The organism is Micromonospora sp. NPDC049004 (assembly GCF_040649315.1).
Lineage (GTDB): Bacteria > Actinomycetota > Actinomycetes > Mycobacteriales > Micromonosporaceae > Micromonospora.
Genome location: NZ_JBEZFG010000002.1, coordinates 873,238 through 987,188, shown reverse-complemented (window position 1 = coordinate 987,188; position 113,951 = coordinate 873,238). Strand labels below are relative to the sequence as shown.

The following is a 113,951-nucleotide window of genomic DNA, read 5'->3' as shown; positions in this document are numbered from 1 at the left end:
CGCTCCGATCGTCCTTCCGAGTTCGGCAAGCGTGGCGTTGTCGGCAGGCGTCTCGTACAGCAGCCGGGCGATGGCCCGCAGGCGGTCGTCGCGCGGCTCCGGCAGGTGCAGCGGCTGTTCGGGTGCCTCGCGGAGTTCGTCGACGAGCACTCGAAGCAGGCGGGAGCGCGCCGCGCGGCTGTGGCCAGGCGTCGTGTCGTCGTAGTTGCCGGGGCCGGTCAGGGCGAGCAGGACCTCGCGGGCGAGGTCTGAGGCCAGGAACACGGCGGGGCGTTCCGGTAGGAGCCGGGCGAGGGACGGCGCGAGGAACACGATCCGCATGTCGGTGGCGCCGTGTGCCCGGTGGTCGTGCGTGAATTCCGCAGGGGTCCAGGCGACCCGGTTCGCGGGAACGATCGACGCACCGCGTTCGGTGTGCACGGCCAGGATGCCGCTGGCCGCGTACACCAGATGCCCTCGGGCGTGCGTCTGCGCGGCGCTCGTTCCCCCGGCCGGCCAGAGGTGGCGGCCGCCCGAGGGCCAGAGGTGCGACGTCACTCCGGCGGCCGGACGAGATCGGCGGGGAACGGGCATCGACTGGCTTCCTGTCGGTAGTAAGCCACTCCCTGACCTGGCGACACTACCTGCGGGCGGTGAGCCGCGGCCGCGCTGACGCGACCGCCCGGCATCGGGTGGCCTGCCCCGACGCCCAGGCTGAAGAGAGGAAAAGCGCATGACGACGTACGTCCTTGTGCCCGGCGCCTGGAAGGGTTCCTGGTCGTTCGAAGCGGTGGTCCCGCTGCTGGAGCGGGCCGGTCATACCGTGCACGCGCTGACCCTGACCGGTCTGCGGCCGGACGACGACGATGCGACAGTCGCGACCGCCAATCTCGACACGCACGCCGACGACGTGGTGCGGCTCCTCGACCGCGCCCACGTCGCCGACGCGACGCTTGTCGGCCACAGCTACGCCGGAATGGTGGTCGCCGCCGCAGCGGACCGCGCGGACGGCCGGATCTCGCGACTGGTGCATCTCGACGCCTACGTGCCGCTAGATGGCGAGTCGTGCTGGTCGGCGACGAACGAGCACTTCCGGAAGGTGTTCGCCGCGGGAGCTGCGGGCACCGGCTATTCCGTTCGGCCGCCGGAGGGCGGCGATCCCCGCCGTCGTCCCCACCCCCTCGCCTCGTTCCTGCAGACGATCCGGCTCACCGGCGCCGCAGCCCGGGTCCCACGACGCGAGTTCGTCTACTGCTCGGGGTGGGCGGACCGGACGCCGTTCGCCCAGCTCCGCGCCCGGGTCGACGCCGACCCAGAGTGGCAGGTCCACGACCTCCCCACCGGCCACGACGCCATGCACGAGGCCCCCGAGGCGGTCGCCGCGCTGCTGCTCGACGAAGGAGGCTCATCGCGCTGACGGTGACGGGCGGCCCGCTACTCCAGGAGTTGTTTCAGCGTGCCGAGGTTGTCCCGCATCCCGGTCTTGAAGAGCCTCTCGGCAAGCGGTCCGAGGAGTGCGACCGGGCCGGTGAGACCGGCCGCGCTGATCGTGCCCTCCAGGATGAGTCTCGTGGTGCCGTCGGACGGCCGGACGAGGTAGCGGTAGGTGAACGGGGTGGGCCCGGCCAGCGAGGTGAAGGTGACCTCCTCGCCCTGGGCGTACGCGGTGATCGACACGTCGTTGCGGGCGGGCCCGCCGGGCAGGTCTCGATACACCTCGTACCGGGTTCCCAGGCCGCCGACGCCTCCGACGCGCTCCACGCGTCGCACTGCCGAATACCACCGCGGCATGGTGGTGAAGTCGGCGACGAAATCGAACACGCGCCCTGCCGGGGCCGCGATGTCCAGGTCGAGGTGGAAGGTCATGGTTGCCCCCTGTGTGCGTGCCGCACCCCGACGACGCGGTCAGTCCTTCTGCTTCTTCTCGGCAGCGAGGCGGTTCGCGAGGGCGAGTCCGGCGGGTGATTGTCGGGTGAAGCCGTGCAGGAAACCGATGAACGCGTCGACGTCCGTTCCGGCACTGGCCTGGTCGAGCAGGTCGTACAGCTGATTTTCGATCTCCGCGACGCGGCGGGCCTTGTCCCGGCCCGGCGCGGTGAGCGCGAGCCGGACCTGCCGCCGGTCGTGTTCGCTTGTGGTTCTCTGCACGAGGCCCGCCGCGACCAGTCGGTCGACGATGCGACTCGGGCTGGTGCCGGTGTCGCAGACGAGCATGTCGCCGAGTTCCCGGAGGGCGAGCGGTCCGTGGTCGCCGATGATGCGCAGTGCCTCCGATTGCGCGGGCGTGACACCGATCTCGGACAGCAGCACGGTGAGCTGGCGGTTGCCCTCTCGTTGTGCCGCGAGAATGAGGTAGCGGAGCTGCTCGGCTGTTCTCACACCCGCATCGTGCCGTGTCCACGCAGAGCCGCGGCCAGGAGCCCGGCCGCCGCGGGGTCGATCTGGACGGTGCCGGTGCTGACAACCGTGACCTGCTTGATCGGTGTCACTGCGAACTCCTTAGATGTCACGACATGCATGTCGTGACACGAATTAGACATTCGGGGCACTCTTCCTGTCAAGCCCCCAGCCGTCCGTGCGTCCGATCCGGCGGTGCGTCCGATCTCGACTGTGCTCCGGCGATGACGGATGTCCATGGGCGGGCAGGCCGAGAGCTGCGCCGCCGGTAGGGTGGGACGCGGCACACCTGGGGAGGAAACGTGATCAAGCGCTGGGGATCCGCCGGGCTGGCACTCGGGCTCGCCCTGCTGGCGGCCGGGTGTGGCGACGATCCGTCGCTGACCGGCACGTGGATCATGGCGGACAACCAGGCCCGCACGATGACGGTGCGCGACGACGGCTCCGTGTCGGCCAACATCGACGTCCCCTGCACCGGCACCACGAAGGACGAGGGCAACCGGGAGTACCGGCTCGAGCTGGACTGCGGCATCACCAAGATATCGGCCGACGGCGTCCTGAGCACCGACGGCAGCACCCTCACCGTCAAGGACCCGAGCACCGGCCAGGACGCGGTCTGGAACCGCAAGTAGTCCATCGGGCAAGCCACGCCGCGGACGGCCCGTGACCGGCACCTGTCGCCCACGCGCGGGGCTGCGCCGCGTCGATACCGCGCGATACGGTGCCAGACGTGCCGCCCGGCTGTCCCGACGTCGCCGGCACGCGATGTCACATCACCCGGTTGCGGCGGAGGCGGACACGTGGCGGTTGCGGAGGTCGCGGGCGGCGTTGTGCAGCTCCTGACGGCGATCATGGAGTACCGACGGTTCCTGGCCGAGCAGCAGCAACAGCAACTGCTGCAGCAGCGTGCGGTGACCGAGCGGCAGATCGAGTTCGCCCAGGCCGTCGGCGACCGGCAGTTCGACGTCCGCAGTGAGCTGGCCGAACAGGCTGCCGGGCTCGACCCGCACCGCACCCGGGAAGTGCACGACCAACTGCACGCGCAGTACCGCCAGGACGCGGCGACCTGGAACCGCGCGGCGGACCCGCAGTGGTGGCAGAAGGCCACGAACGCCGACATCGCCGAGGTGTGGCGTGCCTCCACCGCCTGGCAGGCTGTCGACCCGGCTGCCGACATGGCGCGTCGGGCCGCGGGTGAACGACTCGCCGAGACCGGCGTACGGGTGCCGGCCCCGGGCGGGCGTACCCACACGGGCGATGCACTGTCCCGCGCCGTGCGCGGCGCCGCGGAACGGCAGGGGCAGGCCGCCGGGCCCCGCACGGCGACGTCGGCGGCGCAGCGCAGCGCGACCGACGGCCGTGGGCCTGCGGACCGTTCGTCGCAGCAGCGGGAGGCCGAGGGCCGCCGAGCCGGTGCCGACGCCGACGCGACCTGGCATCGGGCCGCGGCCGCCGACGACCGCCATCTCGCCGGTGAATGGCGCGACGTCCGGCTGGACGCCGAACAGGGGCTCGCGGCCGGTACCGACATGCCCGCCTACGCCGAGGCGCGCGCCGATCACGCCGACGCGCGGGAGCAGGACTTCACCGCCGAGGCGACCCACCACGAACAGATGGCCGACGCGGCCGGGCAGTCTGCGGCCGTCGCCGGCCAGGCAGCTGCGCCGGGTCAGGCCGCCCCGGCCGGAGCCGCCGCTCCGGAGACCGCGGAGGGCAGGGGCGCGCAGGCCGCGGCCAAGGCGTACCCCCGACCGACACGCGGTGCGGTGGGCCGCGGCGCGGACCGTTCGGCCGCCGCGCGGGGCGCGGCGGGCCGGGGGCGGGTGCAGCCGCAACGCGTGCCCACCCGGGCGCCGCACTCAGCCGCCCGCTGAGCAGCTCCGGCGCGGCACGACCACGAGTCCTCTGGGCCGCACCGCGTCTGCTCGACCGGCCGCCGCGGCAGGTTGCGGCTGCCGGCACGACCCGCCGGGCGTCCCCGTGGACACCGCCCCCACCCCCTGTCTCGCGGGGCGCAGGTGGTGGGCGGGTGAAGTGGGCCGCGCCGGCGGTCAGCCGCCCAGCGGCGCTCCGACGCCTGCCATGAACGCGACGGGGTCCACGGAGTTGCCGAAGCTCAGGCTCTGGCTAGGAGCGACGCCCCGGTGCACCTCGTAGTGCAGGTGCGGCCCGGAGGAGTTCCCGGAGCTGCCGCTGAGGCCGAGGACCTCACCAGCTGCGACCCGCTGCCCGACCCGGACGAAGGGCTGATGGATCATGTGGCAGTAGCGGGTGGCGATGTTGCCGGCGTGGCGGACGTCGACGTACCAGCCACATCCGCCGAGGCCGGGGTATCCGTCGGTGTCGCAGCCGTGCCAGGCCGGGGCGTTGCACTTGCTTGTCGACACGACGCCGGCGGCGGCTGCCCGGATGGGCGTCTCCTTCGCGGCGCCGAGGTCGACGCCGGCATGCCTGTGGTCGCCCCGGTCCTGGCCCCACGGTGCGACCACGCCAGCCCGTACCGGCTGCACCCAGCCGCCCGGACCGACCGGGACGGGTTCGAAGGCGCCGGGCCCGCACGGCGCACCCGGTGCTCCCCCACCCAGGTCGTCGATGCTGCCGACCTTCAGGATGGTGGCGGCCAGGACGTTGGCGTCGTTCTCCCACTGCTGGTAGGCCTCGGGAGTGCCGGAGCGCTGCACGGCCTGGGCGGCGTCGGTCAGCCGCATGCCCTGCCAGCCCTCGACCTTCAGCAGCGACGTGTAGAACTTGCCGGCGGCGTACCGGGGGTCGGTCAGTTGTGCCACGGTTCCCCAGCCCTGGCTGGGACGCTGCTGGAAGAGGCCCACGGAGTCGCGGTCCCCGTAGTTGAGGTTGCGCAGCGTGGACTCCTGCATGGCGGTGGCCAGGGCGATCACCAGGCCACGGGCCGGCACCTTCATCTCCTGGCCGACCGCGACGATGATCGCGGCGTTGGCGACCTGGCTCTCATTCCAGGTGGTGGTGCCCTTGCCGCCTCCGGAGGGCACCGAAACGGGGATCGGCCCGCACGGCGAGGCGCTGGCCGCGCCGCCCATCAGGAACAGCGGCAACCCGATGACGCAGCCAGCCAGCAGCAGGATTACCGCGACGACCGCGCCGATGAGACCTTTCGTCTTCTGGTCGGTCACTGCCCGGCCCGTTTGAAGTCGTTGCCGGTGACCAGCCAGCGGCCCTTGATATCGGCGACACTCACCAGCAGCGTCCCGCGATCCGTGGGGATCGCGAACTGCCCGCCGCCGTCGCGGACGGGGTAGGTCGCCCTGGGCGGGCCGGTGATGCGCGACGCGGGCAGGTTGGCCGGATCGACGGTGCGCAACTGCTCGGCGAACCGCGGGACACACAACTGCCTGACGCCTTCGAGCCAGCCTGCCGCGTCGAGCCCTGGCCGGGCCCACGCGGCGGCGAAGGCGGCAGCGGTGGGCGCCGCCTTGGCGACCGGCGCTGTGGGGCCCTCGTCGTCCTCGTCGTCACGGCCGAGGGCCTCCGGCGGTGTGGCGCTGGCGACCGTTCCGGCGACGGCCGGTGCGGGTCCACCATTTCGCGGCACCTCGCCGCCGGCCGGCCCGGATCGGAAACAGCCGGACAGCGTCACGAGCAGCGTCGGTATGGCGACAGTGAAAACCGCCACCCGTACGGCGAGTCCATAATGCACGGATCCGCCTTCTTCCTTATTCATAGCCGCATTACCCCCGTGCTGCCCGCTTGCTTCGTATCCACTGTGAACCGTCTGGTCAGGAGTCAGCTCTGCACGTCACGATGTGGATTCACCATATCGATAGCCGTGCAACCGGGTGCTACTGTCTGCCGCGAAGGTACGTCAGGTACGGGGGAAATCACATGCACGGTCGAGCGCAGGGCGATTCTTGACGTGCCCTCGGTCAATGCGCAGATTCGTACGCGGTACGACACACTGCCAGGTCTCTCGGCCGTACCGGTGCCACCGCAGGCTGTTGCCAACGGGTGGCCTCCGGTGTGGTGGGTCGGCTGCCACGGCGGCAGCGGTGCCACCACGCTCGCGACGTTGACCCAGATCGGCTACGACTACGGGCCCGTGTGGCCGCAGTTGCCGCCGAACTCTCCGATGATCAACGTCGTGCTGGTCTGTCGAGCCAGCGCCGCCGGAACGTTGGCGGCGGCCGGTGCGGTGGAGCAGTGGCGTCGGCGAGCCATCCCGGTGCACGCCCAGGTGCGGGGAGTCGTCGCGGTCGCCGCGTCGCCGCGCCGACCGCCCAAGATCGTCAACGAGCGTCTGCAACTGCTGGCTGGCTGGGCACCGAATGTCTGGCGCGTCGGCTGGCAGGAGGTTCTGCTGGCCGCCGACAAGCCCGTCGATCTGGGCGTCCCCCCACCCGACATCGCCGCGCTACGCGATTCCATCGTGGAAGCTGTCTCGATCTAGGAGAAGGATTCATGTCGTTGTTGCTGCAACTGCACGACGCGGTCACCAGCGTGCAGGACGCTGCGACCGGTGTCATCGCCGCACCGAACCCGGGCAACGTCGCACCCCCCGGCTCGGACAAGATCCTGACGATCCTTGGTTGGGTGAAGTGGCTCGTCACGGCCGTCGCCGTTGGCGGCGCCATGTTCATCGGCGCCAAGATGGCGATCGCCCACCGCCGCGGCGACGACACCAACACCTCTGCGCTGGGCTGGTGGCTGGCCGGTTGTGTGCTACTCGGCGTGGGGCCTCAGTTGGTCGACGCGCTGACCTGAGCACGGCGATCACCGGGGGGGAAAGAAGCGCCATGCGTTCGAAGAACTACCAGGCTGACTACGCAGAGGAACCGTCGCCGTGGACGCGGCCGGGCTTCGTGCTGGCCGCGGCGCTGCTGCTGGTGATCGTCGCACTCGGAGTCGTCGTCGCCGTTCGGTCCGGCGACGACGCCGAGCCCAGCTCGGTGGCACCCACGGTGTCCGCGGAGAGCGCGACGCCGCAGCCGGAAGCCACGGACAAGCTGCCCACGGCGGTCCCGGTGACCGCGCCAACGGGCGTCACCTGGCAGGTCGTCCGTGGCACCGCGTTGCCGTTCAGCGACCGGGCCGGGCCCCGGGAGCGCAGCGACAAACAGGCCAAGGGCTTCGCACGCACGCCCGAGGGCGCGCTGATCGCCGCCGCGCAGCTGGTCAGCCGGGTGGGGGCCGCCGCCGGCCGGGCCTCGTGGGAACCGACCCTGACCCAGCAGTTCCTGCCCAGCACCGACCGGGACACACTTCAGGCAGCGCTCGCGGCGGAGCCGGAGCAACCGGCGCAACCGGGCGATCTCGCGCCGCTGGCGGGCTACCTGTACCTGACCTACACGCCGGACACCGCGGTGATCGGACTGGCCTACCGGTCGGTCAACGGCACCACCGCACGGTGGTTCATCGTCACGACCACGCTTCAGTGGCGCGGCGGTGACTGGAAGATGGTGGCGCCGCCCGGCGGCGCCTGGACCTCGTTGAGCCGCACCGTTACCGACCTGAACGGCGTCGTGGAATGGGGGGCCCGCTGATGTGCAATCCGATCACGCAAGCCGACTGCAGCCTCGCGGACGCGGCCGGGGACCTGGTCGGCGGCGTCACCACCTCGTTCGCGGACTCCATGCTCGAGGGCCTCGCCAAGGCCATGGGCGAAACCGCGGCCTGGGCCTTGAAGACCCTGATAGCCGGCTGGATCGCGGTGCCGTCCCCGGTCCTCACCGGGGGAGCCGTCGATCGACTGCGCGAGTACACCTACTGGATCACCGGTGCCGTCGCGGTGTTCTCACTGCTCATCGCGGCCGGACGAATCCTGTTGGAGCGCAACGCGAAGGCCGCCACCGACGCCGGACGCGGCCTGGTGCAGCTGACGCTCATCAGCGCTGCGGGCGTACCGACGGTCGCGCTCCTCAGCGAGTTCGGCGACGGTTACTCCAAGTGGATCGTGGACGCCTCGACCGGCGGCGATCTCGGCGAACGCCTGGTGATGTTCGCTCCCGCTGCCGGCGTGGCCGCCTTCAACGGCCTCACGTCCATCGCGCTGATCGCCATCGCGTTCATGCTTCTGCTCATCTCGTTCGCGCAGATCCTGCTGAGCATCGGCATCGCCGCGATCAAGGTGCTGCTGTGCGGACTGATGCCTCTGGCCGCGGCGGCGGCGATGACCGGCACCGGACGCGCGATGCTGGCGCGCTACATGAGCTGGCTGATGGCGGCGCTGCTCTACAAGCCGGCCGCGGCGACCGTGTACGCGGCCGCGTTCTGGATGATCGGTGACGGCAAGGACCTCACCACCGTGCTGACCGGCATCGTGCTGATGTGCATGGGCATCGTGGCGATGCCGGCCCTGCTCAAGTTGCTGGCCCCGGCGACCAGCCAGATCGCCATGGGCGGCGGCGGAGGAGGGGGCCTGGCGGCCTCCGGAGCCATCGCCAACGGCGCCATGCTGCTCAACTCCACCCGCGGTGGCGGCGGTGGCGGTGGCGGTGGACAGAGTGCTCCCGTACGCCCCTCCGGCTCCGGGCCCGGTCCCACTGCCGCACCCGCACCGACCGGCGGTGGGCTACCCGCCGGCGGGCCGGCGATGGCCGGAGGTGGCGGCGGTGCCGCGGCCGGCGGGGGTGCGGCAGCCGGCGGAGGTGCCGCAGCCGGCGGGGGTGCCGCAGCGGCTGGCGGACTGGCTGCGGCTGCCGGACCGATCGCCGCCGGCGTCGTGGTCGGGCAGGCCGCCGCGAAGGCCGGCCCGGACGCGATCAGGAAGATCGGTGGTGCTGCTGCGGGCGCGAGCGGACCGACAGGAGCTGAGCAGTGACGACGACCGCAGCGCCGCCGAACCCGTCGCAGCAGCGCGCCTACGGCAACTGGCGCCGCGGCGTGTCGGCCGGGCTGTTCGGCCTGGGCACCATCGGCACGCTGATCATGTTCGGCCTGGCCCTGCTGACCGTGTTGATGCTCGCCGTGTCGCTCGTGGCCGCCCTGCTGACCGCGCTGTGCGGTGCTGCCGTCCTGGTCCCGCTGGCCATCCGCGTCAACGGGCGCACCGGACTTCAGGTCATGGCGGCACGGTTCGCGTGGTGGCGGGGGCGTTCACGACGACAGCACCTGTACCTGTCCGGCGTGGCCTCGAAGGTGACGCAGACACACCAACTGCCGGGCATTCTGGCCCGTTCGCAGATCTACGAGGTCGAGACGGGCCGCTCCGGGCGCATCGGCGTGGTGGTCATCCCCCAGTCGCGGCATTACACCGTCACGCTGCGCTGTTACCCCGAGGGCATGGACCTGGTCGACCAGAGCGCCATCGACGCGCGCGTGGCGCACCTGGCCGCCTGGCTGTCCAACCTCAGCCGTGAACCGGGCCTGGTGCAGGCCGCGGTCACCGTGGAGAGCACCCCGGACCCGGGCACGCGGCTGGCCACGGAGGTCAACGACACCATGTCGCCGCAGGCGCCGGAGCTGGCCCGCCAGGTCCTCCAGGAAGTCGTACGCAGCTACCCGGCCGGGTCGGCGACCGTGGAGACCCGGGTCTCGCTCACCTACACGCTGCCTCCGAACCGGCGGCAGCTCTCGCACGAGGACATGTGCCGGGAGGTCGCCGCGCGGCTGCCGAACCTGCACTCCGGGCTCTCGGCCGCCGGCGGCGGCGGTGTACGCCCGATGATGCCGCGGTCGCTGGTCCGGGCCGTACGCGCCGCGTACGACCCCGGCACGAGCATCGAACTGTCGCGTACCCCCGACCTGGACCTCACCTGGGAGAACGCCGGCCCGGTCTCGGCGCGGGAGAGCTGGGACTACTACCGCCACGACTCCGGGGTCTCGAGGACCTGGGGCATGGTCGAGGCTCCCCGCGGTGTCACCTTCGCCAACACGTTCGCCCGGCTGACCGACCCCGACCCGCAACTGCTGCGCAAGCGGGTGTCACTGATCTACCGGCCGTACTCGCCGGCCGAGTCGGCCAAGCTCGTCGAAGCCGACAAGCGCGACGCCCGGTTCAACGCCACGAAGAAGTCCCAGGCCACCGCCCGGGACCTGGCCGACCTCAACGCGGCCGAGCAGGCCGCGCAGGAGGAGGCTTCCGGTGCCGGCGTCGTGCGCTTCACGGTGCTGGTCACCGCCACCGTCTCCTCGGTCGAGCAGCTCGACGAGGCGACCCGGATCATCGACTCGCGGGCCGCCGAGGCGCGGCTCATGCTCCGCCCGATGTACGGGGCCCAGGCGGCGACCTTCGCCGCGACCCTGCCGACCGGGGTGGTGTTGCCCGTGCACGCCACCGTGCCGTTCTAGGAGGCGGACCTGATGCCCCGATCCGTCATTCCGATCCGACGTCCCACCCGGTTCGGCTACGCCGGCCCCGGCGGCGGCCGGGTGTCCTGGGTCGAGTCGCCCACCGAGTACCGCGGGACCACGGTGCAGGTGTGCGGCTTGTGGCCGTTCGGCACCGGCTCGTCCACCCCGACGATCGGCGCCCCGCTCGGCCGGCACCGCTACACCAACGCGACGGTGTGCTTTGACCCGATCTCCTGGTACGAGCGTGCCAAGCTGATCAACAACCCGTCGGTGTGGATCCAGGCGGAACCGGCCATGGGCAAGTCCACAAGCGTCCGGCGGATGCTGCTGAGCCTGGTCGGCCAGGGCGTGACCCCGCTGATCCTGGGCGACCTCAAACCCGACTACGCCGAACTGGTCGCCGCGCTCGGTGGGCGCGTGCTGCGCGTGGGTCCCGGCCTGCACCGGATCAACCCGCTCGACATCGGCCCGTGGCAGCAGGTGCTGGCACACGTGCAGGACCCCAAGGAGATCGAGCAGCTACGTGCGGAGATCGTCGACCGCCGGCTCAACGCCGCCCTGGTGCTGGCGACCCTGACCCGGGGCGCTCCGCTCGCGTCGGACGAGATAACCGTGCTGGCGGCGGCGCTGCGTTACCTGACGGAGCGGGAGAGCACTGCCCAGCCGCTGCTGTCGGACGTGCTGCGGGTCATCGAAGAGGCACCCATGCAGGTGCGGTGGGTGACCCTGTGGCACGACGACCACGACCTGGACCGGTACCGCCTCGAGACGGAGAATCTGCGGCGTACGCTGCGGGCGCTTATCCACGGGCCGCTCGGCTCGACGGTCGAGGGCCACACCACCGCCTCGATCGAGCTCGACACCACCGCGCTGTGCGTGGACATCTCCGGCATCAGCGAGACCAACCAGGCCCTGACCGCCGCCACCCTGGTCACCACCTGGGCGGCCGGCTTCGGTCAGGTCGAGGCCGCGCACCGGATGGCCGACCTGGGACTGGCCCCGCCACGGCGATTCTTCCTGGTCCTGGACGAGATGTGGCGTGCGTTGCGGGTCGGGCACGGCATGGTCGACCGCATCGACGCGCTGACCCGCCTGAACCGTTCGAAGGGCACCGGCACCGCGTTCATCACCCACTCGCTGGGCGACCTGCAGGCTCTGCCGAACGAGGAGGACCGCGCCAAGGCCCGCGGCTTCGCCGACCGGTGCGCGGTGCTCATGATCGGCGCCTGCTCGGAGCAGGAGCTCGACGCCGTCGCCCGCGTTCGGCCCCTGTCGCAGGCGGAACGCAGCGAGGTGCTGTCGTGGTCGGCGCCGCCGTCGTGGACGACCGGGCCGGAGGACGAAGAGGTCCTGATCGGCCGCGGGAACTTCCTGATCAAGGTCGGGACCAGGCCCGGCATCCCGGTGCACCTGGAGCCCACCGAGATCGAGAAACAACTGGGCAACACCGACTTCCGTTGGAAGCGCACATGAGCCGAGCAGTGGGACCTGGCGGAAGCAGCGACTCCTCGGGCCTGATCGCCGGTGGCCTGGCCGTGCTCGCGCTGGCGGCGGCCGGGGCGGTGTGGCTTCCGTTGCGGCTGACCGAGCCACCCGGCTATCACGGCGAGGGTCTGTTCAGCGCCGCCGCGGCGCTGATCTCGGGGCGGATCACGTGGACCGTCGCGTGCACCCTGGTGGCCGTCGGAGAGGTGCTGGTGGTGGCGGCGCTGGCGACCGGTGTGCTGCTGCTGACCAAGGGACGCCGGCTCCGGGGCAGCCGGGTCGACGAGGCCGCGCGGCACATGGCCCGCCGCGGCGATCTGTTGCACCTGAGCCCGGACGGGGTCACCGCGTCCGCGAAGCGGCTGCGGGCCAGCCTGGCCGACGCCGGCTCCATCGCCCCCGACGACGCCGGCGTCCTCATCGGACGCACCGTGGCCGGCGGTATGGAGCTGCGGCAGTCCTGGGAGGATATGGCCGTCGACATCTGGGGGCCCCGCACCGGTAAGACGACAGCCCGTGCGATCCCGGCCACCGTCTCCAACCCCGGGCCGACACTGGTCACCAGCGTCAAGGGCGACATCATCGACGCCACCCGGGAACTGCGCGCGACGCGCGGCGAGATCTGGGTGTTCGACCCGCAGCAGGTCTGGGGTCAGCCGCAGCAGCTGTGGTGGAACCCGCTCGGCGGGATCGCCACCATCACCGACGCGCGCCGGCTGGCCGAGCACTTCGCCTCGGCCGAGCGTGAGCCCGGCATGCAGCGCGACGCGTTCTTCGACCCCAGCGCCGAGGAGCTGGTGGCCAATCTGCTGCTGGCGGCCGCGGTCGGCGGCCGGTCCATCCTCGAGGTGTACCGATGGGCGGTGAACCCGCGCGACGAGTCGCCGGCGGACATCCTCACCGGTGCGGGCTTCCAGTTGCCCGCCGACTCGATCATCGGTGTGGTCAACATGCCGGACCAGACCCGCGGCGGCGTCTACGCCGGCGCGCAGAAGATGCTCATGTGCTTGACCGAGCCGAGTGTCACCGCCTGGGTCAGCCCGCCGGCCTCGTCGACGATCCGGGAGTTCCGCCCCGAGACCTTCGTGGCCACGTGCGACACCGTCTACCTGCTCAGCCAGGGCGGTCCCGGCTCACCGGCGCCACTGATCGCCGCGCTGACCGACGCCGTGTTGCGGGCGGGGGAGCTGCGCGCCCGCGCCTCGCCGGGCCGGCGCCTCGACCCGCCGCTGATGTCGGTGCTCGACGAGGCGGCAAACATCTGCCGCATCCGCCAACTGCCGGCGCTGTACTCCTACTACGGCTCGCACGGGCTGCCGATCATCACCGTGCTGCAGTCGTACGCTCAGGGCATTGACGTGTGGGGTCGCGAAGGGATGCGCAAGCTGTGGTCGGCGGCGAACGTGCGCACCTACGGCGGTGGCGTCGCGGACCCGGAGTTCCTCGAGGAGCTGTCCCGCCTCATCGGTGAGCACGACGTCATGACCCGTTCCACGTCGACAAACGGCTCCGGCTTCGGTCAGCAGTCCGTGTCGCGGCAGACCCGCCGCCAGCGGGTGCTCGACGTCGCGGAGCTGCACGCGCTGCCCCGGGGCCGGATGGTGGTGTACAGCTCCGGTGCGCCGCCGGTGCTGGCCCGCACCGCCCCCTGGCAGACCGGTCCGTACGCCGAGGCCATCAAGGCATCCATCGCCCGTTGGGACCCGGACAGCCGGAACGACTGGAGTCTCAAGGCCGACAACCCGCAAGTGCAGTCGTTCGACAACCCCGTGCAGGAGCCGCGATGACCACGCCCACCGGCCAGAGCGATTCGGAGAGGGCCGTGGCCGAGCTGTCCGCACTCCTGGAGCAGTTGTCCGGTGCCCTGCCGCGCGGCGACACGCAGCCCGAACCGCAGGCAGCCGCGGGCGCTGCCGCACAGCCGCCGCAGGCCGCCGACGAGGTGCCGGAGCCGGCGTTCCGCAACCTCGACGACTTCATGCGGCTGTATCTGGCCGAGGTCGTCGAGCGCCGCGTCCTGAGCGGGCCCAAGAGCGGCATCTACTGGTGCGACAGGTGGTGGGCGCACCCGGAGGCGATCTCGCGCTTCTACGCGATGTGGCGCGAGTGGGAGAAGGCCCGCATCGACGACACCATGAGCACCTGGTGGCTGCACCACCTCGATCCGCACCTGATGACCATGACGACCGAGTACGGGCCGTTCGCCAAGTGCGAACCCGGCCGGCACACCGAGCCCAAGACCCTGCCGGCCGTCGCCGCTCCGCGTTCGGTCCTCGATCAGCTGCCCGAGGGCTGAGCGCCGGGACGGCCCCACCGGGCCCCGTACCGGCTAGCCGAGGGCCGGGTGGAACGCCAGCGCGGTGCTGTCCGACGGGTCTGCGGCGAGGCCCCCGTGAGCCGTGACGGCCACCGGAGCCACCCCGGGCGACACTTCCCTGTCCGTGCCGGTGCGCGCGTCGAGGACCACTGCGGCGTCGTTCACCGTGCCGTAGACCGCGCCGTGCCACGCGGCTGTTATCCGCGGGGCGCGGCGACCCGTCGCGGGCAGCTGCCACAGGTCGTCTCCGGTGGTGGAGTCCAGGGCGAACAGCGGCTGCGAGTTGCCGATCGCGCACACCGTGACCGCTGCCTCGTCGTAGGAACAGCGCAGCCCCGCCCCGTACTCGCCCTTCGTGCGGTTGACCAGAGTGCCGTCCTTCTTGATGAGCGTGTAGAAACGCTTGCCGTCGGTCTGCTTACCCACCGCGACGATGAAGGACGGGCCGCCGGCGGCGAGTTCGGCGTCGGCGACCGAGAGCGCCGACCAGCGCTTGGCGCCGTCGAGCATCGCGAGTCCGGTGATGGACCGGCGGTAGCCGGTGTCCGGGGCGGTGAGGCCGACGACGGTGTCCCCCAGCAGTGCCGAGGCGTCGAAGTCGTTGTCGCGCCAGAGGGTGCTGCCGGTGCTGACGTCGACGGCCACTGTCACCTGCTTGCCGATGCCGAGCACCACGGCGGAGCCGCGACCGCCGATCGCGCGGACGTGGTCGCGGGCGACCAGGCTGAAGTCGCCCTCGGCCGGTTTGGCGTCCACCGTGATGGTCTTCGTCAGCCGGCCGTCGGTCGCATCGATCACGAGCAGCTCGACGGCCTGCCGGGCCGCGACGGTGCCGGAGGCGGGGATCTCCACCGCGTACGGCACGACCACCGCGGGCCGTCCGGAGAGGTCGAGCAGCACCGGCCGGTGCCCGGCGGCGGCCGGGTTGCGGGTGATCGGTGACTGCTCCGGCGTGAGCACCGACAGGCGGCGTCCGCTGCCCACCTCCACCACTGTGGTCTGGGCGTCGCCGGCCATGAACGCTGTGGTGCCATGCAGGAGCACGTCGCCGGGGCGGGCCTCGCCCAGCGCGGTACCGGTGGACGAGAACCGGGTCGGCGGGTCGAACGTCGGCATCGACGGGGTGGCGGCGGGGGCCGATGCGGCCGGCGGTGACGGCGGATCGTCCTTGCTGCACGCGGCGGTCGTCGCCGCGAGCGCAACAATCACCGCCGCCGTCTGGAGCCGCACTCTCACCACTGGATCCCCGTCTCCCGCGATCGTCCCCGGCGCCGAAGCATAGCAACGGGCATCGATCAGAAGGGTGTTCGCCGAGGTCCGCTGCCGTGTCGGCCGGTCGACGAGGGCCGGATCGGCGGTTACGCCGTTGCGCCGGCTTTCCGGCCTGTCGTGAGTGGACAGGTCGATCTATGCTCAGCTCTGCACGCACCGTGAGCGGATTCGGCAGCTGCCACCGCAGGGCGTGCCGGTGCAGTCGTGCGTTCGGGGGAGGGCGCTGCATGAGTCTGCTGTGCGTGGACCGCTGGGGCGCCACCGGTGCTGCCGCACGCCGCCAGCCTCGTCCTGCCAGTCGCGTCGACGAGCGTCCCATGAGCTACGAGGCCATGACCTTCCCCCCTGGCGTAAGGATGTTGGACATGGAGGCAACAAGGTGACGAAGGTGTCGGATTCCTGGGGATGCATGCTCAGCACGCACCGATACCGCTGGAACGAGCGGGACGAATCGGTACGGGAAAACCTCACCTTCGCTGAACAGGCCGCCCTGTCCCGCAGGACGCTGGCGGGCGAGGGCGACGCCGAGCCACCGCGATCCGTCGAGATCGCCAGCACCGAGGCGCTCGTGGCCGCGTCCCTGCTCCGGGAGTTGTCGGCCCGGCTCCGCCACGACGTCACCACCGACGCGGTGAGCACGGACGCCGTGCAACTGGCCGACGTGGCCGACGAACTCGTCGCCCGGCTCTACGCAGCGACGGGAATGCGTGGCTGACCGTCGCCACCACCGCGCGCAGGTCCCGCGCAGATTGGCGTACGCCTCGGCGACATGGACCCGGCGCGGCCGCGCGCCGGACGGTTTCGGTGCCCTGACCGCCGACCAGGTATCCGCAGACACCAGAAGAGGGCAGCAGAGATGACAGTGCCATTGCCGCCGGCCCGGGCGGAGGCGCAGACCCGGCCGTTGAACGTGCTCACGCTGTGCGACAAGTGGATCGGCGGCGGCCCGATCGCCGTCAACCGGGAGATCTCCATAGCGCTCGCGGAGCTCGGGCACCGGGTGACCACCCGGGTGAGTGTCCCCTCGCCGTCGCACCCCTTGGTCGACATCCAGGTGCTCGACCCGGTCCCCGGGGTGTCCGACACGCGGGCGCAGTTGCTCCGGGCGGACCGGCTGCCGGCGGACGTCGACGTCATCATGGGCCACGGCCGGTTCTCCGGTGGGGCCGCCTCCTACCTGCGCGACAACTTCTACCCGCACGCGAAGGTGGTGCACTTCGTCCACGTGACGGCGGACGAGATGGACCGCGGCCGCGGCGAACCGTTGGAGTCGAACCAGCACACCGAGACCGAGCGCGCCCTGGTGTCCCGTGCCGACCTGGTGGTCGGGGTGGGCCCGCTGCTGACCGACGAGGGCCGCCGCCTGGCCCGGATGTGTGAGAAGCCGCCCCCGGTGGTGCAGATGACCCCCGGGGTGATCCTGGAGACGCCACCCCGGTACGACCCCGAGCAGACCCGGCTGAACCTGCTGGTCTTCACGCGTACCGACGACCGCCTCAAGGGGGCCGACATCGCCGCGGCCGCGGTGGGCGAACTGCACAAGCGCGGCATGGACGTACGGCTGACGATGCTGGGGGCGCACAAGTCCGACGTCGCGGAGCAGGAACGCGTGCTGTCCGACATCGCCGGCTTCCCGGTCCGGGTCCGGGGTTACACCTCCGACCCGAGCGTCATGGCCGCCGAACTCCGTGGGGCGGACATGGTGATCCACGCGGCACGGCACGAGGACTTCGGCCTGGCCCCACTGGAGGCCGCCGGGCACGGTGTGCCTGTCCTGGTCGGGAACCACACCGGAGTCGGGATGTTCCTCGGCGACCCGAAGGAGGTGCCTGCGGCTCTGGGCGCACCGTCGGTGGTGAACACGCGGGGAAGCTCGGAGGCGACACTGCCCACCGTGTGGGCCGACCACGCCGAGGCCGTCCTGAAGGATCTGCCGGAGGCCCGGCGTCGGGCCACCGACCTGCGTGAGCACCTCGGGCAGAACCACACCTGGCGGCACGCCGCCGAAGGGGTTGTCGAGAACATCCGGACCCTGGCGCCACCCACGCGCAGCACCACCGCCGCCGCGACTGCCGCGTTGCAGGTCGCTCACCAGCAGGCTCGTCCGCCGGCCGTGGCGCCCCGCCGGCCGCAGGGATGGCAGGAGGCCTTCCGGCCGGGACGCGGCCGGTGAGCGAGACAGGAGCCGCTGGCCGCGACACGGTGAAGCCGTGGCTGTTGCTCGACATCGACGGGGTCCTCAATCCCACCGGGGACCATGCCGACCGTGGCTTCACACCCCACGACCTGGACGGCCACCAGGTGCAGCTCAACCGCGAGCACGGCGTCATGCTGAACGCCCTCGACCGTGAGGGACTTGTCGATCTGCGCTGGGCGACGACCTGGAACGATGCCGCGAACGCCTACGTCGCGCCCGTCGTCGGCCTGGCTGACCCGCTGCCCGTCCTGGTCATCGACCGGGCTCTGGCCGGCCCGGTGCCGTTCGGCGTGAACTGGAAGGCCGCGAGCGTGCTGGCCGAGGCGGACGGCATGCCGTTCGCCTGGCTGGACGACTTCTTCACGGACCCCGACCGGCGGTGGGCCGAGGCGCGTGTCCTCGACACGGGCGTACCCACGCTGCTCGTGCCGATCGACCCGACGGTCGGGTTGCTCCCCGACCACCTCGATCAGGTGCGCTCATGGGCCCGAAGCGCCTGCGGTCCCGGAGTCCTCACCGGCGCGGACCTTCTGGAGCGTACGCCGCACCTGGCTGCCGATCCGGTGTCGCGGGAACGGGCGGAATGGTTCGCGCGCACCTGCAACGCCCTGCCCGGCGAGGCGGCCGGCCTCGACCGGAGGGACCTCACCGTCTCGCTGTGGGACCGCTGCGCGACAGCCGTCACGGCCGAGCACAGCGGTGAGCCGCACGGGGTACGCCCCACCGACGAGTTCGTTCGCCAGTCCTTTCGCCGGTTCCTTCGCGGCGACGGCGCGGCAGCGATGGTCTGGGCCGACCGGGCGGCCCTGCGGGCCACCCACCCCGAGCGTGGTGCCGTGGCGCACGCCCAGGACTCGTACCGTCTCGTTCTCGAGGACCCGGCCGACCGCGACGCCGGCCGGCGGATCCAGCTGCTTGTCGATTCCGCAGTGGCCGACCTCGGCATCAGCCCGGACATCCAACGCACCCACCGCTCGGTCCTGATCGGATCGCCCGGCCCGCTCGTGCAGGTCTCCGTCCGCGCGGACCGCGACGACACCTCCAGTGACCTGACCGTCGCCTTCGGTCACGGCGGTCGCGCCGAACGGGTCCCGTACGATCAGCTGCTACGCGACGGTCCGGACGCTCTGTTCGAGCGGGTCGCGGGAGTGGCCAGGTCCGTGGCGGAGATGCAGGAGCGCCGGCCCGCCGCCGTCGCCTACCTGCCCAGGCCCGTCGCGCGCCGGCAGCAGCAGCCGCACCAGTCGACACCGGCGGTGCGTCCACAAACGTCACCACAGCCATCAAGGGGCAGGCGATGACATCGGAAAGTCCGAGGCACGAGGGCGGTGCCATCGATGAGGCCCGGCAGGACTACGAAGCTCTGAGCACGGTCGGCGAGCTGTTCCCCGGCACCGCTCTGGCGGAGAGCAGCAGGCAGCTCGGGCAAGGCGGTGACTGGCCGGAGAACCTGAGCGAAACCCCGCTCGTCATCGACGCCGCCTCCGCCTGGGGGCCGGGCACCGTCCTCGCGGTGGCGGCCGCCGCGCGTGCCGTTCCGCAGCTCGCCCTGGTGCTGGTGGCCGACGAGCCGGCCCGGTCGGCGGCACGTCGCCTCCTGGACGCTGCTGGCCGCGCCGAGGTCACTGTCGTGAACCGGCCCCCCGACGTGTCGTCAGTCGTCCGGTCCGCCTGCGGCGACAGCGGGCAGCCGATCCGCTGGGTCAGCTTCGGAGAGCCTCTCCGCCTTGCGCAGCTGATCCAGCACGATCCGGATCTCGCCGGCCGGTTGCGTGTCACGCAGGCTGCGGGCAGCGGAGTGCCGGCGAGCGCCACGGCCGCTCGTACGGTGCTGAACGCGGTGCGGGAGAGGCGGCTCGCCGCGCTCGACCTGGTGCTCACCGGGCCGGGAGACGCCGGGCCGTCCATCGACGGCAGCCGCCGCCAGGCCATGGCGCTGGCCGAGGCGCTGGACGACACTGTCGACAGGTCGGATGCGGCAGCCGTGCTCAGCGACTCCGTCGCCCTGAGCGCCGCCGTGATGTTGCCCTTCGTCGACGTGGATCAGGCGGGCACCGAGGTCGACGGCGAGGGCGTCTTCCAGCGCGGCCACGACGGGGTGCGCCTGTGGTGGGGGACCGTCGAGGAGTACGACCCGCTGGTCCGCTGGCTCACCCGGGTCGTCGAGCCGTCGTCAACGGCGTCGCGGCCCGACCGAGGGGAGTGACAGGTGTCGGCCACCGAGGACTTCTCCGGCCTCGACGCGATCTACGAGGCGTACGGGCTGGAGTCGGCGAGCGACCGTTCGGCGGTCGCGGAGGCGTACGCCGTCTTCCGTGAGCACCACGGGCCCTATGTCACCTCCATCGCCGCGGAGATGCTCGATGACCTGCGGGCCTCCGTCGACGCCGACCCGAACACGCGGGTCGTCTTCGTGGGACGGGACGGCTTCAGCCTCGGCGTGGCAGTTCGTGCGATGGACCCCGACTTCTTCGACGCGCACTGCCACAACGTGGTGCTCTCCCGGGCACTCGCCGAGGCCGCGGTCCAGGACAAGGAGAAGAACAGCGGGGCCGAGTACCCACAGCTCCAGCCGTACCGGGAGATCTCCAAGTCGGTCGACGACCGGGACATCGACGGCGCCTACCAGCGACTCACTCGGTACCTGCGGGGCAACGGCATTCCGGTGGGCAAGGAGGGCAGCAGCGTCACCTTCGTCGACAGTTGTCTGAAGGGGACGATTCAGGAACTGTGCGCCGCGGTCTACCCCAAGACCGAGTTCACCGGCCGGTACATGTTCTACAAGGGCATCGGAGGTGATCCGCATCCCGGGAGCAAGAAGGGATATGCCCTGCACCTCGAGGGTGGCATCGGCGGAGGCCTGAAGGCGCTCCCGGACGATCCCGCTCTCACCTTCGCCAGCATTCCGGCGATCCGTGTCATCGAGAACGCGTTGCAGGGCCCGCTGAGTAGTCCGAAACGAATCAAGGACGATGCGCCCGACCAGACACGTCTGATCGACACCCCGGACCGGACGTGGGGATGCAATCCCGTGCTGATCGCCGAGCCCTACCGCATTCCCGCCGTACGGGAAGCCAGCAAGGTCGCGGCGTTGCTCGCCGTCCACGACAGCGCGGTTGACGTCAGGAACGGCACCCCGCTCGACAGCGCGGCGGTGCGTGAGCAGTTCACCATGCAGGTGCGTTCCTGGATCAACCGCAGTGACGATGTGGAGCCGGGACTGAACCGGATACTGGACAGCTTCGTCCACCGCGACGACCACCGCCTCGTCCGCCGCTTGGACGACCTCATGCACGAGGCACGTCTTCCCGAGGACACCCGGACCCAGTTCTGGACGAAGTTCGACGAGGTCACCTCGATGGACGACAAAAAGAACTTCATCGAACAGTTCCGGAACGTGACCCAGCGGGGTCCTGACGTCGGCCCGCCGCGCGGGGAGATCGACGCCCCGCACCGCCGCGCCGAGAAGGGCCAGCCGTGGCTGCAGGGCATCGCACCCGCGGCGGGCGGCACGGTGCCTCAGGTGCCTGCCCAGCGGGCACGGCCGTCCGGCAGCAACGCTCCGGGGCGGATCTCCGGCGGTACGCCGAACACCGGGCGGCCCCGGCGGCCCGACGCTCCGAGCCGCTGACCCGCCCCGGCAGGAATGGAGTCCCGCCAATGCCTACCGATTCCGGCCTCGCCGCCGCGTACCCCCGGCTGTTCGCCCCACAGCGGTGGGAATGGGGTGGCCTCGACGCCCAGTTCACCACCGAAGCGCCGGCGGACGCGCTGGTCACCAACGTGCACGTCGTCGGGTTCAGCGGCGACCAGGTCATCCTGTGCCGCGACGACCGCGACGTGTGGTTCCTGCCCGGGGGCACGCGCGAACCCGGTGAGAGCGTCGCGGACTGCGTCGGGCGGGAGCTGCTGGAGGAGGCGGGCGCGGTCCTCACCAGCCCGCTGACCGTGGTGGGCGCCCACCACTGCGTCACCGACCGTCCGCTGCCGTACCGGCCGCATCAGCCGCACCCGGAGAAGGCGTGGCTGTGGTGCGTCGCGGACGCCGCGATCGTCCAGGCGCCGACGATGCCGGAGGACGCGGAACAGATCGTCGAGGTCCGCGCGGTGCCGGTCCCCGAGGCCGCCATGTTGCTGCTCACCGATCAGCCCTGGCTTCCCGACCTGCTCATGCTCGCCGTGGAGACGCGTAGGCGCACTGAGCATGGCGGTGATGTCGCCGCCCGATAGCGCCGTCCCGTGCGGTACACGAAGCCCGCGAGCGGCAGGCGGGCGCACACAGAACAGCCCCCTGGTCGACGATTGTCGATGATCAGGGGGCTGTTTAACTGCTCAAACTCTGTGCGCCCGAAGGGACTCGAACCCCTAACCTTCTGATCCGTAGTCCGAAGTAGATATTAGTATCACCCAAAGAGCACTCTACGCCAAATCGAGTCGGTCCGCAACCTCCCTAGCCCAACCCCGTCCAGCCCCGTCCTTGCTGGTCCGGGCGCTGCGTGCGACTACCATCGCTGGCCATCGATTAGCGCGAGGGCTCGCGATAGCTGATGAAATCCGGCTCCGTCCCGGTAAATCCACGCCCGTCCCCCGTCGCCCGAGCAGCCACCGAGCAGCCACGGATCTACCGCGGCGTTGGTCGTCGTTAGCCAGCCAGTGGTAGGTGCCCGATCGATCGGATCGTAGATCGACCGCCTCGGCCAGAAGTCGCCTTACGCCTCGCGACGGGTCTAGGCACGCACTGTGGTGGTCCGGTTGGCTTCACACGTGACTCAGGTGATGTTCCGGCACGCCAGCCTCTGGCAAGACGCGGTTCGACTGCTGTTGTTGATCGACGCAGCCGGCGGCGGTCATAGAACGCGCTGGCACCCGGAGATTTGGTTAGCGCGGCGAAGGCCCAGAGGTGGCCTGTTTCGGCCAGGATTGGGTTGGCCTTGCGGCGGTGGCTGACCTTGTAGAAGGTGCCGCTGGCCCAGGTGATCGGCGTTGCCGCGCAGAACGCTCGCAGGTTGCGTGAGGTGGGGAATCCGTGTGGGTCGTCGCCCAGTTCGGCGAGCAGTCGGGCGGCTAGACGAGTAAGTCCGAAGTCGGGTCAGTGGTCGTAGGCGATCAGGGACCTGGTCACGGGTTGGCCGGTGATCCGGTTGTGCCAGATCGCGGCGGTCATCGCGAGCAGGCGTTGCGCGACGCGTGCCGCGACGCCTTCGATGCTGCGTCCGCCGTGCAGTTCGAGGTCGAGTTGGCCCTTCAACGTGTCGTTGACGGACTCGATGAGCTGCCGGATCGGTTTGAGCACGTGCTCATCGGGGCGTGGGACGCGGTTGCGGTATGACGGTCTGAGCAATCGCACCCCACGCTCTGCCAGCCACCGGTCCAGTTCCGCGGACACGTATCCCTTGTCCGCGACGATCAGCAGGCCTGGACGCTCGGCGATGAGGTCGGGGTCGTGGTCAAGCACAGCCGTCAGGACCTGACGTTCGTCGACCTTCGGGGTGGCGAGCGCCCACGCGATGGGCAGACCTGACGGGGTGCAGATCAGATGCAGCCGCAGTCCCCAGAAGAACCTCGAGTGCGAGGCGCAGTAGCCGTACCCGGCCCACCCCGCCAGGTCAGAGCGTTTCACCGTCGGCCTGGACCGGCCGCATTCCACCGGTGTGGAATCAACCACCCAGGTCGTGTCAGACCACAGGTCGGTGTCCTCGGCGACCGCCCGAATGGCACGCTTGAGCAGCGGCAACGCCGCCCTCAACCGCTTGTTGTAACCGGACTGTCCAGGCAGATACGGGAACGCCCCGGGCAGATGCCCGGGGACGAACCGAAGCCAACGGGCCTCGGAACGCACCCGAGCAGCGCCTGCGCGACGGCCAGGGTCAGCAACTCCGCGTCGGAGAGCTTCGGTGGCCTACCCGTCCGGCGAGGACGCCCGAGCCAGTCATCGATCTTCACGTACAGTGCGGTCAGAAGGGTGTTGAGGTCTGTCGTCACAAACGGATCTTCAACACCCTTCGTCTATGCCCACACCCCGAGGTCGTTAGGACTTACTCGTCTAGCAGCGGGCCCATGCCGGGGAAGCTGCGGTAGATCGCAATGTGCGGGTGTTGCTCTGTCAGCGTGTCGATGTGGGTCCAGAGGGCTTGCGCGGAGGCGATCGTGGCGTCGAGTTGAGTGAGCAGGTCGGTGGCGTGGTGCCGCATTGCGGCTTGGACTTCGGCGGGCTGGCGGAGCGCGCGGGCATGGAACAGCTCGTGCAGTCGATGACGGAGGTGGCCGATGAGCTGACCATTGTCGTCGACCACGGCCATGTCGTGGTGGCTCTCGCCCCAGTCCAGGCCCGCGTAGTGCTTCATCATCGTCCAGTTCGGCGAAGGGGCGTGTGGTGCTGGTCGGGCGCACGGTCTCGCTTGAGGGCTCGGTGGCCCGGGATCGCAATGGGCATGGCCCGACTAGCCGGTGCTCCGATGATCACCGGGACGGACACTAGGTCGACCAGCGGCAGAGATCGAGCCGCGCCGAGCACCTGCGGGAAAGTCCAAGCGCCGACCGACCTTGTCTCAGCCCTTGGACGGCAACCGCCGCGCACTTATTTCACCTAGTAACGTTAGGGCCATGTCGGATGGACCTGTGCGCATCACCGGCCCGCTCCTGGCTGTCCTCAACGCCCTCCTCGACGCAGACGACAATGAGCTGCACGGCTGGGCGATCATGAGGACGACCGGGAAGTCAGGCCCCACGATCTACAAAATCCTCGAACGGCTCGCCGAGTCGAAGTGGGTGACTTCCCGGTGGGAGGACGACGCCAACACCGAACCGGGCAAGCCCCGCCGCCGCTACTACCGCCTCACCCCGCACGGTGCGACCAGCGCCCGCGATCTGATCGCGGCACGGCAGCCGAAACCCGAACAGACGGTGCGCGCCCGGCTGGCCTTCGGCTGGTGCGAGGCGTGAACCACGTCGAGATCATCGCCAGCTTAGTCTTCGGACTGGCCGTCAACGAGATGACCGACCTCTCACCGTGGGCGGCCCGTCGCCTGGTCCGATGGGCGGCCTATCGCTGGGCCACCGATCCTGAGATCGCTGCCGGGTACGCCGAAGAGTGGACCGCGATCGTCAACGAACGGCCCGGCAAGCTGTTCAAGCTCGCCACGGCCATCCAGTTCAGCATCGGCGCTGCGGGGAAGGCGGCACCCAGGACGGCCGCCGCGATCAAGTTTGCCGTTCGGCGAAGACTGGCCGCAGTGAATAGCCCGGCGACCCCCGGCAACGCGCTGGCCAGGCTTGCGATCATCGCCGTCCCGACCAGCAGCGTGGCCTTTATCGCCCTCAACTATCTGGCCAATCTCGTGGGCTTCAATGTGTGGGCCCTGGCCCTTCTCCTTGCTGGCACTGCGGTCGTCGGCTGCTGGGTGGCTCTCAGGCGACACCGCCGCCGACACGGGTTGCAGTAGCCCGAGCGTTCACGCCTCCCGTTCGGCCCCGACAAGGTTGTCGTAGTCGCTGGCGGCGAACTGCGGATGGTTGACTCCTCGGCCGACTCCCGGGCCATGCCCCGGTTGACCGCGTACTCCACCGACTCCGGATTCCACCCGCCCTGGCCGGACCGTTCCACGCTCGACCTGTTCAGTGGGCTGTGGGGTGGACTGCTCGGCGGTGTTGTTCGGCATCGGGTAGGGCGCCGTGGATGCTGGCGTCGGTGACGTCGGGTTCGCCGACGCGGGGGGCGGGGGGCGACCTCGCGGAGGGTGTTACCGGATAGCCGCGCTAGCCGTCGGTGACGCCCGCTCTCGGTGGAGCGGGTACGGCTGCTGAAGTGCCGGCCATCGTGGGCGCGTTGACAACCCTGGTGAGATGGGCGAGGGTAGCCGGCTCGCTCTGTTCAAAACGGCTGATCAGTGTCGTAGCGATTGCCAGTGTCTCCGGTGTGATGCCGAAACGCAGATGCAGATCGGCCCACGCGGGGACGGTTGCCGGGTCAGTGACCTCGGGACGGAGTTGACGGTATGAGACCCAGGCGTCGTCCCACCGGTCCTGGTTGAGCTGCGCGGTGATCAGGCCCCACCCGTAGTCGGGGTTGTGGGGTTCATCCTTCAGCGCGGTTCGGCAGCACATTTCCGCGCCGGTCCAGTCGGCCTGCTCGATTCTTCGCTGGATGATCCGGCCGTGCAGCTGCCGTCGTTGCTCCACTGCGAGTTCGCCGGTGGCGAGTAGTTCAGCCGTGCTGGCGTCGGCGGCGTCGAGGTTTCCCGAGAGCGCCAGGATGTTGACCTTCTCGATCAATGCCTTCACTGCTGCGTATGTCGCCCATACGTCGACGCATGCGGCCAGCGCTTCGTCGTATCGGCCTGCTTCTCGAAGAAGCTCGATGAGCACTTCGCCGGCCGCTGGTGAGCGCTGGGACTGGAGTGTCGTGACGGCCGCGTCGAGGTCACCGGTGGCGGCGGCGTTGCGGGCGGTGAAGATGGCGCGGTCGTCGGCGTCGAGGTTCGCCAAAGTAGCCACTCGATCGAGGTCGTCGGCGTTGAGTGCGCCTGCTGATGCGAGGTGGTTGAGGCTGATCCTGGCTGCGAGGGTGGTATCTGCGTGCTCGAGCGCCCTACGCCACATTGCGTCGGTCGTTGCTCGAGGTTGGCCCGGGTCGGCGGCGAGGGCGCGGATCAGCGGCTCGGCTGCGGTGTTGCGCATGGCGTCGGCGAAGCGGGCTGCGCGGGCGCGGTCGTTCAGGGCGATGCTCGCCTGGGCGCCCACAACGGCGACGATCGGGTCCATAGCTTCTCGGTCATTCGCTTGGCCGCCGAACGGGACAGGCGTGGCCAGAGCGATGGCTTCCATGAAGGCGCCCGCGATCAGGCGCTCTTGCACGAGAAGGCGGTGCGCGGTCTCGCTCGGTCCGGCCCAGCGTCGTATGTCGTCTCTTACCGCTGTGGCGAGCGCGACTGCCTCGTGCTGGTCGCGGGACGGTAGCACCGAGGATCCGTCGAGGATGCGTTCGATGAGCACCTGGGCCCTACCCAGCCTGCCACCGAGGCTGGTGGGATGACGGCCGCAGACGCGTTCGTAAAGGGCCAGGGCCTGGTCAAGGTTGCCGCGGCTGAAAGCGCGGTCGGCGAGGAACAGCAGGCAGGTCGGTTCCGCGTCGAGTTGTTCGTCGGGCCGGTCGTGCAGGAGGGCCGTGAGGACGTCGTCTCTGCCCGACTCGTCGGCGTTGAAGGCGCAGACCGCGACATCCGTGAGCAGGTCGGTCTCGGCTTGCTCGCGTGCCCGCAATGGCCGAAGAAAGTCCGCCGCTCGAACTTTGTCACCGGCGGCAATCGCCATGATCGCCGCGATGCCGCTGAACCTCGGTTGGTTGTCCGGGTCGCGGCCAGCCGCCAGGGCGAACGCCGCCAACGCCAGGTCCTTGTGGCCGTGTTCGTTGGCGTAGGCCCCGATCGTTGCCAGTTGTGGCGGGCTGATCGGCCATGCCCGGCTCCCGTTAATCAGGGCCTCGACCATCGACCGCGGTTGCTGGCGGCCCTCGCTCAGAAGTTTGGCAAGGCGCCGAGCCCCGTCGGGGTCGACAGGACGAAGGGCGATCAGCATCTCCACGACCGATGGCGGCAACAGCGGTAGGGCTTCCTCGACCGGGTCCAGGTTGGCCGGCGGGGCGGCAAGGGCGATGCCGCGCAGAATGTCATCCGACCGCGCGTCGAGAACGTTCGATGACGGAACTTGAATCGACCAGCCGCGATTCGTGTAGCGGACGGCAGCGGCAGTGACCTGGACCCAGTACCCGAGCTGAGTGTCCGGATCGACGAGGATGAGGACTACCGGCAATTGGTAGTCGAGCCAGTAATTGAGCAGTCGGTATGTCGCCGAAAATCTCCAGCCGTCCTTCGTTTTTCGATCGAAGTACGAAGGTCCGCATTTGATCTGGATGGCGATGAACCGCCCTGTTGGGGCCGTGAGCCCATCGACTTCCGCGTGAGCGTCGATCCCGTGGTCGGCTAGCTCCTGCGGCCGAAACGCCCAGCCCCGACTGCTGAATACGAGATCAACGGTGGCAACGCCAATGCGCTCTGTCTGAGCAGACGATGTGCTCACGCAGGCCAACCCCTCTCCACCGTTTCAACCGCCTTCCCCGCAGTCTTCGGCCGTCTGACGTTGCTCGTCCATCTCGACTGCCCGACCCGGGTTGAACCTCCAGCCCGAGCCTTGTACGAGGCCGTCGTGTCCGAGGTGCCAATCGCCGACGGTGTCGGAGAACGATAACGAGACCGAGGACTTAGCGGCGCTGACCACTCCCCTGGTGGAATCCGCCAGTTGGAAAGTTAGCAGTGAGCACGGCGGAATGTCCCCATTCAACCGGTAGGACGTCTCCCGGTCGGGATCGACGAGTGCGCGACCCAGATCGAGAATTCGGATACTTACCTCTCGTATTGGAACGCGAGATCGGTTTTGCACCTTCACCGTGACAGACGTGTCCGGGCCGCCCGAAAGGTCCTCGTTCGCCCATACCACCACTCGTGAGGCATAACGTTGCTCATAACGCTGGCGCTCCAGCTGAGTCGATTCCAACTGCGCCCGGTTGATTTCCTGCTGGTCCCGGTAGGTCACGGTGGCCACGACCAAAGCGGGCATCGCCACCGTCAACGCGAGCAAGGACGATAGAGCCTGGGCTTTGTCCGTCCAACTGATCGACTTCGCCTGCCGCCGTGCCCGCGGTTTCCGCACCGGACGTCGCGCTCTCATCAGCAGGGTTCTCCTCGGTCGGGCCTCCCATCGTGGCGGTTGATGGCAACGGGCCAGACAGTGGAGGCTCGCCGGGAGTGGGTGTAGGCAGTCAGCCTGTGCGCGACGACGTTCGGTGCGCGAGCCGGTGCAAGGCGGCGAGAATGTGCTCTCTCTGCGGGCGTGGCATTGGGATCGACAAATCGGTCGCGGACGGCTCGCCGCCCCATTCGCCTTGACCTCCGCCATCTGCGCCTCGGACAGTCGCACCGTCACCCGATGCACGCGCGGATCGTCGTCGCTGTGGCACGCCGTCGGCGCTGGCTCGCGCAAGCCGACCAGATCAGCGCCCGACCCGCAAGCGACCCAACGTGCGTCAAGGTTCGCTTGATACGGCGGGCCGGGGGCGGCAGTCCGCTCCCACCTGGGTGGGTCGATGGCAGACGGGCTCATGAGGACTTCGCCCACTTGGCGTAGGAGACAGGCAGGTGACCGCCGGTCGGGCCGTCGGCGCCTACCCGGCAACGCTGTGTGGACCCGCCGGCAATTCGTCGGCGGTCGGTGAGACGAACTCGGGCTCAACCAACTCAGTGCCCGGGATGACGATCACGTTGACGGTCAAGTCATCGACGTGCTCGTCTCGGCGCGTCGGGACGCCGCCGCGACAAGGAGGTTCCTTCCACCAAACGCCGACCACGCGGAAGGCCATGCCCAGCGAGACCTCAGCGTGATTCACCTCCACACCACGCTCGAACAGCAACTTTCGGCGCGCTGAGTCGGTCCTTTGAGCCGAGGGGGTTAGGAGTTGCTGGGACTGCGATAGCAGCTGCCCCCGTAGGTCTGCAGGGCGCGGGCAACAAGGTGGCGGCGGGTATGCAGGATGTTGAGCGGGCAGATGGCGACGGCCTTCAGCTCCGGCAGGAAGCGTGGCCCCCCGCCAAAGCTGTCGGAGTCCGGGAACAGCTCCGGGTTGGTGCACCATCCCACGAGGTGGCGGGTGCCTCCCTCAAGGCGCATTACCTCGACGCGATTTAGGACCTGCCAGGGGAACCAATAGGTCCCGCTGCGGCTGTAGACCTGGATTCCGTTCCTACCGATCTCCAATTTGGTGGGGTTCCTGGCCATATTGGCAAATCCGACGGTGGCAAGGACCAGGAACGCGGCGAACAGGCCTATGAGGGCCTTGGCGACGAGCGGGATGTCCGTCGTGGGGATGATGATCGCCAGCAAGATGATCAGAAGTGTATTGATTCCGACGATCGTCCAATACATACCGCTGCTCGCGGCGAAGGCCGCATACTCCCCGGGTGGGTTGCCTCGGTCGGCGCGGGAGAGTATCCGGTCTACATCCTCGCGAGGCGGCTCGGCCAGTGGCTCGGTTGAGGTGCTCGCAGCTTGGGCTTCGGGCAGTGGTCGGTCTTCGTGACTGGTTTGGGGCGGCGCAGGGCTCCTACGCGGAGGCTGGCCGCCGTTGACCAGCCGCCGCAGGTCCCATACGGCGAACCAGAGGAGGCCTGCGAAGGGGATGCCGAAGCAGGCGTTGCCGATCACCGCATTCGCCGCGGTGTTGGGCACCCATTGCCCGGTCACGGTGATGGCGATGGCGGCGATTTCGCTTACTCCGAACAGAAACGTCAGCAGCCACAGAAGGCCGCGCCCGATCCACTTCCAAGTCCGCGACCTGCGGGCCCGCTTCGCGGCGGTTTGCAGGTCGGCGATGGTGTGCAGGGCTGGCGGTAGTCCGGGCTGCGACGGTGGGGTGCGAACCCATTGGCTGAGCGTCTCTCGATCCCCAGGGACGAGCCGGCTGCGGACAGCGTCTTGCCAGGCGGCCCTTAACCCGTCAGCGAAGCCGATGGCATAGGGCACTGAGGGCGTGAGCTGTGCATGAGCTACGCGAGGGGGTGCGGCGTGAGCGCCGAGGAGTTGGGCGATCGATGGTAGCCAGTCCGGCAGTGTCTCCCCGTGGACAGCTTGCCCGGAGACGATGCGGTCCCAGTGGTCCCGCCATGGCTTCAACCAGTTCGCAACTTCGAAGTTCGCGACGACGAGGCCCTCTAGGGCGTAAAGGGGGAGTGCCACGGCCGCAGTCATGCCCTCTGCATAGCCGCGGCGTTGATCGGCGAGGCGCTCGTCGGTCGACAGGCTCTGGTTGGCACGCCGAGCAGCATCCGCCGCTACTGGAGGTTCGACGGGCTTCCGAGCCGCTGGTGGCACCGCGATCGCTCCCACCGTTGCCCTAGCCCGGCCTCTTGCAGGCCGAACGGCCTCAACCGGTGTCACCCGGGAACGACTGCCGCCTACCTCCGGCTCTGGTCTGCGAGGAATTCTGCCGTCGGTGGGGCGTTGGCCGACGATTTCGACCTCCGCGACTGTGACGTGGCCGCCCTTGGCGCGGTGGCGCCCCATCACGTAGAGCGATTCATCGGTGCGGCGCATGAGCGCACCGGGATGCCCGGAGATGCTGAAGGAGCCCAACGGCCTGTGTTCGTTCGCCTGAAGGTCGAACAGCACCAGCGACATGTCGTCCAGAAGCGTGACGACCTGCTGTTCGTTGAGAGTAGTGAGTGCGAGGACGCTTCCTGCCGGTGTCGGCAGGCGTCGTTCCACGGTGAGCTGCGATGACAGTTGAATGAGGTTGGTTCCGTCTGACACGACCAGTCTCGTGCTGTTCAGCCAGGCTGCCGCCGTCACCGCGAGGGGCAGCTCACGCCACTTCTCGTCTCCGACTTGGGTGCCCAGCCTGATAAGGCGGGCCGGCGTGACATCCGCCGATCCCCGGTCGAGACACCAGGTTGATCCGTCCGGGTTCGCCAGCAGGTGGCTGTCACCCAGTCTTGCTGCTCCACTGGACACCACGGTCAACTGGCCCGCCGCCCACCGACCAATGCCGTGTCCTCGGGTCATGAGAAGTGCACCATCCGCGGTGGCAATTGAGCCGTTGCTGCAGCCGAAGACAGGTGCGACCCATTGGGAACGCCGAGCTACCAGGTCCACCGCGAGGATGCCCTGTTCGAGGGTGATCAACGCGGAGCCATCCCGGTCGGTGCCGATCCCTGTGCGCCGCCCGTCGGTATGGCCCACGGCGCGGACGGTGGCCACTCGGAGGAGCCTGTCCATACCTTTCGCTACCGGCTCAGGCGTCACTGTCGGCGTCTCGGTCCGATGCCTCAGGAGCTCAGTGATCGGCGTATAGGCGCGGCCGTGGAAGGAAGCGGCGTCAGTAGCCAGATCGAAGAGTTCCTGCGGCGGCACGAAACCGCTAAGCATCGCCTCCCAATGGGACTGGTCCAGCAACAGCACATCCAGACGCCGCCCTTTGTCGACCTCAGCTATTGCATCGTCGGTGAAGCCTTTGATCGCCAGGAATACTCCGGTCACCCCTGCCATGCGTTGCTCGACGCGTCGTTGGAGCTTCGCGATCGGCCCGGTCCCCGTCTTGCCTCGCTCCCACTTGGCTTCCAGGATGAAGCGCCTACCCGCGTAGCTGAAGACAACGTCCAGCTCGCCGACGCTGCGCTGGTCTGACTTCGCTCGCAGGCCATAGGCCGTCAGAAGCTCGGCGATCATCCCGTTGAACCGCTGGCCACGAGCGTTTGGGGTCATCCCGGCGCCCAGTTGGCAAAGCTCGTTGTACTCGGCAACAAGCCTGCGCCATCTAATCGGGTCCTGAAGCACCATTACATGCTGTCGCATCACGTTCACTGGTCAACAACCACCCGGACAAAGATCCGACCGGACAGGTCAAGTTGATGCCGAGGCCAGCCCAGGGCCGGCCAGTTGATCAGCACCATCTACTTGATCAATCGCGGAAGCGTGAACCCACCGTGCGGTCATCTGACGCACGAAGACGTGCCTGGGTCAGGCCAACACCAGCCACCGAGCAGCCACGATCGCCGCGAACGGAGCCGTCACCGACCCCGCCACGCTTTCCGAGGGGTCGGGTTAGACGCACGCGGCGCCTCGACAGGGCTCGCAAGCCGCTCTGAGGGATGCCGCTAGCTGCTTCGCTCTCGACCTTAGAAGGCCCGGAAGTGCCGGGTAGGTCAGGCTGCCAGCGCATCCGGCCCCTGGCCCTGGGAATGGTTAGCCTTACAAACTGGGCTCCCGAGCACCGTTGTGCCGCGCTCGATCGCCATCCACGGCTCAGTTAGACGGCCCGGATGACCAGGACGTCCGTGGGCGGTCGTGTCGCGCTGCTGACGGGGGCCATGTCAGAGGTCGGTCTTAGAGTGTGGCTGTGGCGGAGTCGGGGCGGAAGCGCGAGGTGACGTTGACTGAATATGACGTCGCCGGATACGAGTTCCTCATGACTGGGACCGATGCGCTGATGCGGGCAATGGACCCGGTGTACAGGCGCATTCGGCGGGTGCCGTTGGACGATGTCTCGTCCGTGTCAGTGGATGTCGGTGAAGGCCGGACCGTACAGGTAGAACCGATTGACGCGTCGTCCTGGATCTCATTCGACGTCCGCGAGGCCATCGCGGGAGAACGACAACTGCTGCTGTCCGAGATGGCTTTTCTAGCGCAGAGGCAGCTCGCGACCATCATGAGAGGCTTTTACTCGCATGTCAACGAGGTAGCGGAGGCGGTCGGTAACACAGTCAGCGGCCCCATGTCATGGGACCTGATCATCGACGCACTCGAACGAGTCGACCTAGTGTTTGGTGATGGCGGGGAGCACGGCGGGATGATCGTCATGAACCCGGAGACCTACGCCAGACTCGTCCAGCAAGGACCTCCGACAGCTGCGCAGGAAGCCCGTCTAGACGACATTTTACAACGGAAGCGGGAGGAGTTTGATGCTCGACGGCGTCATCGATCAGTACCTCGCGACGGTCACTGAACGCGAGTTCGACGCTCCCCTGCTCGCGCTGCTGCAAGCCAACGGCTTCACCGACGTCCATCAGCTACACGGGGCGTTCGAGTTTGGCAAAGACTTCATCGCCAAACGCCGCGAGGACGGCGAACTGCGGCAGTACGCACTGCAGAGCAAGGCTGGTGACATCAACCTTGCCGAGTGGCGGACCATCCGGTACCAGGTCGATGAGATTCGCTCGGACGGTCTCGCGCATCCTCACTTCGACCGTAACCTGCCCCGGGCCGCGGTCCTTGTGACCACGGGGCGGTTGGTCGGCGGAGCGGCACTGCAAGCACAGGACTACAACACCCGCGTGCAGGGGCTCGGCGAGCCCGGGTTCGAGCTCTGGGACCGCGACACCCTACGTCCGATGCTCGCCGCCACGCCCGAGTGTGGGTTGGCTGCGGGCAGCCCCGGCGACCTGCTGGAGCTCCTCGGGCAGATCGACCAACAAAAGATCAACTATCAGGCCGTCGAGCGGTATACTCGACGGTGGACAACCAGGCCGCTACAACAGGTGGCGATCGAGTCCGCAGTTGTGGCCAACCGGCTGCGGGACAATCGGCGCACCGACCTCGCAGCAACCGTCGCTCTCGCAGCTCTACGTGCAGCCGTCTGCCAGCCAACGGCACCTCAATCCGCAGAACTGGCCGGCTCGGCCAAACTGCTGCACGCCGCCTACGCCACCCGCCTCCTCGACCGCTACGCAGACGCCGCCAGCAACCCTATGGACCTCCTGAAGGAAATAGCACCGGGCTTCATTCACCTCACCTATCCGGTGATCTGCCTGCGCCTGGCCGAGATCTGGGGGCTCCTGGGCATCTCACCGGACGTTGACGCCGCGACAGCCGCCCGGGCACGACAAACAGTGAGGACGCTGCTGACCCACCAGCCCGGAGCGGCGCATGCCGTATCCGACAACTGGGCGGCGAGCATGATCCCGGCCGTGCTTTCCCTACGCGTCGAGGATCCGGCGACTGTCGAGACCTACCTGCGTGCCGCAACTGGCTGGGTCGCCGACGCCTACGACACCGGCCTCGGCCTCGCCCCCGTCGGTGCCAGCCCGACTGAGGAGGCGACGCACTTCCTCGGGCCGGAACTCGAGCACATCGAAATCGCCACGCCCAGCACCTCGTATGCTGCGACGGTCCTGCTCGACCTGGCGGCGGCGGCGAACCTACCCGAGACCTACCTGTTCATCTTGAACGAACTCCTCGCCGCCGGTGCGAAGCCAACCCTCACCCTGGCCGACGAGACACGCGCACAGTGGGGCGTCGCCCGCGACGGGCTCGCACTCATCCCGGTCGTCAGATACACAGAGTCGTGGACCGGCAGTATCGGCCAAGCCGACCATCACCTCGCTGATGACACCCCCGGTATTGCGGCCTGGGACGCCATCGCCCTGTCAACACTGCCCCGCAACCGGCACCCCTGGTGGGCGCTTCAGCGCCTGATGACTCAAGACGGAGCAGCGCGCCACCAATCGTCCTGATCGATCAAACAGCGTCATCCAGGTCAGAGGATCGGAAGCTAGGTCCGACGAGGCGCGACCACTGCGATAATTACTGCCGCCACACCAGCCGCAACCAACGCCATCGTAACAAGCACTCTGCCCTTTTCTAGCGGCCCATCACTGTTGACAATTCCTACAATCTCTTGGATCGCGGTTCCCAAGAGAGCGCCGCCGATAATATTGAGGACCGCTTTCCAGGGAGGAGCGGCTGCGTGGCGGAGCCTGCTTGTCGCACGTCGCACATGGTCTGCGGAAACTGAGTCAAGACGGTCTCCTTTAGCAAGAGAGATCGACTCTTCGCCCAATTGGCGGAAATAGAGCGTCTGACACTCGGCCAAAGCCACGGCAGCAGGTTCCGAGAAGCCATCCATTTCAAAATCCTGCAATCTCCTTTCCAGCGCCTTGGTAACTCGGTTAAACTCTGCTCGATCGACGATCCGGCTCAGCTTGCTCGCGTCAATTCGCAGATACTCCCGCTGCTGCGCGAGCCGTCGCGAACCGCTACTACCCGCCATCGAAAGATCACACCGATCCGTGAGTCTTGGCGTTGCGGGAGCCAGGCGAGGCCATCGGAAGATCGGCTAGCAGTCGGAGTTGCGCTTCAAGGATGTACGAGGTGACACGGGATGCTGCAATCCTGGGGCCTGGATCAGTGATCCGCGGCCGCAGGAAGCGGATGCGCAAAGCGCCAGGACGAAGAATGTTTGTAACGGCTAACGCTAAGGAAACAAGCGAGACAGAAAAGAGAGCGAATTTCCAATATTGAGGACCGCCGCCGAGAAGAAATCCGGCGGTGAATAGCGTCGTTGATGCAGTCGCAAGCAGGCTTGCCACTGTGCCTATTCGTGCTCCCATTGCGCCTCGCTCGTCGTGCCACCGGCCCTACGGCTTCGAGGCCAGACTATGGGTCGCCTCCCATCTACGCAACAGCGCCGACACACAGGGTATCGTTCCGCGTCGCTTGAGCAGACGAAGAACGGATGTATTGGGTGTTGTCACTACCCACGGCGCCGGCGGGTTTGAGGAGACCATTGAGTTCCGCCCGCTGTCGTCGATGACCAAATCCGGCACCCACCCCTTGGGCCGGGAACGGCGAGGGCAGCATCGGGAAGCGGTGCAGGTGCATGTCAGCCGAGGCGGCGACGTCGGCGGGCAGGTCCCGTCGCGCTCTCGCTGTTGCCGAAGGTGTCCCTCTTGAAGTCCAGGTCAAAGTCGTCATGCACCCCGTTGTCGATCAGAGCGACGATGTGATGGACGGTCAGCTGATCTACTGGAGCGTCGAGACGGCGAGAACGTAGAGCAGCCATCCGACGATCGCCCTCTTCGCCGTGGCCGTGAAGGCCCCCCGCTGCCGCCCGCCCGGGCGTGACCGACAACCGGACAAGTTCACGGTGGGACGAATATCTGCTCGGCTACCGGCGGGCCGAGACAGCGTCGATAAGAGTCCGACTCAGGGTGCGGCCCACCTCGGCAGCCCCCGGACCGAGCGCCGCTAGGGTCACGAGCTCGTCAGGTGGCACCTGGATCGGGTCGTTCGGCAGCATCAGGCTGGTGGCCTGCTGACGGGGCTGCCCGCTGACCCGGCCGACCGACATCAGCCCCTCGGTACTGACGCCGACACCGATGGCCACCTGGTCGCCGTCGAGAACCCCTAGACCGCCGACGAGACGCAGCAGTCCGGCGATCTGATCAGGCAGGGCGTCCGGGTCGAGAATGGCACCCATCCCGTCGCCCGGGAGTGACGCCCACGCCGAGGTCTGCCCGTCGGCGGCCGTGCGTATGCCGAGCAGCTGCGGCGCGCGGACCTCGTTCCATCGGCTGTTCCTATCGGGAACGGTGACGACCACGGCGCCGCCCTGGCGAGTGGAGGTTAGTGGGTCGGCCGCGTCGACCTGACCGCTGGCGCGCAGTCGCGTCGGCAGGAGCTGTTCCAGCTCGGCCATCACCCGAGCTGGCCGGTTCGTCCCGGTGGCCGGAAGAACATGAACCTCGACGGCCGGCGGAAGGCTCGACGTGTTGCCACGCCGAGCCTCGAAGTCTGAGCGCCACCTCACCGTCATCGGGTGCGGCAGCGGCATGAAGGCCAGCGGATCCCCAGCGCTCTCCAGCTCTCTCAGCTTCGTCGCGACCTTCGTCTGCAGTTCGGCAGTCGTGGCGAACGACTCGTAGAACACGCCCGTGCCGTAGTCACCGATGAAGCGAACGAACTCCTCCTGGGCGGGCTCCAACGTCACGCCTAGCTTCCGGTACACCAACCGAGGCATCCCGGCGGCCTTCGCTGCAATCCACTCGTCATGGGTCGGTGACTGCCCGGTGTCGGGCAACGGGTCGCCATAGCGGGGCCCCAGGATCAGCACGTACACCTCGGCCGAGGCGACACCCTTCAGACACGCCTCACGGCTGGGTGACGTCTGGGCGGTGAAGTCCTCGAAGCGCACCGGCGTGTGCCCGAGCGCCGAGATCAAGCCCGGAAGTGCGTCGCGCTCCTCTTCGAGCTCCCGACGAACACTGCTGATGAAGACCCTCATGTACCCATTCTCCCCTGCGCCCGCCGTCCCTCGGGGGACGGCACCGCTGCACACGACAGCTCGATGGTCGATGGTCGATGGTCGATGCGATTGCGGCTGTACGTTTTGGCCTGCCAGCCAGCCTGACCTACAACATCGACGAACTCAGCTTGACCGTCCGGCGCTTGAAGGGGACCGGGCCACCTTCCAGGTGATACAGCGCCAGGGTGTTGAGGTCGTGACGCTCGAGGGATCCGGTTGCCTCGACGACACCGTTGTTCGCGTCGGAGGTGAGGGTGATGATCATTTCGGCGTCGGCGGAGACGACGAGGCCAGGGCTGCGGGTAGCGAAGATGTACTGCCGGCTGCCTCGCAGGTCGCGAAGCTTCGCCACGAGGTATTCCTCGATCCACGGTGCGTGAAGGGCGTCCTCGGGCTGGTCGATGATCAGGGGGTCATTGCCGTCGGCGAGGGCGATGATGAGGATGGCGGTGCACTTCTGGCCGTGCGCGAGCCGCTCGATCGCCACATACCCGTCGTTGGCGTGTTTGCGGAACTCGACGGAGAGGCCGTCGTGCAGGTCGAGGGTCTGCATCCGCAGGAAATCCTCGATGGCGCCCTTCTCCCGCACGTGCTCGAACAGGGTCTCGACGTGCTTGCGCTCGGCACCGGTGGCGTCACACACGCCGTCGACGTCATCAGCGAGGAACGAGCGGACCAGCTTGACCGGGGTCGACTCTTCGCAGATCAACTGGAGGAACGGAGCCCGCAGCCGCGATCCTTTGGCGATGGCCGTCAGCTCGGTCAGGTAGGCCGAGTCGTCATTCTCGGACAGCATCTTGATCCGGACGATGCCACCCATGAGCTTGTTGAGCGCCTTGATCCGGTCCTCACGCCGCCGGCGCCGCGCCTTGCGCGCCTCGATAAGCTCGGCGATCAACTCTTCCCGGTAGGACGTGGCCGTGGCCAGGTTCGGCACGAGTTCGTCGTCGAGCTGGGTCTGCTGCGCGTCGAGTTTCGCCTTCTCCGTTTGGAGTTCCACCAGGCGGGTGCGCAGGGCTGCGAGACCCTTGTTATCGACATCGATGCGGTTGACCGCTTCGGCGAGTTCGTGGTCGAACTGCCGGTACCGGTCGTGCCACTCCTGTCGGATGTCGACGAGTTCCTTGTTCACCACCAGCAGGACCTGCGCCAGCTGCGCGTTCGCCGTCTCGATCGCCTCGCGCACCTGTGTATATGCCGTCTGCGCTCGCTGGTAGAGGTCCTGGTTGTCGGCGATGGCGGGCGCGACCTGGAACTTCTCTCCGCTGTCTGTTCGGGCGGTGACCTTCAGTTCGGGGATGCCGACCACGGGCTCGAAGAGGGCCTTCTCCGCACTCCACTTCGCCTGCATCTTGATGGTCTCGCCGTCGAACAAGCCGGATAGCTCTTCCAGGCGCTTCTCGACCTCCGGAAGGGTCTCCAGCCTGGCGCGTGCCTGCGCGATCCTCGTTTCGAGCGATCCGATGAGTTGACCGTTGTCGTTGAGCTGGCTGACCGCGTCCGTTTCGCGGATCTCGAACTCGCTGAGGTCGAGGGCGGCGTCGATGAGCGCCATCCGGCCGACTGGAGTCCGGGCGTACTCGATCACCTCGCCCTGCGAGAAGCCGGTGATCGCGATCCGGCCGGACAGGCCCGTCAGATGCTCGGCGTCGCCAATGAACTCTGGCTGGGTAGAGCCGTCCTCGAAGTACGCACGGCGTACGAGGCACCGCGCGTGGCCGCGGGTGAGCACGACCTCAACGGTTGAGCCCGAGGTGAGCGCGTACTTCAGTCGGGACTCGACCTCCTTGCGGACCTGGGGAAAGTCGTCGGCATCGGTCTGCTGGTCGAGAGTGAACCGGACCAGCTCGATGAGCAGCGATTTGCCCGCTCCGGTGCCGCCAAGCAGGCAGTTGAGATCGCACGAGAACTCGAATTGCTGACCGTCGAGGAACCCACCGGTCACGGTCACAGACTCGATCACCGTGTGCTCCGACGCCATGGGTTCTTCGAGGCGGACACGCAGAGCCGGATCCGCCAGCGCATGCCGCAGGCCACACAAGTCCGGCCGCGAGGCCTTGATCCAGGTCCGGCGGTGGCCGATGCCACGCAGAACGTGGGTGCTGGCACCGGGTGCGGTGGTGTCGGAACTGCGGACGACCGCGAGCTCTCGCCGGCCGTCGAGCCGCGTCTTGATCCGCTCGACCTCGGTGAGGTCGACGATCTCGACCGCGCCGATGGCGTCGTCGAGCAGCGTCTGGTTGATGCGGTCGGCTACGGCGAGGCGGAGCAGGCCCTTTTCCCGCTCGGCGTGCGCCGGGATTGCCAAGCCGCCCCGGGCGGTGATGACCTTCGCGGTGTCGGTGAAGCCCTTGTCCAGGGCTTTGTGCAGGTCGCCGTGGTCGGTGCGGGGCACCCCGAGTTCAACAAGCACGTCCTCGATGTGCTGGGCCGGGGTGCCCTCTTCCCAGATGGCGAGGAGATGCCCTTCGGCCGTGCTGAGCTCCAGGCCGGGCAGCACCACGAGCGTCGTGTCGCGGGCGGCCTCAGCCATCCTGTCGCACCAACCGGCGGTGTTGTGGTCGGTGACGGCGATCGCGTGCAACCCGGCATCGATCGCCGCGTCGACGATCTGACGGGGCTCGCTCGCGCCGTAGGTGTGCGAATCGACATCGCGCGAGGCAGGGGTGTGCACGTGAAGGTCCACGGCCCAGAACCGTGCGGGTCCGCGCTGCGTGCCCGCCGGCGATGCCGCCCGACTACTCCCTGTTGAAGCCATTGCTGACGTCAAAGCACTCGCTCCGTGTGATCGTTCGCCGATGATCTGAGCACCCGGCTCGACACTGTAACGCTCAGTGAGCCCATGAAGAGGAGCGACACTCGCCCATACGTACGAAGAGAGTGCCACCGGACGAAGCCGCACCAGACCGTCCGCCACGGTCAGCCGTCCGACCCGCCGAGGAGTTCCGACTTAGCGGAGTAGTTGGCTTCGTCCAAGGACAAGGCCACCTACCCGGACGTTCCGTTAGCGCAGCGCGCTGTCGGGGCACGTCGCCCGGCCGCCACGGATGCGCTCGGCTGCCTCGACGTTCTTGAGGAGGTGTTCCGTGAGTAGGTCGCTGTAGACGGTCGCCATCTTCGTTGACGATGCGCCTGTCGATCAGGCGCACGAGTGCCACTGCCCAGCTGGTGGCATGCGAGAGCGGCGGTGCCGCTACGTACACGTTCCAGTGCCGCCGCGTCGCCACGATCAGGGCCGTTCACGCCTGTCAGGAGGCCCAAAGGCCGCCTCGTGTTCCCGCGGTTGACCGCTCGTCACAGCACAGCGGCAAGGCGGTCCAAAATCGGAACGCAGCGATCACCGGACACGAGGCGCGGCTCGGCCATCGCGAATGGAGCGTCGTCGCGCACGATCTTCAGAGTGCTGACGTAGCGCGAGTCGGCCGACAGGAAGATGTCCGCATCGACCAGGTAGGAGCTGTGTTGTTCATCGGCCGGGTTACCGCCTGAGATCTTCTGCGTGGTCTGGATGTGGCGAACAGCCCATCGGATCCAGTTTCTTGGTACAGCCTCAGCAGACGCGTCGTAGAGCCAGAACCGGGTGAAGTCCGCGCGGCTACTGCCGAGGCGGCGCAGGTCGACGTAGGCACCGACCCAGTCCGCGAAGGTCGTGTCTTGCCGGGTCACGACGGCGCGGCCGGGGACCACCACGAGCTGATGCCAGTACAGGTCCCTGAGCTCGGCCCGCCACGCGTCCACCTCGTCGCCCTCGATCCATCCAGCGCGGTAGTGATCCGGCGTTTCGGGCGCAAGGCGGGCCTTGATAGCTGTCAATGGACGAAAACTAAACCGCGTTTCTAGCACATCGTGGCGCTGGCGACGCTGCTGCCGCACGATGTGTGGGGCGATGGGCGGCTGAGCCTGCTGCCAGAGATGAAGTCGCTCTGACGTTTCTCGCGCCTGCCGCCAGATGGTTCTGGTCCAAAACGTGTTGAGCGAGGCGACGGTGGCGGTGTCCGGCATCGCACGCAGCCATGCTGGCCGCGCTCTCCGAATTTCGGCCACAACCTCGGCCGACTCAGACATGGCTTCGGTCGGCAGGCGCCGCCGGGAACCTGTAATGAGCGCTTCGATGATGCGCTGCCTGGGCGCGGGCACCGGAAGGTCCATCACCTCGACGAGTGTGCTCGGGGTGACGAGAACCTCCAGTCCGCGCGACTGCATGAAGTCCCGGAACGGGCGGGAGGTGCCCTCATCTCCGAGAGATGACCAGATGTTGGTGTCGAGTAGGACCCGCACGACGTATCTACATACCCACCGCATGAGGGTTGTGTCAACGCAGATTGGCTGCGAATAACAGCGGTTGGGCTGCAGTGCGCGGGGGATACTCGGCTGGTCTCGTGCTGTGACCGGCTCCTCGCATGCGCGTCTTGCCGGATGTGGCTCAACAGCGGCACGAGCCGATCGACGCGGTGAAATGCGTAGCGCTGGCGATCGGGCCAACCAGGCCCGCGGCCGCGAGCCGGGCCCGCAGCGTACCCAAGCTGATGCCATCGGCCACACGCCTGCCAATTCGCCCCTCACCGCCACTAAAAGTCCGCTAAAACGTGCGTATGTCCACTTCGTCTGCCGCCAAGCGCGCCGAGTAATACCCGTGGGCGGCACCGCCCACAACGCCGGCGGCCAGTCCGCAGACCGCTCCAACCCAGCCGTTCAGCCCATCTCCGCCCGAGAGCCACGCGACCAGCGGGAACACCAGGCCGAGAGGCCACAACAGGAAGACCATCAACAGCAGCAGCGGCGGCATGAGGAATGCGGTCTTGGCGAGCCCATCGAAGGCGAACCCGATGACGATCGCTCCCACCTCGGTCTTGACCAGAGCCCCGATGGCAGTGACTCCAAGGGCGACGAACAAGCCCGAGACCAGTTCTTGGGAGAGGTTTGGCCAGCGTTCCTGAAAGCGCTCGGCAACCGGGTGGATGAGGATGAGCGCAAACGGCGCGAAGAGGATCGCCAGGGTCGTTATCCATACGGCCGCCGCACCCAGGGACCAAAGGATGCGGCCCAGGGCATCGACGAGTCCTCGAAGGACACCCCGCTGGTGTGCGAAGGCGACGACTAGGACTCCCACGACCAAGGGATAAGCAAAGATCAACTTAAAGGGCCAACCGTTGGGCCCGGTAGAACCGCCGACCGTCCAACCGGCCGCGGCCACCCCTCCGACTGCCGCTCCGAGCGCGCCACACCCAAGGTGCGTCAGACGAGCCCGATCAAAATCCATTGCCTCGGGTGGAAGCGACGGCGGCCTGGAGAAGCCCGTTGTCGTGATCGCCCGCGGCCGGCCGCAGGCTCAGGTGGCCTGCCATATGCACTCCACGGAGAGTTCGACACTGCCACCCTGGCATGAGCAGGCCCATAAGTCACTGCCCGGAAGGGCAGAACAACTTGGCCGCTGCCTGCGAGTCAGTGGGTGATCTGGGTCGGGCGATCCCGCTGTGCGAGGCGGCTCTCGCCAACTGCGAGCGGGTGTTGGGCCCAGAGCATCCCACAAGCGGGATCGTCCGCCGGAACCTGGAGACCGCTCGCAACGGCTAGTACTCCCCGATGCGGGCACGACCAGGCGGCACGGGCTCGAAGCCGAGGTCCGGCCATTACCGTCCTCGGTCAAAGCCGTGTACTTCGAGGGTGCGAGTTAGCTGGTGGAGAACGAAGGGCGATGGAAGCCGTTCCTGCTCGAGGCGCAGGTAGGTGCCGTGCTCCGTAGTGAGTCCCGTCAGGGCTGCGGTTTCGATGTCGGTGAGGTTGGATTCCGGCGGGTCGGCTCTAGTCTCGTCTTCGATGGCGAGGGCTTGGTGTTCTCCGAGCGTGGCCGGGTCCATGAGGATGGACATCAGGTGTGGCAGCTGGGCACGCGCCCGTGACAATAGGGTCATCCCAGCTCGGTCGAGGTCTCCCCAGTAGAGATGACGGGCACCTTGCAGCCAGTCGATCTCGTTGAGGACGCTGAGATGGTTGCCGAGCGAGTGGATGACCACGGTCCGTGGTTGATCGGGGACGAGGTAGGCGGACTCCTTGTTCTCGACGATCATGACTTTCTCAGGGCGGAGGGGTAGCGCGTTGACCTCCGGCAGTGGGGCGCGGAGGTGCCGTAAGCCGCCCACCAGCGCGCGGTCGGCGGGGTCGGCCAGGATTACATCGACATGCACGGGCAGGGCCTTGAGGCCGAGCGGATCCAGGTCGTGTTGCTCCAGTTCCTCGTGCGGTTGATCAGCGCCGTCTGGTGGAGGGGTGATGTTGAGGCAGGCCAGGACGAGCCGGCGGTTGCGGGCCAGCCACTTGCTGTGCATACCCAGGACGGGGACCTGCCGGATGGTCAGTCCGGACCTTGGGTGGTCGGTGAACCATACGGCGGACCTGAGCAGAATCTCGAAGTCGGCGTCGTCCAGGTCGACGATTTGCTGCAGGTGGAGACGTAGCCGCTCGGTGGCCACGCCGCCGGGCAGGGCGTTGAGACGCTTCCACCGGGTCTTCGCCCGCAACCAGTGGTCGACGAGGCCATGATCGAGGGCCACAAGGTCGTCGATCGTGGGGAGGTCCAGGTGGGTGAATACTTCCTGGGTGCCTACGACGGTGTGGCGGGTGACGGTGCGTAGCCGGGCGACGGGCTGTGCCTCCGACCAGGTCCGCCATGCGCGTAGCCATTGGCCGACTGCGTCGTAATCACGGGCGATCGCATCCGCTGACGGTGCGGCGAGGGGGAACGAGAAATTTGCGTCGTCGTCGTGCAGCAGCCAGTCGCGCCAGTTCTCGCGGTACCGGACGCGGACTTGGTCGAGTATCAGATCCGGGTTTCGCATCACGTCTGCTCCTGCTCGATGCGCAGTGCCTCCTGCATGGTCATGGGGTAGATGCGCACTCGTGTGGGGTCATCAACGTCGATGTTGATGTAGGCGACGGATTCCACGTAGTCCTCGAAGGCGGTCGCCTTCTCGCGGGGCGCGCCGACGATCAGTTGGAAGCCGAGGGCTTGCAGCGCGGATAGGGCTCGGCCGGTGTAGTCGCTGTCGGCTTTGACGAACCCTTCGTCGAGGATGACCGAGGCGTAGGTGGGTGGGCCGTCGTGGCCTTCGCCGAGGCGGAACCGAAGGGCGGCGCCGAGGATGAACGCGATCAGCTCCTGTCCTTCGCCGCCGCTCATGCCGGAGACGCCGTCGTGGACGACCTTGACTCCGTCGGGGCGGGTTTCAATGGCTTGGAACTCGACGTGCTCGCGGGCGTCGAAGACTCGCCGCCGCCAGGCTTCTCCGGCTCTTGATGGGTCATCGAGTTTGGCCAGGTGTTTGCGTAGGCGGGTGAAGGACTTCTCTACCTGGTCGGCCTCGCGTTGTGCGTCCATTCCGACCGTGTTGCTGGTGTAGCGGGTGATGATCTGGCGGAAGTCCTTCAGGTCGCTGCTTGGTCGCTCGATCGGCTCTATGCTCAACGTGGCGTTCGCGCGGAACCGCACGTGGCGCAGCACGTCGTTGATGGGGTTCAGCCCGCGCTTGATGGTCCGCGCGTCGTCGTCGATCTGCACGAGCAGGCCGCGTAGCTGCCGGTTCATGTCGTCGTCGACCTTTGCCAGCCACGCGTGCTTGGCCCGCGGCAGGTCGTCGGTGACAAGTTGCTCGTAGATCGCCAACACTGACGGCAGAGCCTCGATGGTGCCATCAACTTCGCGCTCGGTGCGATCATCCAGATTCCGGTAGGCGGCGATATGGCCCACCACGGCGGTTTCGAGTTTTTCCCGGTCGTCCTTGTGTCGGTCGATCTGCTTGCGGAGATCGTCCATCGCTGCAGCCAGGCTCGCGGTGACTCCTGTGGCATCGGTCGGCGCGGCGAAGGGAGTGGCGGCGAGCGCGGCACGCTCATCAGCGCTCAGTGGTCGCTCGGCATCGACGAGGTCCTTGGCGTCGTCCACGGCCGAGACCAGGTCGCCCCATTGCATGTTCAGCGCCTCTTGCTCCTCGTGAAGCCTTTGCACCTCGCGGCTGGCGGTGACCGCCGCCTCGCGCTGCTTCTGCAATAGCTTCGTCAGGTGCGTGACCTCGGGTGAGTTGGCCTGCGCGAGCTGGGCTTCGAGTTCTTGTATCCGCTGTTGGGCGCCTGACGAGTCGATCCGGTCCCAGGTCAGCTCGGCGCGGATCGCCTGCAGTTCTTCCAATCGCGCGCGAGTCGTATTGCGCTGTGTGTCGGCCTCGTCCGCCGCCACGGCGGCGGCCCGTAGTTCTCGCCGGGTCGACTCGAGCTCGTCGCTCAGTTCCTGCAGCAGCCGGCGGGTGTCCCAACCGAGCCAGGGGTAGCGCAGGCGGCGGTCGTCCTTGGTGAACCGCTGCCGGGAGCCGGTACGCATACCGGCCGGGGTGATCGATCCGCGCGCCCATCCGGGGTGACGGTTGTCCAGCTCCGCGTCGGTCTCCACGCAGTGGTAGTTCACGGTCTCGTTCAGTTCAGTCGCAAGCCAGCCATGGAACGGGTGCTCGGCGATGTCGAGCAGCGCGGGAACGCTGCCGTCCATCGGGGCGGGGCTTGGTGTCCCGGAAAGGGCAGGGGCGAGGGTGACCGACCCGCGCATGTCGTGGTCGTGCACATACCGGCGTACGCGCGCGAAATCAACGCTGTCGACGAGGAGGGTGCTCGACAACGGCAGCACGAGGCCGACGACTGCCTTCTCCCACCGACGGTGTTCGGGTTTGAGCTGTAGCAGCTCGCCGGCGTAGCGAAGCCGGTTGGTGTCGATGCCGAGGTCGGAGGCGATCCGGTTGCGGCGCGTGTCGGCTTCTTCAGGGATGAGGCTGCGTCGTGCCTTCAGCCCGGTGATCTCCCGCTCTTGGGTTGCGGCGTCCTGGCGGAGCTGCCATAGCCGGCCAGCAGCCTTGCTGGCTTTCTCGACGGCGCGTTGCCCCGCCTTCTCCTCCTGCGCGGCGAGGTCGTCGAGGCTAGCGTGCGTGAGAGTCACATCGCCCGCGGAGGAGGGCAGGGACATCTTGAACACGGACAGGCGGTTGCCGAACCGAAGCCGCTCTGCCTCCACCCGCTCCAGGGTTTCCCTAATATGTTCGAGCTGCAGTTTGACCAGTTCCGACCGGTCACCGCCGGCCGCGACGAGCTGAGCGATCGTGTCCTTCTCGCGCTGGTCGGCGGCGTCGGCAGCCTTGACGGCGCCGGCGTGCTTCTCGTCTATCTCCGCCTTGGCGAGGCGGTTGTCGTCGATGGTGTTCTCGGCCCATCCGGTGATCTTCTCCGCATGCCAGACGTGAAGCCGTGTGGGGGCATCGCCGTCACCCCTGAGCAGCCTGGCCTTCGCTACGTAGTCAGCGCCGGCGGCGAGGTACTTCTCGGCGATCACCGGAAGCGGGGACAGTGCGTCGGTGCGGCGCCGTGCTGTTTCGAACTCCTCGTACAGTCGAGATGCCTCTCGGTAAGCCTGTAGGGCGACGTCCCAGCGGGTCAGCGCGAGCGGCTCGGTGAGGACGAACTCTTTGAACAGGGCGTTGATGGAGAAGATGCCCTTGGATGCTTGGGCTCGTCGCAGTAGCTGCATGGCCAGGCGTTGCGAGTCGTCGGTGGCTCCCATCCCCATGACTGTGCGCATTTTCGCGTGCACACGCGCTTGCGAGGAGTCCACGACGTCGCCTCGGCTCTGGTCGATGAGACGTTCCAGGGAGGTTTTCGACAGCGGGGAGGCGCCCTGGCGGATGGCGGTGATGCCGCGGAGCTGTGTCAGGTCGAAGTGGTCGTTGATGAAGCCGTAGACGGTGGCGCCGTTGATCGCTTCTGGTCCGTCGGCGTCCGAGCCGACCCACGCCAGGCGAAACGATGTAACCCGTCGCCCGTCGCGGGTCTCCCAGGTGATCGCCGCACCGCAGGGGAATCCTGGCCCGCCGGGCGGTCGCAGATAGTTGGTCGTCGCGGAGCGCCGGTTGTCGTCCCGCCTCTGGTCGGTGTGACCGCGCGCGTAGGAATAGACGGTCCGTTCCCGCTTCTTGCCGCGGTCGTCGCGAGCGGCCTGGTTGAACTCCTGGGGATTCGGCAGGATCACCGAGGCTACGGCGTCCAGCAGGGTGGATTTGCCGCGCCCGGACGGGCCGACGATCGCGGTGCCCGAGCGTGCCACGGTCATGGTCTGCAGCCCGGAATATGCGCCCCAGTTGAGAATCTGCACCTTGCTGATGCGAAACTGCCCCGCGTCTTGCCCGTCGGTGACAACCACTGAGGCGACGTCTTCCTCAATCGGTTCCGCCGCTGCGTGGAGCGTCGTCATGCGAGGTCCTCGCCTGTCTCGTTGTTCTCGGACTCGTGAGTCCCACCCGCTGCCCTTGCCGCTTGGAGGAAATACCGTTCCATGCGCATCATCTCGTCCGCGCCGATCAACGGCACGATCGCCGGCGAGACGGTGAACAGGTAGTCCGCGTCCGGGTCTGACGTCAGCAGCTTCAACTCAGCCACCGCGCGGATGGCGGCATCCACGCGGCGCTCGAACTTGGCCTCGTCACCGTCGCCGTCTTCGCGGAACGGGCGCAGGAATTCGGCTACCTGAGCCGTGGTGATCACGACCGGGTCGTCGGTTGCGTCGGTGTATGCGTGTTCCTTGCGCAGATGTATGAGCAGCAGAGACGCGTCACGGTGCAGCGGTTTGTCGCGGCGCAGCATCTTCGGAGCGTCCTCGGCCGGGTCCTGCCGCTTGAATGCCACCTCATAGTCCTTGTCGACGATGAGGAGCAGGTACATGTCGGCGAGACGCTCACGGAGCTCGTTCTCGTACGCCAGCAGCGCCTCCCACGCGGCCCGGTTGCGCGAGCGGGTGATGAATCTGTTGGTTAGCAGGGTCGCCAGGGCCCGTCGCGCTGGGGCTGGCAGGCGTGACCCGTCTGGGCTGGCCGGATCGTCGCCGTCGAAGCCGTAGTTGTCCAGGTCGTCGCTGGATGTTGAGTCGTCATCGAGGACGTTGACGCGATCGCTCACGGCATCTCCTTCGTGGGCACGGGGGCATCGAAGACGAGGTGAGGCAGCACGGCCATCAGGGTGGTGGCCCGGTCTCCGGACAGCCGTACCGTCTCGACGAGGTTCGTATCGACCTGTCCGTGCATGACTGCAAGATCCAGCAGGCTCACCAGGGTGCCCAAGCGCTGGAACTCTTCCGCGGTGGCGTCGAAGACCTCGGCGCCGGTCACCACTGGCCGGCCGACGAGCAACGTGTTGATGGTTCGTCCCACGGCACGCGGGCTGGTTCCTGCCGCCAATCGAAGGGCAGCCCGGTCCTCCGTGGGAAGAGTCCTACGCTGTTCGGTGACCTCGACGACGACCTCCTGCGGGCCGTGGTCGCGCCAAAGCTGGGTCTGTGAGATGTCGATGACGGCGTGTGGACCCACGCCGAGCACGTCCTGCGGTACATACCGCTGCCCCCGTTCGGCGTGCACCCAAGCGGCGCCGGCGTGCAAGGCGCGATCAGCGAGGCTGAGCAGCCGCTGGTGGCGACCGTGAGCGACACGCGTGAGGAAGCGGCGCAGCGACGCAGACCAGCGCACGTAGCTGTTCTGCACGTCGAGTTCCGCAGCGAGCAGAGTCGAGAGCATGCCGTCGAGTTCTTCACGCTGCGCGGCAGTTACATGTTCGCGCGCGAATCCCTGCGCGAGGATCTGGTCGATGTCGGCGCGGAGCTGCTCGGTTTGCCGGGACGACAGCAGCCGGGAAAACCCGAGGTATGCCGTGCCCTGACTCGTCTTCGACAACAGATCGTTCTCGCGAAGGTAGTCCTCCACGAGGTCCGCCTTGCGCGGTCCCTGGACCATTGCCCGTCGCGCCACCTCTTGGTGACGGTCTTCCACCATGGTGCGCAACTGCCGAAAGTCGGCTGGCAGAGACCGCGTCATGGCAAGAATCTCGAGCAGTTGCTGCTTCATCTCCTCCACCGTCGCCAGCCGCACCCGACCGGAGGCGATGTCCTCGCGTCTCTTACGCAGCTCGGCGATCTGCTGGTCAATGCGCCGCACTTGAACGCCCCGGTCCGGGTTGGTCATGTCGGCTAGGAGCCGTACCGCGTTTGAGATGGAGCCAAGGCGGGCGCCGCTGACGGTCGTCTCACCTTCAACGAGCTCGCGGACAAACCGCAGCGCTCGCAGGGAGTAGGGCGACAGGCGGTACCTCAGACGTCCGTTGAGCGTCTCCGTCTCCAGCCAGCGCTTCTCGATCCAGTCTCGGCAGTGATCGGCCGGCGTGACAGTGCCCTGCCACTCGGGGATCTTCTCGCGCGCCTCGGATACTCGTTCGTGGAACCACTCAGCGGAAACCGACCCGTCAACCTGTTCGAGATGCTCGGCGAACAGGGGCAGCACCCAATCTCTGGAGTACGCCTTGAGCAACGTCAGGGTCGGGTTCAAGTCCAGTGCCGCCCTGATCCGTTCGCCTGTGATCTTCATAGCCGCCAATCACGTCGCAATGCATGCCCGCACTGCCGAGTGTGCCGCACCCTACTGACAGAAATAGCGTCCGACGCGGTCGATCAAACGCCAGCAGCGGGCATCCGCGGCCCACCCCGGCCGGGTCGCCACCGCAGACAACAGCGGGCTTAGAGCACTGACGCTGGGAGTCCGGCGTGCTGTTCAGGCAGGCCATCAGTTGTGCATCGGCCGCGATTGGCTCTCATCGAGTATCGGCAACGAGCGGCCACGCGCTACGGCCGCGACCCGGACTTTGCCAGAACGATCCGTCGAAAACCTTCCGGCGTCGAGCCAAGTCGTACAACCGTTCTAAGATTGGTTCGCGGTGATCGATGATCGGCTTACGCCATCGCGCCGGCTGCCTCAACTTGGCTCTCTCGACATCAACCAAATGGCGTGGCCCCCGACCGTCATCGGCGTTAGCCACGTTTCACCTCATTCCATTCTTACTCGACGGATGCCGAATATTTCGGGTTGAAGCCCTCAGTCGCTCCCTGCGGTTTCGCGACGATGAGCCCTGACCAGAGCAAGGGAGAGATCATGAACAGCCAGGGCGTCGTCGTGAAGCGGTGCCGGTGTGTCGACCCGGAGACGGGCCGGCGGCGCGGCGCGTCCTGTCCGCAGCTGACGCAGCGCGCTCACGGCAGCTGGTACTTCCACTGCTCAATCCGCAACCTACTCGGGCAGACCGAGCGGATCCGCCGGGGTGGCTATGCGTCGGAGGCGGCGGCGCGCACGGCGCGCGACGAGTTGCTGGCATTGTCCCGGGAGGAGCAGGCCGGCCGGTCCTGGACGGTCACCCGCTGGTTGCGGTACTGGCTGTCGACAGGACCCGGATCCGGCCGACAACGCGAACGCACTACACCCACGACGTCGAGCGGTTCCTGATCCCGCACATCGGCCAGCTGATCCTCGGTGACCTGAGTTCACGGCAGGTCGCCGCAGCGTTCGGGCAAATCGCGGCCACCCGCAATCGGTCCGGGCAACTGCAGACCCCGTGCACCTTGCAGCACATCCACACGACGCTGCGGGCGGCGCTGACCGGCGCCGTGCGCGAGGGCCTGCTCGTCAGCAATCCGGCTCGGCACCTGGAGCTACCTGCGCGTCCCCGTCCCCAGGCCCATGTGTGGACCGAGGCTCGCGTCGCCGAGTGGAGGGCCACCGGTGAGCGGCCCACCGTCGCGGTGTGGACACCCACACAGCTGGCCGCCTTCTTGGATTACGTCCGCGACGACGGCTTGTTCGCCCTGTGGTGGCTGATCGCCTTGCGGGGTCTGCGCCGCGGTGAGGCCGCCGGCCTGCGGTGGAGCGAGGTCGACCTGCACTCGGGTCAGTTGTCGGTGGTGCGGCAGCGCACCACCGCCGGCTACGACGTTCACGAGGGGCCGCCTAAGTCCGCGACCAGCCGCCGCAGCGTGGCCTTGGACCAGCACACGGTGCGGGTGTTGCGTCAGCACCGCGAGCGGCAAATCCAACAGCGTGACCTGCGGGCCACGGCCGGGAAAAGGTGGCATGACAGCGGTTACGTGTTCACCGGCCCCGACGGGATGCCGATCCACCCGGGCTACTTCACCCAGCGGCTGCGGCTGCTGGTTGACCGGGCTGGGCTGCCGCCGATCCGGTTGCACGACCTGCGCCACGGCGCGGCGACCCTGGCGCGGGAAGCCGGGGCCGACCTCAAAGCGGTGCAGGACCAGCTCGGGCACGCCACCATCCAACTGACCGCCGACATCTACACCAGCATCCTGCCCGAGTCTCAGCGCGAGGCCGCGGAAGCCACCGCGCGTCTGGTCCTTGACGCTGCCAAACCTGGCGAGGAGATCCGGCGTCAGCTCAGCCACCACCCGAAGCCACCGCAGGAACACCCCGCCGAGGCGCGTTCGGTGGCGGCACCTGCCCGTCGACCTCGGTGGAAGCCGTCCTCGGCCACAGGAGGCACCAAGCTTTTGTCCTCGGCAGGCAGGCGGCGGCCCGGACGGCCGCAGAAGTCCCGCTGACTCGTGTATCGGTGCAATTCCGGGCGGCATGGCGACAGGCGGGCACGGCCGTCGCCTGCCGCCCGGGATCCGTCGACGGTCGTCGCGGCATAACGTACGGCGATCGCGCTGAACGTCGGCTGGCAGATGTCTCCGACCGCCGGTCAGCGCGGTCACAATCCGAGGCTGGTTGGTCGCCTGCTGTAGATTGCACTGTCGTGCTTCTCGTGGCAGCGAATCCGGGGCCCGCCGCGCAGCCCACGTTCTGGGAGAACGTCGTCTGCTTCCTGTTCTTCTCGTCAGTCGGCTTGCTGTACGTCTGCTACTACTTCGGCTTCAGGATCAACGCCAAGTGCCTTGTCCTGACCAAGAGCACCAGGAAGCCGTGCGCGAGGGACGGCAAGGTCCTCGTTGGCTGCCGGCAACACAAGCGGCAGAAGACGGTGGCGTGGATTCGTCACATGGGTGCGGCGAGCTGGCTGGATCCGTGGTTCTACCGGCTGCACATCGTGCCGCCGTCCTTCGCGTCCCTGCCGACGTCCCCGGCGCCCGTTGTTCACCAGGTCACGTCGCCGGCGGCGGTCGAGACGCCTGGCAGGCGCATGACGGTCGAAGCCCGGATCGCGTTGTGGGCGTTGGCCTTCAGCGTCCTGCAGGCGTTCACGGCCCTCGTCGCCCTCGCGGTCGACGTCGCGGCTGGCACGTAGAGGTTGCCTCGTGGCACCTTCTTCACGGTGGCGCTCTGTTCGTCTGCGCAGTGAGCGGTCGGATCGGTGTGGCCAGCCAGACGTGCGTCGGCGGCAGGGTCATTCGGGAGTTCACACCGTCGCCGCTCGTCCCGCTAACGACCGATTGAACGGCGCGTCGTTATCGATCATCATCGTGCTCGACGAGCAGGGCGTGGTGAGCTGCGGACCTTCGGGAAGGGTGGCTTTGACGGCTCGTCGTAGCATCGGCGCATGCCGACGAAGGACCAGCAGGTCAAGCACGTGGTCGAGGGGATGGCGCTGGGTGTGCTCGCGCAGGGCGTGGAAGCGCTGTCCAGCGCCAAACTGAATCTGGAGCTCGCGTTCAACCACGCCTGGCGCGGGTGGGCACCGGCGACACGCTTCCCGAGTATCGCTGGCTCCCGGATCGATCCGGGGAATCTGTTCTGGATCGGCCTGAACAAGTCCGAAGGGCGCCAGGGCACCCGTGCGGCGTGGCGTAGCGGGCGGTGGTGGGAGCCGTATGTCACCTACGAGGCCTGGACCGTTGACAAGTGTCTTGAGCTTCACGCTGATGAACGGGCTTCTGTCCAGGACTGGCAGGACCTCGGCCGGCTCTTCGTTGCCCGGTTCGGGCCGGAAGAGGTCCGCCGCGTGTCGTGACCCAGCGCGTGGCGCCTGCGGTGGGCGGGCCGTTTTCAGGTCGAGGCTGTGCTAATTAGTGCCGGCCGCGGGGTTCGAGCGCTAGATATGTACATGCGGTCAATGCCCTGCCGTGGTCCATGGTGCGCCGGATTCAGGCCGGTCAGCCCACGTGGTCTTCGTCTTCGACGGTGATCCGTAGCTTGGAAGTCGTGGCTACCCTTAACGACCGCGGCGGCCCAACAGCTCGGGTTGTCGAGGTGCGGGTGGCTGTTGCAGCTCCCGGGCGAAGGTCGTGCCGCCGTCGCAGGAGTGGACGATGGGCCCGGGTTCGGAAAGTTCCATGTCGGTGAACGTGGGGTGGGCGGGGTGAGCAGCGACCCATTGGTAGGCGTGGGTGAGGAGCCGGGAGTTCACGTCGTTCGCGAGGGCGACAGCCGCTTCACCGCCTAACGAGCGGTGTGGTGCGACGTCGGCGACGCCGGGCGGGCCGATGACGAGCAACGCTCGTGGTGTGAGCGGCAGGGCTACCTCGTGGGCCTGGGCCACACCCGGCCGGCTGGGGTACACGTGGACGATGTCGGCGTTGCGAGCGCGGCTTCTGCTGGGCTTGCGCGCGTCCTTCTTCCGACGCCGCTGTGCCTTAGCGCAGCTCGGCAGGTGCTGGACGTGGCTGACGTCGCCGCGGGTACGCAGGATCACCGGCTCATCGCAGGTGATGAACAGCGGTTGGTCGATCGTCACGAGCGTCGCCGGGCGGCCGAAGAACACCTCGGCGACCTTGGGAGCGTTCTTGGCCAGGTATTCGAGGTGCAGGTTCGGGTCCGGAACCACCCGCACCTCGGTGATCCCGCGGATATCCGGCCGCGACGAGCGAATGAGGTAGTCGCCCATCAACTCGACCTCACGACGGTGTCGGGGCGTGCGCAGCAGCTGAAAGCCGATGAAGATGCTCAGATGCAGTGACTCCTCCGGCGTGAGCGGTCGCGGTGCCCGGAAGGGGTCGAGAATGCGGTCGATGACCGCGGTCGCCCCGTCCTCGATCACGCCAAGGATCCGTTCAAGCCGACCGTCGCGCTCACCGTCGAGGTTGATGAAGGTGTAGAAGTCGCGGATCGCGCCAACGTCCTTGATGTTGCGCAGGCTCGCCCGTCCCGTGACCCGATCGCGGACACGGATTTGGCCGGAGGCGGAGAAGCGTTCGAGATAGCGGCGCGGGACGGTGTGGTGCCGGCTGCCGACCATCGGCACCGGCGAGGTCGTATCCCACCACTGTTGGATCTCGTCGAGGATGCTCGGATCCGAGTCGATCATCTCGTCGACCCAGCACCGCCACGGCTCGTCATCCCACCTGTTGTCGCCGACCATTGCGCCCTTCCCACCGCGGCCCGTTGGCCGCCATCCCGATGATCCGCCTAGCCTCCGACACTGTCGAACCCGTCCGCCGCCAGGCGCCTTGGCGCACGCAGTGGCGGCTTCCAAGTGGTATCCGCCTGGCACAGTCCGCGGGCAGTCTCCAACCGACCACCAGGCACGCGAGGCTGTCAGCTCAGGACGTCGGCGCCGAGCCGGTGACGAACTTAATCTCGTCCAGGCCTCGGGGATCCGCGTTGCCGCGGTCGGTCAACTCCTGCAGGATCAAAGTTCGCAGGACGGCGCGGAGTTGGGCAGCGCTCAGACGTGGCTTCTCGCCGGTGGGGCGGTCCGCAGCCACGACGGTGGAGAACACGTCACCGGCGAACGAAATTGCCCGCTTGCCCGCGCGCAGGAACTGAGACCGCAGCGCGTACGCGGTCTTGAATGCCGGCTGGCCGCCCACCTCGGCTGGCGCGGCGCGCTGCTCGTCCTCGCCGCCATTCACGGCGCGGTCACCGTGCCGCTGCACGCCCTCACCATCCGCCGGCCCCGAACGGTGACGACCACGGCACTGGCCGGCACCGAGCGGTCCGGGCACGCCCAACGACGCGCCGTCGCCCAGACCGCGATGCGCGACACCCGCTTCTGGATCCTCGCCGCCACCCTGATCGGCCACGGCGCGGCCACCAGCACCATGACGGTGCATCTCATCGGCTACCTCACCAGCCGCGGCCACCCCGCCACCCTGACCGGACTGCTCGGCGTCCTGTCCATCACCGGCCGACTCGTGCTCACCGCCGCCCGCCGATACCTGCGCGTCACCACCATCGTCGCCTTGGTCTTCGCCATCCAGGCCGCCGCGCGCTCGCCATGCCGCTGCTCGCCGGCACCCGCGCCGGCGCGGCCATCACCGTCGTCGGGTTCGGACTCGGCTTCGGCATCACCAGCCTCGCCACCCCCGCCCTGCTCAGCGACCGGTACGGCACCACCGCCTACGCCACCATCGCCGGCCGACCCACCGCCCCCGTCACCATCGCCAAAGCCGCGGCACCCCTCCTGCACACCACCACCGGCTGGACACCGCGACTCGCCGCCCTCGCCGCATGCTGCGCCCTCGCCGCCACCGGCATGCTCACCCGCGCCACCACCCCAGCGCCGGACATCGGCAGCGCGGCCGACAACCGCGCGACCCCGGCGTCACCCGCAGGGCACCATCGCCTCGCCCGACGCGACAGCCTCACCACAACGTCGACAGCCCTGACCCACCACGCCGACGAGAAGCCTGGCGGACTCTCCAGCGCTGAATCGAGACCAACCGACGCAACGGACTCGCAGTCCGTCGACCCCCCGGCGACCCAGCAGAGAATGTGACCAGTCCTCACAAACTTCCCTTACGCACGGAATAGGGAGCATCCATGACTGGGTCGGGAACCATCTACAAACGGTGCGGCTGCCGGCACAATGCAACGAAGAAGCGCCTGGAAAGCAACTGCGCACGCCTGCCAGAACGCGGACACGGCACGTGGTACTTCGCCTGCTCCGCGACCGACGCGTTCGGCAGGCCGACACGGGCCCGCCGGGGCGGCTTCCGATCCAAGGCCACCGCCACCCAGGCGCGCAACGAATGGCTGAGCCAGACCGGCGAGGCACGCACCGCGCAGGGATGGACCCTGGAACGTGGCTGCGATATTGGCTGTCCACCCGCACCAAGATTAAGGACACCACCAGGGCCCAGTACACACGAGACGTCGACCAGTTCCTCATCCCGCACATGGGCAGGATCACCCTGGCCGACCTCAACATCCGCCGAATCCGCAGCGGCTTCAACGACATCGCACAGACCACCAACGGACGCGGCCAGCCACAGTCGCCCTCATGCCTGCAGCATCTGCGGACCACTCTTCGCGCGGCACTCAACCTCGCTGTCCGGGAGGGCCTCCTCGACGCCAACCCGATCCGGCACCTCGAACTCCCGTCCTACCGCAAGCCACACGCCCAGGTGTGGACACCCGCACGTGTCGCGGAATGGCAGGCAACCGGCCAACGGCCAGCGGTCGCCGTCTGGACCGCGCCTCATCTCGCCGCGTTCCTCGACGCGGTCACCACCGACCGGTTCTTCGCCATGTGGTGGCTCATCGCCCTGCGCGGCCTACGTCGCGGTGAAGCATGCGGCCTGCGCTGGTCCGACATCGACCTCGACCACGGCGTGCTGTTCATCTTCCGCAGCCGCACCACCGTCGGCTACCACGTCATCGAAGGGGAACCCAAAACAGCCGCCAGCACGCGCGCCGTCGCTCTCGACAAACACACCGTGGCCGTGCTCCGCGAGCACCAGCGCCGCCAGCGTCAGCAACAGGCCGCCCGCGAGGTGGCAGGCAGAGCCTGTTACGACAGCGGCTACGTGTTCATCCGCCCCGACGGCAGGCCCCTGCACCCCCAGTACGCCACCCGGCACTTCAGCCGACTCGTCAAACGAGCCGACATCCCACCGATCCGTCTGCACGACCTCCGCCACGGCGCCGCGTCCCTCGCCCACGAAGCCGGTGCCGACCTCAAAACCGTGCAAGATCAGCTCGGCCACGCAAGCATCGTCACCACCGCCGACACCTACACCAGCGTCCTGCCATATGCCCAGCGTAGGAGCGCCGAAGCCACTGCCCGACTCGTTCTCGCCGCAGCCCGCCGCACCCGCGAAAAGATCAGGAAGACGGGCCAGAGCAGCCGCCCCACACCCCGCCCGAAAAACAAGCGCACTACCCGTCAAGCACGAGTGACCCCACCACGGAAGAGCAGGTCAACACACATGCAACCCAAGCATGACTACGGAAAGTGACGGCGCCCACATGACACCCACGCGACACCCACTGTCCAACCGGGACGATCAACAAAAAACGCCTGACCGCGTTTCCGCAGGTCAGACGCTGTTTGATCTTGTGCGCCCGAAGGGACTCGAACCCCTAACCTTCTGATCCGTAGTCAGATGCTCTATCCATTGAGCTACGGGCGCTCGTGCTCAGCCAGTGTACACACCCGGCTTTCGCGCGGAGACTCCGGGATTCGAACCCGGGAGGGGCTTTAAGACCCCAACCGCATTAGCAGTGCGGCGCCATAGACCAGACTAGGCGAAGTCTCCCTGGTGATCCGCAGACCACCGCGCCCGAGGATACAGGTCGCCACCCACCGGGAGCAAAACGACTTCCGGTGTACGACCGCCAGCGCTCCCCGCCGCCTGTGCCGCCTCCCTGTGCGACGGTGTGATCGGGACTACGCTCCATCGATATGCAGGAGCAGCAGCCGCCCAGCGAGCCGACCCGCCAAGAGCCTGCTGACCGAGTGCGCAGGCGCTCTCCGCGGGACACTTTTACGCCGCCCGCAGCCGCCGAGCAGACGGCGGAGAAGACCGAGCCGACGTCCGGGCCGGCGGCGGCTCCCGCGCCACCTGGGCAGCGTCCTCGACGGCCCCGACCCGCCCCGGCGGTGCTTTTCCAGCCACCGGAGCCGGAGCGGGTCCTGCCTCGACAGCCGGGCAGCAGCGAGCCGGTTCCGCCGGCCGAGGTGACAACACCGACCGGGCCGACACGTCCACCGCAGCCGGTGACACCGCCCGCACCGGGCGAACCGGCCGAGCCCACCAAGCCGGCCGCGACGCGCCGGCCGGACGAGACGCGCCGGCCGGACGAGGCGTCCGGCGCGGCGCAGGAGGACGGGCCGGCGCCTGGGGCCGGCCCGCAGCAGCCGGCGAACCCGTCGAAGCGGACGCCGCGCGCCACCTCCGCGCGTCCGGCGAGCACCCGCAGGAAGGCGCCGGCCGGCGATGTGACTGCCACGACACCGCCCCCGGCCACCCCCGCCCCGACGACCACCCCGACCAGACGCACCGCCACACCGGCCAAGAGCACCGCCACACCGGCCAAGAGCACCGCCACACCGGCCAAGAGCACCGCCACACCGGCCAAGAGCGCCGCCGCACCGGCCAAGAGCACCCCCACACCGGCCAAGAGCGCCGCCGCACAGGCCAAGCGCGCGGCCGCCCCTCGCAAGACCGCCGTCTCGAAGAAGGCAGCACCCCCGGCCGAGCAGTCGCCGCCGATGATCACCACCGCCCCGGCGACGGGGCCGTCGATGGCGGTGCCGGCGTCGGGGCGTACCCCGGAATCGGACCTGCGGGCGGTGATCGCCCGCCTGCGCGACCACCCGGGCTTCGCACCGGAGCTGCTGGCTCTGGAGGCGGTGCGGGCGCTTGGTCCGGGCGCCGCCGAGTGGGCCGAGCGGCTGCGGGCCCGCTATCCGGACGCTCCGGCGGACGGCGTGGCCCGGCTGGCGACCCGGCGGTACGTCTGGGCGGCGGGCGCGGGTGGGGCGGCGTCCGCGCTGGCGGGGCTCTTCGCGCCGCTGGCGGAGTTGGGCTCGGTGCTCTGGACCCAGTCGAACCTGGTGCTGCACCTGGCGGCGGCGTACGGCCGGGACCCGGCGCATCCCGACCGGGCGGCCGAGCTGCTGGTGTTGACCCAGGTGCATCCGGACGCGGCGAGCGCCGAGGCGGCGTTGGCCGGTGCGCGGGCGGCGCACGAGCCGGTGGAGGGGACGTGGCCGAGGGCGGCGGAGGCGGCGTGGCGACTCGCCGCACCGCTCACCGCGCAGGCCGGAGGGTGGGTTGCGCTGCGGTTGGCGTCCCGGCTGTTGCCGGGCGCGGCGGTGGTCGCCGCCACATTGGGCGACGCGGCGGCGACCGATCGGCTCGCTGCCCGCGCGATCGCTGCCTACCGGCCGCGTCAGAGCCAGCTGAACCAGTCGCGGGGCAGCAGCGCGTAGCCGACGAAGGCGACCACGTCGAGCACTGTGTGCGCGATGATCAGCGGTAGCACCCGGCGGGTACGCAGGTAGAACAGGCTGAAGATCACGCCCATGATCGCGTTGCCGACGAACGCGCCGAAGCCCTGGTAGAGGTGGTAGCTGCCGCGCAGCAGCGCGCTGGCGGCGACGATCGCGGCGAGCCGCCACTGGAGTTGGCGCAGCCGGGTGACCAGATAGCCGACCACGATCACCTCCTCCAGCACGGCGTTCTGCACTGCGGAGAGGATCAGCACCGGAACCGCCCACCAGACGTGCGGCAGGGCCGCCGGCACCAGCGTGGCGTTGATGCCGAGCTGTGCCGCCGCCCAGAACAGCGCCAGGCCGGGCAGGCCGATAAGCGCGGCCAGGCCGGCACCCCGGGCCAGGTCCTGGCCGGGCCGCCGCGCGTCCAGGCCGAGGGTCCGCGCCGGGTCGCCGGGGTCGCGGCTGAGCAGGTGTACGGCGAGCAGCACGGGCAGCAGCGCGAAGACGATGCCGAGGAGCTGGTACGTCAGGTCGAGCCAGGGTCGGGCCGACGCCGAGGTGTTCAGTGCGGCGGTCTGCTTGGAGAGCGGCCCCTCGGCGGTCAGCTTCGCGATGATCGAGACCACCGCGTAGACCGCGGACTGGCCGAGGGAGAGGCCGAGGACCAGCAGCGTCTCGGTCCCCAGTACTCGGCGGGACACCGGGCGGGTCAGCTCAACGGTCACCGCACCACTCTGCCCGACGGACGGCACCGGGGGCACGGCCGATCGGCCGGCGTGAACCGATCGCACATTCTGTGCGACCGGTGAGCACGCTCCGTGGAGATTCTATGAGCGCCCGATCCGCTGCCGTCTGGAGAAGGAGCACCGGTGGACAACGTCGCACGGTTGCTGAAGGAGAGCTGGACCCTCGTCGAGGAGGACCGGGAGCGGCTGAGCGGGCACTTCTACGCCCGGCTGTTCCTGCTCGACCCCGCCCTGCGGCAGCTCTTCCCGGTGCAGATGAACGGCCAGGGTGACCGCCTGCTGGAAGCGATCATCACGGCGATCCACACCGTGGACGATCCGGAGAGCTTCGACGAGTTCCTGCGTGCGCTGGGCCGGGACCACCGCAAGTACCACGTCGACGACAAGCACTACGCGACGATGGGCGTCGCGCTGCTGGACGCGCTGCGCAGCACCGCTGGCGACGGCTGGAATCTGGAGTACGACCAGGCGTGGCGGGACGCGTACGCGGCGATCGCGGCGAAGATGACGGCCGGGGCGGCCGACGACGACAACCCGCCGTTCTGGCACGCCGAGGTGCTGACCCACGAGCGGCACGGCCCGGACATCGCCGTGCTGACCTGCCGGGCCCTGCAACATCCGCTGTCCTGGCGGGCGGGCCAGTACGTCAGCCTGGAGCTGCCCCGCTTCCACCCGAGGGTGTGGCGGAACTACTCGGTGGCGAACGCCCCGAACGACGACAACGTGCTGGAGTTCCACGTGCGGAGCCCGGGCGCGGGTTGGGTGTCCGGGGCGCTGGTGCGCCGCGTACAGCCGGGGCACCTGCTGCGCCTGGCGGCACCGATGGGGTCGATGACCCTGGACCGCTCCTCCGAGCGGGACATCCTCTGCGTGGCCGGTGGCGTCGGGCTGGCGCCGATCAAGGCGCTGGTCGAGGAGTTGGCCAGCTACAACCGGACGCGCTGGGTGCACGTCTTCTACGGCGCCCGGCACGCGACGGACCTGTACGGGCTGGCTGGCCTGCAGGAGTTGGTGGCCGCGCACCCGTGGTTGTCGGTCACGGCGGCGTGCAGCGACGATCCCGACTTCGACGGCGAGTTGGGCGACATCCCGGACGTGGTGGCCCGGTACGGCCCGTGGACGACGCACGACTGCTACGTCTCCGGTTCGGCGCAGATGGTTCGGTCGACACTGCGGGTGCTGGCCGCCGACGAGGTGCCGCCGCCGAACATCCGCTACGACACGTTCGGCGATCTCTAGACGTTCCTCCCCCCACACCGGGGCGCGTGCCCCTGCCCCCTGGGGCACGCGCCCCGGCCCCCGCCCTGGTCAGTAGCGCCAGGGTTGGCCGGTCTCCCGGTATTCCTCCACCGGCACCAGCGGCACGCCGGGTGCCATCCGGTCGACGTAGAGCCGCCCTTCCAGGTGGTCGATCTCGTGCGCGACGAGCCGGGCCATGCCGAACTCGAACGACGTGATGACCCGGCTGCCGTCCCACTGTGCGTGTTCCACGTCGAGTCGCAGCGGTCGGGGCACCAGACCGCGATGGTCGAAGAAGGAGAGGCACCCCTCGTACTGCTCGTCGGTCTCCGGGTCGGCGTCCACCACCCGGGGGTTGAGCAGGATTACCGGTTCCGCCGACCGGTCGGGGGGCCGGACCACTGCGGCGGCACGGCCGATGCCGAGCTGCGGTGCGGCGATGCCCACTCCCTTGCTGAACGGGTGCAGCTCGTCGAGCCGGGACAGCGCCATGGTGAGTCGGTCCACGACGTCCCGGGCCACCTGTTCGTCGCCGGGCAGGTCGAACTGCCGGACCTGCTGGCGGAGGAGGTCGGCCCCGCGCTGGACGATGCCGATCCCGCGCATCCGCTCGCTGGGGCGGACCCGGGTGCCGCCGGGGCCGACGTCCGGGTCGCTGTCCGGCCGGGCCCGGAAGCGCCACTGCATCCGGTAGCGGGCGTTGAGCGGCGGGGCGTCGGTCTGCCAGTCGTAGATCGCCCGGTCGCCCTCGTCGCGACGCTGCGGCGCCGTCCGCAGCGGGCCCTCCTCCGCGGAGAGCGAGGTCTCCACGCCCCAGACCTGCGGGTCGAGGGCCGCCGGCAGGTCCAGGCGTACGGCGAGGTGCCGGGTCGGCAGCCGGACGGCCCGCTGGAACCAGGGGCCCCACTTCTCGTGCCCGACGCTGTACGCGTACTCGATGATGGCCCGGTCTCCCGGGTAGAGGGGGAAGCGCCGTTCGCCGTTCTCGAAGAGCAGCCAGATCTCCTTGAACGCGTCCCGGTCGTGTTTCGCCCGCCAGTGCATCGGCTCCGGGTCGCCGGCGTCGTCGTCGCGGCGGGCCTGTAGTTGCAGCTCGGCGAAGGTGAGCGGGTGTTCCCGGTGGTGCCGGTTGGAGCGACCGGGGTCGTTCGGGTACCGGTCCACCGCGACGCGGACGAGGTAGCGGGTGACCGGTTCGGTGCCGGCGTTGTAGAGCTCGCGGCGGATGACGCACCGGTAGGCGTCGTCGGTGTGGGTGAGGGTGGCCAGTTCCCGTTCGACGACGAGGCCGGTGCCGGGAGGCAGCCACTGACCGGGCAGCGGGGGCTCGCGGTGCGGTTGGCCGGAGCGGGCGTGCCGGAGGTCGTCGTACTCCCGGAAGCGCTGCCAGATCGCGCCGCTGGCCTCCAGGACGGCCTCGGCACGGCGGGCGAAGTCCTCGGTCGGGCGGTGTCGGCGGCCCTCGACGTGGCTGACGTAGGACGGGTCGAACCCCATCAGGATGGCCAGCTGCTTCTTGGACAGGCCCCGCCCGGCGCGCTGGCGGGCGAGCTCGGCCGCGAAGGAGTCGGCAGCCCGTTCGAGGGGTGACGTCGTCATCGGCTTCCTCGTGGCCGGGAGTATCAGTTTCACGTTCCGTGGCGAAGCGCACACGCATCTGCCACCTTGTCGACACAACGCTTGACAATCCACCGACGGTGATCGATCCTGCGGCGGCGTTTTCGGAGGCCGGGTGCGGGTAGTACGCCGGGGCGCGGAGCGCTGCTCCCGCCGGGAGCCGGAGTGACCCGGGCCTCCCGATCCGACCGAGGCAAGGCTTCCCTTAGGCCGCCAGGCGTGGTTAGGCTAGCCTTAGCTCAGGACGGCGCTGGTCGTCCGCCGGGGCATGCTCCCCGGTCACGCGGACGGGGGATGACACGGTGACAGCGGTGATGCCGAGGCGGGACGTGACCGCCACGCCGCTCGCCCCCGTCACCGCGGCGCTGCGGGCCATGTTCGGCACCGACGACCTTCCCGGTCTCGCCCGGGGCCTGCTTGTCGACGACGAGTTCGGTTGGGCGCCCGCCACCACCCTGATCGACGGCACCCGCCTGCCGGAGCTGCTGCACGCGGCAAGCGTCCGCTGGGGCGGTACCCCACACGCCTGCGCCGCGCTGGCCTGGAAGTCGTACAGCTACTGGACGGCCCTGCCGGTCGTGCTCGGCTGGGCCTCGGCCCGCCGGGTGCCACTGCTCGACCCGTCCGACGTGCTGATCCACTTCGAGGACCACCGGCCCCTGCTCACACTGGGCCTGCGCCACGGCACCACAGTGGCCGTGCTGCCGAGCGACCCGCTGGCGCTCTCCGGCCTGCCGGAGGTACGCGTCGTCGCCGGCGAGGCCGAATTGCTCGCCGAGCTGCGCGCCTCCCTGCTCGACGCCCACCTGGCGCCGCTGATCGCGGCGATCCAGGCGGAGGTGCGGGTGGGCACCCGGACGCTGCTCGGCTCGGTCGCCTCCGGCATCGCGCACGGCATCCTCCGGGCCGCGGACGCCCTGCCGGGCTCGACGGTGCAGAGCATCGACACCCTGCTCGGCGCGCTCGACCTGGCGGACCTGGTCGAGCTGGTGCCCGGCCCGACCGGTGAGCCGAGCGTGCAGCGACGCACCTGCTGCCTGGCCTTCACGCTGCCCAGCCCGAAGGTCTGCCAGGGCTGCTGCGTCCGCCAGGGCTGATCCCGCGCGTCCGACAAGGCTGATCCCGGCGCGTCCGACCCCCGCTCAGTCGGTCAGCGGCCGGACGTCCCACACCCAGACGCCGCCGGTGAAGACCGGTTGGATCCCGGTCAGCTCGGTCATTCCACGCCGCAGTTCCAGCTCGTGCTCGTGCGGCCCGAGGATCACCACGCCGGCCCGCCAGTAGCGCAGGTCGTCGACCGCGTTGACCCGACTCTGCGGGGTGATCGGCGGCACCGCGCCGGTCCGTCGGATGGTGGCGAAGAAACTGCTGGTGGGCCGGGGTGGCGCGGTGAACAGCGCGACCTTCGGCGGCTCCGCGCTCGGGCGGGTGTCCGGTCCGAGGAAGTAGCCCCGGGCCAGCGGCATGTCCAGTCGGGTCGCGGCGGACCAGCGCAGCGGCTCGGCGTAGTTGGTGTCCGGCAGCGGCAGGGTCACCACACTGCGCCCACCAGCCACGTACGGCCGCCAAGCCCCGCTGGTCACGAAGGTGGGGACCGGGTCCAGCTGGACCACGGGCAGCGGGGTGGGCAGGATCGGCAGCAGGGCCATCGTCAGCACGGTCGCGGTGGCGAAGCGGATCTGCGGGCGGGCGGCCGGGCGCGTACGGGCCAGTTCGCGGGCGCGTTCGGCGCCGTAGGCGAGCAGCACCCCGACGATCGGGGTGATCGCCAGCGCCCACCGGGTCGGCACCACCGAGTGCAGGATCGGCAGGTTCTCCAGCGCGGCCCAGGGCCCCGGCACGCCGGTGCCGTGACCGGCGAAACGGATCTCCCGCCCGAGTGAGAGCACCGTGAAGAGCAGCCCGAGCCCGGCCAGCGCGAGCACGACCACCGAGCGCCGCAGCCACCAGATGAGGGCGACCACCAGCACGAGCAGCGACCAGCCGAAGAAGCTGTTCTCCTCGGTCGGGTTCTTGGCCAGCCCGGCGGCGGTGCGCGGGCTGCCGGCCAGCGATTCCCGGGAGTACGCGACGAACGAGGCCAGGTCGCTGGAGTAGCCGCGGATCAGGCTGGACAGCCCGGAGTAGGCGCCGGGTCCGAAGAACTGCACATACAGCGGGTACGCCAGCAGCAGACCCGCGACCACTGCGGCGACGGCCAGGCCCGCGAGGAAGGACCGGGCCCGTGACCGCAGTGCGGGGCGGCCGATGGCAAGCGCGCCGACGATCACGCCGAGCCCGATCGCGGTCATCAGCAGGATCTCCAGGTTGAGAAACGCCTGCCAGACGATCACCAGCGCGAGCAGCAGCCCGTTGCGCAGCCAGCGGCCGGGGTCGGCGAGCCGCAGCGTACGCCAGATGATCAGTGGGACGACGAACTGCGACACGATGTTCGGGTGCCCGTTGGCGTGCGACACCATGGCCGGCGCGAACGCGCAGAAGCCCGCGCCCAGCCAGGCCGGCCCCCGGGCTCCGATCAGGACGCGGGAGAGCAGGAAGTACCAGGCGGTGGCGGTGGCGATCATTCCGAGGGTGAGAAAGAGCAGGAATGCCGCACGTGGCCCGAACAGCAGGGTGATCGGCGTCATTGGCAGCGAAATGGATAATACGGACGTATTTGCCATGAGGTTGACACCGTCGGGCACGTTCATCTGATCGGAATGGAACGGGTATGCGAAATGCGTGACCACTCGCGCACCGTGCGCCATCATCCATTCGAACTGTTGCTGGTCGGAGCGGTTGTCCCGCACTCCACTGCCCGGGTCCAACCAGAGGCGGCCGGTGACCCAGAAGGCGAGCACCACGAAGCTCAGCACGGCGGCCAGATCGGTCCACTTCCCGTTGCGGCGCAAGCGATCGCCGCCGCCGGCCCCCTCCACCGGCGACGCGGTGGCCGGGCCGTCGCCGGGCGCGTCCGGTTCGGGAGTAGTCATGACAATTCATAGGGTAGTCAGCGTATGGCGGCACCGTGACATGTTTCGGGGTACTGCCGTACTATGTGCCGGGTTCGCCGACCGCCGATCACGTGCCCACCCCCCGACCGCAATTCGGCCAACCGCTCCCCCGATTCTTCTGCCATCCAAGCGGATGATTCACTCTGTCGGTCCAGGCACGGGTCGAGTTCATATCGTGAGGAATCGACGCATGGCAGAAATCACTGGGGATCAGCGCGTCCAGTCCGAGGTGCTGGAGGGCCTGGCAACGGCCGTCAACCACCGCCGCTGGTTCGTCGAGCTGGCGGTGCCGTACCTCGGTGACGACCCGATCGAGATCGGCAGCGGCCTCGGTGACTACGCGCTGGAATGGTCGCAGCGGCTGCCCCGGTTCACCGCCACCGAGGCCGATCCCGACCGGCTGGTGCAGCTCAAGGAGCGCCTCGCCGAACAGCCCGGCATCGACGTCCGGCAGATGCTGCTCCCGCACAGCGACCGGGGGGACTACAGCGCCGCGGTCTCGTACAACGTCCTGGAGCACATCGAGGACCACGTGGGCGCGCTGCGCAGCATGCGCGACCTGGTCCGCCCCGGCGGCGCGGTGATCATCATCGTGCCGGCGTTCCAGTTCGCCATGAGCCCGGCGGACATCGCCACCGGCCACGTCCGCCGCTACACCAAGAAGACGCTCGGCACGGCCATGACCGAGGCCGGCCTGACGGTGGAGAAGATCCACTACGCCAACGCACTCGGGTTGATCGGCTACTTCATGGCCACCAAGGTCTTCCGGCTGATGCCGAAGGAGGGGCCGATGGTCAAGGTGTACGACACCCTCGTCCTCCCCGCCACGAAGGCCGCCGAGCAGGTCGTCCGACCCCCGTTCGGCCAGTCCGTCTTCGCGGTGGCCCGCGTCCCCGCCTGACCCACCCCGCCCCGCGATCTTGCACTCGACCGCAAACGGACAGTGCAAGATCGCGGGGTACGGCTCACTCCTTGATCTGGTACGTCGGGCGGATGACCGCCCTCGCCAGGGTGTGGAACGTCAGGTTGAAGCCGACGTAGGCCGGGCTCGCGTCCGGGGTGAGGTCCAGGCGGTCGACGTCCAGGGCGTGCACCGCGAAGACGTACCGGTGCGGCCGGTCACCGGGCGGCGGCGCCGCCCCGCCGTAGCCCTGCTCCCCGTAGTCGTTGCGGACCGAGAAGGCCCCGCCGAGGTCGGTGCCCGCCGCGCCGCCCGCGCCGCTGGGCAGCTGCGTGACGTTGACCGGCACGTTCACCAGCACCCAGTGCCAGAAGCCGCTGCCGGTCGGGGCGTCGGGGTCGTAGCAGGTCACGGTGAAGCTCTTGGTCTCGGCGGGGAAGTCCGACCAGGTCAGCTGCGGGGAGACGTTCTCACCACCGGTGCTGCCGTGGGCGTGCCGGGCGTCCATCGGCTCGCCGTTCTGCACGTCGTCGCTCGTCAGCGTGAACGAGGGCACGGTCGGCAGCAGCTCGTACGGGTCCGGGGCGATCGGTCGTTCGAGGGTCATCGGGACGGCGTCCTTCCGGTCTGGGCAGATACCTGCCCTTCATACCCCGTTCCGGGCCGACCAACGACCAGATGCGTCGGTTGTCCGGCGGCGCCGGCCGAACGCTATGGTTGGCAGCCCGCAACTTTCCACGGGGGGAATACTTGCTAGGGATCTGGCGCGACTTCCTGGTCGCCGTCGTCACCGCGCTGCGCAAGCCGGACGAGCAGGCGCTCGCCGAGGAGCGCCGACGCGCGGTCGAGCGGCTGGCCGACGAGACGGTCCGTGAGAACCGGCGGACGGTCGACCCCCCGGAGTAGCGGTGGCGGAGGGTGTGGGATTCGAACCCACGAAGACATCGCTGCCTTACCGGTTTTCAAGACCAGCGCCATCGGCCACTAGGCGAACCCTCCCGGACCGCCACCCGCGGGTGTACGGCCGTGGACAGTCTGCCACGACACCCGCCGGCCGGCTCGGCGTCCCTCCCCGAAGCGCCGGTCAGGCGGCGGCCGTAGCGTCCACTGTGGCGGGGATCGCCGCCACCCGACGGAAGTCGGGACACGCGTCGCAGCGTGCAGCGGCGTGATCGACTCGGATTCCATGAAACCGGGGCATCGGACCGTCACAGACACCCCGGTTTCATGGAACCCGGGGCCGAGCGCCGAGCGCCAGGGCCGAGCGCCGACGACCGGAGTGCGCCGGGGTGCGTCTGCGGCCCACGGGCGTATCGGGTAAGACTGAGGCCATGCGAGCCATCACCGTTCCGCAGCCCGGTGGACCCGACGCGCTGGTGTGGGCCGAGGTCCCCGACCCGGAGCCCGGCCCGGGCGAGGTGATCGTCGCGGTACGGGCCAGCGGAGTGAACCGCGCCGACCTGCTGCAACGGCAGGGGCACTATCCGCCGCCGCCGGGTGCGCCCGCGTACCTCGGGTTGGAGTGCTCCGGGGTGATCGACGCGATCGGGCCGGAGGTGACCGGTTGGGCCGTCGGCCAGGAGGTCTGTGCGCTGCTGGCCGGCGGCGGGTACGCCGAGCGTGTCGCAGTGCCCGCCGGGCAGCTGCTGCCGGTGCCGGCCGGCGTCGACCTGGTCGACGCCGCGGCGCTGCCGGAGGTGGCCTGCACGGTCTGGTCGAACGTGGTGAGGGTGGGCCGACTCGGCTCGGGTGACACGCTGCTGGTGCACGGCGGGGGCAGCGGGATCGGCACGTTCGCGATCCAGTTTGCGGCGGCCCTGGGCGCCACGGTCCTGGCGACCGCCCGCGCGGCCAAGCACCCCCGCCTGCGCGAGCTGGGCGCGGCGCACACGATCGACTACCGGGAGCAGGACTTCGTCGAGGAGGTCCGCAAGGTCACCGACGGCCACGGCGCGGACGTCATCCTCGACATCGTGGGCGCGTCCTACCTGGGCCGGAACGTCGCCGCGCTGGCGACCGGCGGCCGGCTCGTGGTGATCGGGATGCAGGGTGGTCGCAAGGCCGAGCTGGATCTCGGGGCGCTGCTGGCCAAGCGGGCGAGCGTCGCGGCGACCGCGCTGCGCTCCCGACCGCTGGCCGAGAAGGCGGAGATCGTCCGGGGCGTACGCGATGAGGTGTGGCCGTTGGTCGAGGCCGGCGCGGTCCGCCCGGTGGTGGACCGGCGGCTGCCGATGGCCGGGGCTGCCGAGGCGCACCGGCTGGTCGAGTCGAGCGACCACGTCGGGAAGGTGCTACTCACCGTCGGGTGAGGCGCGGGGCAGCATGAGGCGTGCGCCGGGACCTTCGCCGGCCAGCGTGTCCTCCGGGTTGTAGAGGGTGCAGCGTTGCAGGGACAGGCAGCCGCAGCCGATGCAGCCGTCCAGGTCGTCGCGGAGCTTGGTGAGCAGCCGGATCCTCTCGTCCAGGCGGCCGCGCCAGCTCGCGGAGAGCCGCTCCCAGTCCTGCGGGCTGGGCGTACGGCGGTCGGGCAGCGACTCCAACGCCTCGCGGATCTCGTCCAGCGAGACGCCGACCTGCTGGGAGATCCGGATGAAGGCGACCCGCCGCAGTTCGGTGCGGGCGTAGCGGCGCTGGTTTCCGCCGGTGCGGTTGGCGCGGATCAGACCGAGCCGCTCGTAGTAGCGCAGCGCCGACGGCGCCACGCCGGAGCGGACGGAGAGTTCGCCGATGGTCAATGAGTCCTGCATCACGGTCCTTGAAATGAAGTGCACTTCAACTCACACGCTAGTGGCATGGCAACCACACTCACCACCGACAGCAGTGCCAGGCTCCCCGGCCTGATCCGGCGGTTGACCGGCGACGAGAAACACGCGCCGAGCGCCCACTCGACAATCGACGTGATCCAGGTCCTCTACGACCGGGTGCTGCGGGTCACCCCCGACACCGTCGACGACCCGGACCGGGACCGGTTCCTGCTCTCCAAGGGGCACGGGCCGGCCGCGTACTACGCGGTGCTCGCCGCACACGGGTTCATCCCGGAAGCCTGGCTCGACGACCTGGGCGGGCCGGACAGCCGGCTCGGCCACCACCCGGACCGGGTGCTGGTGCCAGGCGTGGAGATCAGCTCCGGCTCGCTCGGCCACGGGCTGGGGTTGGGCGTCGGCACCGCCCTCGGCCTGCGCGCGCAGGGCCTGCTCACCCCCCGGGTGTACGTGCTGCTCGGCGACGCCGAGTTGGACGAGGGGTCCAACCACGAGGCCATCGCGTACGCGGGCGCGACCGGTCTGGACAGCCTCACCGCGATCGTGGTGGACAACTCGTCGGCGACCCACGGCTGGGCGGGTGGCATCGCCGGTCGGTTCACCGTCAACGGGTGGACCGCCGACACGGTCGACGGCCGGGACCACACCGCCCTGTACGCGGCCCTGACCGGGCACCGGCCGGGACAGCCGCACCTGGTGGTCGCCCGCGTCGAGAGCAAGGGATGACAGTCATGCGTACCGCCTTCATCGACACCACCACTGCCCTGCTCGACGAGGACCCTCGCACCGCCCTCGTGCTGGCCGACATCTCGGTCAGCCAGTTCGCCCCGGCGGGCCGGCGGCACCCGGACCGGGTGCTCAACGTCGGCATCCGGGAGCAACTGATGGTCGGCGTGGCCGGCGGCCTCGCTCTGACCGGGCTGCGCCCGATCGTGCACTCGTACGCGACGTTCCTCGTCGACCGGGCGTACGAGCAGATCAAGTTGGATCTGGACCACCAGGGCGTGAGCGCGGTGCTGGTCAGCATCGGCGCCTCGTACGACGCCGCGGAGGAGGGCCGCACGCACCAGTCACCAGGTGACGTGGCGCTGTTCGACTCGCTCGGCGACGGCTGGACCGTGCGGGTGCCCGGTCACCCGGACGAGGTCGCGCCGCTGCTCCGGGACGCCGCGGCGGGCGACGATCCGGTCTACCTGCGGCTCACCGAGCAGCGCAACGCCGAGGCGTATCCGGACGCCGACCGACTACGGGTGCTGCGGCGGGGCGGGCCGGACGCGCCTCTCGTGGTTGCCGTCGGGCCGATGCTCGACACCACGCTCGACGCGACCGAGGGAATGGACGTGACGGTCGCGTACACCCACACCCCCCGGCCCTTCGACACGGCCGGGCTGCGGGCGCTGGCCGGGACGGACGTGGTGCTGGTCGAGCCGTACCTGGCGGGGACGTCGAGCGCGGTCGTCGGGCACGCCCTGGCGGACGTGCCGCACCGGCTGCTCACGCTCGGGGTGGGCCGGACCGATCTGCGGCGCTACGGCGATGCCGCCGACCACGCCCGCTGGCACGGCCTGGACGCCGCAGGTCTGCGACGGACGATCGGCGCGTTCCTGGGATCAGCGCGCGGATGACACGGCGGGACGGCGGCGAGCGCGCTCGCGACCGAGGATCCAGATCGCCTCGACGCCGTCCTTCCAGGTGATCTTCTTGCCCTCTTCGCGGCCCCGCGCCCGGTAGCTGATCGGCACCTCGTACGGGCGGATCTTGCGGCGCAGCAGCTTGCCGGTCACCTCGGCCTCCATGCCGAAGCCGCGCGAGCGCACCTCCAGCGACCGGTAGAGCTCCACCGGCATCAGCTTGAAGCAGGTCTCCAGGTCGCCGATGTACGAGTTGAACAGCACGTTCGCCGCCATCGTGACGCCCTTGTTGCCCATCACGTACCAGAAGCTGTAGGCGCTGTGGCTGCCGAAGGTGCGATTGCCGTAGACCACCGTGGCCCGCCCGTCGAGCACCGGGTCGAGCAGCTTCGGGATGTCCTGCGGGTCGTACTCAAGGTCGGCGTCGAGGATGACCATGAAGTCGCCCTCCGCGCTGTCCACCGCCGTCTTGATGGCCGCGCCCTTGCCCGCGTTGCGCGGGTGGGTGATGACCCGCAGGCGGGCGTCGTCGACGCGACCGAGGACCTCGCCGGTGCCGTCCCGGCTGCCGTCGTCGACAACGACCAACTCGATCTCGCAGGGGTAGTCAACCGCCAACGCCTGCTTGAGGGCGTCTGCGATGCGTTCTTCCTCGTTGTAGACAGGCATGAGGATCGAGAGCTTCACGGGAATCTCCACGGGGGCGACGACACGTCGGGCATAGCCTAGCCCGACTGGTCAGGCCGACGGTTGCCGCCACCGTCGGACAACCGGCGCGACGATTCAGCCAGATGGTGTTTACTTCCGGCCATGTCGGCTGCCGGCTCCCTGCTCGCGATGCTCCCCGCCGCCTCGTTGCTCCTGCTCACGGTCGCGACGAAGCCCCGCGGGGCCGACGCGGTGGGGCCGTCACGGCTCGCCGCGGTGCGCGCGGCATTGGTCACCGGGGCGTACGCGGTGCTCGTCGTCGAGGTGCTCGGCGCGCTGCACGCGCTGACCCGGCCGGCGTTCGTCGCCGCCTGGCTGCTCTTCCTGCTCGCCACCGCGACGGCGGTGGGCCTGCGCTGGCACCGGGACACTCCGCCCGCCGAGGTGCCCGCCGAGGTGCCCGCCGAGGTGCCGGCCGCGACGGCCCGGCGGGTGCCGGTCGGCGCGGCGGTGACCGCGGGCGCGGGCCCGGAGACGTCCGTCCCGCTCGCCGACCGTGGCCCGTCCGGCGGGCGCGACGCCACGCCGATCCGGACCGGTGAGGTACGCGCCGGCCTGCGCAGAGCAGCCGAGATCTGGCGTACGGCGAGTCGGGGCGAGCGACTGCTCGGCGGTGGCATCGGCGGGCTGGTGCTGCTGGAGTTGCTTGTCGCGCTGCTGGCCGAGCCGAACAACTTCGACTCGCAGACCTACCACCTGCCCAAGGTCGAACACTGGGTGGCCCAGGGTGACCTGGACTTCTGGCCCACCGCCATCCACCGGCAGGTGACCATCCCACCCGGCGCGGAGTACCTGCTCCTGCACCTGCGCCTGCTCACCGGCTCCGACGCGCTGCACAACCTGGTGCAGTGGGCCGCCGGGGTGCTCTGCCTGCTGGTGGTCGCGCGGATCACCGCGCAGCTCGGCGGCGGCCGGCGGGCTCAGTTGATCACCGCATTCGTGCTGGCCACCACGCCGATGGTGGTACTACAGGCGACCAGTACGCAGACCGACCTGGTCTGCGCGGCGTGGGTGGCGTGCGCGGCGACCCTCGCCCTGGACGGGCTGCGTCGGCGGACCGGTTGGGGCACGCTGCTCGGCCTGGGCGCGGCCACCGGGTTGACGGCAGTGACCAAGACCAGTGGCCTGCTCGCGGTGGGCCCGCTGCTGCTGCTGTGGGGCCTGGCCCAGCTCCGGCTGGCCCTGGCTGACCGCGCACCGGCCGCCGACCGGGCACCGGCCGCCGGTCGCGCGCCGGCCGCCGGTCGCGCGCCGGCCGCCGGTCGCGTTCGGTCGATCGGTTCGGTGGTTCGCGTCGTCGGTGGCTCGGCGCTGATCCTGGTGGTGGCGGCGCTGGTGGTCGGCCCGTTCCTGACCCGGGTGACCGCCGAGTTCGGGAATCCGCTGGGCCCCCCACGGCTGCGGGAGTCGATCCCGATGGAACGGCACGATCCGGCGTCGATCCTGGTCAACGCCCTGCGGATCGGGCACACGGCGTTCGACACGCCGCTGGCGCCGCTGCGCAGCGCCAGCGCGGACGCGATCATCGAGGGCGCGGACGTGCTGGGTGTCGACCCCCAGGACCGGGCGATCACCTTCGGTCGGGAGGTCTTTCCGGTGCCCGCCTGGTACCCGGACGAGGACCGGGTGGCGTTCCCGATCGCCGGGGCACTCGCGGTGCTCGGCACGCTCGTCGCGCTCGTCCGCCCGCGTCGGCTCGACCTCGGGCCGGTGGGGCCGCTGCGCTCGTACGCCGTGGTGGTGCTGACCACCGTGCTGCTGCACACGTCGATGCTCAAGTGGCAGCCGTGGGGCAACCGGCTGCTGCTCTACGCCCTGGTCCTCGCCGTGCCGCTCGCCGGCCTGTGGCTGGACGCGCTCCTGCGCCGCCACACGAACCCGGAGCCCTCAGTGCCGGCACGGCGGCGGTCCGTGGCCACCGTGGCGACCGTCGCCGTGTTGGCCACCTCGGCGCTGGCCGGGGTGCTGGCGCTGTCGTACGGCTTCCCGCGCCGGCTCGTCGGCTCCGGCTCGGTCTTCACCACCTCGGACTGGGACACCCGGTTCCTGCGCCGGCCACAGTGGGCCGACGAGTTCCAATGGGCCGCGACAGCGGTCCGCGACAGCGGCGCGCGGCGGATCGGGCTGGTGGAGCAGAACGACAACTGGGAGTACCCGTGGTGGCTGCTGCTGCGCCAGCCGGACGGTGGCTCGCCGGACCTGGTGTCGTTGCAGTCGGTCCTGCCCGAGCGGCCGCCGGCCGACCCGGCCTCGATGGACGCGATCGTCTGCACCGGCAGTCAGCCGGCCTGCGCCAAGCTGGTCCCGGCCGGCTGGCGGTTGGAGTTCCGCGGGTACGTGGGCTACGCCCTGCCGCCCGGCCGCTGATCGCCTGCCGCTCGGGCGCAGCCGCGCAGGGACGGGCCCCCGGGCGTACACCCGGGGGCCCGTCGCTCACTTGTCGCGCGGGATGAGGATGAGCCGGGCGACGCCCTTGTCGCCGTCCTTGGCACCGGCGACGCCGAGCTTCGCGCCGACCTTGACCTCGCTCGGCTGCACCGTCGCGCGTCGCTCGACGACCCGCAGGTCGTCGCCGAAGGTCCAGGTCATCGTGAACCCGTCGGTGGACTTGACGGTCATCGAGTCGCCGTCGATGGCGGTCACCTCGCCGCGCTGCACGGCCACGGTCTGCGTACCGTTGTCCTTGGTCTGCACCACCGCCTCGCCGTGCAGGGTGTTCTTGCGCAGCTGCACGCGGGCCTGGTGGCGCTTGCGCCACTCCTCGCCGCGCTTCTGCCGGTCCTTGTCGCGAGCCGTCGGGGAGGCGCCCGGCGTCGGAGTGGCCGGGGCGGCGACGGTCTGCACGTCCAGGTCGGTGGCGTCGAAGCCCATCGCGGTAAGCGCCTGGCCCTCCACACCCATCGCGGCGGCAACCTCGACCGCGGCGTCCCGCGCGGGCTGGCTGGCCACCTCGGCCGCGCCGCAGCCGCTGACCCCGAGCGCGACCGCCGCGAGCAGTGCCGTGGTGCCGGTGACGAATCCCCAACGTGGCATGACTCTCCCTCTCGTCCGTGGAGCCCTCAGCCTTCCCCGCGCGGACGAGCGGACCATCAGGCCGATGTTCGGGTCAGGTAAGGATCACCGGGCAGCCGGACCGTGAAGGCGGCGCCGCCCTCGGGCGCGTGGCCCGCGACGATCTCGCCGCCCAGCCGCCGGACCAGCCCGGCGGCGAGTGCCAGGCCCAGCCCGCTGCCCACCTTGCGCACCCCCCGGTAGCGCTCGTGCAACGCCCCCCGCTCGAACGCCACCGCCAGGTCGTCGTCGGTGAAGCCGGGCCCGCCGTCGCGGACCTCCAGCACACCGCCGGCCGCCGGGTCCGCACCGACCGGCCGGACCGCGAGCACCACGGGCGCCCCCGGGGGTACGACCCGCAGCGCGTTCTCCAGCAACCCGTCCAGCACCTGTCGGATGCGACCCGGATCGGTGTACGCGGACACCGGCTGACCGGGCGCCTCCACGCGGAACGACACACCCACCGCGGCGCACCGACCCGACCAGGTCGGCTCGGCGTCGGCGGCCAGCCGGGTCAGGTCGACAGGCACCGGCTCCAGCGGAAAGTCGGCGGCCTCCAGCCGGGCCAACGCCAGCAGGTCGCCGATCAGGCGGTCCAGGTGCTGGGCCTCGACCAGCATGGTCCGGCCGGTGTCGGCGGTGCCGTCCGCGTCGATGACGCCGTCGGCCAGCGCCTCGGCGTACCCCCGGATCGCGGTCAGCGGGGTCCGCAGCTCGTGCGAGACGGAGAGCAGGAACTCACGCTGCCGGCCCTCGCTGGTGGTCAGGGCCGCCGCCAACCCGTTCAGCGCCTCGGCCAGGTCGGCGACCTCGTCCGGCGGTTCGACAGGCACCCGGACGGCACGGTCTCCGGCCCGCAGTCGGGCGGCGGCGGTGGCCGCGACGCGGATCGGTCGGGCCAGTCGGCGGGCCAGCAGGAGACCGGCCACCACGCCGGCGGCCAACCCGGCCAGCAGCGGCAACCAGAGGCTGAGCAGCACCTGCGCCCACAACCCGTTCGACGAGGCGCGGGACAGCACCACCCCGTTGCCGCCCGGCAGCGCCCGGCCCTCCACCAGGGCGCGGTGGCCGTTGACCGGGCGGCGGGCCGACACGTTGCGGCCCTGCCCGATCCGCTGCACCACACGCGGCGGAAGGCCCGACCGGTCGACGGTCCCGCGCCGGATCAGGTACGCGTCGATGCCCTGGTCGCGCAGTTGCTGGATGAGCCGCTCCTCGTCGACGGTGCGACCCCGGTCCAGCCGGGTGCGCAGCACCTCGGCGGCGAGTCGGGCCTGCGCGGCGAGCGCCTGCTGGTCGCGTCGCTCCGCGCCGCGGATCGCCAGTGGCACCGCGACGATTGCCGTGACGAGCACCGACACCAGTGCCACCGCGCAGGTGACCAGCACCGCGCGGGCGGTAAGCGTGCGGCCGAGACGGCTGCGCCGGGGTGCGGCCGGCGGGCGGGCGCCGACCACCGGCAGTGCCATGGTCGGCGACTCGGCGCGCACCGGCTGCTCAGGCATCGACCGCGTACCCCACGCCCCGGTGGGTACGGATGACGCTGGCCGGGCCGAGCTTCGCCCGCACCTGCGCGACGTGCACGTCCACCGTGCGGGTCCCGGCGTGCGCGGCGTAACCCCAGACGCCGGCCAGCAGCTCCTCCCGGGTGAAGACCCGGCCCGGCCGGGCCATGAGATGCGCCAGCAGGTCGAACTCGGTGGAGGTGAGCTGCACCGGTACGCCGCCGGCGGTGACCGTCCGCCGGGCCGGGTCGAGGGTCACCGGGCCGACGATGCGCTGTCGTTCCGCGCCCTCGGGGCCACCGGCGCTGCGGCGCAGCACCGCGCGGACCCGGGCGACCAGCTCGCGCGGACTGAACGGCTTCGTCACGTAGTCGTCGGCGCCCAGCTCCAGGCCGACGATCCGGTCCACCTCGTCGTCGCGGGCGGTGAGGAAGATGACGGGCGTCCAGTCACCGGCCTCGCGCAACCGGCGGCAGATCTCGGTGCCGGGGAGACCGGGCAGGGCGATGTCCAGGACGCAGGCGACCGGCCGCAGCCGGCGGGCGGCGCTCAGGCCGGCCTCGCCGTCGCGTTCGAGGTGGACGCCGAACCCGTCGCGGGTGAGGTAGAGCCGGACCAGGTCGGCGATGGCCGGCTCGTCCTCGACCACGAGGACGAGCCCGCGGTGCGGCGGTTCGACTGTCACCGGCCCATGATTGCCGACCCGGTCGGTTCGGCGCGATCGGTGCGTGTTCGAGTTCGGTAAAGGAGACGTGAACGGCGACCGGCCCGCCGGGCGTCAGCGCGCCACGGCGGGGCGGAACGCGCTGGGTCGGACGGCGGCCGGCGCGTCACCGATGGTGGCGACGATCCGCTCGCGGGGTGCCCGCAGGCGGGTCCGGAACGCGTGGTTGAGCAGCGCGTCGAGCTGCCACACCTGCTTCGGGTGGCTGGTGCGGATGAGGAACCGCTCGCGGATCCCGTCGATCGCGGTGGCGGCCAGCTCGACCGACCCCAGCCGGGGGTCCGGGCTCCAGGTGACGTTGCTCAGCTCGCGCAGCTCGGTGTTGAGGTGCAGGCGCAGCCGGTGCAGGAGCCTCGTCTGCTGGGTCACCACCAGTCGGCGGTGGGTGAGCAGCAACAGGTAGTCGCCGGTGACCGGACGGTCGGGGCGGCTGCACCGGGTGACCAGGATGGTGGCGTCACCCGAGCCCACGCAGCGGCGGAAGACCGGCATGTGCCGGCTCACCGTCTGTACGGCCAGGCCGGCCTCGGTGGCGGCCGGGAGGAACGTTCGAGAGAAGACGTCCATGACCTGCCCAACGACCTCCCCGCACCGGTGACGTGGGTCACGTCGGACTTTTGGAAGTTCCACGCGGCGCGTCGCACCGCCTGTCCGACTTCCGACCGGACGGATGTCGGTCAGCCTTCGGGCGCAAGAGGGGAGGCGGCGAACAGTTCGGCAAGCCATCCGGGCACCGCCTCGGCGTACTCCGCCCGGGCCGGGTCGGCCGTGTCCAGGGCCCGCCGCCAGGAGAGCGACCGGCTCACCGCGCCCAGGTTCATGGCCAGGTCGGCGGCCTCGACGAGGGTACGGCGGTCGTAGCGGTCGGTCCACGACTCCAGGTAGACGTCGCGCAGCCGGGCGAGGCTGGCGTCGTCCGCCGACAACGCGCTGGCGTACCGGATGGAGCGCAGGGTCACCAGCAGCGTGCCGAACGGGTGCGCCACCGAGGCGTCGCCCCAGTCGAAGTAGCGGTACCCGGCCGGCCCGGCGAAGACGTTCCCGTCGTGCAGGTCGTCGTGCTGCACGGTGGCCGGGATGCCGATGTCCGCGAGCCGGCGACACCGCTGCGCGTACGCCGGAACCTCCGCCCGCAACCGCTCGTACGTTTCGACGGCGAGCCCGCCCTCCGCGCCGACGCGCAGCGAATCGCGATCGTCGAGCAGTTCGGCGAGCAGTCCGGGCAGCACCTCCGGGCGGTGGTCCGGTACGCCGAGCGCGACCAGCTCGTCGGCGTGCGGCGTGGTGGCGAGTTGGAGGGCCGCGTACCCGGGCAACGCCCGTTCCCAGTGCGCCAGGTCGGGGTCGCGGCCCAGCACGTCACGCAGTGACTCGCCGCCGTCGGGAAGCAGCGACCAGCCCCGCTCCCGGTCCACGGCGATCGGGGTCAGCACCCGCTCGGGCGTCAACCCGGCCAGCATCGCGATGAGGACCGCCTCGTGGACCGTGCCCCGGTTGTTGGCCTTGAACCAGACCGGCCCGCCGTCGGTCGGCACCCGCCAGACCAGCGACCACGGCCGGACTCGGGGCTCGACAGGCCCGGTGACCCGGCGACCGGCGTTGCCGAGTTGCTCGTCGACCCAGGTTCGGGCCTCCTGCTGCCACTGCACGCTGGACCAGTCGGGGGCGCGCTCGTCGGCGATCGTCGTCACGATGGGCACCCTAGGCGGCGTGCCTGACCGGGGCGAGACCATTTCCGCGGTGCTCCTCGGGCTGGCGGCCGAGCCGGCGGGTCAGACCGGCCCGACGGTTCCGGCCGACGGCGGGTCGCCGGGTCAGAGCAGCTCGACGATGGTGGCGTTGGCCATGCCGCCGCCCTCGCACATGGTCTGCAGGCCGTAGCGGAGCCCGTTGTCCCGCATGTGCTGGAGCATCGTGGTCATGATCCGGGCGCCGGAGCCACCGAGCGGGTGCCCGAGGGCGATCGCGCCACCGCGCGGGTTGAGCCGCTCCGGGTCCGCCTCGGTCTCCGCCAGCCAGGCCAGCGGTACCGGGGCGAACGCCTCGTTCACCTCGTACACCCCGATCTCCTCGATGCCCAGCCCCGCGCGGCGCAGCGCCTTCGCGGTGGCCGGGATGGGCGCGGTGAGCATGGTGACCGGGTCGTCGGCCGCGACCACCGCGGTGTGGATGCGGGCCAGCGGGCGCAGACCGTGCCGGCTCGCCCAGTCGGACGTGGTCACCGCGAGCGCGGCGGCGCCGTCGGAGATCTGGGACGCGGACCCGGCGGTGACCACGCCGTCGGCGCGGAACGGGGTGGCCAGTTCACCGAGCTTGTCCAGCGAGGTGTCCCGACGGATGCCCTCGTCGGCGGTGAACTTGCCACCATCGGCGAGCGGCACCGGTGTCAGCTCGGGGTCGAACGCCCCGGCGTCCTGCGCGGCGGCTGCCTTCTCGTGGCTGGCGAGCGCGAACTCGTCGAGCTGCGTACGCGAGAGGCGCCAACGGCGGGCGATCAGCTCGGCCCCGACGCCCTGGTTGAACGGCAGCGGCGCGTCGTCGGCGAAGCCCTCGACACCCCGGTAGCGGGCGCGGAGCTGGTCGCTGAACGGCATGCCGCCCGCCACGCTGGAGCCCATCGGCACCCGGGTCATCGACTCCACACCGCCGGCGACCACCAGGTCGGCCTGGCCGGAGAGGACTGTCGCGGCGGCGAAGTGCAGGGCCTGCTGGCTGGAGCCGCACTGCCGGTCCAGCGTGGTGCCGGGCACCGTCTCGGGCCAGCCGGCGGCGAGCACCGCGTTGCGGGCGATGTTCCAGGACTGCTCGCCGACCTGGGACACGCAGCCCCAGAAGACGTCATCGACCTGCGCCGGGTCCAGGCCGGTGCGCTCGGCGAGGGCGCGCAGCACGTGCGCCGACAGGTCGACCGGGTGGACACCGGCGAGGCTGCCCTTGCGCCGCCCGACCGGGGTACGCACCGCGCCGACGATGACCGCGTCACTCATGTTTACTCCCCGGTAACTTGGGCTGCCCCGATCCTACGTCGTCCGTGGAACCCTCGTCCGCCCACGGGCCGAGGTGCCGCTACTCCCGGCATCCGCCGACCGCTGGCATGCTGGGCGGGTGGACGAGATCTCCCCGGTGCGGCAGTGGCGGGTGCCGACGAACCTGCCGGTGGCCAAGCTGGCCGGCGCGGTCCTGCTGGTCGCCCTCGGTCTGCTCTTCGCCGACGGCGACCCGATCCGGCTGGTCGTGGCCGGTGTGGCCGCCGCCGCACTGGCCGCCTGGGCGGTACGGGACCTGGTCGCGCCGGTCCGCCTGACCGTCGATCCGGCGGGGCTCACCGTCATCCACGGCTTCGCCGGCCGGCGGCTGCTGCCGTGGCCGACGGTCGAGGCGATCACCGTGGACCGCCGGCAGCGGTGGGGGCTGACCGGCGAGGTCCTGGAGATCGACGCGGGCGAGTCGCTGCACCTGTTCGGCAGGTACGACCTCGGCGCCACCCCCGAGGAGGTGGCCGCCGAACTGCGCGCCGCCCGCCGACACCCCTGAGCGTCAGCTCAGCAGTTGCGCGGTGCGGAACAGGACCAGGCCGAGCAGGATCAACAGGATGATCGCGCCGCCCACGCCCTGCACCAGCGTGCGCCGACCACGCGGCGCGTACGCGAGCACCGCCGCCATCGCGCCGCCGACCACCAGGCCGCCGAGGTGCCCGGGGATGGAGATGCCCGGCACGGTCAACGTGAACACCAGGTTGATCACCAGGATGGGGATCACCTGGGAGATGTCCCGGCCGAGCTTGCGCTCGATGATGATCAGCGCGGCGAAGAGGCCGAAGACGGCAGTGGACGCGCCGGCCGTCGCCGAGTTCTGGGCGCTGAACAGATAGGCGGCCACGTTGCCGCCGAGGCCCGCGACCAGATAGAGCGCGCCGAAGCGCAGCGGCCCGAGGTTGGCCTCCAGCGACCGGCCGAGCACCCACAGCGCCCACATGTTGAGGAGCAGGTGGATGACGCCGTAGTGCAGGAACATCGCGGTGATCAGCCGATACCACTGACCCTCGGCGATGCCGCCGAGCGTGCCGTCGGGGAGGACCGCCAACCCGAGCACCGAACCCCAGTTGGTGAGCGGGGTCCCGCCGCCCATCAGCCCGCCGAAGCCGGAGCCGCCGAGCGCGGCGTCCCCGCCCCGGTCGGAGGCGATGGACAGCAGCATGACCAGCACGTTCAGGGCGATGATGCCCTTGGTGACGTAGCCGTGCCGGCCGGCCGTACCACCACCGAAGGCGGTACGTGCCGGCCGGACGGTGCGGCGACCTTCGTTGACGCACTCCGGGCACTGGTGCCCGACGGACGCCTCCCGCATGCAGTCCGGACAGATCGGCCGGTCGCAGCGGGTGCACCGGACGTAGGTCTCCCGGCCAGGGTGCCGGTAGCAGACCGGGGTGGTCGGCGGGGACTCGCTCACCGGGCCGGTCCTCCGTCCGCCACCGCGCGGCTCACCGACGCTGGCCGGCGCGGTGCTCCGGAGCGCTCAATCATGCGAGCAAAGGTACCTCGCGGGTTCGTCAGGCGGCAGACCGCTCGATCTCGACCCGCTCGATGACGACGTCCTGCAGCGGACGGTCGCTCGGGCCGGTCGGGGTGTTGGCGATCGAGTCGACGACCTTCACCGACTCCTCGTCGGCGACCTGACCGAAGATGGTGTGCCGGTTGTTGAGGTGCGGGGTCGGGGACACCGTGATGAAGAACTGCGAACCGTTGGTGCCCGGTCCGGCGTTCGCCATCGCCAGCAGGTACGGCCGGTCGAAGCGCAGCTCCGGGTGGAACTCGTCGGCGAACTTGTAGCCCGGCCCGCCCCGACCGGTGCCGGTCGGGTCGCCCATCTGAACCATGAAACCGCTGATCACGCGGTGCGAGATGGTGCCGTCGTAGTACGGCCCACTGCCCGGCTGACCGGTGCGCGGGTCGGTGTATTCCCGGTTGCCCTCGGCCAGGTCGATGAAGTTGCGGACCGTCTTCGGAGCGTGGTTTTCGAAGAGCTCCAGCCGGATCGGGCCAGCGTTGGTGTGCAGGGTGGCGTAGACAGCCTCGGCCACGGGTACTCCTCACTCGTTGGTCAGTTCCATGCGGATCCTCCCATGTGCCCGATCTGGCATCGCGGAGGCATCCGAAGGTGGAGGATGACGAAGGAACAACTCCCAGGAGGTAGGACCGTGTTTGGAATCGGGCGGCGTCAGTCCCAGGGCCAGCTCGCCAAGGCAGAGCTGAACCAGAGCATCAGCCACCTGATGCAGGCAGCCAACCACGCCGCCAAGGGCGCGGGCGCGACTGTCGGTCCGCGGGTCCAGGTGGCCCGGGGCTATGTCGGGCCGGCCGCGGTGAAGGTGCGCGACCGCGCGTCGACCGGCTGGGGAACCACACTCACCACGCTGGCACCGCTGGCGGCGGCGGCCCGGGACGGCGCCACGCAGGCAGGGCCGCTGACCAGGAAGGCCAAGTCGAAGACCATGCGGATCACCGGTAAGAAGAAGCAGCCGCGCCGTCGCGGCTCGATGATGACCGGCCTGCTGGCCGCGGGCGCCATCGCGGGCCTGGCCGGCGCTGTCGCCCTGCGTCGCCGCCGGGAGCAGCAGGAGTGGGCCGAGTACGACCCGACCCGCACCCTGGAGCCGATGCGCGACGAGGTCGACTCGATCGAGGTGCGTACGCCGGCCGCGCCGACCGCGACCAAGGGGACCGACGGTTCCGCCATGGCCGGGATGACCGGCGCCGGCAGCTCGGCGGTGGCCGGCGGCGACAGCGCCAGCACCACCGGCACGGCCAAGCCGGGCAGTGTCCGCCCGACCAACAAGGTCCCGTCGGTCGCCGAGGGAGCCACTGACGTCTCCGGGCGCCCGACCGACGACCTCACCAAGGCCCTGGGCAAGGACACCGCCCGCACCAACGGCCGCCGCTGACCCCCGGCACAGCAACGCAGCGAGCGCCGGCGACGCGGGTTCACCCCGCTCGCCGGCGCTCTCGCGATTCCTGCCGGCGCTGTCGCGGGTCAGAGCCAGCCGTTGCGGCGGAACCAGCGGTAGAGGGCCAGGGAGACACCGAGCATCAGGGCCAGGGCCACCGGATAGCCGTACGTCATCTTCAGCTCAGGCATGTTGTCGAAGTTCATGCCCTCGACGCCGGCGATGGAGGTCCAGACCGCGGCGATGGCCGCCCACGCGGCGATCTTGCGCATGTCGTTGTTCTGGTCGACGGTGACCTGGGCCAGCCGCGCCTGAAGGATCGAGTTCAGCAGGTCGTCGTACGAGTTCACCTGCTCGACGGTGCGGCTCAGGTGGTCCTGCACGTCCCGGAAGTACTTGCGGATCTCCTTGGGCACGTCGCGGTTGACCTGGGAGGTCAGGTTCATCAGCGGCCGCTGCAACGGGACCACGGCACGCTTGAACTCCACCAGCTCCCGCTTCATCTGGTAGATCCGCTGGATCCGGCCGTGGCTGTTGCGGTCGAAGACCTCGGCCTCCAGCTGATCCAGGTCGTCCTCAAGCTGCTCGGCCACCTCCAGATAGAGGTCGACCACCCGGTCGGTCACGCCGTACGCCACCGCCCATGGGCCCTGGAGCAGCAACTCCTGCTTGGTCTCCAGGTCGGCGCGGACCGGGGAGAGCCGGCAGGCGTCCCCGTGCCGGACACTGATCAGGAAGTTCGGGCCGATGAAGAGCATCACCTGGCCGGTCTCGACGACCTCGGAGGTCTCGGTCAGCTCGGTGTGCTCGCAGTAGCGGGCGGTGCGCAGGACCAGGAAGCTGACGTCGTTGAACCGCTCCAGCTTGGGTCGCTGCTCGGCCTTCACCGCGTCCTCGACGGCCAGCTCGTGCAGGCCGTACGTCTCGGCGATGGCGGTCATCTCGGCCAGCTCCGGCTGGTGCAGCCCGATCCAGACGAAGCCGTGCTCCTCGCGGCGTGCCGCCTCCAGCGCCTCCGAGTAGGTCCAGTCGCCGGGCTGCCGCTTGCCGTCGATGTAGAGCGCGCAGTCGACCACCCCGCTGCGGCCGGTGCCGGTGGGGGCCGGAGTGGGCGGCGATCCGTCGGCGTTGAGCATCCTGGTCACCGCCCGGACCGGGGACGGCCAGGCCCGGGGTCGCAGCACCCGGGACGTGTTCAGCGGGGCCGTCCGGCCCTGCTCTGCCCGATCCGTCATCGCGACACCTCCCCGCGCTCGCCTGCGGCTTGCAGGCTACGCCGATGGTCGCCACCGGCAGGTGTGACGGCGGTCGCGGGTGCGGCGCCGGGCGGGCCGGGCCGCATCGGGGGGTGAAGGACGACACGGCCCACCCGGCGCCCGTGGGGGCGGGGGTTGTGCTGCACGCGTGGCCCGAGGTGGCGGCGGGGTGACCCTCGCTGCACCTGACGGGTGACGCTCGCAGCATTGTGAGCCGCCGGCCGCCCGCTGGGGAGTCCCGGGACGGCCGGCATCGTCGTTCTGTCGGGAACCCGACAGAAAATCAGCTCCGAATGGCTTCGACAGCCGACGCCAGCCGGCGGACACCCTCGTCGATCTTGTCGGCCGTCACGGCCGAGAAGGCCAGCCGCAGGGCGTGCCGCCCACCGTCGAGAACGAAGTCGCTGCCCTTGACCACTGCGACACCGCGCTCGGCCGCAGCCGGGGCGAGCTGATCGACAAACACGTCCTCGGGGAACTCCACCCACAGGAAGTAGCCGCCGTCGGGCTCCACGAACCGGGCCTGCGGCAGGTGCTGGCGCAGCGACTCGGCCAGCACCCGGGCGCGTTCGCCCAGCGCCGACCGGACGGTCTCGATCGAGCGGTCGATGTCGCCGGACACGCAGAACTGGTGCACGATCGCCTGCGACACCATGCCGGGCGAGATGTAGAGGCTCGTCGCGTTCTTGGCGATGTCGGCGATCAGATCCGCCGGACCGACCAGATAGCCGACCCGCACGCCCGGGCAGACGGTCTTGGTGAAGCTCGACGCGTGCACGACCACGTTGCGGGTGTCCAGCGAGAGCATCGACGGCAGCGCCTCGCCGCGGAAGCGGATGTCCGCGTACGGGTCGTCCTCGAAGATCGTGAACTCGTACTCGGCCGCCAGGTCGAGCAGTTCGCGGCGCTTCTCCAGCGACAGGGTCATGCCGGCCGGGTTCTGGTAGTTCGGGATGACGTGGGCCAGCCGGGGGCGGACCCCTGACTCCAGCAGCTTGCGCAGCTCGGCGGTGTCCAGACCGTCGGGCTGGACCGAGATGCCGTGCAGCTCGCTGCCCATCCGCTGGAGGTTGAGCAGCGTGCGGTCGTACGTCGGACGCTCCACCACCACCGCGTCGCCGGGACGGACCAGGTGGTCGAAGAGGAAGGCGTCGGCCTGGAGCGAGCCGTTGGTGACCAGCACCTGGTTGGCTTCGACCCCGTGCTTCTCGGCGATCCACTTTCGCAGCGGAAGGTAACCGACGGAGGTGCCGTACGCCGTGACCCCCGCGGGGTCGGCGTCGAAGGCGCGTACGGCGGCGGCCTTGAGCCCCTCGACATCGACGATGTCCAGCGAGGGCGCCCCACGGGCAAAGGAGATCAGCTGCTCGGCGGTCATGGATATTGAGCGTACGGGCGGCGGCGGGCGACGCGCGGACGGCACGGCGATGTCCGCATCCTGAGCCACCGGGACGGGTGACCCGGGTCGGCCGGTCGCCGTCAGATCAGACCGGAAGTGCGAGCGAGTCGTGCTGCGGCGCGCGGGAAAGGCCCTCCAACTGCACGCCGAGCGCGTCGAGGAGCTGGCTCCAGTCGAAGTAGGAGCGCCACGCGACGATCCGGCCCCGGCGTGCCCGGACGATGTCGGCAACCTCCCAGCTCACCGACCGGCCGGTCGGAGCGACGGTGCCGTACGGCGAGTGCAGCGTGCCGGTGTGGGTGCCGCTGAGGCGCAGCTCCACTGCCGCGCCGCCGGACGTGCGCACCGAGCCCAGCGGATCGACCCGCAGATCTCCGAAGGCACCCGTCCAGGTGCGCAGCAGCGCGGGCAGCTCGATCGGGCGGACCGTGACACCCGGCATGGCGTAGAACGCCTCCGGGGCGTACAGGTCCGGCAGTCGGGCCACGTCCCGCCGCAGAAGCATCGCGTACTGCTGCTCGATTAGGCGCTCCGCGTCACGCATCGGGCCCTCCCCCACGGGACACGGAATCTCCGCGCCCGCGAGGGATCCTTACCCGTCGATCCGGCCTGGCACACCTCGCGGGGTCAGGTCGTGGCGGCCACCTGGCTCTCGGCCCAGACCCGCATGATGTCCCGGACCGAGATCACCCCGGCCACCTCCCGGCCGTCGAGCACCACCAGGTGCCGGAAGCCGCCGCGGGCCATCGCGGCGGCGGCCTCGGCGACCGTCCACTCCGGCCCCGCGTAGACCACGTCCCAGGTCAGGTGGGCGCCGGTGCGTTCGGTGTCGCAGTCGAGGCCCGCGCCGATGGCCTTCAACACGTCGCGTTCGGTCATGATCCCGATTCCCTCGGACTCGGGGTCGATCACGACCGCCGACCCGACACCGCGGGCCGACATCATCCGGGCCGCCTGACGCAGCGTGTGCTCCGGACCGACGACGAGGACCTGGCTGGACATCGCTTCCCGTACCTGCATCACACATCACCCCTTTGGGACGGTGGCATTCGGTACGCACATGGTCGTCGGTGGATGTTTCCGGGACAAGACCGGGCATCGTCGCGATGCCGGGCCGCTCGCTACTGTCGAAGCGTGTCCACCGAGCCCCTGCGCTGCGCCGGCGCGCTGATCGTCGACCACGACGGCCGAATCTTCTTCCAGCGCCGCTCACCCCACCGGCGCCTGTTTCCCAACTGCTGGGACGTCGTCGGCGGCCACCTGGAACCGGGCGAGGAGATCGCGGAGGAGGGCTTCGCCACCCTGCGGTCGATCGATCGGTGAACACCGTCGAGCTGGCGCCGTACCGGATCGCCGGGCTGCTCGCCCCGGCCGTGGACCGGGCGTTCCGCGCCGGCATGCTGGCCGGCCGCGACGGTGGCGGCGCCGAGTTGAGCCAGCGGTACGGCGGGCCGACGGCGAACGGCTTCCTGGTGGACCTGCGCACCCGGCTCGCCGCGCCGGGCGGCACCGTTGACGGGCCGGGTTTCGCGGCGATCACCCGCTACGCCGACCCGGTCGCGGTCCGCCGGGCGGTCGACAAGCAGGTGGCGTACGGCATGCTGCACCGCCGTCCGGACGGGTCCCTCTCCGCCACCGAGCGGGGGGCCGCGTTCCTCACCGAGCTGTACCAGGTGCACGCCGAGGTCACCGAGGAACTGTGGGCCGGGCACGACGAACGGGTCACGCGGCTGGTGGCGGCGCTCGGCCGGCTGCTGACGTACGCCCTGGTGCTGGCCGACGCCGACGGCGACCGGAACGGGTCGGCGTTCGCGGCGCTGGCGCCCCCGCACGAGCCGGACGGCACCCCGCCCGGCGTCCTGCTGCTCAACCGGCTCGGCACGCTGCGTTACCACCGGGCCGACGCGCACGCCGCCGCCTGGACGGCCGCCGGGCACACCGCGTCAAGCGTCGCCGCCCTGCCTCCCGGCCCCGAGCGGCTGGCCATCGAGCTGGAGACCGACCGCCGGGCGGCCGGCCCGTACGACGCGCTCGACGCCGAGGAGCGGCTGACCATGCTCGCCGACCTGGCCGCGCTGCCCGGCTGACCCGGTTGGCCGGAGCGGCACGGCCGGCCGGCGCTATCCTCCAGCGGTGACGGGGAGCAGGACGAGGGAGGATGTCGCGATGATCGGAATGGTGCTCGCGGCCGGCGCGGGACGACGGCTGCGCCCGTACACCGACACCCTGCCCAAGGCGTTGGTGCCGGTGGACGGCGAGACGACGATCCTGGACATCGCGCTGGGCAACCTGGCCGAGGTCGGGCTCACCGACATCGTGATCGTGGTCGGCTACGCGGCGGACGCGGTCCGCGAGCGGCAGGCCGACCTGGAGAAGAAGTACGGGGTCACGCTCACCCTGGTGCACAACGACAAGGCCGAGGAGTGGAACAACGCCTACTCCCTCTGGCTGGCCCGGGAGTACTTCGCGCGCGGGGTGCTGCTGGTCAACGGGGACACCGTGCACCCGGTGAGCATCGAGAAGACGCTGCTGGCCGAGCGCGGCCCGGGCATCCTGCTCGCGGTGGACACCCTCAAGCCGCTGGCCGAGGAGGAGATGAAGACCACCTTCGACGCCGCCGGCCAGCTCACCCGGATCACCAAGATCATGGACCCGGGCGAGGCGTACGGGGAGTACATCGGCGCGACGCTTATCGAGCCGCAGGTCGCCGACGCCCTGGCCGACGCCCTGGAGGCGACCTGGCGGCGGGACCCGAACCTCTACTACGAGGACGGCTACCAGGAGTTCGCCGACCGTGGCGGCGAGGTGCGGGCGGCGCCCATCGGCGACGTCCCCTGGGTCGAGGTCGACAACCACGCCGACCTGGCCCGCGCGCGGGAGATCGCGTGCCGCTACTAGCTCGGAGCGTCCTCACCCCGCTGCACATCGACGTGCGGCGCGGGGCGGTCGCCGACCTGGCCGCGATCCTCGCCGACGGGCGGATCTCCGCCGGCGGTGATGTCGCGGTGGTGGTCGGCCCGGGCCAGGGCGCGCAGATCGCGGAGCTGATCCGACCGTCGCTGCGCTCGGCCGACGTGTTCACCGTCGCCGGGGCGACCCTCGACGCCGCCGACGACCTCGGCGGCAAGCTCCGCGCCCGGTCGTACGACGCGGTGGTCGGCATCGGCGGCGGCAAGACCATCGACGTGGCCAAGTACGCGGCCACCCGGCGCGGGCTGCCGATGGTGTCGGTGGCGACCAGCCTCGCCAACGACGGGATCGGCTCCCCGGTGGCCAGCCTGATCACCGACGGGATCAAGGGCTCCTACGGGGTGCACATCCCCATCGCGGTGATCGTCGACCTGGACTTCGTGGAGAGCGGCCCGGACCGGCACAACCGGGCCGGCATCGGCGACGTGATCAGCAACATCAGCGCACTGGCCGACTGGGAGCTGTCCCGGCGGGTACGCGGCGAACCGGTCGATGGCCTGGCCGCCTCGCTGGCCCGGGCGGGCGCCGAAGCGGTGCTCAACCACCCCGGCGACATGACCGACGACGCCTTCGTCACCGTGCTGGCCGAGGCGTTGATCTCCAGCGGTCTGGCCATGGCGGTCTGCGGCACCAGCCGTCCGTCCAGCGGCGGCTGCCACGAGATCATGCACGCCGTCGACTCGCTCTTCCCCGCTACCGCCTCGCACGGTGAGCTGGCCGGGCTGGGCGCGCTGTTCTGCACCTGGCTGCGCGGAGACCTGCGCCGCTTCGGGGAGATGTCGGCCTGCCTCGCCCGGCACGGTCTGCCCCGACTGCCCGCCGAGGTGGGGCTCACCGACGACCAGTTCATCGAGGCGGTGCAGTTCGCGCCGCGTACCCGGCCGGACCGGTACACGATCCTCGAGCACCTGGCCCTGTCGCCTACCGAGACGCGGGAGCGGCTGGCAGACTACGCCGGTGCAATCCGCGACCAGCTTGGCTGACCCCCGTCCCACCGTCGCCGACTTCCACCGGGTGAACCGGGGCGGCGGCCTGTTCAGCGAGTCGATCAGCCAGTGGCTCGGGGCCGTCTTCGCGTTGGTCGCGCAACGCCTCGGGCTGCGCCCGACCGCGCTCACCCTCACCAACCTGGTGCTCGGGCTGGCCACCTCGGTCACCGTTGTGGCGCTCGCCGGGCCGGTCGCCGACGGGGACGTACCGGCCTGGGTCGTCGGCCTGCTCGCCCTGATCGGCTGGCAGGTCGCGTACTCCCTGGACTGCGCCGACGGGCAGCTCGCCCGGGTGACCGGCCAGGGCAGCCCGGCCGGCGCACGGATCGACATTCTCTGCGACGTGGCGGCGCAGATCGCCCTGGTGGCCGCGCTGGCCGCCACCGCCGTGGCGCAGGAGCCGTCGACGCCTAGCTGGCTCGTGGCGACCTTCGCGGGCACCTGGATGGTCAACCTGGTCACGTCGGTGATGCAGTCCGGCCCGAACGCGGCCAGCATGGTCACCTCGACCTCGCTGCCGGTACGCCTGGCCAAGCTGGTCCGCGACTACGGCGCGGTGGTCTTCGTGGCCGCAGTGGTGCTGGCCGTGGCCCCCGCGCTGGTCCTCTGGGTGCTGGTGGCGTTCACGATCGTCAACGGCGGCTTCCTGCTGGCCAGCATCGCCTTCTCCGCCCGCGCCTCGCTGCGCTGATCCCCGCCCGCGCCTCGCTGCGCTGATGCCCCGCCCGCGCCGCTCCCAGACCGGCGCCAAGGGTGTTCGAGTCGTCCTTTGCTCTGCTTCAGCCCAGGAAACACGTGGCGTCCGATATCCGGACACCGGGTGTTTCCTCCGCTGAAGCAGAGCAAAGGGAGCGAACAGTAGGTGCTCCCCTCCCGGATTTCGGCGCTCCCGCGCTCCCGCGCTCCGGAGTTACGGCGTTACGGCGTGGGCCATCCCCGCGTAGATGTCGATGAGCTGCTTGGTGACCACGTCGGGGTGGAAGGTCCGCTCGTAGCGGGCGCGGGCGGCCAGCGCCAACCCGGACGCGCCGGCACGGGCCACCGGCAGGGCTGCCGCCAGCGCGGCCGGCTCCGGAGCCACCACCCAGCCGGCCTCGCCGAGGCCGATCCCGGCCGGCATGACCGGCCCACCGCCGCCGCCGGCGACCGCCGAGGCGGTCTCGGCCGGGCCGGTGCCGGCGGGCTCGTGCGGGGCGTCCGCTCCGACGAGGTACGGGATGCCGCCCAACGCGGTGCCGAGCACCGGCCGGCCACTCGCCAGCGCCTCGATGATCACGGTCGGCAGCACGTCGTGCCACATCGAGGCCGCGATCACCACGGCGCTCGCCTCGACCGCGGCGCGTACCCCTGCGCGGTCGAGCTGACCGAGGTAGACCACGTCGGGTCGCTCGGCGGCCGCGGCCTCGACCAGCGGGCGCAGTTCGCCGTCACCTGCCACGCGCAGTGTGCCCAGGGTGCCCACCGGGTGCCGACGCCAGGCGTCCAGCAGCAGGTCGACGCCCTTCTCGGGCGAGAGCCGGGCCATGTAGAGGAAGCCGTCACCCAGTGGGGCCGGCCGGCCCGGATCGGGTACGGCATTCGGCTTCACGACGATCCGATCGTCCGGAATGCCGTAATCGCGGAGGTGGTCGGCGATGGCCGTGGTGAGCGCGATGAACCGGTCCACCGAGCGCCAGGTGCCCCGGTGCACGGCCAGTGTGGTCGCCATCAGCGCGCTCTGCGCCGTCGAGTCGCGGTAGCACCGGTGCCTGATCGCCGGCACGCCCAGCGCCCGACCCTTGCAGTCCTGGCAGATCACCCCGTCGCGGAAGTAGATCCCCGACGAGCAGACCTGCCGGTAGTTGTGCACCGTCTGCACCACCGGCACACCGTGCCGGTGCGCGGTCCGCACCACCCACGGCGAGATCAGGGGGTACGGATTGTGCAGGTGCAGCACGTCCGGGCGGTGCTCCGTGAGCAGCCGGCTGAGGTCCTGCTGGGCACGCGGCGCCCAGATCGGCGAGATCGGCAGCAGCGCCTTGGCGGCCTTCGACATCGACGGGATCTCGTCCGAGCTGCGGATGAAGGGCAGCACCTCGACGCCGGCAGCGGTGAGCTGAGCGATCTCCGAGTCGACCATCGTGTTCTCGCCGGAGGGCTGAGCTTCCCGGTACCGGTTGTGCGCCACCACGATTCTCACGGGAAAGAAGGCTACCGTTGGTTGGTGCCCGAACTACCGGAGGTTGAGGCGCTCGCAGGTTACCTGCGGCAGCGCGCGGTGGGGCGGCGTGTCGACCGGCTGGAGATCGCCGCGATCAGCGCCCTGAAGACGTACGACCCGGCACCCGCCGCGGTCGCCGGTCGGGCGGTGGTCGACGCCCGACGGCACGGCAAGTTCCTCGACGTGGTCGTCGAGGGTGATCTGCACCTCGTGGTCCACCTGGCCCGGGCGGGTTGGCTGCACTACCGGGAGGCGTTTGGATCGACGACGCCGCTGCGACCCGGCAAGGGCCCGATCGCGGTACGCGTCCGCCTCGACGACGGCTCCGGCTTCGACCTCACCGAGGCCGGCACCCAGAAGAAGCTGGCCGCGTACCTGGTCACCGACCCGGCGACGGTGCCCGGGGTGGCCAAGCTGGGCCCGGACGCGCTCGCCGCCGACCTGCCCACCTTCGCCGAGCGGCTGCGCAGTCGGCGTGGGCAGGTCAAGGGGGTGCTGACCGACCAGTCGGTGCTGTCCGGGGTGGGCAACGCGTACTCGGACGAGATCCTGCACGCCGCGAAGCTGTCGCCGTTCGCGATCACCGACCGGCTCACCGACGCCCAGCTCGCCACCCTGCACGCGGCGACCCGCCAGGTGCTCGGTGACGCGGTCGAGCGGTCCCTCGGCCAGCGTGCCGCCGAGCTGAAGGGTGAGAAGCGGTCCGGGTTGAAGGTGCACGCCCGCACCGGGCTGCCCTGCCCGGTCTGCGGGGACACCGTGCGGGAGGTGTCGTTCGCCGACTCGAGCCTCCAGTACTGCGCGACGTGCCAGACGGGCGGCAAGCCGCTGGCTGACCGACGGTTGTCCCGCCTTGTACGGTGAGTAATTCCACTCGCCGACTACGGAGCGGAATCGGCCAGAGTGCGCCGAAGCTCCCGTCCACCGTTCTCGCCACACGCACATCCATCGGTATAGTGGCCCGGTCCCCGGCTTCTGAAATGGTGCGGAGCCGGCCAGATCCCGCCGGCACCATCGGTCGCCAATCTCCTTCGGGGCGACGACCGGTCGGAGCCCGCGTGGGAGACTGGGACGGTGGGCGACCCGGGCCCTCACGCCGAGTGAGCGGCCCGTGTCATGCGGGAGGACATGGGTGAGGTGACGGCAAGCCTCCAGCGCCCGGTATCCAACGAAGGCCGGAGCAGACTCGTGCGGCACGTCGACAGCTTCGAGATCCAGCCGCCGACGCCGCCGTCCCACAACGGCGTCCCCCGGTCGGCTTGGGCCAGGGCGCGACGCCGTGTCTCCCGCTGGCACCGTCCCTACACCGCCATCCTGCTGCTGCTCGACTTCGGCGCAGCGGCGTTCGCCAGCTGGATCGCGATCCAGCTCTTCGACCAGGCCGCCTCCGGTTTCTCCGGCACCAACCAGGATCCGACCTGGTTCCACACCGTCTCCTACCTGCTGCTGCCGCTGGGCTGGGTGGTCATCCTCTGGAGCAACCGGGCGTACGACCGGCGCTACCTGGGGCTCGGGCCGGACGAGTTCAAGCGGGTCATCCGGGCCGCCGTCACGGTCGCGGCCAGCGTCTCCTTCCTCGCGTTCGCCACCAAGACCGCGCTGTCCCGGTGGACGGTAGGCACGGCACTGCTCGGGGCGCTCCTGCTGATCCTGTGGGGCCGCTTCGTGGCCCGCTGGGCGCTGCACTACATCCGCCGGCGGGCCGGTCAGGCCGCGCACCGCATGGTGCTGGTCGGCACCCTGCCGGAGTGCCTGGAGGTGTACGCGGCGGTCACCCGCAGCCCGAACGCCGGGCTGGTCCCGGTCGCCATCCACATCACCGACGGGTACGCGGCGGCGCGGGGGATGCCGACGCCGGTGCCGGTGCACGCCGGGCGCGACGTGCTGGCCCTGGTCCGCGAGGTCGGTGGGGACACCATCGCCGTCTGCGGGTCGGCCAGCGCCGAGCCGGGCGAGCTGCGCCGGCTGGCCTGGCAGTTGGAGGGCTCCGGCGTCGACCTGGTGGTCGCACCGCAGTTGACCGACATCGCCGGCCCTCGGGTGCACATCCGGCCGATCGAGGGTCTGCCGCTGCTGCACGTCGAGGAGCCGACCCTCTCCGGGCCGGCGCTGCTGGCCAAGAACCTGATGGACCGGGTCGCCGCCGGCCTGGGCCTGCTGCTGCTGATCCCCCTCTTCGTCGCCGTCGCCGTCGCGATCCGCATCTCCGACCCCGGGCCGGTGTTCTTCCGCCAGCCCCGGGTGGGGCACGAGGGGCGCACCTTCCGGGTGTGGAAGTTCCGGACCATGTACGTCGACGCCGAGGACCGACTGGCCAGCCTGACCGACCAGAACGAGACCGACGGCATGCTGTTCAAGATGAAGCAGGATCCCCGGGTCTTCCCGGTGGGTCGCTTCCTGCGGGCCTCGTCGCTGGACGAGCTGCCGCAGTTGATCAACGTGCTCTGGGGTGAGATGTCGCTGGTCGGGCCCCGCCCACTGCCGGCCGACGACGGTGACTTCCTGGGCGACGTGCGCCGCCGCCTGCTGGTCCGCCCCGGCATGACCGGTCTCTGGCAGGTCTCCGGCCGCTCCGACCTCTCCTGGGACGAGGCCGTCCGGCTGGACCTCTACTACGTCGACAACTGGTCGCTGGCGTACGACCTGAGCATCCTCTGGCGCACCGTCGGCGTGGTGCTCGCCCGCAAGGGCGCGTACTAGCGCTAAGGGCGGCGAGCCGTCAGGATCGCTGCGTGGGTGGCAACCTCTCCGCCGTCGTCGGCGTCGTCTCGCTGGTCACCGCGTTGACCGCGGCTCTGCTGGCGGTGCTGCGGTTGCGCGCCCGGCGCGGCATCGCCACCGCCACACAACGGGCCACCTACGAGGTGCTGCACACCGCCGGCCTGGCCGCCGAGCCGCTGCGGGCGGGACTGAGCGCGGCCGGCGCGACGAAAGCCGTACGCCATCTGCGGGCCCTGGTGGGCGCGGTCGGACTGGCGCTCACGGACGCCGACGAGGTGCTCGCCCTCGACGGGCGCGGCACGCACCACGGTGAGCAACTGCTCGCGGCGGCCCAGCGGTCGGTGGCCACCGGGCGCTCGACGGTGCTCGGGGAGTCCGACCTGCGGTGCGACCGGGTCGACTGCCCGATCCGCGGTGCGGTGGTCGCGCCCCTGCACGGCGCGGACGCGCGGGTGGTCGGCGCGCTGGTGGCGATCGCCGACAGCGCGCCGGCGCCGGGACTGGTCCAGGCCACCCTGGAGACGGCGCACTGGGCGGGCAACCAGCTCGCCCTGGCCGAGCTGGACTCGTCACGGGAGCGGCTGGCGAGGGCGGAGGTCCGGGCGTTGCGGGCGCAGATCAGCCCGCACTTCATCTACAACGCGTTGACCGCGATCGGCTCGTTCGTCCGCACCGATCCGGAGCGGGCCCGGGAGTTGATCCTGGAGTTCGCGGAGTTCACCAGGTACTCGTTCCGGGCGCACGGGGAGTTCACCACCCTCGCCGAGGAGCTGCGCTCGATCGACAGGTACCTGACGATCGAGCGGGCCCGGTTCGGCGACCGGCTGCAGGTGCGGTTGCAGATCGCCCCGGAGGTGCTGCCGGTGACGCTCCCGTTCCTCTGCCTTCAGCCGCTGGTGGAGAACGCCGTCCGGCACGGGTTGTCCCGCAAGCCGGGCACGGGCATGGTGAGCATCGAGGCCCGGGACGCGGGCGCCGAATGCCACATCACGGTGGAGGACGACGGGGTGGGAATGGACCCGACCACGCTGACCGCCGGCATCGCCGAGCTGGCCCGCAGCACCGGCGATCCGGGAGACGACCCGGGCCAGCACGTCGGCCTCTCCAACGTCGACGAGCGACTGCGGTCGGTCTTCGGGGACCGGTTCGGTCTGGTCGTCGAGACCGGGCTGGGTTCGGGCACCCGGGTGAGCATGCGGGTGCCGAAGTTCCACCCGGGCGTACGGGCCGGCTCGTGACCACCGGCTTCCTGCGGGTGCTGGCGGTGGACGACGAGCCGCCCGCGCTCGACGAGTTGGCGTACCACCTGCGGGCCGACCCCCGGGTGGCCCGCCTGCACACCGCCGGGGACGCCACCGAGGCGCTACGGCTGCTGCGCGACGGTGACGTGGACGTGGTCTTCCTGGACATCCGGATGCCCGGCCTGGACGGCATGGAGCTGGCCCGGGTGCTGCGCCGGTTCGCCCGGCCGCCGGCGATCGTGTTCGTCACCGCGTACGACGACGGGGCGGTGGACGCGTTCGACCTGGGCGCGACGGACTACGTGCGCAAACCGGTACGCGCCGAACGGCTGGCCGAGTCCCTGCGCCGGGTGATCGGCTCACGGGTGGTGCCGTCGCATCCGGCGGCGCTGGCCCGCGCCGAGGAGGACCCGACCATCCCGATCGAGTTGGCCGGCACCACCCGGATGCTGCCCCGCTCGGCGGTGCGCTGGGTGGAGGCGCAGGGCGACTACGCCCGGCTGCACACCGCCGAGGGGTCGCACCTGGTGCGGGTCTCGCTGGCCACGCTCGCCGAGCGGTGGGCCGATGCCGGTTTCGTCCGGGTGCACCGGTCGTACCTGGTGCAGTTGAAGTTGATCGCGGAGCTGCGCCTGGTGAACTCCGGGTACGTGGTGGTGGTCGACTCCACCGAGCTGCCGGTGAGCCGGCGGCACACCCGGGAGTTGAAGGACAAGCTGGTCAGGGCCGCGAAGCAGGACTGGAGTCGCTGAGGCGGGAATGCTCCCGACCCTCCCGTACGTTGTACGATAGCCGATACGACAACCCGGGAGGCCGCCGTGCACGAAACTCCGTTCGACGCCGAGACCGAGTTCGACACCCAACTCGACCAGCTGGTGCGACTGGGCTATCCGGCCCTGGCCGGGATGCCCGAGAGCGCCTTCCGCGACCTGGTCGCGCCGCTGCGCGCCCGCGCGGTCGACGGCGCCGCCGGCCTGAGCGCGCCCACCGACGCCCGGGTGCCGTTCCTGCTGGTCATTACACGGGACCTGATCGGGGTGGAGCCCCGGCTCGTACTCACCACCCTGGCCGGCAAGCGCAAGCCCGGCTTCCTCGACCGGCACTATGCCGAGGACGACCTGCCGCGCTTCGACCCGATCAAGGAACTGGAGGTGCCCGTCGGGCCGGCGTACCTGCTCTTCGACGTCGACCGGGGCGAGGAGTTCCGCAACCTCGCGCCGGCCGCGGCGATGGAGGGCATGACCGCACAGGACCGGCTGCCGCTCACCATCGACGAGGGGCTCGCCTTCATCACGCTCCACCCGGAGGCGCTGGCCAGCAACAGGTGCTTCTCGCTGGTCGGCTCGCGGTGCGGCGACAAGCGGGTGCCGGCGCTGTGGATCAGCCAGGGTGCGCCGAAGCTGGGCTGGTGCTGGTACGGCAACCCGCACACCTGGCTCGGCTCCGCCTCGGCCCACCCGGTACGCGTCGGTCTGGAGTAACCGCGCACGGGCCGCCGCCACGGCTCGCTCGGTTCGTCCACACGGAGGCTCTGGGGTTCGTCGAGGCCAGCCCTCGTGACCCCCGGGTTATCCACAGGGGTGAACCGTTCTCCACAGGTTATTCACAATGCCACCCACTGATCTCCACGGTGGCTCCCTACAGTCAGACCCCATGAAGGAACGCCGCGTCCTGGTCGTCGAGGACGAACGCACCATCGCCGAGTCGGTCGCCGCCCGACTCCGCGCCGAAGGTTTCGCCGTGGAGATCGCCACGGACGGCCCCAGCGCGGTCGAGCGGTTCCGGGCCGGGCAGCCCGACCTCGTCGTCCTCGACGTGATGCTGCCCGGCTTCGACGGCCTGGAGGTGTGCCGCCGGATCCAGGCCGTCCGGCCGGTGCCGGTGCTGATGCTCACGGCCCGGGACGACGAGACCGATCTCCTGGTCGGGCTCGCTGTCGGCGCGGACGACTACCTCACCAAGCCGTTCTCGATGCGTGAGCTGGCCGCCCGCGTACACGTGCTGCTGCGCCGGATGGAACGTGCCGCGACGCCCGCGCCACCCGCCATCCGGCTCGGCGACATCGAAATCAACGAGGCCGAGCGGCGGGTTCGGCGCTCCGGCGCGGACGTGCACCTCACACCTACCGAGTTCGACCTCCTGATCCACCTCGCCGGACGGCCCCGCACGGTGCTGCCCCGGGAACGGCTGCTCGCCGACGTGTGGGGCTGGGCCGAAGGCACCGGCACCCGCACCGTGGACAGCCACGTCAAGGCCCTGCGGCGCAAGCTCGGCGCCGATCTCATCCGGACCGTGCACGGCGTCGGGTACGCCCTGGAGGTGCCCGCGTGACCAACCACCGAGTGGTGGACTGGCTGGACCGTGCGCTGCCTCGCCCGCTGGACCCGGTCCGCTCGATCAAGATGAAGCTCGGCGTCCTGCTGGTCGCCTCCTGGGCGGTGGCCATCGGCTACTTCTGGTACGGCATCGGTTGGCTCCCGCCAGGCACCTCGATCACCGTCATCTGCATCGCGCTGGTCACCTCGCAGGTGCTCGCCCACGGGATGACCTCGCCGCTGCGCGAGATGACGGCGGCCGCCGGGGCGATGGCCCGCGGCGACTACACCCGTCGGGTGCGCGCCACCTCCCGCGACGAGGTGGGTGAGCTGGCCCAGGCGTTCAACAAGATGGCCGAGGACCTGCACGCGGCGGACCAGCGCCGGCGCGAGCTGATCGCCAACGTCTCCCACGAGCTGCGTACGCCGATCACCGCGTTGCAGGGCGTACTGGAGAACATGGTGGACGGGGTCGCCGAGCCGGAGCCCGCGGCCCTGCGCGCGGCGCTGTCCCAGACCGAACGGCTCGGCCACCTCGTCGCCGACCTGCTCGACCTGTCCCGTCTCGACGCTGGGGTGGTGCCGCTGCGCCGGGTCCGCATCGACGTGGGGGACTTCCTGGATGAGGCGGTGGAACACGCCACCGCCAGCGCCGCCGGAGCGGGACTCGACGTGAACTTCCAGCTCCGCGAGCTGGCGGTGCCACTGACCGTGCGCGCGGACCCGTGGCGGCTGCACCAGGTGTTCGCGAACCTCCTGGACAACGCGGCACGGCACAGCCCACCCGGCGGCACCGTGCGGGTGAGCGCCGAGGAACACGCCGGCCAACTCCACTTCGAGGTGAGCGACGAGGGGCAGGGCATTCCGACGGCCGAGCGTTCCCGCGTGTTCGAGCGGTTCACCCGCGGCGACCGGGCGGCCGGCGGTGGGACCGGCCTGGGCCTGGCCATCGCCCGCTGGGTAGTCGAACTGCACGGCGGTCAGATCGGGGTTCTCGATCCGGCCGGAGCCGCCAGGAACTCCCAGCCCGGTTGTCGCATCCGGGTCACCATCCCGAGCAACGGGCCACACCGAGAAGAGGCCGCATGACCAGCCCCGGCAGCACGTCCGCACCGGCCGACAGACCGACCGGACCGCAGCCCACCCCGCCCGGCCAGGCCACCCAGCCCGCTCAGCCCGCGCACCCCGGCCAGGCCGCTCAGCCCGGCCAGCCCTGGTTCGGCCCCGGCCCGACGCCTCCGCCGACGGCCGGCCGGCCCCAACCGTGGCCACCGCAGCCCTGGCCGTCCCAGTCCGTTGCCCCACGGCCACCGTCGCTGCTCGCGCAGCGGTGGCCGGGTCCGACCGGTGCCGCCCATCCGCTGCTCCTGGGCGTGTTGACGGCAGCGGCGGTCGTCGGCGCCTCGGCACTGACTGTGGTCCGGCCGGGACTGGGCTGGCTGGTCGCCGCGTTGGCGGCCACCGCCGCGCTCGCCACCGCCGGTGTCGTCCGGTCCGGCACGTCGTCCTCTGCAACCGACCCGACCGGGCGCACCGCGTCCACCGCACCGGATGCCCGACCGGGACCGCCGCCCGGCGCATCGGCCCCAGCGCCGACACCGTTGCCCGACGCGCCGGCCGCGGCCGCGCCGACTCCCGTCGCCGCCGCGCCAACCGCTCTGGCGGGTCCAACCGCTACGCCGGCTCCAACCGCAGCGCCGGCTTCACCCGAAGCGCCCGCTCCAACCGCAGCACCGGCTCCAACCGCTGCACCGACTCCGACCGCTCCGGCGGCGCCAACCGCTGTGCCGGGTTCGACCCCGGCACCGGTTCCGCCGGGGGCCGCGACCACCGTCCGTCCCGGTGCCACGGGGGCACCGGGGCGGGCGGCGCAGGTCGCCTGGGCCGCCGCGACTGTCGCGCTGGTCGCCGTCGGCACGGTCCGGGCCGCCGGCTGGCTCTTCGTGCTCTGCCTGCTCGCCGCCGCGGTGACCGCGACGCTCGCGGTGACCGGTGGCCGCACTCCGTTCGGGATGCTGCTGGCCGCGACGTTGCCGCCGGCCGCGACGGTCCGAGCGCTCCCCTGGGCGGTACGAGGGCTGCACCGCACCCGCTCGTCCGGGCCCGGGATCGGGCGGATCGTGGCCAGCCTGGCGATCTCGGTAGGTCTGCTGACCCTGTTCGGCCTGCTGTTCTCCTCCGCCGACGCGGTCTTCGCCGACCTGCTGGCGGGCCTCTTGCCGGACATCTCGCCGGGCAGCGTGGTCGGCTGGTTGGTACGCCTCGGGCTGATCGGCCTGGGCCTGCTCGGCGGCGCGTACCTGGTCAGCCGGCCGCCCGACCTGAACAGCCTGCGGGCGAAGCCGGGCCGGCCGGTGCACCGGCTGGAATGGGCCCTGCCGTTGGTGCTGCTCGACGCCCTGTTCGCCGCCTTCGTACTGGTGCAGTTGACAGTGTTCTTCGGCGGCGCGGGGCACGTGCTGCGCACGGCCGGCCTCACCTACGCCGAGTACGCCCGGAGCGGGTTCTGGCAACTGCTCGCCGTCACCGCGCTCACCCTGCTGGTGATCGCCGTCGCGGCCCGCCGGGCACCGAAGGCGACCCGTGCCGACCGGCTGCTCGTCCGGACTCTGCTCGGTGTGCTCACGGCACTCAGCCTGGTCGTCGTCGCCTCGTCGCTCTACCGCATGCAGGTCTACGCCGACGCGTACGGCGCCACCCGGCTGCGGCTCTTCGTGGCGACCGTGGAGCTGTCGCTCGGGGTGCTCTTCGTTCTGGTCGGCGTGGCCGTGGCGCGGCTACGGGCCGACTGGCTGCCTCGCCTGGTGATCGGTACCGCGGTGCTGGCGCTGCTGGGGTTGGCGCTGGTCAACCCGGATCGGCTGATCGCGGACCGGAACGTCGACAGGTACCTCGAAACCGGCCGCGTCGATCTCACCTACCTCTCCGGGCTGTCGGCCGACGCCGTACCGGCCCTGGCCCGGCTGCCCGAGCCGATGCGGACATGCGCGCTTCGGGAGATCGCCTTCGAGCTGCCCGACGACGGCTTCTGGGCGACGAACCTCGGCCGGGAACGGGCCCGGTCGGTCCTGGACGCGACAGAGGTGACCAGCAGCACGACGAACTGTGTCGCCGAGGTGCGCTGGTGAGCGCGAACGCTTGACAATCGCGCTGGGCGGGCAAGACTGCCGGGGTGGCCGAGCAACTGTCTGACGTCGGGTCGGGCGGTGCGGTACCGCCGCCCCGGCGGGCCCGGATCGTGTTGGCCGACATCACCCGGCGGGACACCCGCTCCGAGCGGACCCGCGCCGAGTTGGCCCAGCAGACCCAGGTCGGCGAGGCGCTGGTTCGCGGCCTGGTCCGCGCCCAGCTCGCGCTGGCGTTGCGGCTGTCACTGGTGGTCGTCATCGGGCTGGGCGGGCTGCCCTGGCTGTTCGCCATCGCACCGTCGCTCGGCCGGACCACAGTGGTCGGCGTCAACCTGCCCTGGCTGCTGCTCGGGTTGGTCTCGTTCCCGTTCCTGATCGCGGTGGGTTGGGCGTACGTGCGGCTGGCCGAGCGCAACGAGCAGGACTTCACCGACCTGGTGCAGCGGCCGGAGCGCTGACGTGGGCAACGACTACGTGGTTCCGGCCATCGTCGCGGTCACCCTGGTCACCGTCGGGATCGGTTTCTACGGGCTGCGGCTGGCGCGGACCACTTCCGACTTCCTGGTCGCGTCCCGGGCGATCAGTCCGACCTGGAACGCCGCAGCCATCGGCGGGGAGTACCTGTCGGCAGCGAGTTTCCTCGGCGTCGCCGGCCTGGTCCTCAAGTACGGCGTGGACGTCCTCTGGTATCCGGTCGGGTTCGCCGCCGGCTACCTGGCCCTGCTGATGTTCGTGGCCGCACCGCTGCGCCGCTCCGGTGCGTTCACGCTGCCCGACTTCTGCGAGCTGCGGCTGGGGTCCCGTCGCCTGCGCATCCTCGCCACGGCTTTCGTGATCTTCATCGGTTGGCTCTACCTGGTGCCGCAGTTGCAGGGCGCCGGGCTCACCCTGGCCACGGTGGCCGGCTCCCCGTACCCCGTCGGCGCCCTTCTGGTGGCCGCCGTGGTCACCGCGAACGTGGCGCTCGGCGGCATGCGGGCGATCACCTTCGTGCAGGCGTTCCAGTACTGGCTCAAGTTGACAGCTCTCGCCGTACCGGTGATCTTCCTGGCGTTGCAGTGGCAGGCCGACGGCCGCCCGGCGGTGACCCCGCCCGACGGGCCGACGTTCCGGGCCGCGACCACGGTCGTGGTCGAGCACCGCGCGACCCTCACCCTGGCCGACGGCGACATCCGAGAGGTACGCCCCGGCGACGAGCTGTCCTTCGCCGCCGGTGACCCGGTGCCGGAGGTGTCCGGGGTGGCCACCGACGCGGGGGACTGGTTGCTGCCCAGCGCGGCCGGCGACGACGACCGGGGCCTGTTCGCGACGTACTCCCTGATCCTGGCCACGTTCCTCGGCACGATGGGCCTGCCGCACGTGCTGGTCCGCTTCTACACCAATCCCGACGGCGCGGCGGCGCGGCGGACGACGCTTGTGGTCCTGGCGCTGGTCGGCGCCTTCTATCTGCTGCCCACCCTGTACGGGGTGTTGGGCCGGATCTACACACCACAGCTGCTCATCAGTGGGCAGACCGACGCGGTGGTGGTGTTGCTGCCCGGCGCCGCCCTCGGGAACGGGCTGGTCGGGCGGCTGCTCGCCGCGCTGGTCGCGGCGGGAGCGTTCGCGGCTTTCCTCTCCACCTCGTCGGGGCTGCTGACCAGCGTCGCCGGGGTGATCTCGACGGACGTGCTCGGCCGGGGCTCGGTGCGCGGCTTCCGCCTGGCAACCATCATCGCCGGGGGTGTGCCAACGGCGCTGGCCCTGCACGTCTCCGGGTTGGACGTGTCCCAGGTGGTCGGGTTGGCCTTCGCGGTCGCCGCGTCGAGCTTCTGCCCGCTGCTGGTGCTCGGCATCTGGTGGCGAGGGCTGACCGACCTGGGCGCCGCCGCCGGTGTGCTGGCCGGCGGCGGGGCGGCGATCGGGGCCGTGCTGGTCACGGTGCTCGGCCCGCCGCTGTCGGGTTGGCCCGCCACGCTCACCGAGCAGCCGGCCGCCTGGACGGTGCCGCTGGCGTTCACCGTGATGGTCGCGGTGTCCATGGCGACCCGCCGACGCGCACCGGCCGACGTCGCCGCCACCATGCTGCGCCTGCACACCCCCGAAGCGTTGCGCCTGTGAGCGCAGCCCAGGCTCAGTCGGTTGCCCTGGGGTGACCCGTGCCAGCGTGTTTGACCCAGCAGGTGCGGGTGTCGTGGTCGGGGAGTTACCAGATGCGGCCGCCAGCGGTGACCTCGTACTGCCACTGCGGCAGTGTCTTCCCGTTGTGCGCCGCAGTGGAGAGAGAGCCCTTCAGCGGGTGCTGCCTGCTGGTCGGCGGGGAGGGGCAGGGGTCGGATTCGATGGCGTCGAAGGCGGCGCGGGTGTTGGCCGCGGCCTGGCGACACAGTTCCTCCCAGCCCTTGGCCGCGTCGTTCGTGGCGAATCGCAGGACGTAGCCACCGGGGCGGGGTGGCGGCGCTGCCCGGTCGCCTCGCTTGGCGCTCACTCTGCGTCCGGGCGGGGCACCGCCCCGAAGTCGCCGGAACTGGGGGCGGCCAGGACCCTGTGCAGGTCGGGGTCCGCGTGGATCTCGGCTGTGTGCCGCCACTCGGCGAGCAACTGGGACACGGCGGCGGTGTTTCCCACCGCCGCGGCGGCCTCCGCCGTCTCGACGAATTCGTTGGCCATCTGCTCACGTTCGTCGGGGGGCAGCAACCGCACCCACGGCAACACGGTCGGCAGTGCCTCACGCACCAGGGTGGGGTCCCGGCGCACGACGCTGGCCAGCAGCCGGGCGGTCAGGTCCACCACCTCACCCTCAGCCGCCGCCCGATCGGCGGACATCAACACGAGGTCAGCGGCATCGCGGCGGCGCAGCCGCACCGCGCGGGCTCGGGACAGCCGCTCGGCTGTCTCGGCTGGCTGCCGCAGCAGCTCCGAGAACGGCACGGACTCCACGGGCATGGACACGACTTCAACACTACTTCAGAAGTCGAGGGAAGACTACGAACTCCGCCTCGGGGATGACCCCGGGTCCATCCGCGGCCGGACGGCGGAACTGGCGGTCGGCGGATAACGTCGGGCCCATGACTGGTGAGCACCCCGCGCTCGCGCTGCGTGGCCTGGCGAAGCGGTTCGACGGCACGATCGCGGTGGCGGGCGTCGACCTGGACGTACCGGCCGGCTCCTTCTACGGACTGCTCGGCCCGAACGGCGCCGGCAAGACCACCACGCTGTCGATGGCGGTCGGGCTGTTGCGGCCGGACGCCGGTTCGGCGTGGGTGCTCGGCCAGGACGTGTGGCGCGATCCGGTCGCGGCCAAGCGGCTGCTCGGCGTGATGCCCGACGGGGTACGCCTGTTCGACCGGCTGACCGGTGCGGAGCTGCTGGCGTACCACGGGCTGTTGCGGGGGATGGATCCGGCGGTGGTCGACCAGCGGGCCGCGGAGCTGCTCGACGTGTTGGCGCTCGGCGACGCCGGCCGGACGCTGGTGGTCGACTACTCGGCGGGCATGAAGAAGAAGATCGGCCTGGCCTGCGCGCTGCTGCACGGCCCCCGGGTGCTGGTGCTGGACGAGCCGTTCGAGGCGGTCGACCCGGTGTCGGCGGCGCTGATCCGCGACATCCTCACCCGCTACGCGGCCGGCGGGGGCACGGTCATCTTCTCCAGTCACGTCATGGAGGTCGTCGAGCGGCTGTGCTCGCACGTGGCGATCCTCGCCCAGGGCACCATCAAGCGGGTCGGCACGATCGCGGACGTCCGCGGCGGCCGCTCGCTGGAGCAGGTCTTCGTCGAGGTGGTCGGCGGGCGCACCGCGACCGGTGACGAGCTGTCATGGCTCTCCCGGTGAACGTCGCCGCCGCGCCCGCCGGTCCGGCGCGGACGGTCTCCGCCCGCCACTTCGTGCGCCTCAAGCTGCGGGTGATGGGCAACAACTTCCGGGGTCAGGGCTGGCGGGTCGCGCTGTTCATCGGTGGCGCGCTGGTCGGGCTGTGGTTCGCGGCCAGCGGTTTCTTCCTCTTCGCCGCGCCGGGCCTGGCCGACAACGGCAGGTACGCGGTGCTGATCGCTGCCGCCGGCGGTGGCCTGCTGGTGCTCGGTTGGCTGCTGCTGCCCCTGGTCTTCTTCGGCGTGGACGAGACGCTGGACCCGGCCCGGTTCGCGCTGCTGCCGCTGCCGCGCCGCACGTTGGTCACCGGCCTGTTCGCCGCCGCGCTGGTCAGCGTGCCGGTGCTGGCGATGTCGGTCGCCGTGCTGGGGCTGGTGCTGACCGCCTGGGCGTTGGGCGGCTGGTCCGCCGGCCTGGTGGCAGTGGTCGGCGTACTCGCCGGGTTGCTGCTCTGTGTGGCCGCCAGCCGGGCGGTGACCAGCGCTTTCGCCAGCATGTTGCGGTCCCGCCGGGTGCGGGACCTGGCGGCCGTGCTGCTGGCGGTGGCCGCCGCGCTGCTCGGGCCGTTGCAGATCGTCGGCCTGGCGGCGCTGCGCGAGACGGACTGGACCCGGCTGACCGGTGCCGCGACGGTGCTCGGGTGGACGCCGTTCGGAGCCCCGTGGACCGTCGGCATCGACGTGGCGCAGGGGCGGGTGTGGGCCGCCCCGCTCAAGCTGCTGATCACGGTGGCGGCGATCGTCGCCCTGCTGGCCTGGTGGTCCCGCTCGCTGGAGTCGGCGATGGTGGGCACGGCGAGCACCGGCAAGGCCCCCGCGCAGCGCGGTGTCACAGGTGGGGCGGTCGCCCAGCTGTTTCCCCGGGCCGCAGGCTGGGTCCGGCGGGACCGGTTCGGCGCGCTGGTCGCCCGGGAGGCCCGTTACTGGTGGCGGGACGCCCGTCGCCGGGCCAACCTGATCACGATCGCGGTGGTCGGCATCTTCGTGCCCGTGTTGATCAACGTCACGGGCGGGGACTTCGCGGCCGAGGACGGCGCGGGGTTCACGGCGGCTGTCGGCGACAGCTCCCCCGTCGTGGTCACCGTCTCGATGCTCTTCGTCGGCGTACTCGCCTCGGTCACCCTGGCCAACCAGTTCGGCTTCGACGGCAACGCGTACGCGGCGAACGTCGTGGCCGGCGTGCCCGGGCGGGTCGAGCTGCGCGCGCGGATGACCGCATTCTCGTTGTACGTCCTGCCGATGCTGGCTGTCGTCGCGGTGGTGCTGTCGGCACTCCTTGGTCGACCGGGATGGATCGGGCTGATGCTGGGCAGCCTGGCCGCCACCTACGGCGCGGGGCTGGCGGTGAACAGTTTCGTCTCGGTGCTCGCGGCATATTCGCTGCCGGAGACGAGCAACCCGTTCGCGATGAACAGCGGCGCGGGCGTGGCGAAGGGCCTGCTCACCCTGCTGTCCATGATCATCACGACGGTCATCGGGGTGCCGATGGTGGTGGCTGCCGCGCTGCTCGGCAGCGCCTGGCTCTGGCTGGCCCTGCCGGTCGGTGCGGCGTACGGGCTGGGCGCGGCGTTGCTCGGCGCGTACCTGGCCGGCGACGTGCTGGACCGCCGTCAGCCGGAACTGCTGGCCACTGTCACCCCACGTCGTTAACCGGCGTTCCGGCCGGCGCCCTGGGCAGTCAGAGCGGCCTGGGCAACGAAGTCACGCCACGCGGCCGGAGCGAAGGTGAGCGTCGGACCGGAGCGATCCTTGCTGTCCCGCACCAGCACGACACCGGGCAGATTGTCCGCCACCTCGACGCAGGCGCCACCGGTGTCGCCGGATCTGGTCGATGTCCGCCACAGCGGTTGAGTAACGGTCACGGCGTCACCTTCAGCTTCCGGATCAGATCCAGCGAAGCGCCAGCGGACAGCGCCTCGCCGAGCAGGCTATCCCATTTCCGACCAATCAGACGGACGACGTCGGGGTCGTCAATCACGTGTCCACGAGCGACGTCTTCCACGTAGGTGACCCGTTCACCATCGGGCAGTTCCGCGAGCAGAAATCCGCCGGTCAGGCCGACGTGCGCCCCGATATCGAGCGGCACCACGTGCAACCTGACGCTGGGCAGGACGGCGAGTTCCAGCAGCCGACCGAGCTGAGCGTCCAGTGCCGCCGGTCCACCCACGGGGCGTCGTAGGGCGATCTCGTCCAGGACGAACACGCACTGCGGCGGCTCTGCGCGCTGCCACAACTGCTGCCGATCCAACCGGACCGCAACCAGGTCGTTCACCACGTTGACCGGGTTCAGGCCACCGGCCGAGATCACCGCTCGGGCATACTCCTCGGTTTGGAGCAGGCCAGGAATCAGGCACGGCTCGAATTCACACAGCCGGATCGCTTCCTCTTCGTGGTGACGCCACGGGACGAACCAGCTCGGCAACCTCTGCCGGTCGGCGGCCCTGAGGAGTTCGGCGAGGAGGCCCCCGGTGGCGAGAGCCTCGTCCGCGGCGACCGCGAACTCCATCGTTGGCCGGCGGCGGCCGGTCTCGATGGCGGCCACCGTGGACGGACTCCACCTGATGACGGTCGCCAGCGCTTCCTGGGAGACCTCGGCACCAGCCCGGGCGGACTTCAACGCCCGTACCCACATCTCGATGTTCATCCTTACCTTCCCGGTAAGTACGTGACCGCGCTGCGTAGTAAGCCCTGGAATACTCCCCTGCCCACAGCCGGGAGTCCAGGGTGGAGAACGCGCGGCCCGGCCGGTGGAGGCGACGTCCCGGCGGTCGGTCCTGCGTCGGGCCGCCCCGGTCATCCCCCGATCGGGGCGGCCCTCGTCGACCGGGAGGGATTCCTCATGCTCGGGTCAGTCCTCGCTGGGAACGGGGCGCGGTGGTCGTATCCGCTGAGGATCGTGGCGTCGACGGCCGTGCCGGGCGCGATCCAGCCGGCACGCGGCGGCGCGGCGAGTCGGGCCGGGGAGCGTGCCATGCCAACGAGCGTGATGCCTCTGAGTCATTTTGATGACTCACAGGCATCACGCTTATTCGAGCGTTACCCCCCGGCGGCCGAGCGACCGCGCGGCCCGGGGCGCCCGACGCCTACCGCCGGCGGTGCGCGGTGAGCCGGCCGCACGTGCCGATGCGGCCGCTGTGGCGGTGTCGGGGCTGCGGCGCGCTCTGGCCGTGCCAGCCGGCGCGGCTGGCGCTGCTCGCGGACTACCGGCACGACCGCACCGCGCTGCTGGTCCACCTGGGCACCCTGATGGTGGAGGCCGGCGATCAACTCGCCCGGCTCAACGGACGACCCGCCGACCTGCACGAGCGCTTCCTGGGTTGGGCGCGGGGCCGGGGCGGCACAATGTTTCACGTGAATCATGAGCCGGGTGCCGAGATCCACCACACCGACCCGTTCGCGGTGCCGACGGGGCAGCGGTCGCCGGTCCGCCGGCTGCGGGGTCGGCTCGCCGCGCCGGTGACCCTCTGGACCGCCCCCGGTCCGGCGGGCCTGACCGTCTCGTCCACCCTGATCGCCGAGGGGGAGCCGGATCGGCTGCTCGGGTTGATCGACGCGGAGTCCGACCTCTGGGCCGCGGTCGAGGAGGCGGGCCGGTTCGCGGTAGCGCCGCTCGGGCCGGCGCACCGCCAGCTCGCCGACCGGTTCGCCGGCCTCTTCCCCGCGCCGGGAGGGCTGTTCGCCACCGGCACGTGGACCGAGACGCCGTACGGGCCGGTACCGAGCGACGCCGGCGGCTGGGTGGGCTGTCGCCTGGACACCGCCCGGGAGTACGGCTGGGGCCTGCTGGTGGAGGCCACCATCGAGGTGGTCGACCTGGCCGAGGAGGCCACGCCGCTGCTGCACTACCGGGGGCGCTACCACGAGCTGCCGGGCTGACCTGGGCGGCCCGCGAACCGACCGGTCACCGGAGTGACCTGGGTCACTCGGCGCAGCCAGCCAACCGCTCGGCGCACTCGACGACCGGCGTCGATCTCGGCCTTCCCCGTTCGGGAGCGTGCTCTCTACGGTGCGCGGAAACTACCCCCGACGCCTGTGAAGGTGGTGATCCACAGATGTCCACGGACACACCCGCGCCTACCGCTTCCCAGCCGGACAAGTACCTGGCCGTGCAACGGTCGGACGAGTTCGCCGGGCTGCGGCGCGCGCTGCGCGGCTTCGTCTTCCCGATGACCGTCGCGTTCTTCCTGTGGTACGCGCTCTACGTCATTCTCTGCGCCTACGCCCGGGACTTCATGGGCACGAAGCTGTTCGGCAGCAACATCAATGTCGCGCTGGTCTTCGGCCTGCTCCAGTTCGTCTCGACGTTCGTGATCGCCTGGCTCTACTCCCGGTACGCGGACCGGAAGATCGACCCGGTCGCCGACCGGATCCGTGCCGAGATCGGGGAGGTGACCCATGACAACGGTCCACGCGGCTGACCTGCTCCTCGCGGCCGAGGCCCCCAACCACACGGCCCGCAACCTGACGATCACGCTGTTCCTGGTCTTCGTGGCGGTGACCCTGGGCATCACCATCTGGGCCAGCCGGCAGACCAAGACGGCCACCGACTTCTACGCGGGCGGTCGTTCCTTCTCCGGCTTCCAGAACGGCATGGCTATCGGCGGCGACTACATGTCCGCCGCCTCGTTCCTCGGCATCGCCGGCATCATCGCCCTCTACGGCTACGACGGCTTCCTCTACTCGATCGGCTTCCTGGTCGCCTGGCTGGTCGCCCTCCTGCTGGTCGCGGAGCTGCTGCGCAACTCCGGCCGGTACACGATGGCCGACGTGCTGGCCTTCCGGATGCGGCAGCGCCCGGTGCGGACGGCGGCGGCGGTCTCCACCATCACGGTGTCGATCTTCTACCTGCTGGCCCAGATGGTGGGCGCCGGCGCGCTGGTGGCGCTGCTGCTCGGCATCAAGCCGGGAACGACCTTCCTCGGCATGGACGCGGCCACCGCCAAGGTGGCGACCATCATCATGGTCGGCGCCCTGATGATCATCTACGTGACCGTGGGTGGCATGAAGGGCACCACGTACGTGCAGATCGTCAAGGCGTTCCTGCTGATGACCGGCGCGCTGCTGATGACCGTGCTGGTGCTGGCCAAGTTCCACTTCAACCTGTCCGAGCTGCTCGGTGCCGCCGCCTCGTCGTCCGGCAAGGGCGACAAGCTCCTGGGGCCGGGCCTGCGCTACGGCGTGGAGGTCGCCGGCAACGCGACGCAGACGTTCTACAACAAGATGGACCTGCTCTCGCTCGGCATCGCCCTGGTGCTCGGCACCGCCGGCCTGCCGCACATCCTGATCCGCTTCTACACCGTGCCGACCGCCAAAGCGGCCCGCAAGAGCGTGCTCTGGGCCATCGGCATCATCGGCACGTTCTACCTGCTCACCCTGGCCCTCGGCTTCGGTGCGGCGGCACTGGTCGGCAGTGAGGCCATCACCGCGCAGGACAAGGCCGGCAACACTGCCGCACCACAGTTGGCCGAGGCGCTCGGCCTGGAGTTCTTCGGCGGCGACCTGGGCGGCGCGGCCCTGCTGGCGATCATCGCGGCGGTTGCCTTCGCCACCATCCTGGCCGTGGTCGCCGGGTTGACCCTGGCCTCCTCGTCCAGCCTGGCGCACGACTTCTACGCGAACGTCCTGAAGAAGGGTGAGACGTCGGAGCGCCAGGAGGTACGGGTCGCCCGGATCTCCGCCCTGGTGATCGGCGCGATCTCCATCCTCCTGTCGATCTTCGCGCAGAACCTCAACGTGGCGTTCCTCGTGGCGCTGGCCTTCGCGGTCGCCGCCTCGGGCAACCTGCCGGCGATCCTCTACAGCCTGTTCTGGCGGCGGTTCAACACCTCCGGAGCGGTCTGGGCGATCTACGGCGGTCTGCTCTCGGCAGTGGTGCTGGTGTTCTTCTCACCTGTGGTCTCGGGCGCGGCGACGTCGATGTTCCCGGACCACGACTGGCAGTGGTTCCCGCTGTCCAACCCGGGCATCCTGTCCATCCCGTTCGGCTTCCTGTGCGGGTGGATCGGCACCCTCATCTCCAAGGAGCACGACGAGGAGAAGTACGCGGAGCTGGAGGTGCGCGCCCTCACCGGTTCGGGCGCCCACTGACCCTCGACACGGGGCCCCCTGTCGACGCCACGCGTCGACAGGGGGCCTCTCGCGGTAAACGGGGGTCGGTAGGCTGACCGGCATGAAGGTTGCTGAGCGCTTCGGTCCCGGTCACCGCGTTCTCGTCACCGGCGGCGCCGGTTTCGTCCCGTCGCACCTGGTCGACTCCCTGATCGCCCGGGGCTGCACGGTGGTGGCGCTGGACAACTTCGTCACCGGTTCCAAGGAGAACGTCGCCCACCTGCTCGACCGGCCAACCTTCACCCTGGTCGAGGCGGACCTCTCCGACGGCCTGCCGACGCACCACCCGGCCCTCGCCGAGCGGTTCGACGCGATCCTGCACATGGCCTCGCCGGCCAGCCCCACCGACTTCGCGCAACTGCCGGTGGAGATCCTCCGGGTCGGCTCGGTGGGCACCCTGCACCTGCTGGAGCGCGCGGTCGCCGACGGCGCCCGGTTCCTGATGGCCTCCACCTCCGAGGCGTACGGGGACCCGAAGGAGCACCCGCAGCGCGAGACCTACTGGGGCAACGTCAACCCCATCGGCGTCCGCAGCGTCTACGACGAGGCGAAGCGCTTCTCCGAGGCCGCGACGATGGCGTACCACCGCTACCGCGGGCTGGACGCGGCGATCGTGCGGATCTTCAACACGTACGGCCCGCGGATGCGCCCGGACGACGGCCGGGCCATCCCCACCTTCATCTCCCAGGCGCTGCGCGGCGAGCCGATCACCGTGCACGGCACCGGCAACCAGACCCGGTCGATCTGCTTCGTCGAGGACCTGGTGCGGGGCATCCTGCTGCTGCTCGACTCGACCGAGACCGGCCCGGTCAACTGCGGCACGGAGCACGAGCTGTCCATGCGTCAACTCGCCGAGTTGATCGTGTCACTCTCCGACAGCAGCTCGCAGGTGACGTACATCACCCGCAGTTCGGATGACCCGGAGATGCGCCGCCCCGATCTGACCCTCGCCCGTGAACTGCTCGGATACGAGCCGACCGTGGCGCCCGAAGACGGCCTGCGACGCACGATCGAGTACTTCCGGGCGCGGCTAGGGTAACCAGCTCACGGCGGAACACCGGTCGCTGAGTGTCGCCTGAGGGCGGTAGTGGCTCCCGCTACGTACCCTGAGTTACATGTCAGCGACCTCTGCCGGCGTTCCTCACCCGCACCTGCACCGCAGCACCGGGCGCGCTTCGGTGCCCGGCCCCGACCGGGGCGCCTCCGGACGCGCGCGTCCCGCCGAGGCGCGCTGGTATCCGTCGCACGACGAGCAGCAGCCCGGCCCGGGCGGCCCGGGAGGGCCGACGGGACCTGGCCGGCCCGGTGGCGCCGGCGGGCCGGGACGGCGTGGCCCCCGGCCGCGCTGGGGGCGGATCGGCCTGGTGGCCGGGGTCGCGGTGCTGGTGTTGGCGCTGCTCGGCGGCCTGGGCGCCTGGCTGTACGCGCGCAACCTCAACAACGATCTGGCCCGCACCGACCCGTTCGCGGAGATCACCGGAGGTCGGCCGGCGAAGCCCGTCGACGGCGCGTTGAACATCCTGCTGGTCGGCAGCGACTCCCGGGACCCGGACGCGCCTGTCGACACCAAGAGCCAGTGGCGGGCCGACACGGTCATCGTCATGCACATCCCGGCCGACCACCAGTCGGCGTACCTGGTCTCCATCCCGCGTGACCTGTACGTGCCGATCCCGCAGAGCGCCGGAGCGGACTGCGGCTCCGGCCAGCGCGCGAAGATCAACGCGGCGTTCGCGTTCGGCGGCCTGCCGCTGGCGGTCCGCACCGTGGAGTGCTTCACCGACGTCCGGATCGACCACGTGATGGCTATCGACTTCGGCGGGTTCAAGGAGGTCACCGACGCCCTCGGCGGGGTGGACCTGAAGGTTGAGCGGACGATCACCTCGATCCACAAGCCGTACCGGACCTTCACCAAGGGCACCAACCACATGGACGGCGCGGAGGCGCTGGACTGGATCCGGCAGCGCAAGCAGTTCCCGGACGGCGACTTCGCCCGGATGCGGCACCAGCAGGAGTTCCTGCGGGCGCTGATGGACAAGGCGGCGAGCACCGGCACCCTGGCGAACCCGAAGAAGCTCAACGACTTCCTCAAGTCGGTGACCGCCGCGGTGACCGTCGACCAGGGCTTCTCGGTGACGGACATGGCGGTGCAGTTCCGCAACCTGCGCGGGCAGAACCTCACGTTCCTGACCAGCCCGAACTCGGGCAGCGACACCATCAACGGCGAGTCGGTGGTGGTGTCGGACCGGGAGAAGGCGCTGGCGATGTACCAGGCCATGTCGGCCGACACCATGGCGGACTGGGTCAAGGCCAACCCGCCGAAGAACACCGACGGGGGCTGAGCGCAGGGGTGGACCGCGTCGCCGGCGACGCGGGGCCCCCCCCGGCCCGAGGGGCGGCGCGGTTAGGGGGTAACAGGGGGGCCGGAGGCCCGGGGGAAAACCCCCGCGGCCCCGGAGGGGCCCC

107 protein-coding genes, 3 tRNA genes and 2 pseudogenes (1 of these 112 running past the window's edge) are annotated in these 113,951 nt (G+C 70.1%); 61 read left to right on the top strand and 51 right to left on the bottom strand.

Annotated features, from left to right (window positions below):
- On the bottom strand, positions 1 to 573 hold the 5' portion of the coding sequence (locus AB0B97_RS09425; protein WP_357491985.1) for a helix-turn-helix transcriptional regulator. It extends 240 nt beyond the left edge of the window; 573 of the gene's 813 nt are visible here — the first part of the coding sequence; it begins with the start codon at positions 571 to 573; the stop codon falls past the left edge of the window.
- Between the two features lie 139 nt (positions 574 to 712).
- Here AB0B97_RS09425 and AB0B97_RS09420 point away from each other — a divergent pair, with 139 nt between their 5' ends.
- On the top strand, positions 713 to 1,396 hold the full coding sequence (locus AB0B97_RS09420; RefSeq protein WP_357491983.1) for an alpha/beta fold hydrolase: 684 nt from the start codon (positions 713 to 715) through the stop codon (positions 1,394 to 1,396).
- A gap of 17 nt (positions 1,397 to 1,413) precedes the next feature.
- On the opposite strand, the gene AB0B97_RS09415 is transcribed toward AB0B97_RS09420, so the two are convergent.
- A complete protein-coding gene (locus AB0B97_RS09415) occupies positions 1,414 to 1,845 on the bottom strand; it encodes an SRPBCC family protein (protein WP_357491981.1) in 432 nt (143 codons plus the stop codon).
- A 39-nt stretch (positions 1,846 to 1,884) separates the two neighbouring features.
- Entirely contained in the window at positions 1,885 to 2,358 is a 474-nt protein-coding gene (locus AB0B97_RS09410) for a MarR family transcriptional regulator (protein ID WP_357491979.1), read from the bottom strand.
- A gap of 320 nt (positions 2,359 to 2,678) precedes the next feature.
- Here AB0B97_RS09410 and AB0B97_RS09405 point away from each other — a divergent pair, with 320 nt between their 5' ends.
- Both AB0B97_RS09405 and AB0B97_RS09400 read left to right on the top strand, forming a co-directional pair.
- Positions 2,679 to 3,008 carry a hypothetical protein gene (locus tag AB0B97_RS09405; RefSeq protein ID WP_357491978.1) on the top strand — a complete coding sequence of 110 codons (330 nt, stop codon included), beginning with the start codon at positions 2,679 to 2,681 and terminating at the stop codon, positions 3,006 to 3,008.
- 168 nt (positions 3,009 to 3,176) lie between these two features.
- A complete protein-coding gene (locus tag AB0B97_RS09400; protein ID WP_357491976.1) occupies positions 3,177 to 4,250 on the top strand; it encodes a hypothetical protein in 1,074 nt (357 codons plus the stop codon).
- A gap of 177 nt (positions 4,251 to 4,427) precedes the next feature.
- Here the strand turns inward: AB0B97_RS09400 and AB0B97_RS09395 are convergent, their stop codons facing one another.
- The gene (locus tag AB0B97_RS09395) at positions 4,428 to 5,525 is read right to left on the bottom strand and encodes a M23 family metallopeptidase (RefSeq protein ID WP_357491974.1); all 1,098 of its coding nucleotides are present in this window, start codon (positions 5,523 to 5,525) and stop codon (positions 4,428 to 4,430) included.
- Entirely contained in the window at positions 5,522 to 6,049 is a 528-nt protein-coding gene (locus tag AB0B97_RS09390; protein WP_357491972.1) for a hypothetical protein, read from the bottom strand. The genes AB0B97_RS09395 and AB0B97_RS09390 overlap by 4 nt, the downstream gene beginning before the upstream one ends.
- Positions 6,050 to 6,367: 318 nt before the next feature.
- Here AB0B97_RS09390 and AB0B97_RS09385 point away from each other — a divergent pair, with 318 nt between their 5' ends.
- Genes AB0B97_RS09385 through AB0B97_RS09350 form a run of 8 tightly spaced genes read left to right on the top strand, consistent with a single transcriptional unit; the run spans position 6,368 to position 14,419 of the window.
- Positions 6,368 to 6,796 (top strand): hypothetical protein, encoded by a 429-nt coding sequence (locus AB0B97_RS09385; protein ID WP_234591576.1) that lies wholly within the window; start codon positions 6,368 to 6,370, stop codon positions 6,794 to 6,796.
- Positions 6,797 to 6,807: 11 nt separating this feature from the next.
- Entirely contained in the window at positions 6,808 to 7,110 is a 303-nt protein-coding gene (locus tag AB0B97_RS09380) for a hypothetical protein (RefSeq protein WP_234591575.1), read from the top strand.
- A gap of 32 nt (positions 7,111 to 7,142) precedes the next feature.
- On the top strand, positions 7,143 to 7,889 hold the full coding sequence (locus tag AB0B97_RS09375) for a hypothetical protein (RefSeq protein ID WP_357491970.1): 747 nt from the start codon (positions 7,143 to 7,145) through the stop codon (positions 7,887 to 7,889).
- Positions 7,889 to 9,166: a hypothetical protein gene (locus tag AB0B97_RS09370; RefSeq protein WP_357491968.1), complete on the top strand. Its 1,278-nt coding sequence runs from the start codon at positions 7,889 to 7,891 to the stop codon at positions 9,164 to 9,166. The genes AB0B97_RS09375 and AB0B97_RS09370 overlap by 1 nt, the downstream gene beginning before the upstream one ends.
- Positions 9,163 to 10,635, top strand: coding sequence for an SCO6880 family protein (locus AB0B97_RS09365; protein WP_357491966.1), 1,473 nt, complete (start codon positions 9,163 to 9,165; stop codon positions 10,633 to 10,635). Before AB0B97_RS09370 ends, AB0B97_RS09365 begins: the two co-directional genes overlap by 4 nt.
- Before the next feature lie 12 nt (positions 10,636 to 10,647).
- The gene (locus AB0B97_RS09360) at positions 10,648 to 12,111 is read left to right on the top strand and encodes an ATP/GTP-binding protein (RefSeq protein WP_234582572.1); all 1,464 of its coding nucleotides are present in this window, start codon (positions 10,648 to 10,650) and stop codon (positions 12,109 to 12,111) included.
- Positions 12,108 to 13,910, top strand: coding sequence for a TraM recognition domain-containing protein (locus AB0B97_RS09355; protein ID WP_357491964.1), 1,803 nt, complete (start codon positions 12,108 to 12,110; stop codon positions 13,908 to 13,910). Before AB0B97_RS09360 ends, AB0B97_RS09355 begins: the two co-directional genes overlap by 4 nt.
- The gene (locus tag AB0B97_RS09350; protein WP_357491962.1) at positions 13,907 to 14,419 is read left to right on the top strand and encodes a DUF4913 domain-containing protein; all 513 of its coding nucleotides are present in this window, start codon (positions 13,907 to 13,909) and stop codon (positions 14,417 to 14,419) included. The genes AB0B97_RS09355 and AB0B97_RS09350 overlap by 4 nt, the downstream gene beginning before the upstream one ends.
- A gap of 33 nt (positions 14,420 to 14,452) precedes the next feature.
- On the opposite strand, the gene AB0B97_RS09345 is transcribed toward AB0B97_RS09350, so the two are convergent.
- Positions 14,453 to 15,676, bottom strand: a complete 1,224-nt coding sequence (locus AB0B97_RS09345) for a PQQ-binding-like beta-propeller repeat protein (RefSeq protein WP_357491960.1) — start codon at positions 15,674 to 15,676, stop codon at positions 14,453 to 14,455.
- 424 nt (positions 15,677 to 16,100) lie between these two features.
- On the opposite strand from AB0B97_RS09345, the gene AB0B97_RS09340 reads away from it, so the two are divergent.
- The 6 genes from AB0B97_RS09340 to AB0B97_RS09315 all read left to right on the top strand — a co-directional run bounded on the left by AB0B97_RS09340 (position 16,101) and on the right by AB0B97_RS09315 (position 22,139).
- On the top strand, positions 16,101 to 16,427 hold the full coding sequence (locus AB0B97_RS09340; protein ID WP_357491958.1) for a hypothetical protein: 327 nt from the start codon (positions 16,101 to 16,103) through the stop codon (positions 16,425 to 16,427).
- A gap of 141 nt (positions 16,428 to 16,568) precedes the next feature.
- Positions 16,569 to 17,885, top strand: coding sequence for a glycosyltransferase family 4 protein (locus AB0B97_RS09335; RefSeq protein WP_357491956.1), 1,317 nt, complete (start codon positions 16,569 to 16,571; stop codon positions 17,883 to 17,885).
- Positions 17,882 to 19,210, top strand: a complete 1,329-nt coding sequence (locus tag AB0B97_RS09330; protein ID WP_357491953.1) for a hypothetical protein — start codon at positions 17,882 to 17,884, stop codon at positions 19,208 to 19,210. Before AB0B97_RS09335 ends, AB0B97_RS09330 begins: the two co-directional genes overlap by 4 nt.
- Positions 19,207 to 20,115, top strand: a complete 909-nt coding sequence (locus AB0B97_RS09325) for a hypothetical protein (protein ID WP_357491951.1) — start codon at positions 19,207 to 19,209, stop codon at positions 20,113 to 20,115. The genes AB0B97_RS09330 and AB0B97_RS09325 overlap by 4 nt, the downstream gene beginning before the upstream one ends.
- Positions 20,116 to 20,118: 3 nt before the next feature.
- Positions 20,119 to 21,540, top strand: a complete 1,422-nt coding sequence (locus AB0B97_RS09320) for a hypothetical protein (protein ID WP_357491950.1) — start codon at positions 20,119 to 20,121, stop codon at positions 21,538 to 21,540.
- A 29-nt stretch (positions 21,541 to 21,569) separates the two neighbouring features.
- On the top strand, positions 21,570 to 22,139 hold the full coding sequence (locus AB0B97_RS09315) for an NUDIX domain-containing protein (RefSeq protein WP_357491948.1): 570 nt from the start codon (positions 21,570 to 21,572) through the stop codon (positions 22,137 to 22,139).
- A gap of 412 nt (positions 22,140 to 22,551) precedes the next feature.
- Here the strand turns inward: AB0B97_RS09315 and AB0B97_RS09310 are convergent.
- The 3 genes and pseudogenes from AB0B97_RS09310 to AB0B97_RS09300 form a co-directional block, all read right to left on the bottom strand.
- Positions 22,552 to 22,968: pseudogene (locus AB0B97_RS09310) on the bottom strand (transposase); the annotation flags it as partial.
- A gap of 30 nt (positions 22,969 to 22,998) precedes the next feature.
- Positions 22,999 to 23,891 (bottom strand): annotated as a pseudogene (locus AB0B97_RS09305) (IS982 family transposase).
- Between the two features lie 53 nt (positions 23,892 to 23,944).
- A complete protein-coding gene (locus tag AB0B97_RS09300) occupies positions 23,945 to 24,256 on the bottom strand; it encodes a hypothetical protein (protein ID WP_357491946.1) in 312 nt (103 codons plus the stop codon).
- A gap of 256 nt (positions 24,257 to 24,512) precedes the next feature.
- On the opposite strand from AB0B97_RS09300, the gene AB0B97_RS09295 reads away from it, so the two are divergent.
- Together AB0B97_RS09295 and AB0B97_RS09290 are read left to right on the top strand one after the other, a co-directional pair.
- Entirely contained in the window at positions 24,513 to 24,851 is a 339-nt protein-coding gene (locus tag AB0B97_RS09295) for a PadR family transcriptional regulator (protein ID WP_357491944.1), read from the top strand.
- Entirely contained in the window at positions 24,848 to 25,351 is a 504-nt protein-coding gene (locus AB0B97_RS09290) for a hypothetical protein (protein WP_357491942.1), read from the top strand. Before AB0B97_RS09295 ends, AB0B97_RS09290 begins: the two co-directional genes overlap by 4 nt.
- A 313-nt stretch (positions 25,352 to 25,664) precedes the next feature.
- On the opposite strand, the gene AB0B97_RS09285 is transcribed toward AB0B97_RS09290, so the two are convergent.
- The 4 genes from AB0B97_RS09285 to AB0B97_RS09270 form a co-directional block, all read right to left on the bottom strand.
- Positions 25,665 to 27,983 carry a DUF4365 domain-containing protein gene (locus tag AB0B97_RS09285; RefSeq protein WP_357491940.1) on the bottom strand — a complete coding sequence of 773 codons (2,319 nt, stop codon included), beginning with the start codon at positions 27,981 to 27,983 and terminating at the stop codon, positions 25,665 to 25,667.
- A gap of 24 nt (positions 27,984 to 28,007) precedes the next feature.
- On the bottom strand, positions 28,008 to 28,505 hold the full coding sequence (locus AB0B97_RS09280) for a hypothetical protein (protein ID WP_357491938.1): 498 nt from the start codon (positions 28,503 to 28,505) through the stop codon (positions 28,008 to 28,010).
- A gap of 619 nt (positions 28,506 to 29,124) precedes the next feature.
- Entirely contained in the window at positions 29,125 to 29,346 is a 222-nt protein-coding gene (locus AB0B97_RS09275; protein WP_357491936.1) for a hypothetical protein, read from the bottom strand.
- 62 nt (positions 29,347 to 29,408) lie between these two features.
- On the bottom strand, positions 29,409 to 32,288 hold the full coding sequence (locus AB0B97_RS09270) for a restriction endonuclease (RefSeq protein WP_357491934.1): 2,880 nt from the start codon (positions 32,286 to 32,288) through the stop codon (positions 29,409 to 29,411).
- A 562-nt stretch (positions 32,289 to 32,850) separates the two neighbouring features.
- Between AB0B97_RS09270 and AB0B97_RS09265 the strand changes: the two genes are divergently transcribed.
- Both AB0B97_RS09265 and AB0B97_RS09260 read left to right on the top strand, forming a co-directional pair.
- On the top strand, positions 32,851 to 33,456 hold the full coding sequence (locus tag AB0B97_RS09265) for a hypothetical protein (protein ID WP_357491932.1): 606 nt from the start codon (positions 32,851 to 32,853) through the stop codon (positions 33,454 to 33,456).
- Positions 33,413 to 34,963 carry a hypothetical protein gene (locus AB0B97_RS09260; RefSeq protein WP_357491930.1) on the top strand — a complete coding sequence of 517 codons (1,551 nt, stop codon included), beginning with the start codon at positions 33,413 to 33,415 and terminating at the stop codon, positions 34,961 to 34,963. Before AB0B97_RS09265 ends, AB0B97_RS09260 begins: the two co-directional genes overlap by 44 nt.
- A gap of 38 nt (positions 34,964 to 35,001) precedes the next feature.
- Here the strand turns inward: AB0B97_RS09260 and AB0B97_RS09255 are convergent, their stop codons facing one another.
- From AB0B97_RS09255 to AB0B97_RS09235, 5 genes are all read right to left on the bottom strand, one after another.
- Entirely contained in the window at positions 35,002 to 35,499 is a 498-nt protein-coding gene (locus tag AB0B97_RS09255; RefSeq protein WP_357491928.1) for a hypothetical protein, read from the bottom strand.
- Between the two features lie 897 nt (positions 35,500 to 36,396).
- Positions 36,397 to 37,512, bottom strand: coding sequence for a DUF4062 domain-containing protein (locus tag AB0B97_RS09250; protein ID WP_357491926.1), 1,116 nt, complete (start codon positions 37,510 to 37,512; stop codon positions 36,397 to 36,399).
- 127 nt (positions 37,513 to 37,639) lie between these two features.
- Positions 37,640 to 40,219: a PHP domain-containing protein gene (locus AB0B97_RS09245; RefSeq protein WP_357491924.1), complete on the bottom strand. Its 2,580-nt coding sequence runs from the start codon at positions 40,217 to 40,219 to the stop codon at positions 37,640 to 37,642.
- 608 nt (positions 40,220 to 40,827) lie between these two features.
- A complete protein-coding gene (locus AB0B97_RS09240) occupies positions 40,828 to 41,811 on the bottom strand; it encodes a hypothetical protein (protein ID WP_203174892.1) in 984 nt (327 codons plus the stop codon).
- Between the two features lie 301 nt (positions 41,812 to 42,112).
- Positions 42,113 to 42,643: a hypothetical protein gene (locus AB0B97_RS09235; RefSeq protein WP_357491922.1), complete on the bottom strand. Its 531-nt coding sequence runs from the start codon at positions 42,641 to 42,643 to the stop codon at positions 42,113 to 42,115.
- Positions 42,644 to 42,915: 272 nt separating this feature from the next.
- Here AB0B97_RS09235 and AB0B97_RS09230 point away from each other — a divergent pair, with 272 nt between their 5' ends.
- Positions 42,916 to 43,107, top strand: a complete 192-nt coding sequence (locus AB0B97_RS09230) for a tetratricopeptide repeat protein (RefSeq protein WP_203174894.1) — start codon at positions 42,916 to 42,918, stop codon at positions 43,105 to 43,107.
- Between the two features lie 56 nt (positions 43,108 to 43,163).
- On the opposite strand, the gene AB0B97_RS09225 is transcribed toward AB0B97_RS09230, so the two are convergent.
- From AB0B97_RS09225 to AB0B97_RS09210, 4 genes are read right to left on the bottom strand one after another with little or no spacing between them, the layout of a single operon-like run.
- The gene (locus AB0B97_RS09225; protein ID WP_357492105.1) at positions 43,164 to 44,369 is read right to left on the bottom strand and encodes a Wadjet anti-phage system protein JetD domain-containing protein; all 1,206 of its coding nucleotides are present in this window, start codon (positions 44,367 to 44,369) and stop codon (positions 43,164 to 43,166) included.
- The gene (locus AB0B97_RS09220) at positions 44,369 to 47,815 is read right to left on the bottom strand and encodes an SbcC/MukB-like Walker B domain-containing protein (protein WP_357491920.1); all 3,447 of its coding nucleotides are present in this window, start codon (positions 47,813 to 47,815) and stop codon (positions 44,369 to 44,371) included. The genes AB0B97_RS09225 and AB0B97_RS09220 overlap by 1 nt, the downstream gene beginning before the upstream one ends.
- Positions 47,812 to 48,516 carry a DUF4194 domain-containing protein gene (locus AB0B97_RS09215; RefSeq protein WP_357491918.1) on the bottom strand — a complete coding sequence of 235 codons (705 nt, stop codon included), beginning with the start codon at positions 48,514 to 48,516 and terminating at the stop codon, positions 47,812 to 47,814. Before AB0B97_RS09215 ends, AB0B97_RS09220 begins: the two co-directional genes overlap by 4 nt.
- Positions 48,513 to 49,970, bottom strand: a complete 1,458-nt coding sequence (locus AB0B97_RS09210; RefSeq protein ID WP_357491916.1) for a DUF3375 family protein — start codon at positions 49,968 to 49,970, stop codon at positions 48,513 to 48,515. Before AB0B97_RS09210 ends, AB0B97_RS09215 begins: the two co-directional genes overlap by 4 nt.
- A 561-nt stretch (positions 49,971 to 50,531) precedes the next feature.
- Between AB0B97_RS09210 and AB0B97_RS09205 the strand changes: the two genes are divergently transcribed.
- From AB0B97_RS09205 to AB0B97_RS09190, 4 genes are all read left to right on the top strand, one after another.
- Positions 50,532 to 50,879, top strand: a complete 348-nt coding sequence (locus AB0B97_RS09205) for a hypothetical protein (protein ID WP_357491914.1) — start codon at positions 50,532 to 50,534, stop codon at positions 50,877 to 50,879.
- Positions 50,880 to 51,040: 161 nt separating this feature from the next.
- Positions 51,041 to 51,988 carry a site-specific integrase gene (locus AB0B97_RS09200; protein ID WP_357491912.1) on the top strand — a complete coding sequence of 316 codons (948 nt, stop codon included), beginning with the start codon at positions 51,041 to 51,043 and terminating at the stop codon, positions 51,986 to 51,988.
- 197 nt (positions 51,989 to 52,185) lie between these two features.
- A complete protein-coding gene (locus tag AB0B97_RS09195; protein ID WP_357491910.1) occupies positions 52,186 to 52,674 on the top strand; it encodes a hypothetical protein in 489 nt (162 codons plus the stop codon).
- 252 nt (positions 52,675 to 52,926) lie between these two features.
- On the top strand, positions 52,927 to 53,337 hold the full coding sequence (locus tag AB0B97_RS09190; protein ID WP_357491908.1) for a hypothetical protein: 411 nt from the start codon (positions 52,927 to 52,929) through the stop codon (positions 53,335 to 53,337).
- A 201-nt stretch (positions 53,338 to 53,538) separates the two neighbouring features.
- Here AB0B97_RS09190 and AB0B97_RS09185 read toward each other — a convergent pair whose 3' ends face one another.
- Both AB0B97_RS09185 and AB0B97_RS09180 read right to left on the bottom strand, forming a co-directional pair.
- Entirely contained in the window at positions 53,539 to 54,561 is a 1,023-nt protein-coding gene (locus tag AB0B97_RS09185) for a DUF4238 domain-containing protein (protein ID WP_357492103.1), read from the bottom strand.
- A gap of 304 nt (positions 54,562 to 54,865) precedes the next feature.
- Positions 54,866 to 55,408 carry a hypothetical protein gene (locus tag AB0B97_RS09180; RefSeq protein ID WP_357491906.1) on the bottom strand — a complete coding sequence of 181 codons (543 nt, stop codon included), beginning with the start codon at positions 55,406 to 55,408 and terminating at the stop codon, positions 54,866 to 54,868.
- A 134-nt stretch (positions 55,409 to 55,542) separates the two neighbouring features.
- Here AB0B97_RS09180 and AB0B97_RS09175 point away from each other — a divergent pair, with 134 nt between their 5' ends.
- Together AB0B97_RS09175 and AB0B97_RS09170 are read left to right on the top strand one after the other, a co-directional pair.
- Positions 55,543 to 56,043 (top strand): hypothetical protein, encoded by a 501-nt coding sequence (locus tag AB0B97_RS09175; RefSeq protein WP_357491904.1) that lies wholly within the window; start codon positions 55,543 to 55,545, stop codon positions 56,041 to 56,043.
- Between the two features lie 292 nt (positions 56,044 to 56,335).
- A complete protein-coding gene (locus AB0B97_RS09170) occupies positions 56,336 to 57,505 on the top strand; it encodes a tyrosine-type recombinase/integrase (RefSeq protein WP_357491902.1) in 1,170 nt (389 codons plus the stop codon).
- A gap of 101 nt (positions 57,506 to 57,606) precedes the next feature.
- Here AB0B97_RS09170 and AB0B97_RS09165 read toward each other — a convergent pair.
- Together AB0B97_RS09165 and AB0B97_RS09160 are read right to left on the bottom strand one after the other, a co-directional pair.
- Positions 57,607 to 57,679: transfer RNA gene (locus AB0B97_RS09165), tRNA-Arg, on the bottom strand.
- A gap of 35 nt (positions 57,680 to 57,714) precedes the next feature.
- Positions 57,715 to 57,805 (bottom strand) — tRNA-Ser (locus AB0B97_RS09160).
- A gap of 461 nt (positions 57,806 to 58,266) precedes the next feature.
- On the opposite strand from AB0B97_RS09160, the gene AB0B97_RS09155 reads away from it, so the two are divergent.
- Positions 58,267 to 59,484: a hypothetical protein gene (locus AB0B97_RS09155; protein ID WP_357491900.1), complete on the top strand. Its 1,218-nt coding sequence runs from the start codon at positions 58,267 to 58,269 to the stop codon at positions 59,482 to 59,484.
- On the opposite strand, the gene AB0B97_RS09150 is transcribed toward AB0B97_RS09155, so the two are convergent.
- Complete coding sequence (locus tag AB0B97_RS09150) at positions 59,445 to 60,215, bottom strand: CPBP family intramembrane glutamic endopeptidase (protein ID WP_234582583.1); 771 nt, start codon at positions 60,213 to 60,215, stop codon at positions 59,445 to 59,447. The two genes, AB0B97_RS09155 and AB0B97_RS09150, sit on opposite strands and share 40 nt — an antisense overlap.
- A gap of 144 nt (positions 60,216 to 60,359) precedes the next feature.
- Between AB0B97_RS09150 and AB0B97_RS09145 the strand changes: the two genes are divergently transcribed.
- Entirely contained in the window at positions 60,360 to 61,475 is a 1,116-nt protein-coding gene (locus AB0B97_RS09145) for a globin domain-containing protein (protein ID WP_357491898.1), read from the top strand.
- Positions 61,476 to 61,544: 69 nt separating this feature from the next.
- Here the strand turns inward: AB0B97_RS09145 and AB0B97_RS09140 are convergent, their stop codons facing one another.
- Positions 61,545 to 63,074: a peptide deformylase gene (locus tag AB0B97_RS09140; protein ID WP_357491896.1), complete on the bottom strand. Its 1,530-nt coding sequence runs from the start codon at positions 63,072 to 63,074 to the stop codon at positions 61,545 to 61,547.
- A 332-nt stretch (positions 63,075 to 63,406) separates the two neighbouring features.
- Between AB0B97_RS09140 and AB0B97_RS09135 the strand changes: the two genes are divergently transcribed.
- Positions 63,407 to 64,189, top strand: a complete 783-nt coding sequence (locus tag AB0B97_RS09135; RefSeq protein ID WP_234582692.1) for an IucA/IucC family C-terminal-domain containing protein — start codon at positions 63,407 to 63,409, stop codon at positions 64,187 to 64,189.
- 45 nt (positions 64,190 to 64,234) lie between these two features.
- On the opposite strand, the gene AB0B97_RS09130 is transcribed toward AB0B97_RS09135, so the two are convergent.
- Positions 64,235 to 66,064 carry a hypothetical protein gene (locus AB0B97_RS09130; protein WP_357491894.1) on the bottom strand — a complete coding sequence of 610 codons (1,830 nt, stop codon included), beginning with the start codon at positions 66,062 to 66,064 and terminating at the stop codon, positions 64,235 to 64,237.
- A gap of 211 nt (positions 66,065 to 66,275) precedes the next feature.
- Here AB0B97_RS09130 and AB0B97_RS09125 point away from each other — a divergent pair, with 211 nt between their 5' ends.
- The gene (locus tag AB0B97_RS09125; protein ID WP_357491892.1) at positions 66,276 to 66,986 is read left to right on the top strand and encodes a class I SAM-dependent methyltransferase; all 711 of its coding nucleotides are present in this window, start codon (positions 66,276 to 66,278) and stop codon (positions 66,984 to 66,986) included.
- A 64-nt stretch (positions 66,987 to 67,050) separates the two neighbouring features.
- Here the strand turns inward: AB0B97_RS09125 and AB0B97_RS09120 are convergent, their stop codons facing one another.
- Positions 67,051 to 67,593: a YbhB/YbcL family Raf kinase inhibitor-like protein gene (locus AB0B97_RS09120; protein WP_234582588.1), complete on the bottom strand. Its 543-nt coding sequence runs from the start codon at positions 67,591 to 67,593 to the stop codon at positions 67,051 to 67,053.
- Positions 67,594 to 67,736: 143 nt separating this feature from the next.
- Between AB0B97_RS09120 and AB0B97_RS09115 the strand changes: the two genes are divergently transcribed.
- Positions 67,737 to 67,892 carry a hypothetical protein gene (locus AB0B97_RS09115; RefSeq protein WP_357491890.1) on the top strand — a complete coding sequence of 52 codons (156 nt, stop codon included), beginning with the start codon at positions 67,737 to 67,739 and terminating at the stop codon, positions 67,890 to 67,892.
- Positions 67,893 to 67,895: 3 nt separating this feature from the next.
- Here AB0B97_RS09115 and AB0B97_RS09110 read toward each other — a convergent pair.
- Positions 67,896 to 67,985, bottom strand: a tRNA-Ser gene (locus tag AB0B97_RS09110).
- Between the two features lie 332 nt (positions 67,986 to 68,317).
- Between AB0B97_RS09110 and AB0B97_RS09105 the strand changes: the two genes are divergently transcribed.
- Entirely contained in the window at positions 68,318 to 69,295 is a 978-nt protein-coding gene (locus AB0B97_RS09105) for an NAD(P)H-quinone oxidoreductase (protein WP_357491888.1), read from the top strand.
- Here AB0B97_RS09105 and soxR read toward each other — a convergent pair.
- A complete protein-coding gene (gene soxR / locus AB0B97_RS09100; protein ID WP_357491886.1) occupies positions 69,278 to 69,733 on the bottom strand; it encodes a redox-sensitive transcriptional activator SoxR in 456 nt (151 codons plus the stop codon). The genes AB0B97_RS09105 and soxR overlap by 18 nt on opposite strands.
- 45 nt (positions 69,734 to 69,778) lie before the next feature.
- Here soxR and AB0B97_RS09095 point away from each other — a divergent pair, with 45 nt between their 5' ends.
- Positions 69,779 to 70,474, top strand: coding sequence for a transketolase (locus tag AB0B97_RS09095; protein WP_357491884.1), 696 nt, complete (start codon positions 69,779 to 69,781; stop codon positions 70,472 to 70,474).
- 5 nt (positions 70,475 to 70,479) lie between these two features.
- Positions 70,480 to 71,373, top strand: a complete 894-nt coding sequence (locus tag AB0B97_RS09090; RefSeq protein WP_357491882.1) for a transketolase — start codon at positions 70,480 to 70,482, stop codon at positions 71,371 to 71,373.
- Here the strand turns inward: AB0B97_RS09090 and AB0B97_RS09085 are convergent.
- Positions 71,359 to 72,066: a glycosyltransferase family 2 protein gene (locus AB0B97_RS09085; protein WP_234582594.1), complete on the bottom strand. Its 708-nt coding sequence runs from the start codon at positions 72,064 to 72,066 to the stop codon at positions 71,359 to 71,361. The genes AB0B97_RS09090 and AB0B97_RS09085 overlap by 15 nt on opposite strands.
- A 123-nt stretch (positions 72,067 to 72,189) precedes the next feature.
- Here AB0B97_RS09085 and AB0B97_RS09080 point away from each other — a divergent pair, with 123 nt between their 5' ends.
- Positions 72,190 to 74,454 carry a glycosyltransferase family 39 protein gene (locus AB0B97_RS09080; RefSeq protein WP_357491879.1) on the top strand — a complete coding sequence of 755 codons (2,265 nt, stop codon included), beginning with the start codon at positions 72,190 to 72,192 and terminating at the stop codon, positions 74,452 to 74,454.
- Between the two features lie 66 nt (positions 74,455 to 74,520).
- Here AB0B97_RS09080 and AB0B97_RS09075 read toward each other — a convergent pair whose 3' ends face one another.
- The 6 genes from AB0B97_RS09075 to AB0B97_RS09050 form a co-directional block, all read right to left on the bottom strand.
- Positions 74,521 to 75,120, bottom strand: a complete 600-nt coding sequence (locus tag AB0B97_RS09075; RefSeq protein ID WP_354857291.1) for a hypothetical protein — start codon at positions 75,118 to 75,120, stop codon at positions 74,521 to 74,523.
- A gap of 56 nt (positions 75,121 to 75,176) precedes the next feature.
- Complete coding sequence (locus tag AB0B97_RS09070) at positions 75,177 to 76,643, bottom strand: HAMP domain-containing sensor histidine kinase (RefSeq protein WP_357491877.1); 1,467 nt, start codon at positions 76,641 to 76,643, stop codon at positions 75,177 to 75,179.
- Positions 76,636 to 77,328: a response regulator transcription factor gene (locus AB0B97_RS09065; RefSeq protein ID WP_357491875.1), complete on the bottom strand. Its 693-nt coding sequence runs from the start codon at positions 77,326 to 77,328 to the stop codon at positions 76,636 to 76,638. The genes AB0B97_RS09070 and AB0B97_RS09065 overlap by 8 nt, the downstream gene beginning before the upstream one ends.
- Positions 77,329 to 77,421: 93 nt before the next feature.
- Positions 77,422 to 77,934, bottom strand: a complete 513-nt coding sequence (locus tag AB0B97_RS09060; RefSeq protein WP_234582600.1) for a hypothetical protein — start codon at positions 77,932 to 77,934, stop codon at positions 77,422 to 77,424.
- Positions 77,935 to 78,044: 110 nt separating this feature from the next.
- Positions 78,045 to 79,058 (bottom strand): aminoglycoside phosphotransferase family protein, encoded by a 1,014-nt coding sequence (locus tag AB0B97_RS09055; RefSeq protein ID WP_357491873.1) that lies wholly within the window; start codon positions 79,056 to 79,058, stop codon positions 78,045 to 78,047.
- 123 nt (positions 79,059 to 79,181) lie between these two features.
- Positions 79,182 to 80,354 carry an acetyl-CoA C-acyltransferase gene (locus tag AB0B97_RS09050; RefSeq protein WP_357491871.1) on the bottom strand — a complete coding sequence of 391 codons (1,173 nt, stop codon included), beginning with the start codon at positions 80,352 to 80,354 and terminating at the stop codon, positions 79,182 to 79,184.
- 118 nt (positions 80,355 to 80,472) lie between these two features.
- Between AB0B97_RS09050 and AB0B97_RS09045 the strand changes: the two genes are divergently transcribed.
- The gene (locus AB0B97_RS09045) at positions 80,473 to 80,901 is read left to right on the top strand and encodes a PH domain-containing protein (RefSeq protein ID WP_234582603.1); all 429 of its coding nucleotides are present in this window, start codon (positions 80,473 to 80,475) and stop codon (positions 80,899 to 80,901) included.
- Between the two features lie 3 nt (positions 80,902 to 80,904).
- Here AB0B97_RS09045 and AB0B97_RS09040 read toward each other — a convergent pair whose 3' ends face one another.
- Entirely contained in the window at positions 80,905 to 81,816 is a 912-nt protein-coding gene (locus AB0B97_RS09040) for a rhomboid family intramembrane serine protease (protein ID WP_357491868.1), read from the bottom strand.
- 100 nt (positions 81,817 to 81,916) lie between these two features.
- Positions 81,917 to 82,447, bottom strand: a complete 531-nt coding sequence (locus AB0B97_RS09035; RefSeq protein WP_234582605.1) for a peptidylprolyl isomerase — start codon at positions 82,445 to 82,447, stop codon at positions 81,917 to 81,919.
- 84 nt (positions 82,448 to 82,531) lie between these two features.
- On the opposite strand from AB0B97_RS09035, the gene AB0B97_RS09030 reads away from it, so the two are divergent.
- On the top strand, positions 82,532 to 83,308 hold the full coding sequence (locus AB0B97_RS09030) for a hypothetical protein (protein ID WP_357491866.1): 777 nt from the start codon (positions 82,532 to 82,534) through the stop codon (positions 83,306 to 83,308).
- An 89-nt stretch (positions 83,309 to 83,397) separates the two neighbouring features.
- Here the strand turns inward: AB0B97_RS09030 and corA are convergent, their stop codons facing one another.
- The 4 genes from corA to AB0B97_RS09010 form a co-directional block, all read right to left on the bottom strand.
- Positions 83,398 to 84,546, bottom strand: a complete 1,149-nt coding sequence (gene corA, locus AB0B97_RS09025; protein ID WP_357491864.1) for a magnesium/cobalt transporter CorA — start codon at positions 84,544 to 84,546, stop codon at positions 83,398 to 83,400.
- A gap of 304 nt (positions 84,547 to 84,850) precedes the next feature.
- A complete protein-coding gene (locus AB0B97_RS09020; protein ID WP_234582608.1) occupies positions 84,851 to 85,945 on the bottom strand; it encodes a PLP-dependent aminotransferase family protein in 1,095 nt (364 codons plus the stop codon).
- Between the two features lie 106 nt (positions 85,946 to 86,051).
- Positions 86,052 to 86,510: an ester cyclase gene (locus AB0B97_RS09015; protein WP_357491861.1), complete on the bottom strand. Its 459-nt coding sequence runs from the start codon at positions 86,508 to 86,510 to the stop codon at positions 86,052 to 86,054.
- 83 nt (positions 86,511 to 86,593) lie between these two features.
- Complete coding sequence (locus AB0B97_RS09010; RefSeq protein ID WP_234582610.1) at positions 86,594 to 86,986, bottom strand: CBS domain-containing protein; 393 nt, start codon at positions 86,984 to 86,986, stop codon at positions 86,594 to 86,596.
- A 114-nt stretch (positions 86,987 to 87,100) separates the two neighbouring features.
- Here AB0B97_RS09010 and AB0B97_RS09005 point away from each other — a divergent pair, with 114 nt between their 5' ends.
- The 5 genes from AB0B97_RS09005 (at position 87,101) to AB0B97_RS08985 (ending at position 90,616) form a co-directional block, all read left to right on the top strand.
- Positions 87,101 to 87,289 carry an NUDIX domain-containing protein gene (locus AB0B97_RS09005; protein ID WP_357491859.1) on the top strand — a complete coding sequence of 63 codons (189 nt, stop codon included), beginning with the start codon at positions 87,101 to 87,103 and terminating at the stop codon, positions 87,287 to 87,289.
- A complete protein-coding gene (locus AB0B97_RS09000) occupies positions 87,286 to 88,053 on the top strand; it encodes a hypothetical protein (protein WP_357491857.1) in 768 nt (255 codons plus the stop codon). The genes AB0B97_RS09005 and AB0B97_RS09000 overlap by 4 nt, the downstream gene beginning before the upstream one ends.
- 79 nt (positions 88,054 to 88,132) lie before the next feature.
- A complete protein-coding gene (locus AB0B97_RS08995) occupies positions 88,133 to 88,864 on the top strand; it encodes a phosphocholine cytidylyltransferase family protein (RefSeq protein ID WP_007453659.1) in 732 nt (243 codons plus the stop codon).
- Positions 88,852 to 89,919 (top strand): iron-containing alcohol dehydrogenase family protein, encoded by a 1,068-nt coding sequence (locus AB0B97_RS08990; protein WP_357491855.1) that lies wholly within the window; start codon positions 88,852 to 88,854, stop codon positions 89,917 to 89,919. Before AB0B97_RS08995 ends, AB0B97_RS08990 begins: the two co-directional genes overlap by 13 nt.
- Positions 89,894 to 90,616 (top strand): CDP-alcohol phosphatidyltransferase family protein, encoded by a 723-nt coding sequence (locus tag AB0B97_RS08985; protein ID WP_357491853.1) that lies wholly within the window; start codon positions 89,894 to 89,896, stop codon positions 90,614 to 90,616. Before AB0B97_RS08990 ends, AB0B97_RS08985 begins: the two co-directional genes overlap by 26 nt.
- Before the next feature lie 219 nt (positions 90,617 to 90,835).
- Here the strand turns inward: AB0B97_RS08985 and AB0B97_RS08980 are convergent, their stop codons facing one another.
- Positions 90,836 to 92,104, bottom strand: coding sequence for a glycosyltransferase (locus tag AB0B97_RS08980; protein ID WP_357491851.1), 1,269 nt, complete (start codon positions 92,102 to 92,104; stop codon positions 90,836 to 90,838).
- 24 nt (positions 92,105 to 92,128) lie between these two features.
- Between AB0B97_RS08980 and AB0B97_RS08975 the strand changes: the two genes are divergently transcribed.
- From AB0B97_RS08975 to AB0B97_RS08945, 7 genes are all read left to right on the top strand, one after another.
- Entirely contained in the window at positions 92,129 to 92,989 is an 861-nt protein-coding gene (locus tag AB0B97_RS08975; RefSeq protein WP_357491849.1) for a DNA-formamidopyrimidine glycosylase family protein, read from the top strand.
- A gap of 264 nt (positions 92,990 to 93,253) precedes the next feature.
- Complete coding sequence (locus AB0B97_RS08970; protein WP_234582693.1) at positions 93,254 to 94,825, top strand: sugar transferase; 1,572 nt, start codon at positions 93,254 to 93,256, stop codon at positions 94,823 to 94,825.
- Positions 94,826 to 94,857: 32 nt separating this feature from the next.
- Positions 94,858 to 96,084 carry a histidine kinase gene (locus tag AB0B97_RS08965; RefSeq protein WP_234582617.1) on the top strand — a complete coding sequence of 409 codons (1,227 nt, stop codon included), beginning with the start codon at positions 94,858 to 94,860 and terminating at the stop codon, positions 96,082 to 96,084.
- Positions 96,081 to 96,839 carry a LytTR family DNA-binding domain-containing protein gene (locus AB0B97_RS08960; RefSeq protein WP_053651534.1) on the top strand — a complete coding sequence of 253 codons (759 nt, stop codon included), beginning with the start codon at positions 96,081 to 96,083 and terminating at the stop codon, positions 96,837 to 96,839. Before AB0B97_RS08965 ends, AB0B97_RS08960 begins: the two co-directional genes overlap by 4 nt.
- Before the next feature lie 66 nt (positions 96,840 to 96,905).
- Positions 96,906 to 97,568, top strand: a complete 663-nt coding sequence (locus tag AB0B97_RS08955) for a DUF5701 family protein (RefSeq protein WP_357491847.1) — start codon at positions 96,906 to 96,908, stop codon at positions 97,566 to 97,568.
- Between the two features lie 172 nt (positions 97,569 to 97,740).
- Positions 97,741 to 98,418, top strand: coding sequence for a response regulator transcription factor (locus AB0B97_RS08950; protein WP_234582619.1), 678 nt, complete (start codon positions 97,741 to 97,743; stop codon positions 98,416 to 98,418).
- On the top strand, positions 98,415 to 99,491 hold the full coding sequence (locus AB0B97_RS08945; protein WP_357491845.1) for a HAMP domain-containing sensor histidine kinase: 1,077 nt from the start codon (positions 98,415 to 98,417) through the stop codon (positions 99,489 to 99,491). Before AB0B97_RS08950 ends, AB0B97_RS08945 begins: the two co-directional genes overlap by 4 nt.
- Before the next feature lie 109 nt (positions 99,492 to 99,600).
- Here AB0B97_RS08945 and AB0B97_RS08940 read toward each other — a convergent pair whose 3' ends face one another.
- Complete coding sequence (locus AB0B97_RS08940) at positions 99,601 to 99,945, bottom strand: hypothetical protein (protein ID WP_357491843.1); 345 nt, start codon at positions 99,943 to 99,945, stop codon at positions 99,601 to 99,603.
- A 241-nt stretch (positions 99,946 to 100,186) separates the two neighbouring features.
- Between AB0B97_RS08940 and AB0B97_RS08935 the strand changes: the two genes are divergently transcribed.
- From AB0B97_RS08935 to AB0B97_RS08925, 3 genes are read left to right on the top strand one after another with little or no spacing between them, the layout of a single operon-like run.
- On the top strand, positions 100,187 to 101,530 hold the full coding sequence (locus AB0B97_RS08935) for a DUF4173 domain-containing protein (protein ID WP_357491841.1): 1,344 nt from the start codon (positions 100,187 to 100,189) through the stop codon (positions 101,528 to 101,530).
- A gap of 44 nt (positions 101,531 to 101,574) precedes the next feature.
- Positions 101,575 to 101,988: a DUF485 domain-containing protein gene (locus AB0B97_RS08930; RefSeq protein WP_234582623.1), complete on the top strand. Its 414-nt coding sequence runs from the start codon at positions 101,575 to 101,577 to the stop codon at positions 101,986 to 101,988.
- Position 101,989: 1 nt separating this feature from the next.
- Positions 101,990 to 103,630, top strand: coding sequence for a cation acetate symporter (locus AB0B97_RS08925; RefSeq protein ID WP_357491839.1), 1,641 nt, complete (start codon positions 101,990 to 101,992; stop codon positions 103,628 to 103,630).
- Between the two features lie 85 nt (positions 103,631 to 103,715).
- Here the strand turns inward: AB0B97_RS08925 and AB0B97_RS08920 are convergent, their stop codons facing one another.
- Together AB0B97_RS08920 and AB0B97_RS08915 are read right to left on the bottom strand one after the other, a co-directional pair.
- Entirely contained in the window at positions 103,716 to 103,997 is a 282-nt protein-coding gene (locus AB0B97_RS08920) for a hypothetical protein (protein WP_357491837.1), read from the bottom strand.
- Positions 103,994 to 104,455 (bottom strand): hypothetical protein, encoded by a 462-nt coding sequence (locus AB0B97_RS08915; protein ID WP_357492100.1) that lies wholly within the window; start codon positions 104,453 to 104,455, stop codon positions 103,994 to 103,996. Before AB0B97_RS08915 ends, AB0B97_RS08920 begins: the two co-directional genes overlap by 4 nt.
- Before the next feature lie 122 nt (positions 104,456 to 104,577).
- Between AB0B97_RS08915 and AB0B97_RS08910 the strand changes: the two genes are divergently transcribed.
- Together AB0B97_RS08910 and AB0B97_RS08905 are read left to right on the top strand one after the other, a co-directional pair.
- Positions 104,578 to 105,342 (top strand): ABC transporter ATP-binding protein, encoded by a 765-nt coding sequence (locus AB0B97_RS08910; protein ID WP_234582626.1) that lies wholly within the window; start codon positions 104,578 to 104,580, stop codon positions 105,340 to 105,342.
- Positions 105,327 to 107,030 carry an ABC transporter permease gene (locus tag AB0B97_RS08905; protein WP_357491835.1) on the top strand — a complete coding sequence of 568 codons (1,704 nt, stop codon included), beginning with the start codon at positions 105,327 to 105,329 and terminating at the stop codon, positions 107,028 to 107,030. Before AB0B97_RS08910 ends, AB0B97_RS08905 begins: the two co-directional genes overlap by 16 nt.
- Here AB0B97_RS08905 and AB0B97_RS08900 read toward each other — a convergent pair.
- Complete coding sequence (locus AB0B97_RS08900; RefSeq protein ID WP_357491833.1) at positions 107,027 to 107,242, bottom strand: DUF397 domain-containing protein; 216 nt, start codon at positions 107,240 to 107,242, stop codon at positions 107,027 to 107,029. The genes AB0B97_RS08905 and AB0B97_RS08900 overlap by 4 nt on opposite strands.
- A complete protein-coding gene (locus AB0B97_RS08895; protein ID WP_357491831.1) occupies positions 107,239 to 108,024 on the bottom strand; it encodes a helix-turn-helix transcriptional regulator in 786 nt (261 codons plus the stop codon). The genes AB0B97_RS08900 and AB0B97_RS08895 overlap by 4 nt, the downstream gene beginning before the upstream one ends.
- Before the next feature lie 479 nt (positions 108,025 to 108,503).
- On the opposite strand from AB0B97_RS08895, the gene AB0B97_RS08890 reads away from it, so the two are divergent.
- The 5 genes from AB0B97_RS08890 to AB0B97_RS08870 all read left to right on the top strand — a co-directional run bounded on the left by AB0B97_RS08890 (position 108,504) and on the right by AB0B97_RS08870 (position 113,827).
- Positions 108,504 to 109,256 carry a flavin reductase family protein gene (locus AB0B97_RS08890; RefSeq protein ID WP_357492098.1) on the top strand — a complete coding sequence of 251 codons (753 nt, stop codon included), beginning with the start codon at positions 108,504 to 108,506 and terminating at the stop codon, positions 109,254 to 109,256.
- Positions 109,257 to 109,432: 176 nt separating this feature from the next.
- Complete coding sequence (locus AB0B97_RS08885; protein WP_357491829.1) at positions 109,433 to 109,798, top strand: DUF485 domain-containing protein; 366 nt, start codon at positions 109,433 to 109,435, stop codon at positions 109,796 to 109,798.
- Positions 109,776 to 111,467, top strand: coding sequence for a cation acetate symporter (locus AB0B97_RS08880; RefSeq protein WP_357491827.1), 1,692 nt, complete (start codon positions 109,776 to 109,778; stop codon positions 111,465 to 111,467). The genes AB0B97_RS08885 and AB0B97_RS08880 overlap by 23 nt, the downstream gene beginning before the upstream one ends.
- Before the next feature lie 82 nt (positions 111,468 to 111,549).
- Entirely contained in the window at positions 111,550 to 112,527 is a 978-nt protein-coding gene (locus AB0B97_RS08875; RefSeq protein ID WP_357491825.1) for an NAD-dependent epimerase/dehydratase family protein, read from the top strand.
- Between the two features lie 76 nt (positions 112,528 to 112,603).
- A complete protein-coding gene (locus AB0B97_RS08870) occupies positions 112,604 to 113,827 on the top strand; it encodes an LCP family protein (protein WP_357491823.1) in 1,224 nt (407 codons plus the stop codon).
- The last annotated feature ends 124 nt before the right edge of the window (positions 113,828 to 113,951 follow it).

Coding starts and splice junctions, on each gene's coding strand:
- AB0B97_RS09375 (WP_357491970.1), top strand. CDS start 7,143: ATGCGTTCGAAGAACTACCAGGCTGACTACGCAGAGGAACCGTCGCCG.
- AB0B97_RS09175 (WP_357491904.1), top strand. CDS start 55,543: ATGCCGCTGCTCGCCGGCACCCGCGCCGGCGCGGCCATCACCGTCGTC.
- AB0B97_RS09230 (WP_203174894.1), top strand. CDS start 42,916: ATGAGCAGGCCCATAAGTCACTGCCCGGAAGGGCAGAACAACTTGGCC.
- AB0B97_RS08880 (WP_357491827.1), top strand. CDS start 109,776: ATGACAACGGTCCACGCGGCTGACCTGCTCCTCGCGGCCGAGGCCCCC.
- AB0B97_RS09420 (WP_357491983.1), top strand. CDS start 713: ATGACGACGTACGTCCTTGTGCCCGGCGCCTGGAAGGGTTCCTGGTCG.
- AB0B97_RS09190 (WP_357491908.1), top strand. CDS start 52,927: ATGCCGACGAAGGACCAGCAGGTCAAGCACGTGGTCGAGGGGATGGCG.
- AB0B97_RS09090 (WP_357491882.1), top strand. CDS start 70,480: ATGCGTACCGCCTTCATCGACACCACCACTGCCCTGCTCGACGAGGAC.
- AB0B97_RS09170 (WP_357491902.1), top strand. CDS start 56,336: ATGGACCCTGGAACGTGGCTGCGATATTGGCTGTCCACCCGCACCAAG.
- AB0B97_RS09315 (WP_357491948.1), top strand. CDS start 21,570: ATGCCTACCGATTCCGGCCTCGCCGCCGCGTACCCCCGGCTGTTCGCC.
- AB0B97_RS09260 (WP_357491930.1), top strand. CDS start 33,413: ATGCTCGACGGCGTCATCGATCAGTACCTCGCGACGGTCACTGAACGC.
- soxR (WP_357491886.1), bottom strand. CDS start 69,733: ATGCAGGACTCATTGACCATCGGCGAACTCTCCGTCCGCTCCGGCGTG.
- AB0B97_RS09010 (WP_234582610.1), bottom strand. CDS start 86,986: ATGCAGGTACGGGAAGCGATGTCCAGCCAGGTCCTCGTCGTCGGTCCG.
- AB0B97_RS08885 (WP_357491829.1), top strand. CDS start 109,433: ATGTCCACGGACACACCCGCGCCTACCGCTTCCCAGCCGGACAAGTAC.
- AB0B97_RS09070 (WP_357491877.1), bottom strand. CDS start 76,643: ATGCCTGAGCAGCCGGTGCGCGCCGAGTCGCCGACCATGGCACTGCCG.
- AB0B97_RS08915 (WP_357492100.1), bottom strand. CDS start 104,455: ATGCCCGTGGAGTCCGTGCCGTTCTCGGAGCTGCTGCGGCAGCCAGCC.
- AB0B97_RS08905 (WP_357491835.1), top strand. CDS start 105,327: ATGGCTCTCCCGGTGAACGTCGCCGCCGCGCCCGCCGGTCCGGCGCGG.
- AB0B97_RS09360 (WP_234582572.1), top strand. CDS start 10,648: ATGCCCCGATCCGTCATTCCGATCCGACGTCCCACCCGGTTCGGCTAC.
- corA (WP_357491864.1), bottom strand. CDS start 84,546: ATGACGGATCGGGCAGAGCAGGGCCGGACGGCCCCGCTGAACACGTCC.
- AB0B97_RS08870 (WP_357491823.1), top strand. CDS start 112,604: ATGTCAGCGACCTCTGCCGGCGTTCCTCACCCGCACCTGCACCGCAGC.
- AB0B97_RS08995 (WP_007453659.1), top strand. CDS start 88,133: ATGATCGGAATGGTGCTCGCGGCCGGCGCGGGACGACGGCTGCGCCCG.
- AB0B97_RS09020 (WP_234582608.1), bottom strand. CDS start 85,945: ATGACCGCCGAGCAGCTGATCTCCTTTGCCCGTGGGGCGCCCTCGCTG.
- AB0B97_RS09075 (WP_354857291.1), bottom strand. CDS start 75,120: ATGCCACGTTGGGGATTCGTCACCGGCACCACGGCACTGCTCGCGGCG.
- AB0B97_RS09205 (WP_357491914.1), top strand. CDS start 50,532: ATGAACAGCCAGGGCGTCGTCGTGAAGCGGTGCCGGTGTGTCGACCCG.
- AB0B97_RS09255 (WP_357491928.1), bottom strand. CDS start 35,499: ATGGCGGGTAGTAGCGGTTCGCGACGGCTCGCGCAGCAGCGGGAGTAT.
- AB0B97_RS08910 (WP_234582626.1), top strand. CDS start 104,578: ATGACTGGTGAGCACCCCGCGCTCGCGCTGCGTGGCCTGGCGAAGCGG.
- AB0B97_RS09335 (WP_357491956.1), top strand. CDS start 16,569: ATGACAGTGCCATTGCCGCCGGCCCGGGCGGAGGCGCAGACCCGGCCG.
- AB0B97_RS09350 (WP_357491962.1), top strand. CDS start 13,907: ATGACCACGCCCACCGGCCAGAGCGATTCGGAGAGGGCCGTGGCCGAG.
- AB0B97_RS09060 (WP_234582600.1), bottom strand. CDS start 77,934: ATGGACGTCTTCTCTCGAACGTTCCTCCCGGCCGCCACCGAGGCCGGC.
- AB0B97_RS08970 (WP_234582693.1), top strand. CDS start 93,254: ATGGGTGAGGTGACGGCAAGCCTCCAGCGCCCGGTATCCAACGAAGGC.
- AB0B97_RS08950 (WP_234582619.1), top strand. CDS start 97,741: ATGAAGGAACGCCGCGTCCTGGTCGTCGAGGACGAACGCACCATCGCC.
- AB0B97_RS09300 (WP_357491946.1), bottom strand. CDS start 24,256: ATGATGAAGCACTACGCGGGCCTGGACTGGGGCGAGAGCCACCACGAC.
- AB0B97_RS09380 (WP_234591575.1), top strand. CDS start 6,808: ATGTCGTTGTTGCTGCAACTGCACGACGCGGTCACCAGCGTGCAGGAC.
- AB0B97_RS09250 (WP_357491926.1), bottom strand. CDS start 37,512: ATGAGGGTCTTCATCAGCAGTGTTCGTCGGGAGCTCGAAGAGGAGCGC.
- AB0B97_RS09355 (WP_357491964.1), top strand. CDS start 12,108: ATGAGCCGAGCAGTGGGACCTGGCGGAAGCAGCGACTCCTCGGGCCTG.
- AB0B97_RS09140 (WP_357491896.1), bottom strand. CDS start 63,074: ATGACGACGTCACCCCTCGAACGGGCTGCCGACTCCTTCGCGGCCGAG.
- AB0B97_RS09185 (WP_357492103.1), bottom strand. CDS start 54,561: ATGGTCGGCAGCCGGCACCACACCGTCCCGCGCCGCTATCTCGAACGC.
- AB0B97_RS08890 (WP_357492098.1), top strand. CDS start 108,504: ATGCGGCCGCTGTGGCGGTGTCGGGGCTGCGGCGCGCTCTGGCCGTGC.
- AB0B97_RS09105 (WP_357491888.1), top strand. CDS start 68,318: ATGCGAGCCATCACCGTTCCGCAGCCCGGTGGACCCGACGCGCTGGTG.
- AB0B97_RS09210 (WP_357491916.1), bottom strand. CDS start 49,970: ATGAAGATCACAGGCGAACGGATCAGGGCGGCACTGGACTTGAACCCG.
- AB0B97_RS09125 (WP_357491892.1), top strand. CDS start 66,276: ATGGCAGAAATCACTGGGGATCAGCGCGTCCAGTCCGAGGTGCTGGAG.
- AB0B97_RS09325 (WP_357491951.1), top strand. CDS start 19,207: ATGACATCGGAAAGTCCGAGGCACGAGGGCGGTGCCATCGATGAGGCC.
- AB0B97_RS09030 (WP_357491866.1), top strand. CDS start 82,532: ATGACGAAGGAACAACTCCCAGGAGGTAGGACCGTGTTTGGAATCGGG.
- AB0B97_RS08875 (WP_357491825.1), top strand. CDS start 111,550: ATGAAGGTTGCTGAGCGCTTCGGTCCCGGTCACCGCGTTCTCGTCACC.
- AB0B97_RS09120 (WP_234582588.1), bottom strand. CDS start 67,593: ATGACCCTCGAACGACCGATCGCCCCGGACCCGTACGAGCTGCTGCCG.
- AB0B97_RS09080 (WP_357491879.1), top strand. CDS start 72,190: ATGTCGGCTGCCGGCTCCCTGCTCGCGATGCTCCCCGCCGCCTCGTTG.
- AB0B97_RS09015 (WP_357491861.1), bottom strand. CDS start 86,510: ATGCGTGACGCGGAGCGCCTAATCGAGCAGCAGTACGCGATGCTTCTG.
- AB0B97_RS08895 (WP_357491831.1), bottom strand. CDS start 108,024: ATGAACATCGAGATGTGGGTACGGGCGTTGAAGTCCGCCCGGGCTGGT.
- AB0B97_RS09135 (WP_234582692.1), top strand. CDS start 63,407: ATGCCGAGGCGGGACGTGACCGCCACGCCGCTCGCCCCCGTCACCGCG.
- AB0B97_RS09130 (WP_357491894.1), bottom strand. CDS start 66,064: ATGACTACTCCCGAACCGGACGCGCCCGGCGACGGCCCGGCCACCGCG.
- AB0B97_RS09370 (WP_357491968.1), top strand. CDS start 7,889: ATGTGCAATCCGATCACGCAAGCCGACTGCAGCCTCGCGGACGCGGCC.
- AB0B97_RS09220 (WP_357491920.1), bottom strand. CDS start 47,815: ATGACGACGCTCCACGCAGCGGCGGAACCGATTGAGGAAGACGTCGCC.
- AB0B97_RS09295 (WP_357491944.1), top strand. CDS start 24,513: ATGTCGGATGGACCTGTGCGCATCACCGGCCCGCTCCTGGCTGTCCTC.
- AB0B97_RS09050 (WP_357491871.1), bottom strand. CDS start 80,354: ATGAGTGACGCGGTCATCGTCGGCGCGGTGCGTACCCCGGTCGGGCGG.
- AB0B97_RS09415 (WP_357491981.1), bottom strand. CDS start 1,845: ATGACCTTCCACCTCGACCTGGACATCGCGGCCCCGGCAGGGCGCGTG.
- AB0B97_RS09225 (WP_357492105.1), bottom strand. CDS start 44,369: ATGCGAAACCCGGATCTGATACTCGACCAAGTCCGCGTCCGGTACCGC.
- AB0B97_RS09095 (WP_357491884.1), top strand. CDS start 69,779: ATGGCAACCACACTCACCACCGACAGCAGTGCCAGGCTCCCCGGCCTG.